At 46.2% G+C, this 90,403-nt stretch carries 78 protein-coding genes, 1 tRNA gene, 1 other RNA gene, 4 pseudogenes and 1 CRISPR repeat array; of the genes and pseudogenes, 48 read left to right on the top strand and 36 right to left on the bottom strand.

The window, feature by feature from the left end:
- From QUA10_RS06160 to QUA10_RS06140, 5 genes and pseudogenes are all read left to right on the top strand, one after another.
- Nucleotides 1-2,137 (top strand): annotated as a pseudogene (locus tag QUA10_RS06160) (DUF4347 domain-containing protein); the annotation flags it as partial.
- Between the two features lie 713 nt (nt 2,138-2,850).
- Nucleotides 2,851-3,948, top strand: coding sequence for a phosphotransacetylase family protein (locus tag QUA10_RS06155; RefSeq protein ID WP_333081890.1), 1,098 nt, complete (start codon nt 2,851-2,853; stop codon nt 3,946-3,948).
- Nucleotides 3,949-4,226: 278 nt separating this feature from the next.
- On the top strand, nt 4,227-4,730 hold the full coding sequence (locus tag QUA10_RS06150) for a DNA recombination-mediator protein A (RefSeq protein WP_190744281.1): 504 nt from the start codon (nt 4,227-4,229) through the stop codon (nt 4,728-4,730).
- 15 nt (nt 4,731-4,745) lie between these two features.
- On the top strand, nt 4,746-5,162 hold the full coding sequence (locus QUA10_RS06145) for an MAPEG family protein (RefSeq protein WP_333081921.1): 417 nt from the start codon (nt 4,746-4,748) through the stop codon (nt 5,160-5,162).
- Nucleotides 5,163-5,273: 111 nt separating this feature from the next.
- Nucleotides 5,274-5,765, top strand: coding sequence for a YajQ family cyclic di-GMP-binding protein (locus QUA10_RS06140; RefSeq protein ID WP_333081888.1), 492 nt, complete (start codon nt 5,274-5,276; stop codon nt 5,763-5,765).
- 91 nt (nt 5,766-5,856) lie between these two features.
- On the opposite strand, the gene QUA10_RS06135 is transcribed toward QUA10_RS06140, so the two are convergent.
- The 6 genes from QUA10_RS06135 to QUA10_RS06110 form a co-directional block, all read right to left on the bottom strand.
- Complete coding sequence (locus QUA10_RS06135) at nt 5,857-7,521, bottom strand: mucoidy inhibitor MuiA family protein (RefSeq protein WP_333081887.1); 1,665 nt, start codon at nt 7,519-7,521, stop codon at nt 5,857-5,859.
- Between the two features lie 63 nt (nt 7,522-7,584).
- The gene (locus tag QUA10_RS06130; RefSeq protein ID WP_333081886.1) at nt 7,585-8,184 is read right to left on the bottom strand and encodes a Uma2 family endonuclease; all 600 of its coding nucleotides are present in this window, start codon (nt 8,182-8,184) and stop codon (nt 7,585-7,587) included.
- Nucleotides 8,185-8,287: 103 nt separating this feature from the next.
- On the bottom strand, nt 8,288-9,178 hold the full coding sequence (locus tag QUA10_RS06125) for a methylenetetrahydrofolate reductase (protein ID WP_333081885.1): 891 nt from the start codon (nt 9,176-9,178) through the stop codon (nt 8,288-8,290).
- Between the two features lie 162 nt (nt 9,179-9,340).
- Nucleotides 9,341-10,351 (bottom strand): tryptophan--tRNA ligase, encoded by a 1,011-nt coding sequence (trpS, locus tag QUA10_RS06120; protein WP_333081884.1) that lies wholly within the window; start codon nt 10,349-10,351, stop codon nt 9,341-9,343.
- Between the two features lie 167 nt (nt 10,352-10,518).
- The gene (locus QUA10_RS06115) at nt 10,519-11,718 is read right to left on the bottom strand and encodes an HlyD family efflux transporter periplasmic adaptor subunit (RefSeq protein WP_333081883.1); all 1,200 of its coding nucleotides are present in this window, start codon (nt 11,716-11,718) and stop codon (nt 10,519-10,521) included.
- Nucleotides 11,719-11,753: 35 nt separating this feature from the next.
- Nucleotides 11,754-11,948, bottom strand: coding sequence for a hypothetical protein (locus QUA10_RS06110; RefSeq protein WP_333081882.1), 195 nt, complete (start codon nt 11,946-11,948; stop codon nt 11,754-11,756).
- A 21-nt stretch (nt 11,949-11,969) separates the two neighbouring features.
- On the opposite strand from QUA10_RS06110, the gene QUA10_RS06105 reads away from it, so the two are divergent.
- From QUA10_RS06105 to QUA10_RS06095, 3 genes are all read left to right on the top strand, one after another.
- Complete coding sequence (locus QUA10_RS06105) at nt 11,970-12,197, top strand: secretion protein HlyD (protein ID WP_333081881.1); 228 nt, start codon at nt 11,970-11,972, stop codon at nt 12,195-12,197.
- 169 nt (nt 12,198-12,366) lie between these two features.
- Nucleotides 12,367-12,549, top strand: a complete 183-nt coding sequence (locus QUA10_RS06100) for a hypothetical protein (RefSeq protein WP_333081880.1) — start codon at nt 12,367-12,369, stop codon at nt 12,547-12,549.
- Between the two features lie 135 nt (nt 12,550-12,684).
- Nucleotides 12,685-14,895, top strand: coding sequence for a peptidase domain-containing ABC transporter (locus tag QUA10_RS06095; protein ID WP_333081879.1), 2,211 nt, complete (start codon nt 12,685-12,687; stop codon nt 14,893-14,895).
- Nucleotides 14,896-15,032: 137 nt separating this feature from the next.
- Here the strand turns inward: QUA10_RS06095 and QUA10_RS06090 are convergent, their stop codons facing one another.
- On the bottom strand, nt 15,033-15,425 hold the full coding sequence (locus QUA10_RS06090) for a Fur family transcriptional regulator (RefSeq protein WP_333081877.1): 393 nt from the start codon (nt 15,423-15,425) through the stop codon (nt 15,033-15,035).
- 142 nt (nt 15,426-15,567) lie between these two features.
- On the opposite strand from QUA10_RS06090, the gene purS reads away from it, so the two are divergent.
- From purS to QUA10_RS06065, 5 genes are all read left to right on the top strand, one after another.
- Nucleotides 15,568-15,852, top strand: a complete 285-nt coding sequence (gene purS / locus QUA10_RS06085; protein WP_333042010.1) for a phosphoribosylformylglycinamidine synthase subunit PurS — start codon at nt 15,568-15,570, stop codon at nt 15,850-15,852.
- 281 nt (nt 15,853-16,133) lie between these two features.
- Nucleotides 16,134-16,835, top strand: coding sequence for a phosphoribosylformylglycinamidine synthase subunit PurQ (purQ, locus tag QUA10_RS06080; RefSeq protein ID WP_333081876.1), 702 nt, complete (start codon nt 16,134-16,136; stop codon nt 16,833-16,835).
- Nucleotides 16,836-17,161: 326 nt separating this feature from the next.
- Complete coding sequence (locus QUA10_RS06075; RefSeq protein WP_333081875.1) at nt 17,162-17,965, top strand: DUF4058 family protein; 804 nt, start codon at nt 17,162-17,164, stop codon at nt 17,963-17,965.
- Nucleotides 17,966-18,103: 138 nt separating this feature from the next.
- Entirely contained in the window at nt 18,104-20,149 is a 2,046-nt protein-coding gene (locus tag QUA10_RS06070) for an ATP-binding protein (protein WP_333081874.1), read from the top strand.
- The gene (locus tag QUA10_RS06065) at nt 20,142-22,361 is read left to right on the top strand and encodes a hypothetical protein (protein WP_333081873.1); all 2,220 of its coding nucleotides are present in this window, start codon (nt 20,142-20,144) and stop codon (nt 22,359-22,361) included. The genes QUA10_RS06070 and QUA10_RS06065 overlap by 8 nt, the downstream gene beginning before the upstream one ends.
- A gap of 211 nt (nt 22,362-22,572) precedes the next feature.
- On the opposite strand, the gene QUA10_RS06060 is transcribed toward QUA10_RS06065, so the two are convergent.
- Both QUA10_RS06060 and QUA10_RS06055 read right to left on the bottom strand, forming a co-directional pair.
- Nucleotides 22,573-22,785 (bottom strand): hypothetical protein, encoded by a 213-nt coding sequence (locus tag QUA10_RS06060; RefSeq protein WP_333081872.1) that lies wholly within the window; start codon nt 22,783-22,785, stop codon nt 22,573-22,575.
- 245 nt (nt 22,786-23,030) lie between these two features.
- Nucleotides 23,031-23,945, bottom strand: a complete 915-nt coding sequence (locus QUA10_RS06055) for a M23 family metallopeptidase (RefSeq protein WP_333081871.1) — start codon at nt 23,943-23,945, stop codon at nt 23,031-23,033.
- Nucleotides 23,946-24,090: 145 nt separating this feature from the next.
- Here QUA10_RS06055 and QUA10_RS06050 point away from each other — a divergent pair, with 145 nt between their 5' ends.
- Both QUA10_RS06050 and QUA10_RS06045 read left to right on the top strand, forming a co-directional pair.
- A complete protein-coding gene (locus tag QUA10_RS06050) occupies nt 24,091-24,258 on the top strand; it encodes a hypothetical protein (protein ID WP_333086198.1) in 168 nt (55 codons plus the stop codon).
- Nucleotides 24,259-25,482: an HhoA/HhoB/HtrA family serine endopeptidase gene (locus QUA10_RS06045; protein ID WP_333081870.1), complete on the top strand. Its 1,224-nt coding sequence runs from the start codon at nt 24,259-24,261 to the stop codon at nt 25,480-25,482. It begins immediately after the preceding gene.
- A gap of 311 nt (nt 25,483-25,793) precedes the next feature.
- On the opposite strand, the gene QUA10_RS06040 is transcribed toward QUA10_RS06045, so the two are convergent.
- Together QUA10_RS06040 and scpB are read right to left on the bottom strand one after the other, a co-directional pair.
- The gene (locus tag QUA10_RS06040) at nt 25,794-26,141 is read right to left on the bottom strand and encodes a DUF760 domain-containing protein (RefSeq protein ID WP_333081869.1); all 348 of its coding nucleotides are present in this window, start codon (nt 26,139-26,141) and stop codon (nt 25,794-25,796) included.
- Nucleotides 26,142-26,183: 42 nt separating this feature from the next.
- Nucleotides 26,184-26,699 (bottom strand): SMC-Scp complex subunit ScpB, encoded by a 516-nt coding sequence (gene scpB, locus QUA10_RS06035; RefSeq protein WP_333081868.1) that lies wholly within the window; start codon nt 26,697-26,699, stop codon nt 26,184-26,186.
- A 766-nt stretch (nt 26,700-27,465) separates the two neighbouring features.
- Between scpB and QUA10_RS06030 the strand changes: the two are divergent.
- Nucleotides 27,466-27,573: pseudogene (locus QUA10_RS06030) on the top strand (IS630 family transposase); the annotation flags it as partial.
- 317 nt (nt 27,574-27,890) lie between these two features.
- On the opposite strand, the gene ssrS reads toward QUA10_RS06030, so the two are convergent.
- Both ssrS and QUA10_RS06020 read right to left on the bottom strand, forming a co-directional pair.
- Nucleotides 27,891-28,078, bottom strand: a non-coding RNA gene (gene ssrS, locus QUA10_RS06025) — 6S RNA.
- 50 nt (nt 28,079-28,128) lie between these two features.
- Nucleotides 28,129-29,391 carry a 5-(carboxyamino)imidazole ribonucleotide synthase gene (locus QUA10_RS06020; RefSeq protein ID WP_333081867.1) on the bottom strand — a complete coding sequence of 421 codons (1,263 nt, stop codon included), beginning with the start codon at nt 29,389-29,391 and terminating at the stop codon, nt 28,129-28,131.
- 338 nt (nt 29,392-29,729) lie between these two features.
- Between QUA10_RS06020 and purD the strand changes: the two genes are divergently transcribed.
- Together purD and QUA10_RS06010 are read left to right on the top strand one after the other, a co-directional pair.
- A complete protein-coding gene (purD, locus tag QUA10_RS06015; RefSeq protein ID WP_333081866.1) occupies nt 29,730-31,010 on the top strand; it encodes a phosphoribosylamine--glycine ligase in 1,281 nt (426 codons plus the stop codon).
- A gap of 170 nt (nt 31,011-31,180) precedes the next feature.
- On the top strand, nt 31,181-33,367 hold the full coding sequence (locus QUA10_RS06010; RefSeq protein ID WP_333081865.1) for an ATP-binding protein: 2,187 nt from the start codon (nt 31,181-31,183) through the stop codon (nt 33,365-33,367).
- A 219-nt stretch (nt 33,368-33,586) separates the two neighbouring features.
- Here QUA10_RS06010 and QUA10_RS06005 read toward each other — a convergent pair whose 3' ends face one another.
- From QUA10_RS06005 to QUA10_RS05990, 4 genes are all read right to left on the bottom strand, one after another.
- On the bottom strand, nt 33,587-34,486 hold the full coding sequence (locus QUA10_RS06005; RefSeq protein ID WP_333081864.1) for a S1 RNA-binding domain-containing protein: 900 nt from the start codon (nt 34,484-34,486) through the stop codon (nt 33,587-33,589).
- Nucleotides 34,487-34,585: 99 nt separating this feature from the next.
- Nucleotides 34,586-35,332 (bottom strand): dienelactone hydrolase family protein, encoded by a 747-nt coding sequence (locus QUA10_RS06000; protein ID WP_333081863.1) that lies wholly within the window; start codon nt 35,330-35,332, stop codon nt 34,586-34,588.
- A 1,208-nt stretch (nt 35,333-36,540) separates the two neighbouring features.
- Nucleotides 36,541-40,126: direct repeats of the CRISPR family, unit length 37 nt; unit sequence GCCGGAAAATACCTAAAACCCTATCAGGGATTGAAAC.
- A gap of 79 nt (nt 40,127-40,205) precedes the next feature.
- A complete protein-coding gene (locus QUA10_RS05995; protein WP_333081862.1) occupies nt 40,206-41,432 on the bottom strand; it encodes a glycosyltransferase family 4 protein in 1,227 nt (408 codons plus the stop codon).
- Between the two features lie 108 nt (nt 41,433-41,540).
- Nucleotides 41,541-43,859: an IMS domain-containing protein gene (locus QUA10_RS05990; RefSeq protein WP_333081861.1), complete on the bottom strand. Its 2,319-nt coding sequence runs from the start codon at nt 43,857-43,859 to the stop codon at nt 41,541-41,543.
- A 458-nt stretch (nt 43,860-44,317) separates the two neighbouring features.
- Between QUA10_RS05990 and pdhA the strand changes: the two genes are divergently transcribed.
- The gene (gene pdhA, locus QUA10_RS05985; protein WP_333081860.1) at nt 44,318-45,355 is read left to right on the top strand and encodes a pyruvate dehydrogenase (acetyl-transferring) E1 component subunit alpha; all 1,038 of its coding nucleotides are present in this window, start codon (nt 44,318-44,320) and stop codon (nt 45,353-45,355) included.
- A 241-nt stretch (nt 45,356-45,596) separates the two neighbouring features.
- Nucleotides 45,597-46,049, top strand: a complete 453-nt coding sequence (locus QUA10_RS05980; protein WP_333081859.1) for a clan AA aspartic protease — start codon at nt 45,597-45,599, stop codon at nt 46,047-46,049.
- 220 nt (nt 46,050-46,269) lie between these two features.
- Here QUA10_RS05980 and QUA10_RS29065 read toward each other — a convergent pair.
- A pseudogene (locus tag QUA10_RS29065) lies at nt 46,270-46,548 on the bottom strand (MrcB family domain-containing protein); the annotation flags it as partial.
- A 376-nt stretch (nt 46,549-46,924) separates the two neighbouring features.
- Here QUA10_RS29065 and rpmI point away from each other — a divergent pair.
- From rpmI to QUA10_RS05950, 6 genes are all read left to right on the top strand, one after another.
- Nucleotides 46,925-47,122, top strand: coding sequence for a 50S ribosomal protein L35 (gene rpmI / locus QUA10_RS05975; RefSeq protein WP_006634164.1), 198 nt, complete (start codon nt 46,925-46,927; stop codon nt 47,120-47,122).
- Between the two features lie 19 nt (nt 47,123-47,141).
- Nucleotides 47,142-47,498 carry a 50S ribosomal protein L20 gene (gene rplT, locus QUA10_RS05970; RefSeq protein ID WP_190658174.1) on the top strand — a complete coding sequence of 119 codons (357 nt, stop codon included), beginning with the start codon at nt 47,142-47,144 and terminating at the stop codon, nt 47,496-47,498.
- A gap of 272 nt (nt 47,499-47,770) precedes the next feature.
- Nucleotides 47,771-48,301 (top strand): tetratricopeptide repeat protein, encoded by a 531-nt coding sequence (locus QUA10_RS05965; protein ID WP_333081858.1) that lies wholly within the window; start codon nt 47,771-47,773, stop codon nt 48,299-48,301.
- A 237-nt stretch (nt 48,302-48,538) separates the two neighbouring features.
- Entirely contained in the window at nt 48,539-48,916 is a 378-nt protein-coding gene (locus QUA10_RS05960) for a response regulator (RefSeq protein WP_333081857.1), read from the top strand.
- Nucleotides 48,913-49,518 (top strand): chemotaxis protein CheC, encoded by a 606-nt coding sequence (locus QUA10_RS05955; protein ID WP_333081855.1) that lies wholly within the window; start codon nt 48,913-48,915, stop codon nt 49,516-49,518. Before QUA10_RS05960 ends, QUA10_RS05955 begins: the two co-directional genes overlap by 4 nt.
- The gene (locus QUA10_RS05950; RefSeq protein ID WP_333081854.1) at nt 49,515-51,707 is read left to right on the top strand and encodes a diguanylate cyclase domain-containing protein; all 2,193 of its coding nucleotides are present in this window, start codon (nt 49,515-49,517) and stop codon (nt 51,705-51,707) included. Before QUA10_RS05955 ends, QUA10_RS05950 begins: the two co-directional genes overlap by 4 nt.
- A gap of 342 nt (nt 51,708-52,049) precedes the next feature.
- Here QUA10_RS05950 and QUA10_RS05945 read toward each other — a convergent pair whose 3' ends face one another.
- Nucleotides 52,050-52,280, bottom strand: a complete 231-nt coding sequence (locus QUA10_RS05945) for a hypothetical protein (protein WP_333081853.1) — start codon at nt 52,278-52,280, stop codon at nt 52,050-52,052.
- Between the two features lie 58 nt (nt 52,281-52,338).
- The gene (locus QUA10_RS05940) at nt 52,339-52,653 is read right to left on the bottom strand and encodes a hypothetical protein (protein ID WP_333081851.1); all 315 of its coding nucleotides are present in this window, start codon (nt 52,651-52,653) and stop codon (nt 52,339-52,341) included.
- 330 nt (nt 52,654-52,983) lie between these two features.
- Here QUA10_RS05940 and QUA10_RS05935 point away from each other — a divergent pair, with 330 nt between their 5' ends.
- A complete protein-coding gene (locus QUA10_RS05935) occupies nt 52,984-53,232 on the top strand; it encodes a hypothetical protein (RefSeq protein ID WP_333081850.1) in 249 nt (82 codons plus the stop codon).
- A 145-nt stretch (nt 53,233-53,377) separates the two neighbouring features.
- Here the strand turns inward: QUA10_RS05935 and QUA10_RS05930 are convergent, their stop codons facing one another.
- Entirely contained in the window at nt 53,378-55,096 is a 1,719-nt protein-coding gene (locus QUA10_RS05930) for an ATP-binding protein (protein WP_333081849.1), read from the bottom strand.
- 17 nt (nt 55,097-55,113) lie between these two features.
- Entirely contained in the window at nt 55,114-55,500 is a 387-nt protein-coding gene (locus QUA10_RS05925; protein WP_333086197.1) for a hypothetical protein, read from the bottom strand.
- A 334-nt stretch (nt 55,501-55,834) separates the two neighbouring features.
- Between QUA10_RS05925 and QUA10_RS05920 the strand changes: the two genes are divergently transcribed.
- The 3 genes from QUA10_RS05920 to QUA10_RS05910 all read left to right on the top strand — a co-directional run bounded on the left by QUA10_RS05920 (nt 55,835) and on the right by QUA10_RS05910 (nt 58,493).
- Nucleotides 55,835-56,881, top strand: a complete 1,047-nt coding sequence (locus QUA10_RS05920; protein ID WP_333081847.1) for a M42 family peptidase — start codon at nt 55,835-55,837, stop codon at nt 56,879-56,881.
- A gap of 84 nt (nt 56,882-56,965) precedes the next feature.
- A tRNA-Glu gene (locus QUA10_RS05915) sits at nt 56,966-57,038 on the top strand.
- Nucleotides 57,039-57,440: 402 nt separating this feature from the next.
- Nucleotides 57,441-58,493 (top strand): hypothetical protein, encoded by a 1,053-nt coding sequence (locus tag QUA10_RS05910; RefSeq protein ID WP_333081846.1) that lies wholly within the window; start codon nt 57,441-57,443, stop codon nt 58,491-58,493.
- 134 nt (nt 58,494-58,627) lie between these two features.
- Here QUA10_RS05910 and QUA10_RS05905 read toward each other — a convergent pair whose 3' ends face one another.
- The 6 genes from QUA10_RS05905 to QUA10_RS05880 all read right to left on the bottom strand — a co-directional run bounded on the left by QUA10_RS05905 (nt 58,628) and on the right by QUA10_RS05880 (nt 67,019).
- On the bottom strand, nt 58,628-59,776 hold the full coding sequence (locus tag QUA10_RS05905) for a beta-glucosidase (RefSeq protein ID WP_333081845.1): 1,149 nt from the start codon (nt 59,774-59,776) through the stop codon (nt 58,628-58,630).
- 137 nt (nt 59,777-59,913) lie between these two features.
- Complete coding sequence (locus tag QUA10_RS05900; protein ID WP_333081844.1) at nt 59,914-61,797, bottom strand: glycoside hydrolase family 2 TIM barrel-domain containing protein; 1,884 nt, start codon at nt 61,795-61,797, stop codon at nt 59,914-59,916.
- A gap of 208 nt (nt 61,798-62,005) precedes the next feature.
- Nucleotides 62,006-62,362, bottom strand: coding sequence for an STAS domain-containing protein (locus tag QUA10_RS05895; protein WP_333081843.1), 357 nt, complete (start codon nt 62,360-62,362; stop codon nt 62,006-62,008).
- Between the two features lie 104 nt (nt 62,363-62,466).
- Nucleotides 62,467-63,714: a UDP-galactopyranose mutase gene (glf, locus tag QUA10_RS05890; protein WP_333081842.1), complete on the bottom strand. Its 1,248-nt coding sequence runs from the start codon at nt 63,712-63,714 to the stop codon at nt 62,467-62,469.
- 129 nt (nt 63,715-63,843) lie between these two features.
- On the bottom strand, nt 63,844-65,145 hold the full coding sequence (locus QUA10_RS05885; RefSeq protein ID WP_333081841.1) for a glycosyltransferase family 1 protein: 1,302 nt from the start codon (nt 65,143-65,145) through the stop codon (nt 63,844-63,846).
- Between the two features lie 836 nt (nt 65,146-65,981).
- Nucleotides 65,982-67,019: an aldo/keto reductase gene (locus QUA10_RS05880; RefSeq protein WP_333081840.1), complete on the bottom strand. Its 1,038-nt coding sequence runs from the start codon at nt 67,017-67,019 to the stop codon at nt 65,982-65,984.
- 422 nt (nt 67,020-67,441) lie between these two features.
- On the opposite strand from QUA10_RS05880, the gene QUA10_RS05875 reads away from it, so the two are divergent.
- Nucleotides 67,442-67,843, top strand: coding sequence for a fasciclin domain-containing protein (locus tag QUA10_RS05875; protein WP_333067889.1), 402 nt, complete (start codon nt 67,442-67,444; stop codon nt 67,841-67,843).
- Between the two features lie 116 nt (nt 67,844-67,959).
- Here QUA10_RS05875 and QUA10_RS05870 read toward each other — a convergent pair whose 3' ends face one another.
- Nucleotides 67,960-68,190, bottom strand: coding sequence for a hypothetical protein (locus tag QUA10_RS05870; RefSeq protein WP_333081839.1), 231 nt, complete (start codon nt 68,188-68,190; stop codon nt 67,960-67,962).
- 112 nt (nt 68,191-68,302) lie between these two features.
- Here QUA10_RS05870 and QUA10_RS05865 point away from each other — a divergent pair, with 112 nt between their 5' ends.
- From QUA10_RS05865 to QUA10_RS05845, 5 genes are all read left to right on the top strand, one after another.
- Complete coding sequence (locus QUA10_RS05865) at nt 68,303-69,433, top strand: GTP-binding protein (RefSeq protein ID WP_333081838.1); 1,131 nt, start codon at nt 68,303-68,305, stop codon at nt 69,431-69,433.
- 155 nt (nt 69,434-69,588) lie between these two features.
- Entirely contained in the window at nt 69,589-70,044 is a 456-nt protein-coding gene (dtd, locus tag QUA10_RS05860) for a D-aminoacyl-tRNA deacylase (protein ID WP_333081837.1), read from the top strand.
- A gap of 520 nt (nt 70,045-70,564) precedes the next feature.
- Complete coding sequence (locus tag QUA10_RS05855; protein ID WP_333081836.1) at nt 70,565-71,800, top strand: HetZ-related protein; 1,236 nt, start codon at nt 70,565-70,567, stop codon at nt 71,798-71,800.
- A 627-nt stretch (nt 71,801-72,427) separates the two neighbouring features.
- Complete coding sequence (locus QUA10_RS05850; RefSeq protein ID WP_333081834.1) at nt 72,428-73,321, top strand: DUF2382 domain-containing protein; 894 nt, start codon at nt 72,428-72,430, stop codon at nt 73,319-73,321.
- Between the two features lie 300 nt (nt 73,322-73,621).
- Nucleotides 73,622-74,440, top strand: a complete 819-nt coding sequence (locus QUA10_RS05845; RefSeq protein WP_333081833.1) for an ion transporter — start codon at nt 73,622-73,624, stop codon at nt 74,438-74,440.
- Nucleotides 74,441-74,458: 18 nt separating this feature from the next.
- On the opposite strand, the gene QUA10_RS05840 is transcribed toward QUA10_RS05845, so the two are convergent.
- Together QUA10_RS05840 and QUA10_RS05835 are read right to left on the bottom strand one after the other, a co-directional pair.
- A complete protein-coding gene (locus QUA10_RS05840; protein WP_333081832.1) occupies nt 74,459-75,427 on the bottom strand; it encodes a TIGR03885 family FMN-dependent LLM class oxidoreductase in 969 nt (322 codons plus the stop codon).
- A gap of 201 nt (nt 75,428-75,628) precedes the next feature.
- Nucleotides 75,629-76,480: a DUF1206 domain-containing protein gene (locus tag QUA10_RS05835; RefSeq protein ID WP_333081831.1), complete on the bottom strand. Its 852-nt coding sequence runs from the start codon at nt 76,478-76,480 to the stop codon at nt 75,629-75,631.
- A gap of 1,439 nt (nt 76,481-77,919) precedes the next feature.
- On the opposite strand from QUA10_RS05835, the gene QUA10_RS05830 reads away from it, so the two are divergent.
- Nucleotides 77,920-78,495: a DUF3611 family protein gene (locus tag QUA10_RS05830; protein WP_333081830.1), complete on the top strand. Its 576-nt coding sequence runs from the start codon at nt 77,920-77,922 to the stop codon at nt 78,493-78,495.
- Nucleotides 78,496-78,922: 427 nt separating this feature from the next.
- A complete protein-coding gene (locus QUA10_RS05825; protein ID WP_333081829.1) occupies nt 78,923-80,413 on the top strand; it encodes an alpha-amylase family protein in 1,491 nt (496 codons plus the stop codon).
- A gap of 60 nt (nt 80,414-80,473) precedes the next feature.
- On the opposite strand, the gene QUA10_RS05820 is transcribed toward QUA10_RS05825, so the two are convergent.
- The 3 genes from QUA10_RS05820 to QUA10_RS05810 form a co-directional block, all read right to left on the bottom strand.
- Complete coding sequence (locus QUA10_RS05820) at nt 80,474-80,911, bottom strand: hypothetical protein (RefSeq protein WP_333081828.1); 438 nt, start codon at nt 80,909-80,911, stop codon at nt 80,474-80,476.
- A 17-nt stretch (nt 80,912-80,928) separates the two neighbouring features.
- A complete protein-coding gene (locus QUA10_RS05815) occupies nt 80,929-81,537 on the bottom strand; it encodes a recombinase family protein (protein WP_333081827.1) in 609 nt (202 codons plus the stop codon).
- Between the two features lie 442 nt (nt 81,538-81,979).
- The gene (locus QUA10_RS05810; protein WP_333081826.1) at nt 81,980-82,894 is read right to left on the bottom strand and encodes a hypothetical protein; all 915 of its coding nucleotides are present in this window, start codon (nt 82,892-82,894) and stop codon (nt 81,980-81,982) included.
- Nucleotides 82,895-83,066: 172 nt separating this feature from the next.
- Between QUA10_RS05810 and QUA10_RS05805 the strand changes: the two genes are divergently transcribed.
- The 10 genes from QUA10_RS05805 (at nt 83,067) to QUA10_RS05760 (ending at nt 89,589) form a co-directional block, all read left to right on the top strand.
- Nucleotides 83,067-83,636, top strand: a complete 570-nt coding sequence (locus tag QUA10_RS05805; protein WP_333081825.1) for a hypothetical protein — start codon at nt 83,067-83,069, stop codon at nt 83,634-83,636.
- 134 nt (nt 83,637-83,770) lie between these two features.
- Nucleotides 83,771-84,019 (top strand): hypothetical protein, encoded by a 249-nt coding sequence (locus tag QUA10_RS05800; RefSeq protein ID WP_333086196.1) that lies wholly within the window; start codon nt 83,771-83,773, stop codon nt 84,017-84,019.
- 1 nt (nt 84,020) lies between these two features.
- Nucleotides 84,021-84,344 carry a hypothetical protein gene (locus QUA10_RS05795; protein WP_333081824.1) on the top strand — a complete coding sequence of 108 codons (324 nt, stop codon included), beginning with the start codon at nt 84,021-84,023 and terminating at the stop codon, nt 84,342-84,344.
- Nucleotides 84,337-84,528 (top strand): hypothetical protein, encoded by a 192-nt coding sequence (locus QUA10_RS05790; protein ID WP_333081823.1) that lies wholly within the window; start codon nt 84,337-84,339, stop codon nt 84,526-84,528. The genes QUA10_RS05795 and QUA10_RS05790 overlap by 8 nt, the downstream gene beginning before the upstream one ends.
- 71 nt (nt 84,529-84,599) lie before the next feature.
- Nucleotides 84,600-85,091 (top strand): hypothetical protein, encoded by a 492-nt coding sequence (locus tag QUA10_RS05785; RefSeq protein ID WP_333081822.1) that lies wholly within the window; start codon nt 84,600-84,602, stop codon nt 85,089-85,091.
- Entirely contained in the window at nt 85,088-85,252 is a 165-nt protein-coding gene (locus QUA10_RS05780) for a hypothetical protein (protein WP_333081821.1), read from the top strand. The genes QUA10_RS05785 and QUA10_RS05780 overlap by 4 nt, the downstream gene beginning before the upstream one ends.
- Nucleotides 85,245-86,210 (top strand): hypothetical protein, encoded by a 966-nt coding sequence (locus tag QUA10_RS05775; RefSeq protein ID WP_333081820.1) that lies wholly within the window; start codon nt 85,245-85,247, stop codon nt 86,208-86,210. Before QUA10_RS05780 ends, QUA10_RS05775 begins: the two co-directional genes overlap by 8 nt.
- 69 nt (nt 86,211-86,279) lie before the next feature.
- The gene (locus tag QUA10_RS05770) at nt 86,280-87,401 is read left to right on the top strand and encodes a hypothetical protein (RefSeq protein ID WP_333081819.1); all 1,122 of its coding nucleotides are present in this window, start codon (nt 86,280-86,282) and stop codon (nt 87,399-87,401) included.
- Between the two features lie 114 nt (nt 87,402-87,515).
- On the top strand, nt 87,516-89,318 hold the full coding sequence (locus tag QUA10_RS05765) for a hypothetical protein (RefSeq protein WP_333086195.1): 1,803 nt from the start codon (nt 87,516-87,518) through the stop codon (nt 89,316-89,318).
- The gene (locus QUA10_RS05760) at nt 89,311-89,589 is read left to right on the top strand and encodes a hypothetical protein (RefSeq protein WP_333085955.1); all 279 of its coding nucleotides are present in this window, start codon (nt 89,311-89,313) and stop codon (nt 89,587-89,589) included. Before QUA10_RS05765 ends, QUA10_RS05760 begins: the two co-directional genes overlap by 8 nt.
- On the opposite strand, the gene QUA10_RS05755 is transcribed toward QUA10_RS05760, so the two are convergent.
- Together QUA10_RS05755 and QUA10_RS05750 are read right to left on the bottom strand one after the other, a co-directional pair.
- A complete protein-coding gene (locus QUA10_RS05755) occupies nt 89,586-90,209 on the bottom strand; it encodes a hypothetical protein (RefSeq protein WP_333086194.1) in 624 nt (207 codons plus the stop codon). The two genes, QUA10_RS05760 and QUA10_RS05755, sit on opposite strands and share 4 nt — an antisense overlap.
- Nucleotides 90,184-90,403: pseudogene (locus QUA10_RS05750) on the bottom strand (hypothetical protein); the annotation flags it as partial. The gene QUA10_RS05755 and the pseudogene QUA10_RS05750, both read right to left, overlap by 26 nt.

The raw sequence follows: 90,403 nt of genomic DNA, 5'->3' as shown, positions 1-90,403 counted from the left end.
CGTGGCCTCCGGCAGCGCTGCCGAATACTTGCCAGTGGCGATCGCACCAGTTACTGTCACCATCGCCGACAACGACACAGCTACCTCGACAGCAGGGGTAAAAATTTCTCCCACAACTACCTATGCAGCAGAAGGCGGTGCAAATGGCAGTTACAGCGCGGTATTAACGGGGCAGCCTTCAAGCGACGTTACCGTCAGTTTCGCCACAGACAGTCAAATAGAAGCGCTCACCTCCTTCACCTTCACCTCTGACAACTGGAACCTGCCTCAAACCGCCACTGTCAAAGCAACCGATGACTCCGCCGTAGAAGGAACGCACCTGAGCACGATCGCAGCCAGCGCTAGCAGCACGGATCTGGCTTACAACAATATCGGCATCCCCAAAGTTGATGTGTTGATTATCGACAACGACTCCCCCGGCATTGCCGTCACTCCTAACAGCACCAATGCAGCAGAAGGCTCTGCAGCAGGCAGCTACAGCATTGTCCTTACCAAAGCGCCGACAGCTAACGTTACCGTCAATGTAGCTGCGGGCAGTCAAATAAATGCGATCGCGCCGATAGTTTTCACTCCGGCTAACTGGAATGCACCGCAAACAGTAACGGTGACAGCAACCGACGACACTGTTGTAGAAGGAAGCCACAGCGACACGATCAATCACAGCGTGGCCTCCGGCAGCGCTGCCGAATACTTGCCAGTGGCGATCGCACCAGTTACTGTCACCATCGCCGACAACGACATCGCCCCGCCGACACCGACACCAGTCATTAACTTTTCGCCCACAATTATCGTGCCGCCGACGCCGACACCACCGCCGACACCTGCACCAGTCATCAATTTTTCGCCCACAATTATCGTGCCGCCGACGCCGACACCAGCGGCGACATCAGCGCCGACACCAGCACCAACTCCAGCGCCGACACCAGCACCAACTCCAGCCCCAACCCCAATCCCGGAACCAACTCCCGTCCCAACCCTGCCGCCAACTGAAGATCCAGATTGCATTTGCGCGCAAATTACCTTACCGCAGATCAGTCCTCTTCACGGTTTCAATCTTGTTCAAAACAACCTGGCTGGTACGGATACAAACGATATCCTCGCTGGCACCAGTGGCGGTGACGGCATTAACGGTTTGGCTGGAGACGATGTTCTTGTCGGCTTGGCAGGCAACGACAACCTATTTGGCGGATTGATCAGCAACATTCCTGTTGGGGCGCAGGTCGATCGCGACTTGCTGTTGGGCGGGCCCGGCGACGACTACCTTAACGGTCAAGCCGGCTACGACACCATTTTCGGCGGTCAGGGCAACGACGCTGGTTTCGGTGGCAAAGATAACGACCTGATCTGGGGCGGACGGGGTTCTGACACTGTTGTGGGCGAGGAGGGAAACGACAGCCTCTACGGTGGCATCAACAGCGAATCTGACCGCGATAGCGCCGGGAACGACTTGTTATTGGGTGCCAAAGGAAACGACAGCCTGTGCGCTCAGGATGCCTCTGATACCCTTTCTGGCGGTGACGGCAACGATACTGCGCGCGGTGGCAAGGGCAACGATGTAGTTTTAGGTGACTCGGGCAGCGACTTGCTGTTCGGCGACCAAGGCAATGACTCTATCTGTGCCGGCGACGGGGATGACACGGTGTTTGGGGATATTGGCAGCCCCCTGCCTGTCGGCGTAGCTGGCGGTCAAGACCAAGTGTGTGGCGGTGCTGGCAATGACCTGCTGTTCGGCAATGAAGGCACCGATACTATCAACGGTGATGCTGGCAACGATACGATTTTGGGAGGCAAAGACAGTGACAGCTTGGTCGGCGGCGCTGGCGACGACGTGCTGATTGGCGATGAGGGCAGCGATACTTTGCTCGGTGGCAGTGGACGTGACTTATTTGTCTTGACACCCGCACAAGGAAGTGATGTAATATCCGACTTCAGGAAAGGGGAAGATTTGCTGAGTTTAGCGGGGGGTTTGACCTTCACTCAACTGAGCATTAGCCAAGGCACAAACGGGCCAGAGGCCCGTCCCACAACTTTCATAAGAATTTCTAACTCTGGGGAACTCTTGGCAGTTTTGAATGGGGTGCCAGCCAGTGCGCTCGCGCCGTCCGATTTCGTTCAAATTTTGCGACTCGGTAGCTGAGAGGAAAGCGCTGTAGATCCGCCCAAGGAAAATCAATCTACAGCCATTGAACTGCGATCGGGCTAGCATCGCAATCAGCCTTTGGGCTGCCGAAATGCCAGCCCAAACCGCCAGACAATTTATGTGTTTAGAAGCTAGAAGCCCGATCCTAAGCAGCTTATTGCTCGCAGTGCCACCGATCAGTTGGAACGCGGGCGATCGCCCTAATAATTCATAACTAATAATACATATCCATTTTTAATGGTATGCAAAACTGATTAGGACACAGACCGTGCTTTCTCCCTACGGAATACCTGTTCTTTATCAATAGAAATATGCCGTTAATTTTCCTGACAAGCATTTTGCCGGGATAAAATTTTTTATCAATATTTATACTGTGTTATTTTTCTTGTTAACTGCTCGATTGCCAGGTCTAAACTAAGCAATAATCTTTTAGGAAAAATGTCACCCCAAAAAACGGTTATTAAAGCAATTACGGTATATAAATAATTGTCAAAAGCGGCGTATAAAAAATATAATAAAACCCCAACTTTCACAAACAATGTGAAAAAAAAGGCGAAGAAAAGGGTTGCCAACAGGTAAATAAAAGTTTCAATCAAAAAAATTATCGGCGCAAAAGCGACAAAATCGAGTATAATATAGTATTGCTAAATTGAGTCGCAGTTCAGAAATACTGTTGAAAAACTAAATTTATTGAAATAGACAGGTGCAAATTGAGGATTGAAGGCGTACCCAAATTGACTAAATATTTGCTGATCGGTTCCACAAAAGCTTACAGTGGCAAGTCTGCCATCGCCTTGGGGATGGCACTCGGACTCCGGGACAAGGGGCTGGCCGTCGCCTACGGCAAACCTCTGGGAACCTGTTTCAGCTCGCCAGGAGCTGGGATCGAGGAGGAAGACGTGCGGTTCGCGGTAGAGACGCTGAAGCTCTCTGAAAGTCAGATGCCGTCAACACTGCTGTATTTGGATGAAGAGACGGTTCACAAGCGTTTGCGGGGAGAAGACAAGACAGATTACCGCCAGTCTTTAGCACAATATTTGCAAGCTCCCAGCGGAGACTTGGTGCTGTTAGAAGGCCCAGCTAATTTGGAGGAAGGTAGTCTGTTTGACTTGTCTTTGGCTCAAGTCGCTGAGGCAGTTGATGCCTCTGTGCTGTTGGTAGCCCGCCCGATCGATCTGTATGTAGACGATTTGCTGTCGGCTAAACAGCGTTTGGGTTCGCGGTTGCTGGGCGTGGTACTCAATGACGTTCCCTCGGACAAACTCGAATCCGTAACGGCGACTGTGCGGCCTTTTCTGGAGGCTGCGGGTATTCCAGTTTTGGGAATGCTGCCGAGAAGTGCTTTGCTGCGAAGTGTCAGCGTCAAAGAATTGGTGCACCAATTGAAAGCTGATGTGCTCTGCCGTAAAGACCGTTTGGACTTGATGGTGGAAACCTTGACAATTGGCGCGATGAATGTTAGTTCTGCTCTGAAGTATTTCCGCAAAGCGAGAAATATGGCGGTGGTGACGGGGGGCGATCGCACGGACATTCAGCTAGCGGCTCTGGAAAGCTCGACTCAGTGCTTAATTTTGACAGGCCACTTGCCTCCTTCTCCCCTGGTGATTGGCAGGGCAGAAGAAATGGAAATTCCGGTTTTGTCTGTTGATTTGGATACCTTAACCACGGTGGAAATTATCGACAGCACCTTTGGCAGCGTGCGCCTGCACGAACCGATCAAGGTGGAATGCGTTACTCAGCTAATGGCAGAACATTTTGACCTTGATGGCATGATGGCATCCTTGGGCCTGAGCGATCGAGTCCATTAATAAGAGAGCCGGAGCTGAGGGAAGAAGGTATTCGGCAGAGAGAATTTTTTGTTTAAATAAATAAAAAGCTAAAATTCTTAAATTCTCAATTTTTCTTGAATTCTACCTTGAACTCCGGCTGCCCAATGTCTTGAGACATTCTGCCTTCTGGCTTCCTCAAATCTGCCGCTCCTCTAGTCTGATCTGGTAAATCAGCAATTCTTAACTTCTTTTTGGCGGCAATGGCTAGTGAGTCTGCTAAAATCCACAACGTAGTTTTATTTAATTTAATAAATTCTTTGAGTCAATCAATTGAGCTACCCAGAGTAGATGATTTTTTACAAGAACTTGCGGCGATCCAGCAAACCGGCTCCAAGCGGATTGCTCTTTTGGGTTCTCGCCACGTTCCTATTACCCACCAGCAGCTAATTGAGATGCTGAGCTACGCCATAGTTCTGGGAGGCAATCAGCTCATCACTTCAGGCGCTACAGGCACCAATTCAGCCGCAATTCGAGGGGCAATGCGAGCAGATCCTAATCTGCTGACGGTGATTTTGCCACAAAGCATGAGCCGCCAGCCGCGGGAGTCTCGCGACCAACTCGAACAAGTGATACATTTGGTAGAAAATCCCAAAAATGACAGCTTGTCTCTCCCGGAAGCAAGCGCTATGTGCAATCAGGAGATTATTTCTCGCTGTCAGCAACTGATCTGTTTTGCTTTTCACGAAAGCCACACTTTGCTGAAAACTTGCCAGGATGCGGAGGAACAGCGCAAGGTAGTTACTTTGTTCTATTTTGATTGAACTGCGAGGCGGATGATGCTGTTGGGATTGCCTGTGTCGGTTATTCTGCTTGATTGTATTGCTGCTGCTGCTGCGCTGGTTTACGCACCGTTTTTGGTGGTTGCGTTCGCCCGCTTGCAGCTAGGCTATGACCAAGCAGCCCCCCGCGCTATGTTTGATAAGTTGCCTGCTTACGCTCAGCGGGCAACTTGGGCTCACCAAAATTCGTTTGAGACGTTTATGCTGTTTTCAGCGGCGGCTTTGATGGCTTTTGTGACGGGGGTAGATTCGGAACCGGCAGGTTGGGCTGCGATCGCTTTTACGATCGCCCGGTTGTTGTTTTCGGTTTTCTATATTCTGAATGTGCCGCTGGGGCGATCGCTCATGTTTGCGATTAGTTCTTCTTGCACAGCTAGTTTATTCTATTTCAGTTTAATGGCTGTTAATGGCTAATTCTTATTATTAGTCAGCGGTCAGTAGTCAGGAGTCATTAGTCATTAGTTAAGAGACGCTTAATTAATGACTAATTACCACTACCAATTACCCATTACCAATTACTAATTTATGGCTGCTAGTTATTCATTTGATATTGTCAGCGATTTCGATCGGCAAGAATTAGTTAACGCTGTTGACCAAACAGAGCGAGAAATTAAAAGCCGCTACGACTTGAAAGATACCAAAACTACCGTGGAATTGGGCGCAGAATCCATTACTATCAATACGGACAGCGAATTTACTCTCGATGCAATTCACACTGTTTTGCAAACAAAAGCCGCCAAGCGCAATTTGTCTTTGAAAATTTTTGATTATGGGAAAATTGAAGCTGCTAGTGGTACTAGAGTACGCCAAGAAATCAAACTAAAAAAAGGGATTGACCAGGAAATTGCCAAGAAAATCACTAAATTAATTCGAGATGAGTTTAAAAAGATTCAAGGCTCGATTCAAGGTGATGCAGTGCGCGTTTCGGCTAAGGATAAGGATGATTTACAGTTGGTGATTCAACGCTTGAAGCAAGAAGATTATCCGGTGGCTTTGCAGTTTACAAACTACCGCTAGATTTGATAGTTTCTAGGGGCTTCAGTCCTCATACCTGGTGACGAATCAGGACTAAAGTCCTGACTACAAACAGGTTTTTATCGACTTAATATTAAATATCTAAACCCGTGACTGTTAACTCGGGAGGATGTTCGACCACAAACTGGTAATATAACTCTTGCTTTGCTTGCGGCGGCAGAGACATTATCCATTCTAGAAGTCCCATTTCACCTGCTACTATCTTCGGATTAGTGAGAGTCGATCGTACTTTAATTTGTTCATTGCGACTGACTGGCAATTGCTCTTTTAGTGTCAGGTGTACCTGCACCTGCTGCAAGTTAGTCACATTTAAGCGATAAGCGTAACTCATGCGCCGCTGCTGGCCGATCAGTTTTTTATCTACTTGTCTTTCCACTAATTCCCGTTCTATTTTCAACCCTTCATCTATTCCTAAATTCAGTTTATATTCTTGCCCAGGAGAAACATTTTCTAACTGCACACTGCCGACAAAAGTGTTGTCGCGAAAGATATTTGCTTTACCGGGAAGCAGAGTTGCGCCTGTCAGCGGATTCATAACAACTGCTTGCAAATAGGCAAAACTGACTAATCGCGGGACGGCTATATATTCAGGTTTAAAGGGATAATTTTCGCTGAAAATAGTGACTTTGTGCGGCGTGCCGTCGCTGGGAATGTTGGTATTTCCGCCTACTTGAAATGAGACAGTGCCGCCTTCTCTGGATACTTTTGCTGTAGCGGTTTGAGCTGCTATGGATTCGGGTGCGGCAGCAGCACCCTCCCCAGCCATCATTGCAAATTGTACCTCGGTTTCCATCTCTAATTCCATATAGTCTCTTTCCATTTCTACTCCCGCAGTCGGTCGGGTGGGTTTCATCAAAATTTGTCGGGATCGAGCTGATTTTGGGTGAACAATATCGATAAACCAGGGTTGTAGTTTTGGGGGCAAAGTTCCCAATCCGGGTTTTGCTGTAGATAAATTCAGCGCTACTCCCGTCCAATCTTCGCCTGTATTTTGATTGACTTCGGCTAAGTAATTGAGATTAATTTGGTTTTTGGTAGTGTTTACTCGCAAGTCGTAAAGGGGAGTCCAATTTGCTCGCCTTACTACATAGGAAACTTCTAGTTCAAAATTGCCGCTGCCACTTGGTTCGACGGCGACAATGATGTTAAAACTTTGCTGGGAATCGGGACTTTGTACTTGCCACAACTGCTGCCGTAAAGCTTCTATTTGATTGTCTAATTCTTGCTGTTGTCTTTCGTGTTGGGCGATCGCACTTACATATTTTAGGTAATTAGTTCCTAAAAAGTTGAGCAATTCGCCAGTTTCGTTTAAACCTACCTGCTGTTTGGCGATGCTGCTGGAAAAGAAACCGACGCTTTTTTCGCTCAAACCTTCCACAAATTTGAGCTGAATTTTTCGGGCGGTTATTTTGTCGTTAATTCCCCGTCTTTGGGTTTGTAACTCCTGAATTTGTTGGGTTAATTCGGCGTTGCGATCGCCCACTGGTTCGCTGCTAAATACTGTTTCGGTTCGCACTCCCAGCAATCGCACTGCAACTGTACCCGCACCCGTGGCCCTGACTGACTCTGTTTCGAGGGTTGCGGGTACAGAGGCGATCGCCAATTCTCGCTCGTTTCCCGTCAGAGATACCGTACCGCGGCGCGTCACCAAAGCGCGATCGGTATAAACTGTAACTTCTGATATGCTAGTATTTAGTGTTTTAATGGTATCAGAATTAAGTATTTCTGAGTTAGTCATTGCCAGTTGCTCCTATTTAATAACCGTTTAGTCGATCGAGCTATTTCAAAAGTAGTTTATTGATCAATTTTCCCGATCGCCCATTCCTCTAGAAAATTCCTCAAGCGCATCCAAAGGCGAAGCAAACAAAATGCAGCGTTTGAGCAAAGATAAGTCTAACTCAGGCAGTATTTCACTGCTAGTAATGCGATCGTAACCTTCCTCTCGCAGATGGTAAAGCTCTAGAGTGCCATCTTCCCAAAACCAGACTTCCGGGACTCCCATCAGTCGGTATTTCTGAAGTTTAATCGGACTACCGCTAGTGATAACAATCTCAATACATAAATCTGGCACATCTTTAATAGTTCCGAAACAATAAGACAAATCTGCCTGATACTCCACTTGCTCTTCGACAATCTGACTATAAGTACCGCTGGGAAAAAATACAATTCTTCTTTGCAGAAAATACTGTCCCATTAGCAAACCCATCAAACACCTAATCGCTTCATGCAACCTTCCAGTACCCACAATTTCTAAAACTCCATCACAATAAAATAAGCGTATATTCGCCACGTCTTCAAAGCCAGCTTGAATGGCCTTGAATTGATGCCATGTCAAACCGCGCCAAGTGAAACGTTGTTCGATTGCGGGAGAAGCTGTTGAATTGTCTACAGTTTGAACCATGATTGTTTTATTGATGTTCAAAATGGTAGCGGGGAGGGCGGGTTTACGAGATAGTGGGTTTTAGGCAATTATTATCGGTAAAACCCGCGCCTACGGTTCAATTTTAGCTCAGTGGCTCGATTCCTGCCAAATCCAAAATTTGAGGAATTAAATCTTCTCGTTTGACGGCCATCATGTGAACTCCTTGACAAATCTGCCGCGCTAGCTTGACTTGTTCGGCAGCAATTTTTATGCCTTCCTGCAAGGGTTCTGGAGATTTTGCTAAACGATCGATCGTCTCTTGTGGGATGTGAACTCCCGGCACGTATTTTTTAATAAATTCAGCATTTTTAGCTGATTTAAACAAAAATATTCCTGCTAAAACTGGCTTGTTGCAGCCCACAGCAACGTGGTGCATAAACTTATCCAAAACTTCAAAATCTGTAATTAATTGACTCTGAAAAAACTGTGCTCCAGCCTCTACTTTTTTCTCAAATCGACTTTGCAAACCAGACCAACTGGGGCATTGCGGATCGACGGCAGCACCGACAAATAAATCGGTAAATCCGTCTGTTAAAGGTTTGTCATTCCAGTCTTTGCCGCCATTCATTTTTTGAATGACTTGTAACAGTCGTACTGATTCAAAGTCGAATACACTTTTTGCTTTAGGATGGTCGCCCGCTTTGACGGGATCACCTGTAAGTGCTAATACATTGCGAATGCCTAAAGCGTGGGCTCCCATGAGATCGGCTTGCAGGCCAATTTGATTGCGATCGCGACAAGCAACTTGACAAATTGGCTCAATTCCGTGCTGCACTAAAATCGCCGAAACTGCTAGGGGACACATTCGCAGCACTGCGCGACTCCCGTCTGTGACATTAATGGCGTGAACTCTGTTTTTGAGGCGTTCAGCCATTTGAATTGTATGAGTTATATCGCCGCCTTTTGGCGGGGCAACTTCGGCGGTAATTATAAATTCTCCGGGGGTGGTGCAGGCTGTGCGAAAACGGTTCATAGTTATTCCAAGGAAGAAGGCACGACACTGATTTTGACACGGATACACGGATTAATTATCGAGGGTTCCTTCTGAGGGTGAAGGAACAAAACCCTTCGACTTACTTCCCTTCGGCTACGCTTTGCATGATTTGTTCAGAGTAAAAAGAAGGAAGAAGGAAGACTAATTAGGCAGAGAATAACCGAAAGCTGTCTTCACCTTAGTTAGAGTTTGATTAGCAATAGCTTCTGCTTGTTCTCTTCCGCGACGTAGTACAGACTCTAAATATCCCGGATCGTCCATTATTTCCTTGTATTTATCCTGAATTGGTTTGAGGGCATTAATTGTCGTCTCTGTCAGCAAGGGTTTAAAATCTCCCCAACCCATGTTTTCACACTCCGCTGCTACTTCTTCCTTAGATTTTCCGGAAAGCAGGAGATAAAGTGTCAGCAAATTTCTAGCTTCGGGGCGATCGGGGTCGTCAAATGTCAAACCCCGCACGGCATCTGTTTTGCAGCGCTTAATTTTTTTGGCGATCGCATCTGGCGAATCCAATAAATTAATTCGACTTTGTTCGGAAGGGTCAGATTTCGACATTTTGCGCGTGCCATCTGTCAAACTCATTACCCTCGCACCGTCAGTCCGAATTAACGGTTCGGGAAGTTTCAATACTGGCTTTTCGGGTGTGCCGAATTGGTGATTTAATCTGATCACAATATCGCGGGTGAGTTCCAAATGCTGTTTTTGGTCTTCTCCCACTGGCACTTTGTCGGCATCGTAAAGCAAAATGTCTGCTGCCATTAACACGGGATAATTTAGCAAACCGGCGTTGACATTTTCACCTTGTTTAACTGCTTTTTCTTTAAACTGAATCATATCTTCGAGCCAGTTAATCGGCGTAATACAGTTGAGCAGCCATGCTAGTTCTGTGTGCGCCGATACGTGGGATTGCACGAAAATAGTAGAATATTCTAAATCGATGCCGCAAGCTAAATAGAGCGCTGCGATCGTGTAAGTGTCGGAGGCTAGAGTTGCTGGATTGTGCGGTGCGGTAATTGCGTGCAAATCGACTACGCAGAAATAATTTTCGTACTGACTTTGACCTTCTACCCAGTTGCGAATGGCACCGAGATAATTGCCGAGGTGAAGATTGCCTGTTGGCTGAACTCCAGAAAGAACGCGCTGTTTGCCCATGAGGAAAGAATAGAATTAAACTCACATTTCTATATTGACACGTTATTTCAATTTCAGAGCCTCTAATTTTCTGGCGGTTGACTGCTGACTGCTGACTGTTGAGTTGACTGTTGACAACTAACAACTAACAACTGACGACTGACAACTGACAACTGACAACTGACTAATTACCAATCTGTCAGCAACCTTGCTTTCCGCAAAATAAATGTCAGAACAGTTTCTTCGCCCGTAATAATATCGGCTCGGCCTTCCATTCCCGATTGAATTGAATACTGGCGGGGGACATTAGCCTGGGAGTTTCCGAAGAATTGGTCGTTGGCGGATTTGAGTTTTGTTAAATAAGTTTGTTCGGGCTTAATTGCCACTTCGTAATAAGCTGTACCTAAATTATTAGTGGGATTTTGAGGGGCGATCGCATCTGGGGCGATTTCGCTGACGGTTCCTTTTAATGTGCCGTAATCGGGGAAAGGCAAAGCCGAAATCCTGATCTGTACGGGTTGGCCGATTTGGATGCGGGCGATGTCTTGGGATGTCACCTTGGCTTTGACTACCAGGGGTACGTCGCTGGGGACGATTTGGGCGATCGCACTGCCGGCTTGTACGGTTTGACCAGTATTTCGTACTTCCAATCTGAGAATTGTACCATCCGTGGGCGTGCGGATCACGCTATTTTCTAGTTTTAACTCAATTTGATTTAGTTCTTTTTTAGCTTGAATTAATTGTTGTTGAAGGGACGATCGCTTGACGAGCAAAACCCGCCGACTTCGGCCCAGCCTCTCGGCGACATCCGGCAGCGATGTGGCGAATTTTATTAAAGCGGATTCGATTAATTCCTGTTGGGCGGAACTTTCACTGTGGATGCTTTTAAATTGGGCGCTGGCCAAAATTTGATTTTCTAAGTCGCGCAGTTGCTGGTTAATTTGCTGTGCTGCTGGTTGAGACTGATTAATTATTTCTTGTAACTGTTTTTTTTGAGCGCCCAAACGCGAAGCGTCTATAACTGCGATCGCATCTCCTTCTTTTACTGTCTGATTCTCTCTGACAGCAATGCTTTCGACGGTTCCTTCGGTGGCTGCTTGCACGACGCGCACTTCTCCGGCTGGACGGACGATCGCATCTGCTTTGACTGTAGCGCTGTATTTGGTGACGCTAGCGAGGGCGATCGCCCCGCCAAAGGTCGCCACCATCAAAATGCCCCCCAAAGTCGTCCAGCGGCTGACAGGGGGCAAAAACTGGTCGTTATCAAAGGTTTCAGTGGGTGTGGCTTCGGGAGTGAGAGACATGGCGGCAAGGGGGAGAGAGGGATAGTTTGGAGTTTGGAGTTTTGAGTTGGGGGGGAGGGAGAGATCGCTGATTTGTTTTGTCACTTTTATGATCAGCTTTCCGGAAACCAAGCATAAGTTTAGAAGTCTAAATCAAAATTCACAGGGTAAAGGTAAAAATCCGCACAGCTTTGCCGTTCCCACCCATAAACTTCCCCAAATATCAAGAGGAGTGAAGCCAGCGGGCGACTGTCATGAAAATACGGCGTTTCCGCCATGACTTTTGGCGCTGTTACCGGGTTTTTCCTGTATGCGTAGGTAGTAAGTAAGTACATAGGTATTAATAGGAGTTATTTATGCCAGAAAATCAACAAGGTTCACTCTTCATCGAAGTAACCGATGGAGAATCTGCTACTGTCAACGGTGGCAGCATTACCAGCAGTGTTAGCGGTGCTAAAAGCAACAGCGAGACGGATAACAGCAGCCGCGAGGGTCTCACTATGCTGTTTTTCCTGCCGCAGCCTAGCCAGCTTTATCTGTACGATCCGAGGCGCGCTCTCCCTTACAAAACCCTAGTGGTTTAGATAGCTGAGTCAAGTTGTGCGATAAAGTAAATTTTGAAAATTTATCCGTAGTATTCCGGATGTCGTACAGGACTACAAGAAGTATTACTCAGTATTTACACGAGAATCTAGAAATTCAATAATATTTCTAGTTTCCCTTCAATTTTATTAAGTTAAACGGAGTCTAATCATGAAAGAAACAAAGGACAATTCCCTGTTTGCTGAACTCACCCCTGAAGAATCAGCTAGCGTCAACGGCGGTCACTATTATGCCAATCGAGACAATTGTCAGCGGCAGCGGCGCAGTTGGGTCGTGTACCGCCGGAATTGCGACGGTTCATACAGAAGAGTAGTCCGCTACGCCTACTACTAAAGTTTAGTGCTAGTCAATTCAGATCTATAACTGTGGAATCGAGAAAGCACCCATAACTTTATGGGTGCTTTTTGCTGATTGGGTAGTTGGTGATGAGTAATCTTCTTTATGCTCTACCATTATTCATTTTGCAAAATGTTAAAGAACATCCCTTTGATCGGCAAAATGCCATTATTCGGACAAGTTAACAGGTTTAAGAAATATCAGGTTGTTCTCCAGCAGAGCGAAGAAGATTGCGGGGCGGCTTGTTTGGCTTCGATCGCGAAATTTTACGGACAAAATTTTACTATTAGCCGCTTGCGAGAATGTGCGGGCACTGGCCAAAAAGGCACGACTCTGCTGGGCTTGAAACAAGGTGCTGAGGCGATCGGCTTTAATGCTCGATCCGTGCGAGCCGCGGCTGCTATTTTAGACAAGCTCGATGATGCCCCTCTACCGATGATTATTCACTGGAGCGGTTATCACTGGGTTGTTTTGTACGGAAAGCAGGGCGACAAATATGCGATCGGCGATCCGGCTGTCGGTATGCGCTATGTTTCTAAAGCAGAATTAGCAGCAGCTTGGACAGATTGGCTGTGCTTGCTAGTAGAACCCGATGCTGAGCGGTTTTTTGCAGCCGCAGAGGGCCAACCGCCCGCCAATTCCTTACAAAAATGGATGCGCCGGATTGGGATTTATCGCCCGATATTAATGGAAGCATTTTTGCTGAATGTGGTGTTGGGTTTGCTGTCGATTTCTTCGCCTTTTCTCGTTCAACTGCTCACCGACGACATCCTGGTGCGGGGCGACAGACAACTCCTGGCGAGTGTGGCGATCGCAGTTATAGTTATGAACCTTTTTAGCAGCAGTTTAGGATTGGTAGAGTCGAACTTAATTGCTCAGTTTTCCCAGCGTTTAGAATTGGGATTGGTGATGGAATTTGCGCGCAAATTTCTGCGGTTGCCTTTGAGCTTTTACGAAACCAGACGCAGTGGCGAAATCGTCAGTAGATTACAAGATATCCAAGAAATAAATAAATTAGTTTCTCAAGCCGCTATCAGCTTGCCAAGTCAATTTTTTATCGCTGTAGTTTCTTTTATTTTTATGTTATTTTACAGTAAACAACTGACTTTAGCAGCTACAGCTATAGCTCTGTTAATGACTGCCTCTACAGTGGTCTTTTTGCCCGTATTGCAGCAAAAAACGCGCAGTTTATTTGTGCTGGAAGCAGAAACTCAAGGCGTTTTAGTAGAAACTTTTAAAGGCGCGCTGACTGTCAAAACTACTACCAGCGGTCAGCAACTTTGGGAAGAATTTCAAACCCGCTTCGGTCGCTTAGCAAAGCTCACTTTCCGCACTACACAAATTGGCATTCTAAACAATATATTTTCTGGTTTTGTTGCCTCTGCTGGCAGCATTACTCTGCTGTGGCTTGGTAGCGGTTTGGTGATTGACAAGGTATTGAGTATAGGTCAGTTGCTAGCGTTTATTAGCATGAATCAAAACGTTACTACTTGGGTGAATTCGCTAGTAGGATTTACTGATGAGATGACTCGCGTGCAGACAGCAACTCAACGGCTGTCGGAAGTTATCGATGCTGAACCGGAAACTAAAGACGATACGAATAAACCTTTTGTAACTATTCAAGACCGCGACGGTATTGTTTGTAAGAGTGTTAATTTTCACTACCCCGGCCGACTTGACTTGCTGGAAAATTTTTCTGTCACATTTCCGGGCGGTCAAGCAGTTGCTTTGATCGGCTATTCTGGCTGCGGAAAAAGTACGCTGGCTAAAGTAATTGCGGGTCTGTATTCCCTGCAATCTGGTAATATTAGAATTGGCGGTTACAACTTACAGGATTTGTCTCTCGACAGTCTCAGACAGCAGGTAGTATTGGTTCCTCAAGAAGCGCATTTTTGGAGCCGTTCGATTCTCGAAAATTTTCGTTTGGGCAGTCCAGATATCAGCTTTGAACAGATTGTTAAAGTCTGCAAAATTGCGGGGGCGGATGAATTTATCAGCCAATTACCAGATAAATATCAAACTGTTTTAGGGGAGTTTGGAGCGAATATTTCTGGCGGACAAAGACAGAGATTGGCGATCGCCCGCGCCATTCTCAACAACCCGCCCGTATTGATTTTAGACGAATCTACCGCAGGGCTTGACCCCGCAAGCGAAGCGGAAGTCTTAGAAAATTTGTTGATGTACCGGCACGGGAAAACGACGATTTTTATCAGTCACAGACCGCGAGTGATCGATCGGGCCGATTGGATTATCATGTTAGAACGCGGCCGATTAAAACTGCAAGGCTCGGCTGCAAAATTGCGATCGATTCCAGGAGACCATTTAGAGTTTTTGCATCCTTGAGCGAGTTAATAAAACGACAGGTTGAAATCTGTTGCTACACAAACAAAACCCGCCTGCGCGGTTCGACACCGAGTCAACAGTCAACTATCATTTCTGAGTGCAACCGGAATTGAGATAACTCATGACTAATAACTTCTCTAAGTTTCTTGAGCCAAAGTACATCGATCGCACAATCCGAAAAACTCCAAAGTGTGATAATAAATTTTGAAAGAATGAGATTGTTGTAGTTGGCTTTCTAAGTGGTGGACGGGACATTCGTCGATCGTAATTGACGCGCCACATTCCAGACAAGTTAAGTGATGTTGGTCTTGGTGGGCGGCACCGTAGAGAGATTCGCCACTAGCAAGCGTTCTGACATGAACGAACCCCTCTCGCTTTAAACCGTCGAGGGAGCGGTAAACGGTTGCTAGCCCCATGCTGTGGTCGCTGTTACGCAGTTCTAAGTAGATATCTTGCGCTGAGAGCGATCGATTCAAGTGCTTGAGCAAGTGTAAAATACGCTCCTGACTGCGGGTGCGGTTGGTTCTCATAATTTTTTGTGTAATCTGCTAGAGTCAAATCTGTCCCTGTTTCTAGGCTATCTTACTTGGGCGAACCAAATGGCGATCGGCGCGCAGCTCGGTTGTAGAATACAATGGGGCTAACTTTCACATCACCTACCGCAACATTCCCGTGACTCAGAAATATCTTGCCCAAATCTATGTTACCCTCCGCCCTTCTGTTTTAGATCCCGCCGGCACTGCCGTACAGTCTGGTTTGCAACACATGGGATACGACAATGTTGAGCGCGTGCGTATTGGGAAATACGTTGAATTGACGCTGACTGCTGCTGGTGAGTCGGAGGCCCGCGAACAACTCGATCGCGTTTGCGACCAACTTTTGGCCAATCCAGTGATTGAAAATTATCGCTTTGATTTGACTGAAATTCCTGTTGCTGTGGAGACAGCGGCGGCATAAATGCGATCGTCCCTAGGGTGCTTTGAAACCCGGAGATCCCCCCTAACCCCCCTTAATCAGGGGGGGAAAAGAGCATTTAAAGTCTCTATTAAACACGCGGGAACTCGGAACACTCAAAGTCCCCCTTCTTAAGGGGGATTTAGGGGGATCAAGACTTCGATACAAGGGAGAAAAACATAAGATTTTAGTCTTATGTTGACACCTCTTCCTTCTTCCTGACATCCGTTACATCCGTTACATAATCCGTTGCCGAACTTCCCTCTTCCTTCTTCCTTCAGCTTATGAAATTTGGAGTTATTGTTTTTCCGGGTTCAAATTGCGATCGCGATGTGGTGTGGGTGACTCAAGGGTTACTCCACCAACCGACGCGGATGATTTGGCACGAAGATACCGATATTTCGGATATTGATGTCATTGTAATTCCGGGTGGTTTCAGTTACGGAGATTATTTGCGGTGCGGCGCGATCGCCCGTTTTTCTCCGGCGATGCGGGCTACTGCGGAACACGCGAAACAAGGAAAGCTTGTATTAGGCATCTGCAACGGTTTTCAGGTGTTGACTGAAGCTGGTTTGTTGCCCGGTGCTCTGGTGCGGAATGCGGGATTGAATTTTATTTGCGATCGGGCTTCTTTGAAAGTCGAACGCGGTAATACTCGTTGGACTGCCGCTTATACTACGGGTGAAATCATCGATTTGCCGATCGCCCACGGCGAAGGAAACTATTATGCCGATGCCGATACTTTAGCAGAACTAGAAGAGCACAAGCAAGTCCTGTTTCGCTACTGTACTCCGGCGGGCAAAATTAACGATGCTGGCAATCCCAACGGTTCGTTAAATAATATTGCCGGTATTTGCAACCGCCAAGGCAATGTATTAGGAATGATGCCGCATCCTGAACGGGCATCCGATCCGATGTTGGGCGAAACTGATGGGGTTAAATTGTTTCAAGGGTTGTTGATGGCAAGTGTTGCTGCTGTTTTGTAGTTGATATTTGGGGTGTCTATAATTTTATGAACAGGCAAGATGCCTGTTCCACAGTAGATTAAATTTGTTGTGGGGTGGGCATCTTGCCCGCCCAAAATCAACAGGCAAGATGCCTGTTAGACAATAGATTAAATTCATCTACAAATAGACATCTCCAATAATTACTGTGGCACAAACATCGTGCCTCTTCTTAAAGCTTTAACTGGTTCCCAGACTCCAGCCTGGGAACCTATATCCAGAGGCTCTGCCTCGCTTTAAAGCGACGCACCCTACAAAATTAAAAATGCTAAAATGATTTGAAAGTCAATACATCGGAAAACAGTCCTATGCCTTCACCTTTTCCTGGAATGGACCCCTACTTAGAACACCCCGATTTCTGGCAGGAAACTCATCATTGGTTAATTTCTGCGATCGCGGCATCCTTAGTCCCCCAAATTCGCCCTAAATATGAGGTTGCAATCGACAAACGCATCTATGAAATTACCGATCCAAATGACAGTGACAGCGACTCCCTTTTAGTAGGTATCCCCGATGTCGCGATTAAGCGTCAATCTAATAACCCGAATATTCCTACAGGTTCAGTTGCCACTGTAAGTATAACACTTCCGACTACCGTTAAAGTGCCTGCTCCTGAAAAAATTAAACAGACTTACTTGGAAGTGCGAGAAATGGCAACGAAACAAGTTGTCACCGCCATTGAAATTCTTTCTCCTGTCAACAAACGTAGTGGAGAAGGAAGAATTACTTATCTCAAAAAACGCCAGAGTATTTTAGGTAGCTTAACCAATTTAGTGGAAATCGATTTACTACGAAAATGGGAAGCTATGCCCATTCTTAATAATTCTATTCAAAGCGATTATCGGATTTTAGTCAGTCCCAGTAATCGCCGTCCGTTTGCCGAACTTTATGCTTTTAATCTCCGCGATTCTCTACCTATATTTCCGCTTCCCTTGCGCGAGGAAGATGTAGAACCTATTGTTAATTTACCAGAAATATTTGCAGGTATTTACGATCGCGCTGGCTATGATTATCGGATCGATTACGATCGAGAACCCGTACCGTCTCTATCGGAAGAAGAGCGGGTTTGGGCTACCCAAATTTTGCAAGAAAAAGAACTTCGAGATAATTAATTATATTTTACTTTATATCGTAGGGTTAGTCGCGCTCGACAATCTCTAAATCCACTTGAAAAATTCGCAGTGACGGACTAAACGGCAGCCGGCAAGATATAATTACTACCAACTATTTAAAAGAGGAATATTTATTTTATGCCATTAAGGGACTTAGCTAATTTTAAAACTAGGGTAATTGGATGCAGTGCCGTGATGGCTATTGGACAAGTTATTTCAAATGCGATCGCAAATCCGGCAACTCAAGCAGCAGCGGGTATTATCGGCGGCCCGATCGCAGTTGGGGGAGTTTCTATCTTAGCAGCGATTGCTAGTGGTATAGCGGGGAATATTGCGGCTAATGACCTCGGAAATCGGATGACGGAACGGTTGAGCAAAAATCCCAGGATTCTCGATAATCACGATTTGATTAAGGCGGCGGGTGAGGCGATCGGCTATATTTTGAGAGAGGTTGCGAAGTCCGATCGCCTAATTGCGATCGCCGAAACCAAAAATTTGCCTTATCCAGAAACAGCACTCAGTCAATTAGCCGAGAAAACTCCTGAATACTGGCTGGATATTAACACGAATACAGCCGATTTGTCAAGGGGTTTAAATATTTCAGAAGACCAGTTAACCAAGATTTTTTCTGCCGATGCCGAGGAGTTCGATCGAGTTACCGGATTGACAACGGCAGATTGGGCAACTTTCGTCAACCAATTCGCTGCCAGCCAGGGCAAATCCTTCGATGCGGAAATAGTGGAAGTTGTGGCGGACAAACTGTACGCAACTTTCCCGAAAGCGTACCGCGAAGTGCTGAAACTCGATGCGGCGAAGGGAGGAGAAAAGTTTGCGGCGATGCTGTTGAATCTGCACCAAAGTGCTTTGGCGGAACTGAGAGATTTGGGGCTGAAAAATGGGGAAATTCTGCAAAAGTTGGAGGCCGTGGCGACTGGGCAGCAGATTTGTCAAGTGATGGGGAAATTGGAATCCATAGAAATTGGCATCCGATCAGATTTGGCGCAAGTTCAGAATTTTCTGGAACGATTTGTTGATACTTCCGCGCCCCGATTGCCGCTTCCCTACGAGTGCGAAACGATTATTGCAGACCGCACTCAAGACTTTACCGGCCGCCGATTTGTCTTTGAAGCAATTATCGAATTTTTGCAGAAAAATCCCAAAGGATATTTTGTTTTAGAAGCCGACCCTGGTGTGGGTAAAAGTTCAATTATGGCAAAGTTAGTGCTGCTGATGAAGCGGCGCTGTGTTGTCCATTTTAACTCGCAATCTCAAGGTACTGTTAAGGCAAAGCAATTTCTGGAAAATGCCTGCACTCAGTTAATTCAAGCCTTTAAAATGGATTACCCAAACTTGCCAGAAAATGCAACTACAGATGGCAATTTTCTCAGTCGATTGTTGGGGGAAGTCAGTGCTAAACTGGGCGGAAAAAAGTTAGTTTTTGTTGTGGATGCCCTCGATGAAGTCGATCTCAGCGATCATGGGCGTGGCAGCAATGTCCTCTATTTGCCAGATGCTTTGCCGGATAATGTTTATTTTATTGTCTCGAAGCGGCCGGAATCTCTGCCTTTGCCAAATCATCAGGTTTTTGATTTGATGCAGTACAGTGCAGAAAGTTTGGCGGATGTCAAGCTTTATATTGAAAAACGCACGGGGAACAGCGCGTCAATTCAGAATTGGATTAACCGTCAAAATTTGCAGCGCGAACAGTTTGTGGCGGCGGTGGCGGAAAAAAGCCAGAATAATTTTATGTACCTGCGCTATGTGCTGAATGATATCGACAGCGGCAAGTACAGCGATGTGAATTTGCAAGATTTGCCGAGGGAGTTGGAAGGATATTATGAGAAGCATTGGGCGCGGATGGAAATGGCGGTTAGAGATAGAGAATTGCGCCGCCGGAAGTTGAAGGTTATTTATTTGTTGACCAAAACTCGCAAGCCGGTTTCCTGCGATATTTTGGCGGATTTTGCTGAGGAAGATGCTTTAGATTTGCAGGAAGTTCTGGATGATTGGGAACAGTTTCTGCGCCGTAGCAGCGACACTCCCCCAGATTACAGTATTTATCACGCGAGTTTCCAAAGATTTCTGCATCGTAAGGATGTGGTGCAGAAAGCTGGGGTGTCATTGCGGGATATTGAAACAGCAATTTCTGATAATTTGTGGGGGGATTTGTACGGGAATGGGTAAGTTTAAAGAAAGGTTGGGGAAAATGTCGCCGAAAAAGCGGCTTTATGCTTTGGAAACTCTGCCGGGGCATTTGGCGGAAAGCGTTCAAGGGGAAAGGCTGCATCAGTTGTTGACGGATTTTGATTTTATTGAGGCGAAGTTGGATGCGTTGGGGGTTCAAGCGTTAATTGAGGATTACGATTTGGCGAGAGTTTCTGATGTTTTGCTATCGCCGGAGCAAACTGAAACTTTGCGGTTGATTCAAGGGGCGATTCGGAAGTCGGCGCACGTTCTGGAGAGGGATAAAACGCAATTGGCAGGGCATTTGTTGGGGAGGTTGCTACCTGATGAAATAACTATGATTATAGATGAATCTAAGTATTTTTGGGAGTATTTACCATTAATTTCTAGATTTTCCCCCCGTAAACCTGTCAAAAAAGTGACGGAAAAAATCTCATCTCCTGATGACATTCAAGCCATGCTAGAACAAGCAAAGCAGTCGAAAAATACTCCTTGGCTGCGGCCTTTGAAGGCTAATCTGGAAAGGGCAAATGAGGGTGCGCTGCAGACACTTGCCGGTCATACTGACGGGGTAAAAGCAGTCGCGATCGCACCAGACGGCAAACAAGTGATTTCGGCTTCAGGGGATAAAACCCTGAAAATCTGGGACATCGACAGTGGCACGGAACTCAGAACTCTCATCGGTCATACTGGCGAGGTATGGGGAGTAGCGATCGCACCAGACGGCAAACGAGTGATTTCGGCTTCAGACGATAAAACCCTGAAAATCTGGGACATCGATAGTGGCACAGAACTCAGAACTCTCACCGGTCATACTGGTTATGTATTAGCAGTCGCGATCGCGCCAGACGGCAAACGAGCGATTTCGGCTTCAGGCGATAAAAAAATCTGGTACGGGGATAAAACCCTCAAAATCTGGGACATCGACAGCGGCACTGAACTCAGAACTCTCATGCGTCGTCATTTTAGGTCGGTATTATCAGTTGCGATCGCACCAGACGGCCTCCTAGCGATTTCGGCGGCTTCAAGGGATAAAACCCTGAAAATCTTGGACATCGACAGTGGCAGGGAATTGAGAACTCTCACCGGTCATATTGCTGTGGTACTTGCCGTCGCGATCGCACCAGACGGCAAACGAGCGATTTCGGCTTCAAGGGATAGAACCATAAAAATCTGGGACATCGACAGTGGCAGAGAATTGAGAACTCTCACCGGTCATACTTATGCGGTAACAGCAGTCGCGATCGCACCCGACGGCAAGCGAGCAATTTCCGCTTCAAACGATCGAACCCTAAAAATCTGGGACATTGACAGCGACAGGGAATTGAGAACTATCGCTGGTAATATTCGGGAGGTATTATCAGTTGCGATCGCACCCGACGGCAAGACAGTGATTTCGGCTTCAAGGGATTACACCCTCAAAATCTGGGACACAGACACCCGTAGGGAACTGAAAGCTCTCATCGGTCATACTAACTTGGTATTTGCAGTCGCGATCGCACCAGACGGCAAGCGCGCAATTTCCGGTTCCTGGGATAAAACCCTCAAAATCTGGGACATCGACAATGGCAAGGAAGTGAGAACTATGACCGGTCATACTGACGCGGTAAAAGCAGTCACGATCGCACCAGACGGCAAGACAGTGATTTCCGCTTCAGACGATAACACCCTAAAAATCTGGGACATCGACAATGGCAGGAAATTGAGAACTATGGCCGGTCATACTGAGTCGGTAAATGCAGTCGCGATCGCACCAGACGGCAAGCGAGCAATTTCGGCTTCACGGGATAAAACTCTCAAAATCTGGGACACAAACAGTGGCAGGGAACTGAGAACTCTCACCGGTCATACTGGCGAGGTATGGGGAGTAGCGATCGCACCCGACGGTAATACAGCGATTTCGGCTTCAAACGATCGAACCCTAAAAATCTGGGACATAAACAGCGGCAGGGAACTGAGAATTCTCATCGGTCATACTGACTCCGTATGGGGAGTAGCGATCGCCCCCGACGGCAAACTCGCAATTTCGGCTTCAGACGATAAAACCGTGAAAATCTGGGATCTGCTTAGCAGCAATGAGGTTGCTAGTTTCAGTGGAGATGGTGGGTTTGCTTGCTGTGCAATTTTGCCTGATGGAGTGACAGTTTTAGCGGGCGATCGATCGGGCCGGGTGCATTTCCTGCGATTGGAGGGAGTTAGCGGCGGGCGATAATCGGATTTTTGGGTCGATTCGGGCGATCTAATTTGAAATTCTCGGCGGTTGAAATCCCGGCGGTTAGAAACCGCGTCTACACAAACGATGTCCACTCCAAGCGGACGAAGAGGGTATTCGGAGATTGAAAATCATCGGGTGAAATCTTCAACCCGCTTTCGTCGGGTTTTGTCTGTGTAGACGCGGTTTCAACCGCCGGGTTTTTTGGGTTTCAACCGCCGGGTTTTTTGTGGATGGGCGATCGGGTTTTTGGTTTTTGGGCGATCGAATTTGAGAGAAATGTGCGATCGGGCAATAAGTTGTTAACAAATAAGTGATTAATGGGAACCCGATTAGTGCGATCGTTAATTGAGGTAAATCGAGAAATATTTGTAATTTGCTTGGCCAGACTTTCGGTAGTAATTCGGTAACGAAATACTCGCACTCTTTCTGTCTAACCTCAATTGTTTCTCGGATTCTATCAGGTTCAAAAAGATTGTGAGTAAAATAAACGGGTTTTGCATCATTTGTTTTTGTAAATGAGTCTGGTAAAATGTGGGTAACATATTTTTTTGGATAGGCAAGCCTGTAACAATTCTGCTGCCTATCTTTTTTTACCACCCCACAGATCAATCCTTACCCCCCTCTGGATTTAGGGCGGGTTGTCACCCCCCCAGCACACTACCAATCCTATTTTTTAACAGTAACTTGCAAATAAAGCAGCGGGTCTTCAGCAACCCAACCCAAACCCGAATTGTAGCGAACTTCAAAATGCAAATGAGATGGCGGAATGTCGCGTTTTCCAGTCGTCCCCACAGTTCCCAAAACTTCTCCCGACTGCACTTTTTGACCGACTTTTACCCCAATATCTTTCAAATGAGCGTAGCGCGTTTGCTTCCCCCCTTGATGGTTCACCACCACTAAATTCCCGTAATCCCCCTGCGGCCCGGCAAAGGCGACAGTCCCCTCGCCCGCAGCCAAAACCTGCGTACCCTCCGACGCCAAAAAATCTACGCCGCTGTGGAAAAAAAATTCGCGCCGCGCCGGATGCAATTGCCGCCCGTAACGCAAAGCTTCCACTGCAGGGGCGGGCAGCGGAAATCCTTGCACCGATGGCGTTGCATCGGGATTGATAGAAGGCCCGATCGACCTATTCACCGCAGGCACAAACACCGTTTTCCCCAAAGGCCTGCACCCGTTCGCCTCAAATAGCAAATCTGCGGGCACTTTGTAAGCTTCTGCCAGTTTTTGCCAATTCCAGCCCGCAGGCACTTCTACCTCGATGCCACTGTACGGAGGAATGACGATCGCACTTCCAGCAGATACTTCACCGCCCCGCAACGTCGGATTTATCCCGATCAGCGCTGCAGGAATCACATTGTACTGCCGCGCGATGCTTTCTATGGTTTCGCCCTGGGCAACAGTGTGGCGACGCAACCGAGACCTAGCCGGACTCGGGCAATCGCGGGCGGGGTCAGGGTTTTCTACAGGTATACCTGAAGGAAGATTTGCAGGTGGGATCTCGGTATTTGCCGCCGTTTTCCCAACGGGTGCGATCGACCAAATTAATGCAGAAATCAGCGGAAATAAGCGTTTAAACCTCATGATCTACAGAAAAAAGTATTCATTGGGGACAGTTGACAATTTTAAAATCCTGTGAAACTGCATATTTACAACCTCTAGCCACCCCCCAGACTGTAAATCCCAGGCTAAGCCAAGTTAGGATGAGAATTATTAGTTTGATTCGCTCTTGGCAAATCCAGCAAAATTGCCTGTGATGCCGATGGGCGCCAGCCAGTTAACAGCTATGTTCTTGAGGAAGCGGTACGCCCCGCCCCGCTTCCTTCCCGTCGCCAAGACAAAAATGCTTGATTCTGAACCTGTCTGCGGGGATGAGGTATTTAGCGGGAGTTATTAAATGAGTTTATCTTTTAAGCAAGCGACCCTTTATGTGACTTTGCTGTCGATCGGCGGAGGTATGGGATGGTTGGGAAATCGCTATCTGCAAGGCTCAAACAATCTGGAAACCGGATTGGTTTTGCCAGTAGTACGCCAGCAAATCCCCCCCTATGCGTCTCCTCCTGTTCTGGAAAATCGGGCGGTCGATCGCAGCAATCCCAATTTTATTGCTGAAGCAGCCGAAAAAGTCGGCCCGGCTGTAGTGCGGATTGACGCATCCAGCAAAGTAGCGAATCAAGTGCCGGAAGCATTCAAAAATCCTTTGTTTCGTCGGTTTTTTGGGGAAAATTTGCCGCAGCCGGAAGAACGAGTCAAGAGAGGTACGGGTTCCGGGTTTATTCTCACTTCTGACGGCCGCATAGTTACTAATGCTCACGTTGTCTCCGGGACGGATACTGTCAAGGTGACGCTCAAAGACGGCCGCGAGTTTGAGGGTAAGGTGCAGGGAATCGATCCGCTGACGGATGTTGCCGTGGTTAAGATTAATGCTAAGGAACTGCCGCAGGTGGCTTTGGGCCGATCGGACAATATTGTACCGGGACAGTGGGCGATCGCGATCGGCAATCCTTTAGGTCTCGACAATACCGTGACTGTGGGGATTATCAGCGCTACGGGTCGATCGAGTTCCCAAGTCGGCATCCCCGACAAGCGAGTCCGCTTCATCCAAACCGACGCCGCCATCAACCCCGGCAATTCTGGTGGCCCCCTGCTAAATGACCAAGGCGAAGTAATTGGCATCAATACCGCTATCCGCGCGGATGCTCAAGGCTTGGGATTTGCAATTCCGATCGAAACCGCCAAACGAGTTTCCGATCAGCTATTCGCCAAAGGTAGAGCCGAACATCCCTATCTCGGCATTCAAATGGTCAGCTTGAGTCCCGCCACCAAGGCAGAACTCAACAAACAGCTCGATAATAATAATAAAATTACCCTCGATCAAGGCGTAGCCGTGGCGCGAGTCGTGGAAAATTCCCCCGCTCAAAAAGCCGACTTGCGTCCCGGAGATGTCATTCAAAAAGTTGACGGAATTGCGGTTAACACTCCCGGTGACGTGCAAGAACGGGTGGAAAACACTGTTGTGGGCAAAGAACTCGAAGTGGAAATTAACCGTTTGGGTCAAGTTCAGAAAATTAAAGTACGTCCGGGTGCTTTTCCCCTATCGGGTAGCTCCGCCGGTGGGTAATACGATTTTCGATTTTCGATTTTCGATTAAAGAATTAAGAATGACTTACTGCATAAGGATTTGGAGCTTATCTACAGTTGCATTCTTTTTTGAAATTGGTATTAGTTGCAAGGGTGGAGGATGGAAGATGAATCTGATGCTTGATAGTCCTGGAAGCAGTAACCGGGTTTTTTCACCAAAAGCCGCGGTGTAGCGCGAGGGATAGCCGGTTAACAGCCCGGTTTCTTAATTCCCTGTGCCTCCATGATTCAGGATTATGGATTTTTCTGAACAACTTTCATCTTTCTGACTTCCCCAACCCGTTGATTTTTTTACTTGTCTTTGGGTGAGTTTGGTTGAATCGAGCTGGTGCTTGCTAAATTTTCTTCTAGGTACATCCTTTGCTCCATTTGCCTCAAAAAATAGCCTGTCATCATCGCTGAAGCTAGCAAACCTGCTAAGTTTTCGCGATCGGTGGTAATTTCGACGTTAAAATTTTCTGAAGGCAAAACGCCGACAAGTCCTTGAACGTTATGAGAGATAATTTCTCTGATGTCGGGGCTGACGGACTTGGCGACGCGGGCTAGCACCTCCGGGGATTGGTGTTGGAGGTACTTCAGCAGTGGATTGACTGCGGTTTGTTGAGCATTGGATGTGTCAAAGTCAGGGTGAAAAACCATTTGGCGATTCTTAATTTCTGGCTGGTTACATTCTACTTCAAACTACTCATCATTGCTTGGGTACAAATTTGCCTGAAAGTCAAGTTGCAATTGTTTTGGCAGTTGGTCTACTTGAAAGTACCGATGAAATTTCTCGGTAACTTGTAACCAATACGACCGCCCCTCAGCAGGCCGCCGTTTGCGGACGAAACCCATTTCTACCAGTTCCTGCACTTGTTGGTAAGCTCCTGAACCTCGCAAGTTAACTAAATCTGGCTGAGCGATGCCGCCTTTGAGGGCGATCGCAGCCAGCGTCCGCAAAGCTCCCACACCTAATTCTGGAGGTATTAAAGTTTGCATTAAACTGGCAAACTCTTCTCTGAGTTGCAGGCTGTATCCTGTGGGGGTTTCGACGACTTCTAATGCACTGTCGCGGTGGGACGAGTCAGACATGAGTTCGATGATGGCGTCTTCGGCTTCGGCTCGATCGCACTTGGCAATCTCGGCAATTTCTGCGATCGACACTGGCTGACCTTTTAGGTAAAGTATGGCTTCTATTGTTGTGGCTAAGCGAGTCATTTGGGAATTAGTAATTAGGAATGGGGACGTGGAAAGAAGGAGGAAGAAGGACCCAGGAAAACAACAGTTATCCGTATTTCCGTAACTTCCGTGTCGTGAATAATGAGAGTTAGGAATAAACATTCCCCTTACACAAATTATTAATAGTGTAGGTTAGGTTGATGAACAAAACCTACACTATTAATTTTCTTTTTTTATATCAGTCCGAGACGCAGAAATATATAACGTTTCTGGCTCTCCTGAGCTTATGGTGTAAAATAGATCAACCAATACACCTGACGGGGTGACACCACCGTCATAACCCCTAGCTGACCGGGTTGTTACCAATTTATGGTAAAAAAAGATGGGTCAGTATTGTTAAGAAGCCCCATCATTTAAAAATGTTACCTCAATCATACCAAATTTGTTTCCAACGGCAGCTCAAAAACGCCTAATACTTGACTCTGACTATTGTAGTTTTTCTGCTCCCAACCCATAAACAAGTGAGTATAGCCCGTCACCTAAAAGTCGGGTGTCAATTAGTAATTGCATTGGATAGAACTCAATGGAAAGATTATAATGTCTTAATGGTAAGTGCCATAGTTCAAAAAAGGGCATTTCCTGTATTCTGGACGCTGTGATATAAACATGAGGCTTCTAATACAAGTCGAAGAGAAACAAGTGTTATGTCCAGTTATTTGCTTGTTAAAAAGATATAAATTAGTAATTGTTTGCGCTCGGTAATTTCAGTAACTGCTCACCGCCACCCTGTTGCGGTGAGCAGTTACGACTTTGGCCGCTTACAAATGAGCCTCTTGCTAATCGAACATTTGAAAATCTTGATGACTTAGAAAAGGTTTTATTTACTCGCTATCAACAATTACTCCAACAGTAAGATTTAATTCGGGGTTTCACAAACTTTCACTGGTGGCCTCAAGTTCCCGTTGCTGCTTAATTATGGGTAAGTACCCGGACATGATATAAGATTGAGCCTCGAAGTTATAATTTTAGTTAGTGGGATGAAAGATCTTGTCGGGTCGATCGCACCTGGGCAATCTCACTCAGTTGGTGGTGGGTACGAGTCAGAGGAGCCTGTGTTTCCCAGTTGCGATCGCCCTCATCGAGATCACGTTAACTATGAATCAAAGCGTTTATCTCAAAAAAAAATAGGCTAGCTATATTTCACAGCGCCTATCTCAATCAAAATTTTAATGGTTCCCCGCAACGCCGTCTTACCTCAGCTTTTGACCTGGTATTTTACCAGGTGGGTACCGTTGGCTCGGACTTAAAGTTTCTGGGTACAAGCCCAGTTTACTGCTGTCCAAACATCTTGATTCCCGAGAGTTAAGAGTTATAGATCAAAAAAACATTATTGGCAGTCACCAACGTCGCAGTAGAACCTTTATTTAATATATACCAACTAACCAGATTTTGGCAAGCTTCGAGCAATTTAACTTGCATACCAGATAGATTCAACGGTTTGAGCGATATCCTCTGCTGACGATCGCCCCTGAGCCACCAAGTCCGCGTCGATCACAACTGTAACGTGACCGAGTTTGCGACCGGGACGCGATACTTTCTTACCATACCAATGGACAAAAGCACCACTAATTTGTGCCAGTTGTTTTCTTTTTGCTAAATAATCTGACTCAGCCGACTCGTAACCTAGCAAATTTACCATGACAGCGCCTGCACATTTTAAATCGGAATTCCCTAAAGGCAGTTGACAAACTGCACGCAAATGCTGTTCAAATTGTGAAGTTTCACAGGCATCGATGGTAAAATGTCCCGAGTTGTGGGTGCGGGGTGCAATTTCATTGACTAACAGCTTATTATCAGCGGTTAAAAATAATTCAATGCCGAATACGCCGACAGCTTCTAAGCTGTTGAGGAGAGTGCGGGCGATCGCACAAGCTTCATTTTTCACCTCTAAACTAATATCAGCGGGCGCAATCACCACATGACAAACCTGATTTTGCTGCTGAGTTTCGACGATCGGATAAATCGCAATTTCGCCATTTGCCGATCGAGCCGCAATCACAGCCAATTCGCGATCGAACGGCACAAACTCTTCCACTAGCAAAGACTGACCTTGGAGTGTAGCACGAATTGACTCAAAACTCTCCCGATCCTTAACAATAAAAGTACCTTGGCCGTCATAACCGTGGCGGCGAACTTTGACGACAAAGGGAAAGTCGATCGATCCAGCACCCGAGTCTCCTGCAATCTGCACGCTGTCAGAAACAGAAATTGCCGGAAAGTCGATCGCCACCGCCTTAAACAATTCCGGGGGCAAATCCGCGCTGCAATCCCATTCCCAAAACCTCGGAGTTGGCAAACCCAAACCTTGTAAATAACAGCGCTGAACGTACTTATCCAACAAAGGAGAAAGCGACGACAAACTCGGCTGAAATAACATACCTTGCTCTTCTAGCGACCGCAAACCATCCAAATCCACAAACTCATTTTCAAAAGTAATAACATCGCAGCCAGCGGCCAATTGAGCCGTAGCCAAAACATCATCAACAGCAGCCAAAACAGCATCAGCAGCAACAGAAACTGCCGGGTCAGTAGCATGGGGAGTTTGTACTACCAATTCAATACCGAGCGCCCTAGCAGCATCCCCCATCATCCAAGCTAGCTGGCCGCCGCCGACAACGCCCACCCGCTTAAATTTTGCAGACGAACTCGCAGCGGTTTGATTTGATTTCATGTGAGTAAAATTCCCCAGAGTCAACCTGCCTATCTTATCGCTATTTGTCCCCGGATCAATTATAGTAATTGCAGAGTTAAACGCCAGAAAAGAGTTTTAATTGCCTGATTAAATCGAGGCAGAACCCAGAAAAATTGGGCGGCTAAAGTCTTTAATTATTGCACGCTCCCGGCCATTGATAAACAGCGGTAGAAGCCCACTCCTCCAGAAAAGTGCCACATCTAGCAATTCCCTAGCGCCAAGCATGGCATAATTGACAGCACTGCAAAAAGCAGATAGACAGATGCCAACACTGAAAATCAGACATTCAGGGAACACAATTTATAGGTGAGGATACTGTGAAAGTTTTAGTTGTGGGAAACGGAGGTCGCGAACACGCGATCGCAAAAAAACTGCTAGAATCTACGCGGATTAAACAAGTATTCTGCGTACCGGGCAACGGCGGCACAGCTACCACCCCAGGCTGTCAAAATCTGTCGCTCAACATCGACGACTTCCAAGGCATCGAACGCTTTGTGATGGTCAACAACATCGGATTAGTCATCGTCGGCCCCGAATTGCCCCTATCCCTAGGCATCGCCGACTATTTTCTACAGCGAAAAATGATGATTTTCGGCCCCACCAAAGCCGGGGCCCAAATTGAATCCAGCAAATCCTGGGCCAAAGAATTGATGCTCGAAGCAGGCATCCCCACACCCAAAGCTGCCGTATTTACAGACGCAGAAGCTGCAAAAGCATACGTTCTGGAACAAGGAACCCCAATAGTCATCAAAGCAGACGGACTCGCATCAGGCAAAGGAGTCACCGTTGCCACCACCGTCAAAATGGCTCACAGCGCCATCAACACCATTTTCCGAGGCGAATTCGGCACCGACAACATCCGAGTCGTGGTCGAAGAATTCTTAACAGGTCAAGAAGTCTCGATTCTCGCCCTCACCGACGGCATCACAGTGGAACCGTTGGTGCCCGCCCAAGACCACAAAGCTATCGGCGAAGGCGACCAGGGAGCCAACACCGGCGGTATGGGAGCCTACGCCCCAGCGCCCCTTGTCACCCCGGAACTCATGGAAAGGATTCAAGAAGAAATTCTCGAACCCACCCTTGCAGCACTGCAAAAACGCAAAATCGACTACCGGGGTGTACTCTACGCAGGTTTAATGATTACCCCCGACGGAGAACCCAAAGTCTTAGAATTCAACTGCCGTTTCGGAGATCCCGAAACTCAAGCGGTTTTGTCACTGCTGGAAACTCCTTTAGAAGATTTGGTGCTGGCCTGCTGTCAGCAGCGTCTCGGTGAATATTCTATTCGCTGGAAGTCGGGAGCATCTGTTTGCGTAGTTTTGGCTTCTGGAGGCTATCCTGGAAGTTATCAAAAAGGCAAAGTTATTACAGGTATCGAGGAAGCTGAAGCCAAAGGAGCAGAAGTGTTTCACGCCGGTACTCAGTTGAAGAACCAGCAGTTGGTGAGCGACGGCGGCCGGGTTTTGGGCGTCACTGCGACGGGAGAAACTTTGGAACAAGCTATTTCCAAAGCTTATGCTGCAGTTGATTGCATCCAATTTGAAGGGGTTTACTGCCGTCGGGACATCGGTCGCCGAGCTCTGGGCGATAAAAATTAGGAATTGCGACATCGGCCGCCATCCGAAAGCCAAGCAATCTCAATGTAGAAATGTAACAATGAAGTTTGGTATCTCTGCGGTGGCGGTAGCGGACAAGTCGCATCAGAAAAGTCGATCGGGAGCCAACTGAATTGATCTTGCTATTAATATTGAACTGGTGAACTGGTGAAATGCTGGCCATACTAAACAAAATCGGAGAAATTATTGCCCGCTGGTGGTCGGATTTTACCCTCCAGACCCGCCTGATGGCGGCTGCTACCCTCGTAGTGTCGTTAATTATGAGCGGCCTGACATTCTGGGCGGTGAATACTATCCAGCAAGACGCCCGACTTAACGATACTCGTTACGGCCGAGACCTCGGCCTGCTGTTGGCGGCAAATGTGGCGCCGCTGATTGCCAAAAACGATCGCTCCGAAGTCGCCCGCTTTTCCCGGCAATTTTACAGCAGCACCTCCAGCGTCCGCTATATGCTTTATGCAGACGAAGCGGGAGATATTTTCCTGGGGATACCATTTTCGGAATCGGAGGTGGAAACTTCCCTGACGCTGCGCCGGCAGATCAAACTTCCCGATAATTTTCTAGCCGATATTGAGGCGAGAAATTTAACTTCTTTGCCTTTGGTGCGGCAGCATTTGACGCCAGATGGAGAAGTTACCGATGTATTTGTGCCGTTAATTCATGAAGACAAATATTTGGGAGTTTTGGCGATCGGCATTAACCCAAATCCCGCAGCAGTGATCTCTTCAAATCTGACTAGGGATGTCACTTTAGCAGTATTTGTCACTATTTGGGTGATGGTAATTTTGGGGGCTGTATTTAATGCCCTGACAATTACTCAGCCGATCAAACAATTAGTCTTCGGGGTCAAAAACATTGCCAGCGGGAATTTTAAGCAGCGAGTTGACCTGCCTTTAGGGGGAGAATTGGGCGAGTTGATTGGCAGTTTTAATGAAATGGCCCAGAAACTCGAAAGTTATGAAGAACAAAATATTGAAGAGCTGACAGCGGAAAAAGCTAAGTTAGAAACTTTGGTTTCAACGATTGCTGATGGTGCGCTTTTATTAGACGCAAATTTGCAGGTGATTTTAGTTAATCCGACGGGGATGCGGATTTTTGGCTGGGAAGGTAAAAATGCGCTCGGAGTAAATGTTCTGAACATTTTGCCTTCGGAAGTCCAGCAGGAGTTGGCTAGACCGTTGCAGGAAATAGCTGCGGGCGATCGCGAAGGCGGCGAATTTCGCATCTCGATGAGCGAACCTGTTAACCGTACAATTCGGATTGTTTTAACTACAGTCATTCTGCACAAAGCGCCCGGTGCCGAACCGCTGTGCAAAAGCTGCATCCGCCACGAGGAAGATACCTGTAACGAGCCACAACGCCCGGTAGCTGTAGAGTGTACTTTCTACGAGCAAACCTCCAAGCATCAAGGTTCCGGAAATTACCGAGAAAGTCTCAAAGGCATTGCAATGACAGTGCAGGACATTACTCGCGAAGTAGAACTCAATGAGGCTAAAAGCAATTTTATCAGCAATGTTTCTCACGAATTGAGAACACCTTTATTTAATATCAAATCTTTTATCGAGACTCTCCACGAGTACGGAGAAGACCTTCTAGAAAGCGAGCGCAGGGAATTCCTAGAAATTGCCAACCGAGAAACCGATCGACTAACTCGTTTAGTTAACGACGTGTTAGACTTGTCGCGACTGGAATCCTGCCGAGTTTATCACTTGGAAGCTGTTGACCTTCCGCAAGCTGTGGAACAAACCCTGCGGACTTATCAGTTAAATGCTAAGGATAAAGGCATTGAATTAGAGCAAGAAGTTGACCCGTATTTGCCGCCTGCTTTAGGTCATTACGATTTGTTACTGCAAGTATTTGCCAATTTAGTAGGAAATGCCTTAAAATTTACTCAGTCCGGCGGCAAGGTGGCCATTCGAGCATATTTGCTAGAGCCGGAGGCGCCCACCCACAAAGACGGTCAATCCGTCCACCACAACTTGTCACCGGATGCTCAACATTGTCCGGTAGTGCGGATCGAAATTTCTGATACGGGAATTGGCATAGATCCCGAAGACCAACAAGCCATATTCGATCGCTTTTTCCGGGTAGAAAACCGAGTACACACTTTAGAAGGAACAGGATTAGGTCTTTCTATTGTCCGAAACATTATTGACAAGCACCACACTAAAATTAATTTAGTTAGCGAAGTTAATGTGGGTACGACTTTCTGGTTCGACTTGGCAGTTTATCAGCCGAAAAAAACAGTAGAGATGGAAAATTCTTGGCCAGTGGAAGCAACGGTGGAAAGTGAAACAATTGCGAGTCATGTTAGATCGATTCCGGTTGCACCGGAATGATTGTTGACTGTTGACTGTTGACTGTTGACTGTTGTTTCTGGTTGATGGGGAATCAATAAGGAAGCAGATTAGTTAGATGGGGATTTTTTAACCGCAGATATTAGCCGATGAACACAGATGAACGCGGATGGGATTTTATCTGTGTCTATGGGGGTTTATCTGCGGTTAAACCTACATTCCTATTGTTTCCGGTAGATGGGGATCTAATTACGTCAAGACTTAAGAAAGAGTCTTTCTAGCACGTTCCGATCGCTCTTCTGCGGTATCCATAACATCCGCCATTTTATCCACCATTTCCCCTGGGTAATTTTCCAGTACCCGAGTAGAAAGTGAAATCCGGCCACGACTTTCATCGAGGTCAACGACGATCGCCTTCAAGGGTTGACCGGGGGCAAACACCTTTCCAAGGTTATCAATATATTTTTGGCTAACTTGCTTGATGTGCAGCAAACCGCTAACTCCTTCCAAGTCCACAAACACGCCAAAAGGCTTGATGCTGCTGACTTTGCCTTCCACCAACTGACCAATTTGCAAGTCCTTGAAGGCATTCGATTGAGTAGCCATCCGCTGGGAAAGTACGAGTTTTTCCCGTTCGCGATCGACCTCCAAGAAATTAACGCTCAAAGATTGACCGATCAGCGATTCTAGGTTATCGCGATCGACTAAGTGCGATCGGGGAATAAAGCCGCGCATTCCCTGAACATCTACTGTCACGCCGCCCTTATTCGCCCCAGAAACCCGCACCTGAAGAACTTTGCCGGTTTCCTGCAATTCAACTAAATCTTCCCAAGCTTGCTGAATTTGTAACTGCCGCAGGGACAAAGTAACTTGGCCATCTGCATCTTGTTCGCGGATAATCAAAAAGTCCCGTTCCTCGTCCAGCGGAACCACTTCCGACAAATCCGTTACTGTTCTCAAAGCAGCCTCTTCGATCGGCAAAAAAGCCGAAGACTTGCCGCCGATATCAACATACGCGCCGTTTGAGTCGTACTCGAACACTTTGCCGCGCACTACTTGTCCCTTCTGGAACTCGTAATTGTGCTGTTCGAGGGCTTTAGCAAAATCATCCATTGAAAAGGATGCTTTTGCGCTTTGAGAACCTGTAGATTTGGAATTCATGTCAGTTTAGTTGTCAGTTGTCAGTAATTTAGTTGGCAGTCGTCAGTAGAAAAAATTTTCCCACTTTCCCCATCTCCCTATCTCCCCATCTCCCACTCTCTAAGCTGGTTGAAGTTGCTGATGAAATAGCTGCTTCACCTGCATCCACGAGTCGGCTGCTGCCGTAGCGTCGTAACTGCCGCGGTGGTCGCAGAAGAAGCCGTGATCGGCATTGTAGCTGAAAATTTGGTGAGAAATACTGTGTTTTTGCAATTCTGCGGCGATTTGGTCAACTTGTTCTAAGGGAATGCTGGGGTCTTGAGTGCCAAAAAAGGCGTAGAGAGTGCCTTTAATGTCTGCTGTGCGGGCGATCGTCGGGGTGCCGCCTCCGGGGGTTTGGGTGGCGATACCGGCGCCGTAGAACGACGCTGTAGCCTTGATTTCTGGCAAAGTAGCGGCGAGGTAGGCGACGTGTCCTCCAAAGCAGAAACCAATGCAGCCAAAACCTTGTGGTTTGACAGAGGGTAGAGTTTTGAGGTAATTGATAGTGGCTTGGATATCGCCCAGAAGTTCGGAAGCTGTGGTTTTTTCTTTGTATTCTCTGCCGATTTGGATGGCTTCGGGTGTGTAGCCGGTTTCAAAGCCGGGGGCTTGACGCTGGTAAATGGCTGGGGCGATCGTCACATATCCTTCTTTTGCTATTCTTTCAGTAACTTCGCGGATGTGCGAGTTGACGCCAAAAATTTCTTGAATCACGATAACTGCGGGAAATTGTCCTGGGGAGGCAGGCTGGGCTAGGTATGCAGCTATTTGCAAATCCCCGTTAGGAACTGTGATGTTTTTGGTGGTAATTTCGGCTTTTGTCATAGGTAGTTTTAAGGTAAATGCAACTCTACTAATTTTAAGTTAATTTGGGGATTTTTTAGGCGATTCGCCAATAATATTTTTCGGAACCGCGAAGCGCAAATACCGCAAATATGGCAGGTAAAAATTCGCTATTTATTGAAGGTTTAGGTTTTGCTGAATAAGTCTGGGTCGCTCGCTCCTAGCAATTTATTGGAGTTAAGTCCAGGCAAAATATACGTTTTGGTCGGTGATTTGCTCAAACAGAGATTTTGACCAGCCTAGGGTCGAAAACATTTTATCTGGCTTGTTCGTGAGATTTTTCAGATAAGTGTCTAACTCGATTAGCTGTTAAATATTATCTAAGTTTTTTTATATAGCAATCCTCGCATCATTTGCATAATTATTGTAGGGGCAATCCCACGCCCGGTTGCCCGATAGATAGGGGATAGGCACGGGGGCACTACCCTACAAATTTATCTGAATCATTTAGGATTGCTATATATCGGAGTAGTTTTTAAATTCCCTTGCTTTTTGGTTTGCAGAATCGTTGGTTTTTTTTGCTAATTTTAATTAGTCTTTTCTGGCTATATTGCGGTAGGTTGTTGGTTTTTCCTTGAGCTTGCCTTTATGGGCAGTGGATGTTGTACAGTGTGTTTGAGTGTGCTCAATTGAGTGAGGCTGAGTATAGTAAGTTACGATCGCCCAGCCGAACAAAGTCATCGAACCAGTGGAAGAAATTGATTCCGGCTAGGACTCAAGTCTAAGTTAAGATCGCCCAGCCGAACAAAGTCATCTAACCAGTGGAGGAAATTGATTCCGGCTAGGACTCAAGTCTAAGTTACGATCGCCCAGCCGAACAAAGTCATCTAACCGAAGGAATACAGTATTTAGTTTTTTCCGCTGTGCGCTTGCTGTCACGCTAAGATCGAACGTATTGGTGGCGTAGAACCCGTTGAGCGCAGAATATTTTTTCCTTAGTTTGCGTCCATCGGTAGGTGTTAAAATCGGAGTATCAAATTTTTCGGCTCAAACTAATGTGCAGCAAGAGTTTGATGCCCCTAGGGTGAAAAAAAGACTGACGCAAAGTCTGAAAGCTTTACAGGATAGGGTTTTGGAGTGAGTATGGAAAGTCGGGTATTGACAAGCCGAAGGCTGGAATGGTACTTTTATCTTAGCTGGACGCAACTGCACCTTGAAAACCAAATACACCCTGGCTTCTGGAACGGGCGGCCGGAAAATACCTAAAACCCTATCAGGGATTGAAACTGAAAACATACATAACACGCTCCCAAAAAACCGCCAAGCCGGAAAATACCTAAAACCCTATCAGGGATTGAAACTTAATTTCAGGGTGGCTTCCAAGTAAGCTTTGCACAAGCCGGAAAATACCTAAAACCCTATCAGGGATTGAAACCATATTGCCTAACTAGAAACCGACGCAATCCCGCCGGAAAATACCTAAAACCCTATCAGGGATTGAAACAGCGGTACATCCAACTAGCAACTATTGCAGTCGAGCCGGAAAATACCTAAAACCCTATCAGGGATTGAAACCTATTCCGTTGAAACCATTCCCCGGTAGCATGATGCCGGAAAATACCTAAAACCCTATCAGGGATTGAAACCAGACATTTGGAGGTTTGTAAAACTTTTCGATTGGCCGGAAAATACCTAAAACCCTATCAGGGATTGAAACAAGGAAGCCGCCGACCGCGAGGGACAAATTCAGCAAGCCGGAAAATACCTAAAACCCTATCAGGGATTGAAACCGCATAGACAAAGATAACCCTAGTGGATTTATCCAAGCCGGAAAATACCTAAAACCCTATCAGGGATTGAAACAAATTTGCTATTTCAGACGCTTGTGCTACATCTTTGTACTTCTGGCCGGAAAATACCTAAAACCCTATCAGGGATTGAAACGATGTGGAATCATGACACTACCTTTTAATTAATGAGCCGGAAAATACCTAAAACCCTATCAGGGATTGAAACCTGCTGATGATGGAGGAATTGGACGCAACTAATTATAGCCGGAAAATACCTAAAACCCTATCAGGGATTGAAACCGGGTCGATCGCTACTTCTGCACTCGCGTCATAAACGCCGGAAAATACCTAAAACCCTATCAGGGATTGAAACGTGAGATGACAGTAGAACGCCGTGGGAGCAAGCCGGAAAATACCTAAAACCCTATCAGGGATTGAAACTTTGGATTTTGGGCCGATTCAATAGCGCGTTGTGCCGGAAAATACCTAAAACCCTATCAGGGATTGAAACCTAAGATCGAATAATCTTTGCGCTCTTCCCAACTGCCGGAAAATACCTAAAACCCTATCAGGGATTGAAACTCGCGGGCGATCGATGCTTGCAAATCGGCAGACTCGCCGGAAAATACCTAAAACCCTATCAGGGATTGAAACAGTGACAAGATGGCTGCGATCGCCAACGCATCAGCAAGCCGGAAAATACCTAAAACCCTATCAGGGATTGAAACGAGACGCGGGGAAAAGTAGATCCGCTCCGGGCTGCGAGCCGGAAAATACCTAAAACCCTATCAGGGATTGAAACCCCTGTAACGGGAAATTTTGGCTCCCAAAATAATTCAGCCGGAAAATACCTAAAACCCTATCAGGGATTGAAACTGACAAGTGTCGGCCCGCTTTTAGGGTAATCGGCTGCCGGAAAATACCTAAAACCCTATCAGGGATTGAAACTAGCAGGGTAACAATTGCTGTCAATCCTGCTTATAGCCGGAAAATACCTAAAACCCTATCAGGGATTGAAACATGGAATTCAAAAAAACTTACCGGAATTGAATATGCCGGAAAATACCTAAAACCCTATCAGGGATTGAAACATATCTTAATGCAATGTTCTCCTACTACTGCATGCCGGAAAATACCTAAAACCCTATCAGGGATTGAAACAAGCTCATCAGGTGATTTGTGGCAAACAGCTACGCCGGAAAATACCTAAAACCCTATCAGGGATTGAAACTTTAGCATTTTCAATCCTCAATTATCAACGACTAAGTAAGCCGGAAAATACCTAAAACCCTATCAGGGATTGAAACGACAGTATCTTAATAAGGCTTCATAATGATGCTATCGCCGGAAAATACCTAAAACCCTATCAGGGATTGAAACATACCAGTGACCTTTCTTATTAACCTCAACTTTAACGCCGGAAAATACCTAAAACCCTATCAGGGATTGAAACCAACTCTGCCTGATTGTCGGCAAGCGCCTCAAGCCGGAAAATACCTAAAACCCTATCAGGGATTGAAACGATTTATTAGCCTATGACGACTCTTTAGATTCAGCCGGAAAATACCTAAAACCCTATCAGGGATTGAAACTGCTACTTCCTTTATAGGAGTAATAGCAAATATAGAGCCGGAAAATACCTAAAACCCTATCAGGGATTGAAACAGATATTTACCGATTCTACCGCTAGCCATTTTAGGCCGGAAAATACCTAAAACCCTATCAGGGATTGAAACCTTTACCTTGAACTACGCTTTGAAACTTGAAGGAGCCGGAAAATACCTAAAACCCTATCAGGGATTGAAACGGAAAAAATGGCTGGAGATGTAGCAAAACCGATCGCGCCGGAAAATACCTAAAACCCTATCAGGGATTGAAACCCTTAGCTCCATTGACCATGTTACCAAGTAGATTTTTGCCGGAAAATACCTAAAACCCTATCAGGGATTGAAACGCTGATTTTTTAGCAGAGATAGAGCGCGATCGGCTGCCGGAAAATACCTAAAACCCTATCAGGGATTGAAACAAGTTATACTGAGCCTACCGCTATCGAACTCAACAAAGCCGGAAAATACCTAAAACCCTATCAGGGATTGAAACTACAGCCTAAAAAAATGCCTTAATTGATTTAACTGTAAAGCCGGAAAATACCTAAAACCCTATCAGGGATTGAAACGGCGATTTAGTCGAGCCTGTATCCGATCGCTGGGCCGGAAAATACCTAAAACCCTATCAGGGATTGAAACGCTCATTGTTAATGTATGTGGAATCCTGGGAGCGCATCTAGCCGGAAAATACCTAAAACCCTATCAGGGATTGAAACTCGGAGATGTAAGACTCTACACCCTCAACTGATTTGAGCCGGAAAATACCTAAAACCCTATCAGGGATTGAAACTTACTATCGAATACTATTCCTTCTTTCTTTGTATAGCCGGAAAATACCTAAAACCCTATCAGGGATTGAAACTAGCTGATGAGTTTTTACTAATAGAGGAAGAAAGTGAGCCGGAAAATACCTAAAACCCTATCAGGGATTGAAACTCAATCCTAAACCGGTTGCCTTGCCGCTCTCCAGCCGGAAAATACCTAAAACCCTATCAGGGATTGAAACCGAAATTTCGGACACTTTTGAGACTTGATGGGAGCCGGAAAATACCTAAAACCCTATCAGGGATTGAAACGACGACAAGATCAACAGTAAAGCGGACTTGCACGCCGGAAAATACCTAAAACCCTATCAGGGATTGAAACATATGGCTTATTTCAAAGTACGAATTCAGCGAGAAAAGCCGGAAAATACCTAAAACCCTATCAGGGATTGAAACTTAATCAAATCTTCCCCAGGATGGAAGTAGTCAAGCCGGAAAATACCTAAAACCCTATCAGGGATTGAAACCGGTTCCGCTTGGCGCGGGCCCGATTTCTGGAAGGGGCCGGAAAATACCTAAAACCCTATCAGGGATTGAAACAAACCCCTAAATCTATTACCAAAAACTAAAGTAGGAGGGCCGGAAAATACCTAAAACCCTATCAGGGATTGAAACTTTATATGATTTGGTTAGCCATAAATCATGCTATGCCGGAAAATACCTATTTCCCCATCTAGGGCTTGAAACCTCCAAACTACAAAATTATTGGCTCAAAAATAGACCTCTCCTCTCTCTTTTTATCTCCTCCCATAACCTCAAGCAATCGATCGACTACACACCTCCAAGTAAAATTTTCACCCACAAAAGCCGGGCCCGCCACCCTCGCTTTCGCAGCGATTCCCGGCTCTTCGATCGCCCTGCACATCAAATCAGTCAAATGTTCCCACTCAGGAGCTAAGATAAATAAGGTTTCGCCGTCACTCACCACAGCCGTAAATTTACTTTCGATCCGCTGTGCAAAGTTCGATCGCGTAAAATCATCCGTAGGGCCGCCCGCAGTGCAAATAACCGGCAAACCGCAAGCCGCAGCTTCCAACACCGGCAGATTAAAACCTTCTGCCAAATAAGGAGAAACATAGGCATCTGCAGCTTGGTAAAACTCTGCTATTTGAGCAAAAGATAGCTGGCTACCCGTATAAATTAATCTCGGTAAAACCCTCGCTCTTTCCGCATCGTTGAGCGCAACTCGGCACGCTTCAGCAATCTCGTCTCTGGATGGATAAAGCAGTTCTGAACCTTTTAAAACTAATCTCGCATCTGGATATTTGTCAACTACCGCAGCGAAGGCTTTTAATAAAGGGCGAATACCTTTGCGATCCGTTTGTCCGCCGATGTTTAAAAATATAAAATAGTTTGACCAACCGAAGCTTTCGCGCAGTGATTGACGCCGATCGCCCGCAGCAGGATAATAAATCTGAGGATCGACTCCCAAAGGTACAACAGCAATGCGAGCGGCCTCAACTCCGCTGCGAATTAAGCCAGCTTTTGACCACGCTGAAGGTGTAATAATTTTCGTTTCTGAGTTAACCGGAGTTTCGGCGATCGACTTAACACCCATCGCCTGTAATACTGTACTGGTAACAATCCCCCATTCTGTCGCTGCAAATACCCAAGTTTGAGTGCTGCTGGATGCCGAGAAGTCCCACGGGCAGTACATTCGCAGGGTAACATCGGCTGACTGATTTACCGCAGGGCTCTTAATGCTGCGAAGTAATATTTCATTGGGGCGATCGAACAAACTAATTTTCGTCTCCCAAGCTGCGTCAATGTAGGGCATATCGCGGTGGAAAAGCTCAATTTGGCTTCGCGGGCGATTCCCTACGGGATAGCTGCGCCGCGCGTGCATTTCCAGCAGTTGAAATTGATTGGCTACGCAATAGGAATGATAAATAAAACGCCAGCCTTCAACAATAATCTGCAATTAACAGCTCCCGCTTTTGGAATTAAAAATTAACCTAATAATCAGAAATTGGTAATTAGTAATTAGTCAGCAGCAATTACCAATTACCAATTACTAATTACCAATTCCTTACTTAATCACTTGCCAATCCATAATCCGCCACTGTCCGTCTTGGCGGATCAAGTCGTAGCGCACCCGCAGGTTTTCATTGCGGGAAGAAACGAGCTGAGATCGATCGAACACTTCGGCTTTTTCCGCGACTTGGGCTTCTACTTGGGCGCGATCGGGATTAGTCGGATTCGTCTTAACTGCATCAACTTGCAGCTTGTGTACATAACGCTGGTGCGCGTTGTTTCGCTGTTGAGCTTCTGCCATCAATTGCCAGCGAGACAAAGCCGGTTCTGTCAGAACTTGCTTTAATTCTTCCACAGCGTGATTGGGGCCCAAAGCCGCTGCTTTCGCCGATAGCCAGCTTTGAACTATTTGTCGGGCTGATTCCTCAGTGATTTCTCCCGAAACTGCGCCTGTGGCGCTCGGTTCTGGGGCCGCGGCCAAGGCAGGGATTTCTAGAGGCGGTTCTTCCAGGCGGACGAGGGCTTGCTCTCCTTGGAGGGGGCCCGATAGGGCTTGCATCGCGCTAGCCAACAGACTGAGTATTAACCACAGGAATAACAGGCTCAGGACACCTGCGACTAGAAACAAAGCCAGCCTGTTTGGAGGCATGGACTTGACTTGGGTGGTAATTTCTGCTGCCTTGGTGCGCGCCCGATCGACAAAATCGCCCTTTAGCCCATTGCCACTTGCTCCGCTGCGCCCTGAATGTTGGCGTCTGCGATGTTTGGAAGTCGATTCAGCAGGATGTGGCACTGTAGCTATCGGGAGAGAGACAGGGGCAACAGCGCTCGGCGCGGCCACCGTTGCCGGGGATTTCGTTCCCGAAGCTGCGGTGGAAGCCTCGCCCGGTACGGGGGTTAAAGTGACCGTACTGGCTCCCTGCTTGGCTGTGGGTGGCTGTGCAGGTATGGCAGCGGGCGATCGGCCTGCTGTCGGTTGCAGTCGCCCTGGGAGCTTGCCGGAGCGGGGCTGCACCACGACCCATTCGTTGGCGGTTTCTGCGTCCTGTGGCAAAGCTTCTAGGTAAGCTTGTACTTTCGGGTCAGCAAAGTAGTCTTTCAATGACACTGACTCGTTGGCCAAGTCCCGGAAGTGGGGAAACACTTCTTCTTGTAGCCAATGTTCGGCGTACAAGCACAGTCCGGGCAACAAGTCGGGTGAATCTTGGGAATGTTCGCGAATGAAGGCCAGGGGTTCTTTTTCCGAACTGAGTTCGAGGGCTCTGCTGGCTTCTTCTGTCTGGCCCAGCAGCAGGGAACAGACGGCTTTTTCCAGGTGAACGTCTTGGCGGCGACCGAGCTGCATCAGCATCAGCTTGGCCCGACGGATCATCGATGGCTGTCTGGCGGCAAATCCTTGGGCTAACAGGGTGTAGACCGAGAGGTAAGTGGCGACTGCGGAGGGGCGGCCGGCTTCGGCTTCAAATAGCGCCTGCTGCTCGCTGCTGGTTAGGTGTTTACGCATCTGCTGCACGAACCGGAGGAAGTCTTCGATTCCTAAACCCGATCGATCGTCTCCCGAACCGTCGATACCGCCTCGTTCTTGAAGCATTTCTCGCAGGATTTGCAGTCCCCGGCGACGCTCGGCGACTTTTTCTTCGGGAAGTGATAATAGCTCTAAAATGTTGTACGGACGGAGTTTGTATATGTCGGCTTGCATTTCACCCCTCACGCTTGCAAATAGGCTTTCGCGCAGCAGCAATTCTTGACCTGCTTCTAATGATTTTGCGGCATTTTCGTACTGACCTTGCTGCCACTGTTCGCGGCCGAGTTCTAGACAGGCAAGGCTGACAGTTAAAACTATATCTGGCCTCACGAGCTGAGGATCGCCGAAACGACCTTCTGCGATCGCGATGCTGCCATTGTTAAGATACGGGCGACCCAGCTTCTGTACGAGTTCGTATTCCCCCAGTTCTTGCAGTATGAGCAGGGCTCCTACGAATTGGTTGTCATCGATTTCAATACTTGGAGTGTGGGGGTCGGGAGCAGCCTCTAAAGCCTTGGACTCTGCCGGAGCGGTTTCTCCTGCGTCTTGCAGGACTGTGGCCGTGCCTGCTGAGGTTTTTGACCTCTGGTGCTTGGCTTCCTGTGCGGCTTCCGACTCTCGATCGTAAGTTTTGGCTAAAAAACTGGCATCGTAAGCTTTGCGCCCCTCTGAGTCTGACAGAACGGCACAGGCTTCATCGAGCAGTTGTTTGCGGGCGACAATCGCAACTTCGGAATACTCCCGGCGCGGAAGCTGTAAAGTTCGATCGCGGTGAGCCTGCTGCAACTGTTCGGCAGTAGCTTGAATCGGTAGACCCAAAATCCGGTAGTAATCTAGTGGAATTAACATAAGTTAAAGAACTGTCCACTTCCCCAAAGCGCTAGCAACTGAATTAGCCTATCTTAAGTGACATACTCCCGCAAACCAAATCAAAAATTCTGGTGTTGGCTTCCAACCGCCCCATTCACGGTATCTTGGACTTGTCGTAGAGATATTCTGACTTTTTTCCCTCTACAGCGTTTTACAGTGAGGAAAATGCCTTGCCCCACTGCCCGTCAGCTAAATGAGTGGTTTGACTCTTGAGCATTTTCGGGTTTGAGAGTAATGGAATTATATCATTCGTTTGCATGGGGTTTAGATGGGAGTTGGTTCTCCCTGTCCCGGCAATCCGCCCCGCCTGCCAAACTCATTTTAACAATTCGTGAACTGTTGCACAGAAAACGTTTGATCGTTTTCTGCTGCGGTTGTGTCCCATCTGGGTTTAAATTTAGATGTCTAGGAAGCCGATCGTCGGGTATTAATTATTTATGGTTCAGGAACGGACTTTACCAGTTTTTGACGCGCAAAGCGTAAACATTTCTCGGGATGAGGGCTTGATGCTCTACGAGGATATGGTCTTGGGGCGCTATTTTGAGGACAAGTGTGCTGAGATGTACTACCGGGGCAAAATGTTTGGTTTTGTCCACTTGTACAACGGTCAGGAAGCTGTCTCTACTGGCGTGATTCGATCGATGCGCCGGGATGACACTGATTACGTCAGCAGCACCTACCGCGATCACGTTCACGCTTTGAGCGCGGGCGTCCCGGCGCGGGAAGTAATGGCGGAGTTGTTCGGGAAGGAAACTGGTTGCTCGAAGGGCCGCGGCGGTTCGATGCATATGTTTTCGGCCGAACACCGACTGTTGGGCGGTTATGCTTTTGTGGCTGAGGGGATTCCTGTAGCTACGGGGGCGGCTTTTCAATCGAAGTACCGCCGCGAAGCTTTGGGGGATGAGAGTTCTGATGGCGTAACTGCTTGTTTTTTTGGCGATGGTGCTGCAAATAACGGGCAGTTTTTTGAGTGTTTAAATATGGCGGCTTTGTGGAAGTTGCCGATTATTTATGTTGTGGAAAACAACAAATGGGCGATCGGGATGGCCCACGAGCGAGCTACTTCTGATCCGCTGATTTACAAGAAGGCTCATGCTTTTGGCATGGCTGGTTTTGAGGTTGACGGGATGGATGTTTTGGCGGTGCGGGAAGTGGCCAAAGAAGCTATAGCGCGGGCGCGAGCCGGCGAGGGGCCGACTTTGATCGAGGCTTTGACTTATCGCTTTCGCGGCCATTCTTTGGCAGATCCTGATGAGTTGCGTTCTAAAGAAGAGAAGGAATATTGGTTCCCCCGCGATCCGATTAAGAAGTTGGCTGCTGAGTTGATCGATCGAACTTTGGCAACTGCTGAAGAATTGAAAGAGATCGATAATAAAATTCAAGCAGTAATTGATGATGCAGTCGATTTTGCTGAGAAAAGCGCTGAGCCAGATCCTAGCGAATTGTATCGGTTTATCTATGCAGAAGATGAGTAAGCTTTTGTGCATTTAACTTGTATGTTTAGGGCGGCCAGGATGTCCAACCCCTACTCCCCACAAGAGTGATAGAGCCGTGTAGGGACACGGCGAAAGCCTTTGTCCCTACTGCACTTCCTAAACCAGAAATACGCTGTAAGACTTACGTACAAACTATACTTGTAGGGTGTGCACTGCGAACCTTACAACCATAAATTACGGCTAGAATCAAAGGTAGACTTTCTAGACGAAAAGAGGCGATATGATAAATCTCGATCGCAATCTAACTCAAGCCAGCAAAAATATGGGTGCTGTTCGAGTCAAAGTCAAGCTCACGAATGCCATTGATGAAGAGTTAGTCAAGAGAGGATTGCTCAATCCAAATCTGTTGCGCCTGTACGAAGCAGAAGCACTCATAGATAGTGGTGCAGTACGCACAGCTATTCCTGTAGAAGTCTGCGAACACCTGGGTTTAAGAATTAGGAGTCAGGAAATAGCAAAATATGCTGATGGCAGACAAGAAACAGTGGGATTAACAGGGCCTGTTATCATTGAAATAGAAGGGCGCGAAACGATTGAGGCGGCAATGGTTTTAGGCGATATGGTGCTAATCGGTCAAACTGTGTTAGAAACTTTAGATTTGCTGGTAGATTGCAAAAATCAGCGTCTAGTTCCCAATCCCGAAAATCCCGAAAGACCTGTATTGAGAGTTTAATACTCAATGCCTTCTAGAAGTAGTTTCCTTGGATAGAATCAAGTTGAATATCGAGAAGTTCTGAAAATTATCTGAGCTTGTCAGAACCAAGCTTATCTTTAAATAGTTGTGCTTGAACTCTTACCATGTCCCTCGACTTCCCCAGTCCTCACTTATTTCTTTTACAGCATATTCCATGTAGATGTAGATCGCGAGAAACCGGGTTTATTGAACTGAATCATTACCAGAGGCGAGAACTGTAAAGAAACCCGGTTTCTGTGGTGTACTTCATAAACCTGGAATACGCTATATCTGCTATTCCTTGATTGAGAGAAATATAAACGCCAGAGCAGTCTCCGCGAAATAAATAAACACAGTAAAACCCCGACTAGACACTCTCAGTTACAAGCTTGTTAAATATTGCTATCCAAGGAACTTTAGCCCAAGAACCATTACCTGCTGAAGCTTTTACGCTATAGATTTCTGGTAATTCCCATGAAGCACTTATTGATTTCGGGACTACATTTCTGACCTAACTAGCAAAGGAATGTCCCTTGAAGTTGTCATTACTGACCAATGGATATTCCAAAATGATTTTTTCAAGGGAGTCTCTAAGCGCCATAACCAATAATTAATGTTGCATCTTCAATTTAATTATCGTGCCTCACCAGCAGCTTTCAAATATTAACCCTGCCGATAACCCTTAATGATACCCGAACTGCGATATAACATTCTATACTAGGTGTTAACGGCAGCAAACAACCACAAGATTAGCCGATCTCGCCCATCCTGTATATTGCCCCAAATACAGCGCCGCCCCCAACCAGCAAATCTCCCTTGCAGAAAGTACCACAAATGTGATACGGTTGAAGCTTGTGTCCAAATAACACCAGTCCATGCCAAAACTCAAAACTCGCAAAGCAGCCGCAAAGCGCTTTAGAGCGACCGGCAGCGGTAAGATTGTGCGCCGCAAAGCTTACAAAAGCCACTTGCTACAGCACAAAAGTTCAGCTCGCAAAAGCCGTCTCTCTAAGCTGGTCGTCATCGACGAGACCAACGACGCTAACGTGCGGTTAATGCTTCCATACTTGTAAAGTTTAACGGAAATTAAAGATGACACGGGTAAAACGCGGTAATGTCGCCAGAGCGCGCCGCAAAAAAATTCTCAAATTAGCCAAGGGTTTCCGAGGCGCACAGTCGAAACAGTTCCGCACAGCTAACCAACGGGTGATGCAGGCCCTGCGTAACGGTTATCGCGATCGCAAAAAACGCAAACGCGATTTCCGCCGCCTGTGGATTGCTCGGATCAATGCTGCATCGCGCCAGCACGGCACGAGCTACAGCAGACTGATCGGCAACATGAAAAAAGCCAATATCGAAATCAACCGCAAAATGCTGGCACAAATGGCGATCATTGACCCCGCAACATTCGGTAAAGTCGTGGAAATGGCTAATCGAGCCGGAGGCTGAAAGTTCGCTTGATTTTCAGAAGGCAGAAAGCAGAAGTAAGAAAGATTTAACAGTCTGCCAGAGAAGGAAAACTCCTGATAAATCTAGGAGGTTGAGACAAACTTTCCTTCTTTGTTCTTACTTCTGGACTCTTGCTTTTTCAGAAATCGCGATCGGGCCGGTCGATCGCTATTTCCTTGTTTTTTATACAGTTGCAGAGGCCAATGTCAGAGATTGCTAGCGCCTTAAAATAAATAAGACCTTCCAGAAACCTACCTAATTTTAAGAAAAACATGGATAGTAATTTGCTCATTATTTACTTGTCAGTCCTGCTCGCTATACTCGGCAGCACTTCCTGGTTTGTGGTGCGCCAGATTCTTAAAACTCGGAAGCTGGAAATGTCTCTCGAACGCTTAGAAAATAAGCTGACAGTAGAAAAAGGAACAGCACAGGAATACTACGAATTAGGAAGTATCTATGTAGATAAGAAGCTTTACTCCCAGGCGATCGTACTGTTTCAAAAAGCCCTGAAAGCCAAAGACTTAGAAGGCGAAGAAAATCAAGCTGTTATTTACAACGCCCTCGGTTTTGCACACTTCGGCCAAGAACAGTACGACATCGCCATCCGCCACTACAAAGAAGCCCTGAAGTTGCAGCCAGAATACGTTACATCTCTCAATAATCTGGGTCACGCCTACGAGCGCAAGAAATTAACAGCTCAAGCCTTGGAAATCTACGAACAAGCTCTCGCCTGCGAGCCAGACAATACCACGGCCAAACAGCGAGTAGAGTCCCTTCGGAAGCGTTTGGTAATCTATAATTGAGCGCCCATGTTAGGAGCAATAGAGATCCCGCAAACCTGGTTTCATTCAGAAACCGGGTTTTTTCTTCACATAGTCCAAGATACTAAACTATCCAATACATTAATGCGTTAGTTTTTAAGAACAGGAATTCCAAGTGAAGCTCGATCACAGACCGTCCCAGCACTTTAAATTACTGTCAAGATACAAGCAGCACCTGCAACGCCGGTCAGTTCTAAACAATGGAAGGAGGAGAACGTAGTGACATCAATTCTCGTCGTCGAAGATTCGTGGTTGACTCGCAGGGTAATCTGCAAAATTCTCCGGGCAGAAGGATACGAGACTTGGGAAGCATCCAGCGGCCCAGAAGCTCTAGAACTGCTCGGCACTAAAACCCCAAACTGTATGCTCTTAGACCTGCTGATGCCAGAAATGGAAGGTCGGGAAGTCCTGCAAGCCATGCGCGATCGAGGATATAAAATTCCAGTGATCGTAATTACCGCAGACATTCAAGCCAGCACCCGCTCCGAGTGCATGGATCTCGGAGCGATGGCAGTCATTCACAAAATGCCCAACTCAGACGAACTAATCGGGTGGATCAAAAAAGCTCTCAGTGTCAGCGAGGAGAGCGCCCAATGAAATTAAGCACTCGACAGCTCGATGCTTTGCAGGAACTCGTCAACATCGGTATCGGTCAAGCCGCAGGGGTTTTGAACGACATGATCGACTCCCCGATTCGCTTGCAAATCCCCTACCTTCAAATCCTGACTCCCATCGACGTGGAACAAGAGTTAGAGCAGCACCTCAACGGCGAGCAAATCGCTGCTGTCCAGCTCAAATTCACAGGCTCCTTTGGAGGCATTGCCCAGCTAGTCTTTCCCACCAACAGCGCTGCCCTGCTGGTGACAATGCTTACAGGGGAAGAAGGAACTCACGATCTCGATTCAGTCAAAATTGGTACGCTGAGTGAAGTGGGAAATATTGTAATTAATGGGGTCATGGGTGCAATCAGCAACGTGCTTCAGCAGCGCCTGAACTACTCAATTCCCACTTATAGCGAAGGGACGATTGCTAGTTTGCTGATCTCTGGCGGTTTAGCTACTGATACAGTTGTTTTATTAGCCCAGACCAGTTTCATGATTGAAAGGCTTCACATTGAAGGAGATATTATTCTTATTTTCAATGTTAATTCCTTTGACACCTTGTTGACTGCTATCAATCAACTTGCCGGGGGTCTATGATTGAGGAGAGCAAAAGTATTAAGGAAAAGTTTGGGGTTCTCGACAGCGTACCAGTCGGCGCCTGCTTGCTGCAAGATGATTTTGTGGTGCTGTTTTGGAACACTTGTCTGGAAGAGTGGACTAAAATTCCCCGCAGCCAAATATTGGGAACAAAGATCACAACCCATTTTCCTCACCTGAGTCAGTTAAAGTACGCCACTCGCTTCAAGCAAATCTTTGCAGGAGGCCCGCCAACAATTTTTTCTTCTCAAATTCACAAACACCTGATTCCGGCAACTTGGCAAGACGGCCAGCAGCGAATTCAGCAAACTACTGTGACTGCTGTGCCGGCACTGGAGGCTGGCATTGAAGAACAGGAGATTAGAGACTGGATTCTCCATACTCTTGAGCTGGAATCAGACGGTAATGTCGGCTCCCGATCATCAAGAAGTGCTTTTGTGTCTAGGGAATCTCCACCCTCAGTTTCGTCATCAATATGGCCGGGGGTGAATTCCCCATCGTTCTACGCGCTGCTGGTGATTCAAGACGTGACCGACCTCACCCACCGCATCCAAGCTTACCGCACAATGCGGGATCAAGCTTTGGAAGAAGTGCAAGTGCGTCAGCGGGTGGAGGAAGAATTGCGATCGAGCCAGCATTTCATCCAGCAGATTGCTGACGCGGCGCCTTATTTACTGTACATCTACGATTTGACCGAACAGCGAAACGTTTACGTCAACGGTCAAGCTTCTAAATTGCTGGGCTACACTCCCTACGAAATTTTACAGATGCAAACTGCTTTGTACTCGAGTTTGGTGTACCCAGAAGATTTGCCGAGGCTCAAAGCCCATCAGCAAAAATTTCCCTCGACTCAAGACGGGCATATTTTGGAGTTGGAATATCGGCTCAAACATCGATCGGGTCAATGGCGCTGGTTTCGCTGCCGCGACCAAGTTTTCGCCCGCACAGCCGACGGCTGCCCTAAACAAATTTTCGGCACCGCTCAAGATATCACTGAGTACAAGCGGGCAGAAGAGGCGCTGCGGCAGCAGAACGAACGAGAACTGCTGATGGCGACAATTACTCAGCACATCCGCCAGTCTCTGGATTTGGGCGAAGTGCTCAGCACGACAGTGACAGAAGTGCGTCAGTTCCTTCAGGCCGATCGAGTGATGATCGTCCGCTTTAACACCTGTACCGGCAGTCTCTGCGCCGGCCCGGCGACGGGGGCGGTAACAGTGGAATCTGTAGCTGCTAACTGCCAGCCGATGTTGGGGGAAACCCTGGAAAATTTCTGTTTTGACCAGTTCTATCTCGAAGCGTACCAACATCGAGCAATCCGACCGATCGCCGATGTCTCGGCCGCCGATTTGCCACAATATCAAATTGACTTGCTCGCACAATTTGATGTAAAAGCTTCTTTGGTGGTACCGCTAGTGCAAGGAGACGAGTTGTGGGGGCTGCTGATGGCGCACCAGTGCAGTCCCCGGCAGTGGATGCAGTTGGAAGTAGAGTTGCTGTCTTCTCTGGCCACCCAGTTGGCGATCGCGATCAAGCAAGCAGAACTATACCAGCAGTTGCAAGCGGCCAACCTCAAGTTAGAGCGCTTGGCAACTTTAGACGAACTCACGCAGCTAGCAAACCGCCGCCGTTTCGATCAGTATTTAGAAATGGAGTGGCGCAGACAAGCCAGGGAACAAACGCCTCTGTCCCTGATTCTGTGCGATATTGATTCTTTTAAAAGTTATAACGATACCTACGGGCACCCAGGGGGAGACGAATGTTTGCGGCAAGTCGCCGCGGCGATCGGCAATGCAGTCAATCGCCCCGCCGATTTAGTAGCTCGCTACGGAGGCGAAGAATTTGCCGTTATTTTGCCAAATACCGCGATTCAAGGCGCGGTGCTGGTAGCCGAACACATACAGCTCAAAATCGGAGCTTTGCAGCTTCCTCACGCTGGTTCTCAGGTGAGCCCGTACGTCACTCTCAGCCTGGGCGTCGCGAGTATTGTTCCTGCATCTGAATCGGGAGCCGAAATTCTGGTTGCTGCAGCCGACCAAGCGCTTTATCAAGCTAAACGACTTGGGCGTGCTCGTATCCAACTTTACCAGCCTGATCCTGCTGGCAAGGCGAATGGGACAGGCACTTCGATACTTCCTGTAGATTTTTCTATACCCAATACTAATTTACCCTCTCCCACCAGCGCTTGACGAATTGCCATATTTGTGAATTTCGAGTATTTATACCACTTCGCAAAACAAATGCCACTGTCAGCGCGTGATCCAAGCCCTGATATCCCTCTGCTGTAACTTATCACCACAACTCCAGCACAACCAACTTTCTTTCTGAGCTCCGTTACATCAGAAGAAAGCGAATCCGTTGCCGAACTTCCTTCTTCAACATCTGCTATATCCTTGAGGGTTGCAGGTTCGGGATGCTAAAATCGAGCCGTACCATTTATCTATTGGTATTTGCTTTCCGATCCGAAATCCTAAGTTTTCAATAATTTGTCTGGTTTCCGCGTGAGTGTGACCAGACCACAAGTGATATTCTCAAGAAAGGTTTTGCACAAGTTGCCAAGTATCTCGATCTTCAAATAACAGCCATTCTGCACCTTCGCAGTCTACTTTGGCTAAATCGACGCTACCACCAATTCGCTCGATCGCCCTACGAAATGATATCATTGGTATTTCGCCGCTTTCGCTAACTGTCGATCGGGTTTTTCCCGAAACTTCCCGAATGTCGAGGACTACTTTACCATCTCGACATCCTACTGCTTCCATAAAATATGTAAAATTTGCGATTTGAGATTGATGTTTGAGGTAATTTTCTAGGTATGGGTTAGCTTCGTAGGGGTGAATTACGGCCTGGAAACCTGTTCCTCGCAGCAATCGGAAATAAGCCGACATTGGCTCCAATATCAATAATTTTCATCAGCGATTCAGATAGTTGCTCGACTTCGTAGCAGTCATCTAAAAGCACTTCTATAAATTCTCCGTCCCTGCCTTTCTCTGAAGGCACGTTTACTCGATGCAGTTTTCCTTGCACAATTAATTGTTCGGGCAATTGAAAGTTAGCAACTCTGTTAAATTTAATCCCTAACTTTTTGGCTCGAATTTGGCGCTGCACGAGTTGCTGAAGTTTATGGACAAGCATAGGGAGAGATTGAGATTTGTTGTAATTTTAAAATAACCTTAGATGATGGAAAAGCCTCTAGGTAAGAATACACATTTTGCACCGCTTGTACATCGAGTTGAAGTCTGCGAATTCAACCTGAAGGCGAGATTTTTAGTCAACAAATCCGGCTGATTACGAGTTTGTTGAGAAGGCGCTAGCTCTCATTACAGAGAGTTATTTTTTTGTTCATAAGAAGAGTAAATAGAGAGTAAATCTGCTTTAATAATATATGTCAAAATGCGCTTCAAAACACGGAATTGAAAAAGGTTAGAGTTCGATGGACTGCTCCCAACAATTGAAGAGTTAGTAATGCTCCACTTTCCCAGAGCTGGGGAGTCGGAAATTAACCAGCGGTTGAGGGAAAAATTCGTCGCCCCGGGAGTGAATGCTTGGCTCGATCGTGCAAACAATGCGATCGCCCTAATTCCCGACCGCAATCCCCAAAAGTCGATCGCCATTACCGCTGACAAAGATGAAATTGGCATCCTAGAGAATCTAGCACTCATGCAAGCTCTACTCGATAACCACTCTCAGTGCTTCCTCTCCTTCACAGAGTAGACTTGTTACCGGAATCAAGTTAACAGAGGTTTGTGCTGGAGACAACACCCACAAGGTTGGTTCGGCACAACCCCTAGCCTTCACCCCAAGCTGACAAAAAACCCATTATTCTCAAACGCAACATTTGTTCTTGAACACCTGGGTTTTAGCACCTGCTTGTACGTCCGGTGAGGCTGGCCACCACCGCCACTAACTCGGCAGCATCTACGGGTTTGCTCAAATGCATCTGAAAACCTGCTAATAGTGCCTGCTGACGATCGTCATTCCGGGCATAAGCCGTCAGCGCGATCGCGGGTAGCCTACCGCCCCGCTGCACTTCAAGTTGACGCAACTTGCGGATCAGGGAGTAGCCATCCTCATCCGGCATCCCAATATCGCTCACTAAAACATCGGGGCTGCGATCAGTTGCGGTTTCGATAATGGTCAAGGCCTCCTTGACCGAAGCCACAGCCATAACATCAGCACCATACTTTTCGAGAATCGTGCTCAGCAAGTCTAGCGCGTCAGCTTCGTCCTCTACCACTAAGATTTGTAAGCCTTCAAGAGTCGGCGAGGCTGGGAACTTCCCATTCGCCTCGACGATCGAGTTTAATGGCTCTGGATCGCTGGGTGGTAGATGGATAATCATCACGGGCAGTTTGACTGTAAAGGTCGTCCCCTGTCCTATCCCTGGACTCACTACCGTTACAGTCCCGCCATGTAATTCAACTAATTGACGCACAATGGCTAACCCTAAACCCAACCCCCCATAACTGCGAGTAGTCGTGCTGTCGTGCTGGCTGAAGCGATCAAAGACAAACGGTAGAAAGTCCGAGCTGATGCCTGCCCCAGTATCGCTGACAGTAATTTCAACATGGGAATTAACCCGCTGCAAACGAATCTGGACTCGCCCGTCTTTAGGCGTAAATTTGAGGGCATTAGAAAGTAGATTCCACACAACTTGTTGCAACCTATCGGCATCACCCAAGAGCAGGCCAGCTTCAGAATCGAGCACGCTTTGCAGGCGAATAGACTTTGCCTCAGCCGCCAACTGTACAGACTCAATCGCCGATTCAATCACCGGCACGAGGTTGACAGGACGGACTCGGAGGCGCAGTTTACCTGTGATGATGCGAGAAACATCGAGGATGTCTTCGATGAGCTGGGCTTGAGACTTCGCGTTTCGCTCGATCGTCTCCAAAGCCCGCGCCACCTTATCCTCACTCAGGTTTTTTTGCCTTAACATCGTTGACCACCCTAAGATCGCATTGAGAGGAGTTCTGAGTTCATGAGAAAGAATGGAGAGAAACTCATCCTTGGCACGGTTGGCTGCCTCTGCGTCTGCCCGAATTATTTGTTCACGCATCAATAATTCGTCTTTGGTGCGATTAGAAGCTTCCAGTTGGGAAGTGCGTTCCTGCACCCGTTGCTCTAGCTCCACATTAATCGCCTGGATACGGCGGCGACTCTCTTCTAGTTCATGGTTTGTAAGGGCGAGTTGGGCTGGACTGGGCGTATCAAGTGCCACTGGAATTAAGGGAATCAGTAAAAAGGTGAACGTATAGAAAGACCAAACACCAGTGACAGCTTTGATCAGTCCTGAAACCCAATAAATGGGGTGCCAAAGTGTCACTATTTCCATCAGGTGCGTCGTGCCACATAAGCTAAAGATAAAGAAGAAACCCACCAGCAGCATCACAGTGTGAGCAGGCAGATCCTTACGCTCATTCGTAAAGTAAACAATGGCAAACGCCACCGAGTAATAAGCGAGGGTAGTCAAGGCATCGGACGTTATGTGCAGCCAGACTAACTCCGGTTTCCAGAGGTAACAATGCCCGTGAGGAATGAAATTATTAGAAAAGAAGGTGCTCAAGAGGTCAGGCATATTAGTTTACGGCACTGTCAAGTTAATTTAGGGGGCGTCATCAATTCAACCAGATGACCGCAGCAGCCAGAAGAATCGCACGCCGGAAAGTTCACCGCCCTAGGGTGATAGCGCGTCGCGATTGCCTGATACTGCTTGAGCTTGGGGAAAAAGTTCTCAATCAAATGACGGGCTTTGTACAATTCAGCATCGTAAGTTTCCAGGGTCTTGCAATTGCGGCGAGGTGAAATGACGGTGGTCTTCCCCTCGGCATTGAGGCGGTCAATCACACGCTGATCTGGATCATAGCCCTTGTTAGCCAGCAGTGTATCCGCCACCAGTAACGGCTGCCGTTGGTCGCCTCCTGCTGGCGTCACCAGTTTGTCGGGGGGTGAGGTGAAACCCCAACAGATTGCCCAACGCATCCACGCGCTCCCATGAATCTTGTTACTCAATCCCCCTTTGCTGCGTCCAATTGCTTCATTCCTAGGCTCCTCAAAAAGCTCAGCAGGAAGATGTTTCTTTCAATTGGGAAAATGCCTGAATTAAAACTAAGTGTACCGCCGGGGAAATAGACCTTCAGTTGACAGTTGACAGTTGACCGCAAGAGGGCGACCTCTACCTCGAAGGAAGAGGATTGGAGTAATGAATAGTCTTCTTTTAATTTCTCCCGCTTATGCTTGGGGCTTCGAACCAATTCTTTCTGATAAATCTGCTTTAATATATGTCAAAATTCGCTCCTAAAAACGAAAATCAAAAATGTTAGAGTTCGATCGCCTGTTCCAAACAATCGAAGAATTAGTAATGCTGCACTCACCCAGCGGTGCGGAGTCGGAAATTAACCAGCGGTTGATGGAAAAATTCGCCGCCCTAGGAGTGAATGCTTGGCTCGATCGCGCGGACAATGCGATCGCCCTAATTAAGGGCCGCAATCCCGAAAAGTCGATCGCCATTACCGCCCACAAAGACGAAATTGGCGCCATAGTTAAAACAATAGGCGAGAGTGGCCGCGTGGAAGTCCGCAGATTGGGTGGCGCATTTCCTTGGGTTTACGGCGAAGGCGTGGTGGATTTGCTCGGAGACAAGCAAACAATTAGCGGCATTCTCAGCTTCGGTTCCCGCCATGTTTCTCACGAATCTCCTCAGAAAGCTCAGCAGGAAGATGTTTCTTTAAAGTGGGAAAATGCCTGGATCGAAACTAAGTGTACCGCCGAGGAATTAGCCGAGGCCGGAATTCGACCGGGCACGCGGATGGTGGTGGGAAAGCACCGCAAGCGCCCGCTGCGGTTGAAGGATTGGATCGCCAGCTACACTCTGGACAACAAGGCTTCAGTGGCGATTTTGCTGGCTCTGGCCCAATGTTTGAAAGAGCCTGCGGTAAATGTTTATTTGGTAGCGTCGGCGAAGGAGGAGGTTGGGGCGATCGGAGCTTTGTATTTCACGCAGCGCCAGCCGTTGGACGCGCTGATCGCTTTGGAAATTTGCCCTCTGGCACCGGAATACCCGATTCGTGACGGCGAAAACCCGGTTTTGCTGGTTCAGGACGGCTACGGAGTCTACGATGAAGGATTGAACGCCCAATTGCGCGCAGCAGCCACAGCAGCCGATGTAGAGGTGCAGTTGGCGGTAATTAGCGGTTTTGGGAGCGATGCTTCGATCGCCATGAAGTTCGGTCACGTAGCCCGCGCCGCTTGTTTGGCTTTCCCCACCCAGAACACCCACGGCTTTGAAATTGCTCATCTCGGGGCGATCGGCAATTGCGCCGCCATCCTCAAAGCCTACTGTGACGAGCTTTGGGACGACTAGAAAAAAAAGTTTCGCAAAGTAGTTGACAGATTGGGAAAGATTAGTTAAGGTAATAAAGGTGCGGAACACAAGCAAACGCAACGCGCCCCCATCGTCTAGAGGCCTAGGACACATCCCTTTCACGGATGCGACGGGGATTCGAATTCCCCTGGGGGTATTGAAAATTTAAGTCTGATATCAAATTGATATCTAGTATGTAGGGTGGGCATTTTGCCCGCCCTTATTGCTATTAGGACTTACGCACGGGTAGCCAGAAACCGGGTTTTTGCTCAGAAAAGGCGTGACAGCCCGCAGCAACAGCAAAAACCGGCCCGGCTTTATTTAGTTTGGTTCCTGGTGCATCGTTGAGCGATTTACCCCGGATTATTGAGCGGATACAGCAATCCTAAATCAGTTGTAAAAATATGTAGGGGTAGTGCCCCCGTGCCTACCCCAGCCAAGGCGGGGCAACCACGGAGGGTTTGCCCCTACAAGAATTACACAAATCATTTAGGATTGCTATACATAGGCTCAATATAGTTGAACACTTAGACAGCCAATAGCAGCAAAGGGGAGTGCGATGTACATACCTGTTACTTTCGACGACGGCGGCATCCAAAGGAACGAAGCAATAGAAATAAAAGTCAGAAACTTTAAAGACTTAAACTTACAGGAAAGACATATTGAAGAGTTCTTACGCAAAAACATTAATTTGCTCTTTGGAGATGACGAAACTCTCCTAGTTGTTGGTCAACAAGTTCGTAATGCGAGTAACGGGATTAGCGACTTAACTGCCATTGATGCAGATGGCAATATTGTTTTAATCGAGATTAAACGCGACGTACAAGACATCAAAGCCAGAAAAGAACCTTTTGAATTTCAAGCTATCAGGTATGCCGCGAGTTATGCCAAAATTTCGACACCTGAATCCCTTGTAGAGTTGGTCTATAGCTCGTATATCGAGATACACAAAGATGAGTATGAATTAGGTGATTTGACTCCTAGTGAAAAAGCGAGACGAGAGTTGAATAAATTCTTGTCAAGCAATGACGCACTCAAAACCTTTAACAAAAAACAACGAATAATACTTATAGCCTCATCCTTTGATGAGCAAACCCTTTCTGCTGTTGCTTGGTTGATTTCAAATGGGGTAGACGCCATCTGTCTTAATATCACTCCTGTTTTTATAGGAGAGCAAGGTTTTTTGAGTATTGAGAAAATTTTGCCTCCGGCACAACTGGATGATTTTTACGTGGGTTTAGCCGGGGAATCTTCTACAATCAAGGAAGAAATTATATCCACTGCTTCTGCCTTTAATAGAACTTGGCTACCTCGAATGGATCAGTTGTTTGATTGGGAATTAATCAAAGCTGGGGATAGCATTGAAATTAAAGAGTTTGAAAGCTCTGAAGCTATAATAATTGATCCTACATTTGTCATATTTAAAGGGGAAGAAATCTCCTATAATAATTGGGGAAAGAAAGTTACTGGTTGGTCTTCTATAAATATTTATGAATGGGCAAGGCTTAGTTCGATTAAGAAGACATTACATGAACTAAGGATGGAAAAAATGGCAGAGTTGGAAGCAAAAGCCAGTCAAGGTGAAAAAGTTCAAAACGAAGAGGTTGGATAGATTACATACAAAATTGTGAGAAGGGATCTTAGATCGTGTCCGCTCGATCGATCGAAATTCCTGTAGTAGGTTGGGTTGAACTTAGTGAAACCCAACAACAGTTGATGTTGGGTTTCATTATTATATAACAATCATCAATCCTGCAACTTCAGCAACGGTTCAATCTGCTGCCTTTGAAACTGCAATTCATCCGCCAAAGGCTGGTAAATTTCTCGATCGCCCGATTCATTGCAATAATCCCACAAACCATTGTAACAGTGCCTGTCGTCGTCCCAACCCGGATGGTTAACAATCGGATACAAGCAGATTCCCTCTATCGGAACGCCCGCTTTCATCGCCGCCATTACCTCAGTGCACACATAATTAAACCAGACAGGTCTAAAATCGTCTTCAGTGCCTGTTTCTGCGATGAATAAGGGGCGACGGTAGCGCTCAAACACTTCTTGCAGCAGTTCGCGAAACGGGCGGTACAGCGGATCGGTGTATTTCATTGGGTCTTCATTGTGAATCCACTGATTGCGATCGTAATAATTCACCCCAATAATATCGAGATATTTTTCCTTGCCCCCAAGTTCCGGGCGAAAACGTCCAGCCAACATATCCCAAGCTTGATATTGAGATAAGCGATAACCTTCCGCTGCGTCCCGATCCTCCGGTTTGTCAGGATCGGCAAGAATGTTAATTGTGGGATCGATTTGAACGATGCGAGTGCGGGGATTGACTTCCCAAACTGATTCTATCGCTGCGATCGCAGCTTTGACTAACTGGATTTTGAGCTCGTCTCCCCGCCCTTTTGCAAACGGATTGATGTACGCGACATCGCCGCCGGCCCAAGCAATAAATGAAATTTCATTGACAGGTGTCACGAAAGGTGTTTGGTCTGTTTCCTCAGTTAGCACTTCCATAAAAGCGCGCACCATGTTTGCAAACCTGGAGACAAATTCGGGACTGAAAATATCAATATCGTCTGGCCAGCCGTAGTGAAACAAATCCCAAATTACCTGCATTTTCATGTCGCGGGCGGCGCGGATGATTGGCAGGGAACTGGAAAAATCGTATTTTCCGGGAGTCTGTTCAATTAAGTGCCAGCGGAGGCCTTCGCGGACTGTGTAAATGCCTTGCTCCTGCAAGCGTTGGTAGTCGGCTGCTGCAAATTTATCGTGACCGGTGGCGGCGGTGACATCGAGGCGTTTTCCAGATTGCACTCTGTGGGTGGAACATTCAAATCCGCCCATGAAAAAACTTTGAAACATCAATCGAATGGGTAATGGGTCATTGGGCATTGGGCATTAGGCATGGGGCATGGGGCATGGGGCATTGGGCATTAGGAATTTAGAAATTGGTAATTGTTAGCAATTAACTAATAACTAATAACTAATAACCGATCCCCCATGCCCCATGCCCCATGCCCCATGCCCGATTAGCACTGAGTAATAGCTTGCGGCTGTGAACTTTCTTCGGGAATATCCCAGCCGAGAGTTGCCGCAGCCATCGTCTCTAAGGGAAATTTGGGAGTGCGATCGGCATACAGCAAACCGTTAGCTTCTTGGTAAGTATCGGTCAACTGCGTGTAACAAAATCCACTGAACATTTCCACTTGGTTTACCACCTTCAGCAGCGCGGTGTAGCGCCTTTGCAGTTCCTTCGTGTCCCATGCGCGCACGTAGCCCCAAACCCTGTAAAAATCAGGGTTTTCGTGGCCGGCGCAGGCGATGCCACCGAATTCTGTCAGCATCATCGGCTGTCCTTGGTGCGGGTGGCCGTCGAGGGTGAGGACTCGCCCGCCGGGACGCCCGCGATCGAACAAATCCGCTAGCTGGACTTCGGGCCCGTAGCGTTTAGCTAGGGTTTGCGGGTTGTTGTCGTAGTCGTGAATCGCCAGGATGTCGGTATCGATGCTTTCCCAGCCGTCGTTACCGATGACGGGGCGAGTCGGATCGAGGGTTTTGGTCAAGAAATACAGCGCTTGCACGTAGTTGCGGTGGGCTGCGGCTTCGACTAAATTCGGAACTCCCCAAGATTCGTTGAACGGCACCCAGACTACGATACAGGGGTGGCTGGCGTCGCGGTCGATGACTTCCGTCCACTCTCGCGTCAGCCGTTGCACGGCTTTGGGAGTGAAGCGGTAGGCGCTGGGCATTTCTTCCCAAACTAGGAGCCCCAGCACGTCAGCCCAGTACAAAAATCGGGGGTCTTCGATTTTTTGGTGCTTACGGACGCCGTTGAAACCCATTGCTTTGACTAATTCGACATCGTGGCGCAAAGCTTCGTCGGAAGGGGCAGTCATCATGGTGTCGGGCCAGTAACCTTGGTCGAGCACCAGTCGCAAATAGTAGGGTCTGCCGTTGAGCATGAAGCGATCGCGCTGGATGCTGACCGTCCGCATCGCGGTATAAGATTTTACCTCGTCGAGCAATTTTCCGTCGGCCCACAACTGTACTTGAGCGTTAATTAGCGTCGGCTTTTCGGGACTCCACAGCAATTCGTTGCGGTAGTCGTCGATACCAGGGTCGGAGAGGGCGATGCGGCGGTGGATTTCGCCGTTGATGACTTCGTAGGTGTCGTTGACTAGCAGCAAACAGCCGATTGACAGTTTAACTTTAATCTGGATTCCCGACTGGCGATCGCCCGCGACAAACGCTTCAAAACCGATTTCCCAGCGTTCAAACTGCGGAGTCCAGCGGATGCGCTCGATATAAGTGTGAGGCACCAATTCTACCCAGACTGTCTGCCAAATCCCGGTCGTGCGCGGATACCAAATACTGTGCGGCTCTATTTGCCAGTCTTGCTTGCCGCGCGGTTTCTCCAAATCTTGCGGGTCGTCCTGGGCCCAGACTGTCACCCGCTGCGGCCCGTTGAGGTTTACAACTGCTGTAATGTCTGCGGTGAAAGGAGTGTGTCCGCCTTCGTGTTCTATGACAAACTGACCGTTCACCCAGACGCGGGCGCGGTAGTCTACGGCCCCAAAGTGGAGGAGAACTCTGCCTTCTGTGTGGGGTACGTCAAATTCGCGTTCATACCAGCAGTTGGCGTGAAAATTTGTGTCGCCGATCCCACTTTTTGCAGATTCTGGAGCAAACGGCACTTCTATAGTGTGAGTCCACTCAGAAATATCGATCGGCTGCACGCAGTGGCCCGCGTCATCGTAAGCAAACTTCCACTGACCATTGAGACAAATCCAGTTGCTCCGGCGCAGTTGGGGGCGCGGATAACCTGTTTTCCGTCCTTGAACAGTCACCTTACTATCAAGAGTTGCAGACTCTTCTATTTCACAATTTTCTAGTTCTCTACCTAACCAACTCATCGGCACATCTACCCAAAGTTATATTTATAGGTTAGCTACAATTACCACCACTTTGACAAGTTTTTTGCTGATTAATTTGCAAAAGTTCTGCCCATTAAAACAGCCTCATCTGAAGGCTCTCTTGTGCTGAAGTCATTAGTCAGAAGAAGAAACAATAAACCAGGAAGATTTTTCCTATGCGCCACTCTCCCCCTCTCCCCCTCTTCCTCTAGCTGGCAAGACTTTGCAAACCTCCTAACTGTTCAGTTGGCTCACTTTTGAGATAAAAGTCTTCTGCGAACGGCAAACACTGAAATATTTGCTGTAGTCCCGTGAGTTCAAAGAGAATTCTAACTTGTTCGCTCATGGCAGAGATCAAAAGAATACATTCGCTATCTCTAACTAATTTCACGATCGCCACTACAGCCATTAACTCGGAATTTTTCAGGAAATTTATTTTTGAGAAATCCAGCATCAGAATTTTGCCACCGCTTTCAATGAGGCGCTGTATTTCTTTCTGAAACTGAGCAAATTGAGAAACTTCCAAAACCTCATGAGACAAAACAATTTTAACTAGAACGTTCATTTTTACCTCAAAGCTTGTTTGAATTATTAAATAACTTTTGATAAAAACCTAGTAAGGTGCTCAATCAGCACCTTACCTTTTTACCAGGAACTCGCAACTTCCAGCTACTTGCTAACAGATTTGCCGTTGCCGTTGCCGTTGCTGTTGCCGTGGTTGACAGCAGCGACTTCTAGAGAAGCTGCGGCTGGGCGATGAGAAACTCCATTGGATGAGCTTGCATTAGAGACAGAAGCGTTAACATTTTCTACCAATTCAATCACCGGCTTGGTAGTAATTTGTTTGTAAGTTGTCAGAGCTTGAGCGACCACTTGATCCATGTTGTAATACCTGTAAGTCGCCAGCCTTCCCACGAAAGATACTCCCGGAGTAGCATCAGCCAAAGCCTTATATTTCTTGTAAATTTCGGCATTTTCTGGACGCGGAACTGGGTAGTAAGGGTCTCCCTCAGCTTGGGGATATTCGTAGACAATGCTAGTTTTTAGATGCTCTTGTCCGGTGAGGTATTTAAACTCGGTGCAGCGAGTATATAAATGCTCGTTGGGGTAATTTACCACCGGTGCTTCTTGGTGTACGGCTACGTTCAGTGTTTCGTGCTTGAATTCCAAGGAACGGTAAGGAAGTTTGCCGTAGCAATAATTGAAATAGGAATCGACTGGCCCGGTGTAAATCATTTCTCCGTAAGGGATAAAACCCTCAATCTCCCGGTAGTCGGTATTCAGCATCACCTTGATGTTTGGGTGAGAAAGCATCTTTTCAAACATCCGAGTGTAGCCGTGCAGCGGCATTGCTTGATAGGTATCGGTGAAATAGCGATCGTCCCGGTTAGTGCGAGTGGGTACGCGCGCAATCACTGAGTTGTCGAGTTCCGACGGGTCCATTCCCCACTGTTTGCGGGTGTAGTTGCGGAAGAATTTCTCGTAAAGTTCGCGACCGACTTTGCTGACAACGACATCTTCGGAAGTGCGAATGTAATCTTTTGGTTCTGCTACTTTTGCGAAGAAATCTTCGACTTCAAATGAGGTGAGATTCAGTCCGTAAAGTTTGTTTACGGTGTTGAGATTGATCGGAATTGGCAGCAGTTGACCGTCAACACTGGCGAGGACTCGGTGTTCGTAAGGTCGCCACTCGGTGAAGCGCGAAAGATACTCGAAAACAGGGCGCGAATTGGTGTGAAAAATGTGGGGGCCGTATTTGTGTACCAGGATGCCGTGGTTGTCGTAGTGATCGTATGCGTTGCCGCCGATGTGGTTGCGGGTATCAATTATCAGGACTGTTTTTCCAGCCTCATTTGCTAGTCTTTCGGCAATGACGCTACCTGCAAATCCGGCTCCGACGATTAAATAGTCAAACATTGAAACACCTCTGATTGTGGGTAAGGGTAAGGGTAAGGAATAATTGGTAATTGGACATACAGCGAGGAGTGTTGAGTGTTAATTTTTGAATCCGTAAAGTGTAACTCTTTCACTTCAACCTCAACATTCCTAACTTAAAACTTTCATCCGGTCTTCCGCTTTCTGCCGTTTATCGTCGATCGCACTTTCGATCAACCCCAGCATTTCGCCCCAGGTATTGTCCCAAGAATTGTCTGCTAAAAAGGCGTCTACTTCGCTCAGCCACTTGGTGTGAACGTCCGAACTTTCGCTGAGGATTTCTTCGGCACAAGCAACGAATTCTTCAGAATTGCTAGCAATCCGAACCAAGCCGTTTTCTCCGTACGGCCGCACCACGTCGCGGATCGGAGTAGAAATCACAGGTTTGCCGGCAGCGAGGTATTCTGGAGTTTTCGTGGGACTAATAAACTTAGTCGATTCGTTGATCGCAAAAGGCAGCATGGCGATATCCCATCCGCCAAGATACGCTGGCAGTTCTTGATAAGATTTGCCGCCGAGATAGTGGATATTTGGGTGAGTTGGCAGAGTTGTCGGATCGATTTTCGCCACCGGGCCAATGATCACAAAATGCCAGCCCGGCCTTGCTTGGGCCATCTCCCTCAGCAGTTCGATATCCATGCGTTCGTCTATAACGCCATAAAATCCCAAACGCGGGTGAGGAATGTCTTTTTGATCTGCCGGTTCTTGTGAAAGATTCCTGGCTGTCGCAAAGTGTTCTTTTTCGATGCTACTGGGGAAGGCGTGAATGTTTGGGTGCTGGTGCTGTTTAGCTTCGTAAAGGTTGTGTCCCCCGGTAAATACTACGCTAGCGCGCTTTAATAAGTGGTTTTCATTGGCTTTTAAATCCGGGTGCGCGCCTTGGAATGCTGACAGTTCATCCATGCAGTCGTAGACTACAGCTAGCGGCTTTAAGTGGCTTGTGAAACTGACAGCCATTGGTGTGTAATACCAGAGGATGTACTGACTAATTTCTGCCGCTCGAAACAAATCATCTAGCATGGCTTGCTGAGCAGTTTGTGCTGTTGCTTCGCTGGTTCCTTCACTCAGGTGCGGTACTATTACCCAGACTCCGCTTTCGTGGATGCTCACATCAAGCCACCAATCTGTAGCCGCGCTAAACACAGGTTCTTCTACAAAGAATACGCGACGAGTTTTGGCACAGCGACTCAAGAGATGTTGCGGACGTTGATAGACAAAATTCCACCGCAAATGGGACAGGCAAACTAAATCTGGTGCATCTAAAGCCTCAGTTTTTGATAAGTGGGCGCGCAATGCGGGCGACGCAGCGAATTGAGATGGCGATTTGGCTGGATCTATAGAGGTAAATCGGATCTCCCATGCTCGCTCTTTATTGCTATAATAATTGTTGACTGAGTTTTCTGGGGGCGACATATTAGCCTCTGGAATTTGTCAATGAAAATTTGTCCGTTAAAATTGGTCAATAGGATATATTTCTCAGCAGGGTCTTACTGAAAGTCGCAAGCATAAATCTGAGAACTTTTATTGACGAGCAAGCGGCGCATTCAGTGAGCCAAACAAAGAAACTGTTTAGCTGCAGGAAGAACAGGCTTATCTGCTTTTTTCAGAATTGAAACTTAGAGATAAGTTAATATGGTTTGACTTGCTATTGTTGTTAAATGTAACCCAGTTTTTTTGCCCTAACTTCTATCTGAAGGATGACTTTTATCTCAGGAGACACCTAGCTTGCATGCTGGGTTCAAAAGCCGTTAAGATGCCGATCGACCTTGTAAAATGACTTTTAACTGGCAGGTACGGGGTGAAAAAAGAGCGAGTTTTATTGCTTTATTTGAAGATGAGAGAAAATTTGCCATCAAGTTTATGTTGCTTTTTGATTTGACAAACCTTGCTTTTTTTTAACTCATCCGATCGCTAATTTAGAAAATTTGTATCCTAATATACCAAGTCGCGCCAGAGATTTCTGACTTCCGATAGATTAACAATTGAGAGTTTATGCAGTGAGGTTAAACTTACCGAACAGCACCTGTCTCAACAATATCACAGAAACCAGGCAACCGCAACGATAAACCTAAGATTTTGCGCGAGTCTGTGGGAAGAAACCAAGATGATGAGATTTGCGCTGTGGGCGTAAGTTTAACCTTGGGTCCACAGCACAAATGTCAATCATCCCTCTAAGGACAGGTTCACCGATATCTGCGCTCAAACGCCAAATACCCACCTAAATCCGCGACTAGAAAATAGCAGAAACTTTACAATCGGCTGCTGTCAATTTTGGCGATTCCTCCTCCAAAGGCAAAATCTTGCACCGTCGAACTCTTTAAGAAATCGTGAGGGAAACCCAATTCAATTGCACTTACTTTGTCTAACTGCTGCATTTGTTCCGGGGTTAATTCAAACTCCAAACAAGCGAGATTTTCCTGAAGTTGCGAGAGTTTGCGCGAACCCACAATCGGAATAACTTGGACTGGCTGTTGGATCAGCCAATTTAGGGCTACTTGAGAAGCAGGTTTGCCAATTTCGGCTGCTATTTTGCTAACTTCCTCAGCAATTTTGAGGTCTCGTTCGTTAATTTTTCCCGATTCAGGTGAATTCAGCCGTTTAGCTTCGCTGGCGGTTTCTGAAGTGTTGTATTTTCCTGTCAGCAAACCTGCTGCTAGCGGACTCCAAGCTGTGACGCCAATATCAAAGGCTTTTGCCATAGGGATCAAGTCCCGTTCAGGAGTTCGCTCTTTTAAAGAATACTCGATTTGCAAGCCGATAAATGGTGTCCAACCCCGCAGGTGGGCGATCGTATTTGCTTGAGAAATAATCCAAGCTGGCGTATCGGAAATGCCGATATAAAGAATTTTGCCGGCGCGCACCAAATCGTCAAAAGCGCGCATCACTTCTTCAACGGGTGTGGTAAAATCCCAAGCGTGCAGCCACAGCAAATCTATGTATTCAACTTGCAATCGCTTCAAACTTGCCTCTACTGCTTGTACCATGTTTTTGCGGTGGTTGCCGAAACCGTTGATTTCGCCATTCTTCATGTTGAGGCTATACTTGGTGGCAACTACCCATTTTTCGCGATCGGCTGCGATGAAATCACCGACATATTTTTCGCTAGTACCGTTGGTGTAGAGATTCGCGGTATCAATGAAATTGCCGCCCGCTTCTGCAAAGGCGTCGAACATTTTCCGGCTTTCGTCGTAGGAGCTCCCCCAACCCCAATCTTCCCCAAAAGTCATGGTTCCGAGGCAGATTTCCGAAACGCGAAGTCCGCTGTGACCTAGTAGTTTGTATCTCATGTCACCCTTCCGCTAGTTAGTGGTTGTTAACAGTTTAGATCGGGATTTCCCAAACTGTTGCCATCAGTCGGGGTGGCGGGCTTTTGTAATCTGTTAGCGTGGCGCTGAAGGTTGAATGTTTTGCCAAGTTAATCAAAATGTTGTAGCAGGGGCGAGACAGCATCGCCCCTGCGTTTAGTTTAAAAAGCGCGCAGGGGCGATCATCTTACTAATGTATTTAGGATTACATTGCTAAATAAAAATACACTAAAAGTTAAAAATAAATATCTACCTTTAGATAGGTATTTTATGAAAGAAGTTAAATAAAAAATTGTTATCTTAAATATCAGAAAACCAGACAGAACTAAAGAAAAAATTAATGTAGCTAAATTAACTTTTTAGCGTTATAGTGATTTATAGATTACAAAAACTAGGTGACTCACTTGGCTGATATCGTTGATACCGCCGTTTCGGCTGGATCTTTTACAACCCTAGTTGCTGCTGTCAAAGCTGCTGGTTTAGTAGATACTCTCAAAGGCGCTGGCCCCTTCACAGTTTTTGCGCCTACTGACGAAGCTTTTGCTAAGCTTCCCGCAGGTACTGTAGAAGCACTGCTTAAGGACATTCCTAAGCTCACAAAAATCTTGACTTATCATGTCGTTTCTGGCAAAGTTATGGCCGCTGATGTGGTCAAGCTGAAATCTGCCAAGACAGTTGAAGGTTCAGAAGTGAAAATTGATGCTTCCAATGGCGTCAAAATCAATGATTCTACCGTTACAACAGCCGATGTGGCTGCTGATAATGGCGTCATCCACATTATTGATTCAGTCTTGCTTCCTGCGTAAGCACAGACTTAGATAGCGCAATACTATCTTGAGGGCGGTGGCTGTTGTTAGCCACCGCCCTGTTTTAATTGATAGTGGAAAGTTAAATATTTTACGCAGCTCGATAATTAAAACTCTTATAGAGCGGCGGGCATTGGGCGAGCGCACTCAGCTTGAGTCCGTCCCAAATTTTTCGCTGCTGAATTTACCGGGAAAACAGCTTGTAGGCTAACTCCCACAGGTACTCTGGAAAAAATTTTATCAAAAAAATCACAAAGTGCGATCGACCGCGTTAGCAATTGCCGATAATTAGCGGCCCACTTATTTTGCACTCGCGGGCTGATTGCCGATTGATGCGTAGATACCATGCTACCAAACCCAACATTTCTCCGAGAAACTGGGTTTACCAGGCCTTGTCCTAATTAAGATACAATAAGAGCCACAAAGAAAGTGCGATCGACATTATTTGACATTCAAGCTATGCAATCTACAACTCAGTCCGAGACAGAACTGGCGATGGACGCTCCCAAACACGGATTGCCCGTTACCATCATTACAGGATTTCTCGGCAGTGGCAAAACAACCCTGCTCAACCACATCCTGACCAACCAGCAAGGTTTGAAAACAGCAGTTTTGGTCAATGAATTTGGCGAAATCGGCATCGACAACGAACTGATTGTCACCACCGACGACAACATGGTTGAGCTGAACAACGGCTGCATCTGCTGCACAATTAATGAAGATTTAGTTAATGCAGTTTACAAAGTTCTGGAACGTCAAGAAAATCTTGATTATCTAGTAGTCGAAACAACCGGACTCGCCGACCCGCTGCCAGTAGCGATGACTTTTTTAGGCACAGAACTGCGCGACCTGACCCGTCTCGATTCGATAGTTACAGTAGTAGACGCAGCCAACTACAGCTTAGATTTGTTCAACTCTCAAGCAGCGTACAGTCAAATAGCTTATGGCGATATAATTATCCTCAACAAAACAGATTTGGTAGAAGAAGCAGATTTAGATTTGTTGGAAGTTAAGATTCGGGATGTCAAAGAAGGTGCTCGAATTCTGCGAACTGTAAAATCGCAAGTTCCCCTACCGCTAGTCCTCAGCGTCGGATTGTTTGAATCGGACAAATATTTCCAATCTGAAGAAACTCCTAGCAGTCACGACCATCACGACCATCACGACCACGAACATCACGACCATCACAACCACGAACATCACGACCACGGCCATCACGACCACGGCCATCACGACCACAGCCATCACGACCACTCCGACCATTTAGAAAATGACGGATTTACCTCAATTTCTTTCCAAAGTGACAAGCCGTTTTCTCTGAGAAAATTTCAATATTTCTTAGACAAACAACTGCCAACAAATGTGTTTCGCGCGAAAGGGATTATGTGGTTTGAAGAAAGCCCTAAACGGCATATTTTTCACTTGAGCGGGAAGCGATTTTCGATGGATGACGACGAGTGGAAAGGCGATCGCAAAAACCAGCTTGTTCTGATTGGTCAGGGTTTGGATACCGAGACTTTGCGATCGCAACTCGAAAACTGTCTTTGTATGCCTTCAACCAATCGCGGCAAAGGTTTTGGGAAAAACTAAAGGTTACTGTTTCCCAGGCTCTGGCCTGGGAACCGATGTAAGCGAGGCTCTGCCTCTGTGGTACTTAGGAAGATAGGAGGCAGAGCCTCTGGATCTGCGTTACCAGGCCAGAGCCTGGTAACGAGTAATTACCTATTACCAATTACCGATTTCCCATGCGAGTCATCATCCAGCGAGTCAAATCATCTCAAGTCGAAATTGACGGTCAAATTGTCGGCAAAATTGGCTGCGGACTTAACTTGCTTGTAGGTATTGCAGACACCGACACCGAAGCAGAACTCGATTGGATGGCTCGGAAATGCCTGGAATTGCGTTTGTTTCCTGACCTGGCCGGGGATACCGGGCGCTGGGACAAGTCAGTACAAGACATCGGCGGCGAGTTGCTGGTTGTCAGTCAATTTACGCTCTACGGGGACTGTCGCAAAGGTCGGCGACCTTCTTTTGACCGATCCGCAGCTCCTGAACGAGCCGAAATTTTTTATGAGAAATTTGTCCAAAAGTTGCGCCAAAGCGGCTTAAAAGTCGAAACAGGCGTTTTTGGAGCGATGATGCAAGTCTCGATTGAGAATGACGGGCCGGTGACTTTGGTATTAGAGAGAGAATCGGGGTGAGTTGTTGGCAAACAAAGCTCTCTGTGCTTCTTTCTTATTCCTTCTTCCTTCTTGAATAAGATCAAATTTTCAGATTAACCGGGTTTCCTAACTGCTGTTGCGTAGCTTCAGAAGACATTGCAGATAGCTACACTCTGCCAAGTCTCGATTCCACAATCTCTAACGCCCAAAACCGCCTCAAATAGCCAGTTATTAGATTGTCCACTCAGCAGCCTGGCAGCAACCTCCATTTTCCTTGCGATCGCCCCACAGGACTAACAGCTCAGAATGCTTGTAGAGTAAGGCTTTAACGGCAATAAAACCAATCTTTCACAGCCAGCGCTTAGAATCAGATTCAGCAGCCAAAAACTGTTGCATGAGAGAGTGGAACACTGGCATAACTACGGTTATCTCTACTTCCGTAACATTCAATGTATAGAGAGTTGAATCAGCACAGCAAGCGAAACCGCCAGCAACTGCCACCTCACTCTCTGAGAAATGTCCTCGCACACCCGCTGTGCCCTACCACCCGATAAACGCCATGACTGTCAAAGCTGCCACCACCGTCAACTGCAACACCGCTTCTGGCTTCAACTGCATTCCGGCTACCTCCAGCGAACCAAACGCCGAAATCAATACTGTTCCCAGCATCGATATCCTCGCTTTGGCTGACTTCGCCCTCAAAGAATTGCAAGCCGAAATGAAAACTGCCAGCCGCAGCGCTCAAACAGTGGCGATGCGGATTGCTAAGGAAGTCGAACGGATTTGCCAAAAAAGCGATCGCATCCAAATTTCCGGCGAAGTTGAAGCTTGGCAAATCACCTTGGCCGAGCACCGGTTGCAAAAAACCCTGCAATACTACCGCCTCGGTTCCAAACAAGGCCGTGTCGAACTGCATTCTCACCTCGCGGCGATGATTTACCGCCATGTTGCTTCTTTCCGATCGAACTTGAACTTCCAAGCTCGCTACAACATGATTGAAGACTTTTTGCAAGGCTTTTACATCGAATCTCTGCGAGCTTTCCGCCGCGAACACCAACTCGATGTCACCTACCAGCCCCGCACGCAGCTAGAATTGGCTGAGTACATGGCTTTCACCGAACACTACGCCAAGCGCCAAATCGGCTTACCGGGCCGCAACCGCCAACGCCTGATCGTGTTGCGCGCTCAAGGATTTGCCAAAGGCCAACCTCCCGAAACTGCGATCGACATTGAAATGGCTGTAGAATCGGGCAAGGGAGAAGATGCGGAAATCTACAGCCGCTCTCCGGCGCTGCAACAAGTGCGCGAGCAAATGGTATCAGAAACTGTTGATCCGGCTGATGCTGTGCTGCGCGATCGAGTAGTCTCGGAATTGATCGCCTATCTGGAATCGCAAAATCAGCCAGAATGCGTGAATTACTTAACTTTAAAATTGCAAGATCTTTCCGCTTCGGAAATTGACCGTGTGCTCGGTTTGTCTTCCCGCCAGCGCGACTACTTGCAACAACGTTTCAAGTATCACGTCGAAAAATTTGCCCGCACTCAAAATTGGAAACTTGTCCACGAATGGCTGGGTGCTGATGTCGATCAAAAGCTGGGAATGACTTCGGACAAATGGGAAGCATTTCGCGCTCAACTGGCGCCCGAAATGCAGCAACTGTTAGAAATGAAGCGGAATCAAGAAAGCGACAAGGCGATCGCCACCGCGCTCAAATGCACTCCCAAACAAGTCCAAAAACGCTGGGCGCAACTGTTGGATCTGGCAAGCCAGACTCGCAACAGCAACCAAGCTTAACTGGTACTCAAATATGAATGCAACTGTTTTCTTGAGACTGGAAAATGCGATCGGGTGCGGCATCTGCACAGGACTGCCCGCCCCGGCGTCCGCTCTCAAATCAACAATCACTGCTACTAAATTATCGCCGCTTTTTGGCAAATTCAATTTATTAAAACAACATTACTTTTTTGAATATCTTTCGTTCCCCGGTTATGTCGGGGAATTTGTTTCTATTAGTCGTTAGTCATCAGTTATGGGAAATCTCTTGCTGAAGAGGCAGCAGTGCATCATATAGCCATCCTAAATCATTTGTGAATTTCTTACTCCCTCCCCTTGATAAGGGGAGGGTTGGGGTGGGGTCAAAAATTTACGACTCATTTAGAATTGTTATATATTTATAATGATATTTAAACATAGGGAGTAGCATAATTAAGGCAAAGTTGTTCAAAGTTCAAATCATGATGAGGGGGCGGAAGATGAATAAAAAATGACAATTCATCTATCCCGAGATATAAAAACATTAAAATAAATTTACTCATCCTACTATTCTGTTTCATTTAATACTTCATAAGAAGGAAGCATCAAATTTGAGTTATATCTAAAATGGGGGCATAACTTGATGTAGATAGAAAGGGAAGGATTCCTATGTTACTTTACAAAATTGAAGATTTTAATCCCAACTACCGCGAAGCGGCTTTTAATGGCGAAGATATCAAAGGTCTGGATATCTATGCTGGAAATACAGATGAGAAAATTGGCTCCATCGATACCGCGCTAGTTGATGAGACAGGACGTTTCCGATATTTTGTTGTTGACACGGGTTTCTGGATATTTGGCAAAAAGGTATTAGTTCCAGTTGCTCTTTGTCGAGTGGATGTTGGTGCAGAACGCATCTACGCGACGGGTTTGAGGAGTAAAGACCAAGCAGAAAGACTACCCAGGTATGAGGATGGGATGGTGGTTGATTACGATTATGAAGAACAAGTGCGGGGTGTTTATCGTACTCTACCTGTAGAAGCGTCTGCACCTGTAGAAGCATCATTGCCTTTAGAGGCATCTGCACCAGTTTCTATGCCGCGTTCTGTCTCTAACCAAGCTAGGGCTGCTGGTTATGACCGCAACACCTACACTTACGAACAAGAGCCTCAATTGTATCAGATGAACGAGCGCGAGCATCACAAATTCCGACTCTACGAAGAACGACTGGTGGCAGAGAAAAGCCGTCACAAAACTGGCGAGGTAGCAATTGGCAAGCGAGTTGAAACCGAAACGGCACGAGTTTCAATTCCAACAGAAAAAGAGCGAGTGGTAATTGAGAGTGTAACTCCCGAAAAGGCAGGTGCGCCAGTAAATCGGGATACTCCCTTCCAGCAGGAAAAGGTGATGCGTATGGAAGTTTACGAAGAAACTGCTGATCTCAAAAAAGAAGCTTTCGTGCGCGAAGAAGTTAACATCAGGAAAGAAGTTGCAACGGAGATTGTTGAGGCAACGGAAACACTGCGTCGCGAAGAGTTGGACGTGAAGAGGGAAGGACGTTAGAGTGCGAATGAATTTAACAAGGGTTTGTAGTTAGTTGCGCTGTCTTCGCCCACATGAGCTGGGTAAGCTAAAAAGCTGGCAAGATACTTTGTTTTTAGGATGTTTTGGTCCTATCGGTGGGGCAGCGATTTTCTATGCCATGCTGGCGCTACGTAAAACCGGATTAGAGTCAGCTTGGGTCATTAGTAGCCTAATTATTTGCTCGTCAATAATCGCCCACGGCTTTACTGCTGTGCCGTTGGCGAAAGCTTATGCTAAAATGCAGCGTAAAAGACAAACTTCTAATGATTTGGTAGGTAGATGAACAGCCCCAACCTGGCAGAAAAACAAGCCATAGAACAAGAGCAAAGCGAGATTTTCCAACAGCTAGAAGATTGGCTGGAAATTCCTATGCTGGTGCTGGCATTTGTGTGGCTAGCCCTCTTTACTATTGAATTAATTTGGGGATTAAACCCACTGCTAGAAGTCGTTAGCACTACTATTTGGATTATCTTTATTGCAGATTTTCTAGTTAAATTTTCCTTGGCTCCCCGCAAAATTTCCTATATCAAAAGCCATTGGATAACGGCTTTTTCTCTGCTGTTGCCTGCTTTGCGTACCTTGAGGATTGTACGAGTTGTGCGAGCATTCAAAACAGCACAGGCTGTGCGAAGTTTGCAGTTGTTGCGAGTTATGACTGGTACGAATCGAGGGATGCGGGCATTAGCTGCGAGTGTTAGCCGTCGTGGATTTGGTTATGTCGTAGGACTAACGATAATTATTACCTTGGTAGGTGCAGCAGGGATGTATGCTTTTGAAAAAGATGTCGCCGATGGTTCCTCCGGGTTAAATAATTACGGCACAGCCTTATGGTGGACGGCTATGCTAATGATGACAATGGGTTCGGAATATTGGCCCAAAACGCCAGAAGGTCGCATACTTTGCCTTGTTCTGGCACTCTATGCGTTTGCGGTTTTTGGTTATGTAACTGCGACCATCGCCACATTTTTTATTGGTCGCGATGCAGAGGATGACGAAGCAGAATTAGCAGGAGCGAAATCAATTGCAGCACTTCAAAGTGAAATTGCTGCCTTGCGGGCTGAGATTCAGCAATTATTAAATCAGAATTCAAAGTCTTGAATTAGGTAGATGCCAAGATCAATTTTTTGTCAGCGCTGGCACTACTTTTTCGGCAAATACCTCAATAAACTGCTCTTGTTCTCGGTTAACGTTGTGCAAAATTAGTTCATCAAACCCCAATTCCATATCTTTTTGCAACCACTCAATATGCTGCTCTTGGTCTGCCGATATCCGGACGTGTTGATATAACTCCTCTGGTTGCACAAACTCCCCGGCGGCATCAAATTGATCGGGTGTTATCAGTTCTGTCAACATTTTGCTTTTGAAGATGTTACTACGCCATTGATCGTGAGCGCCTTGTAGTGCTTTCTCTGCATTACTGTCATAGGAAAGCTGCACTTTCAAAATCATTGGTTTCCCTTCTCCGCCACCGCGACGAAACGCATCGACGACTTTTTTTAACTTTTCAGGTGGGCGAGAAGTCGTAATTAATCCATCAGCCCAACTGCCCACCCATTCTGCGGTTTCTGGGGTAACTGCCGCGCCGATAATTAATGGGAGAATTTCCGGGCGGGTATAGAGTTTTGCATCTTCTACGCACACTAAACCGCGATGGGTGACGGTTTCTCCTGCCCAAAGGGCGCGGATAATATCGACACATTCTTTGAGGCGTGTATTGCGATCGCTCTTAGTAGGCCACTTATCCCCAGTAATATGTTCATTCAAGGCTTGACCGCTGCCAACCGTTAGCCAAAAACGATTGGGAAACATTTCTCCCAACGTTGCGGCAGCTTGGGCAATAATAGCCGGATGATACCGCTGTCCGGGAGCGCAAACAACTCGATAGGAAAGCGTTGGCGTTGCTTGCATTGCTGCACCTAACCAAGACCAAGCAAAACCACTTTGTCCTTGCGCTTCACTCCAAGGATGAAAGTGATCCGAAGAAAGGGCATGGGTAAAGCCAGCTTGTTCTGCCATTTGGACATATTTCAGCAGTTCGCTGGGCTTAAACTGTTCATGGGAAGCATGATAACCAATTTTTGCCATAAGTTTTTAGGAGTTTTGAGTTGAGTAGGGGCAGTGCCCCCGTGCCCGCCCTGAGTTGTGAGTTAAAATATCCAGACTTAAAAGCAGGTGATTTAACCAGGACGGCTAGTAAAAGTTTTGAGTTTTGAGTTAGATAAGTTTTTAATTCACCCCAAATAATCTTGGACTCAAAATTCATAACTTTCTGTATAACGAGCAAGCTTATGAGTGGAAAATTCGCCGATAGCGAGCTTCAATTACCGAGTAGATGCCATAGGCAATTAAACCCAAAGGTACTAGAGCCAAAATCACTGGACTAAAAGGCTGTTGTGCCACAATTGCCAACACCTCGCCCAATCCCTTCGTTTGACTGGCATCCGAGAGCCTTGCTGCTTGAATTAAGAAAAAACCAATTATAACGAAAACAATTCCACGGGCAGCTATTCCAAATCGGCCCAACCGTGTCGCCAACTTTTGCTCGGTTGGGCTCATTTCATCTAGCTTGAAATGGCGGCGAAATTTGGCTTTATATGCTTCGTAGAAATAAGAAAAGCCTACACCAATAACAATTGATCCCGCCAATCCTACCAGCCATTGTCCAAACGGTTGCGCTAAAATTTGGGCTGTCAAATCTTCCGTTGTATTGCTATTACTACGGCCCGAACCCATTATCAGTTTTACAGCCGTTAAAGCCAAACCTGCGTAAGCTAAAGCACTTAAGGCGTAGCCAATGCGTTGGGCAATTCGCTTGGCATCCATTTTCTGTCCTTGGTGTTCTGGGTCTAGAATTGTCTGAACGATACGCCAAAGGGCATAACCAATAATGCCAATCGTTACAAGAAATAGCAGAAATTTACCGAAGGGTTGGTTAACAATTTCTGATAATGCACCGCTAGTATCTGTTGTCCGGCCGCCCATACTAAAGGCTGCTTGTGCTGCTAAAAAACCGACAATAAAGTAAACTAAGCCTTTGGAAGCATATCCCAATCTTGCCAGTCGCTCAAACCAGGGATGAGAAGCTGCCTGTCCAATTGAGTCTTTAATGCTGTCGGTGGGTGAGTTGTCCCGTTTCATATTTTTTATACTTTAGTTGTTAACGACTGCTGGCATAGGCAATGGTGCATTCCTTTCCAGTTAACTGAGTTCTTAAACAAACGATTTATATTATCATTTATTAACTTAATAATTAGCTTATTTAGATATTTTTTTCATCTGTCTTGAGCGGGAGTGTCAGCGGTTGATTGAGTGATAAATCTCACATTTATTAGCCTTGACAAATCTCGCTTTATGGGCTAAGAGATAGCTTCCCTGATGGAGCAGTAGACCAGCAGTCTAGTATATCTTTGATTCAAACTTCTTTAACCAAAGTTTTAATAACAATTAGAATGGTGGTGCTAAAAATAATTCCCAAAAAACCAATACAAATCTAAATGCTGTCTAGAATGCTAATGTGTAATTGGAAAGCAAATATCCCGGCTTTTTCATAAGGATAGGGGTGACAAAATTTCCTGCTGCAATTTGTTTAATTAGGAAATATAGCAACCACACCTCACCTGTTTTAATGCTACTCTAATAAAAACAGCCCTACTAAAATTACGCTTAAAAATTCGCCGATATAGGGAATAAAAGCGCATATAAATGCCACAAGTCCGTTGACACAAAGCAGTATCACTTGCCAAACAAAGCAATAATAGTTGTAATATACAAAGCGTAAATCATTGAATTTATTACTGCCTCCCCGAACTCGCGGGGAAGGTTGGGGTGAGGTAAAATATTTATGACTACTGCAAGGATTGCTATAACAGATTAATATGCGAATTTGTTCACATAAAAATCGTTTTAATTTGTTGGGTTAAATGGTCAATACTCGGAAGGTGATAAAAAAATGTCCGGGTAATCTTGCTTGCAACGAATAGCTCCCAACTCGCATATCAATAGTTGGGAATCTGGAATAGCTGCCCTAACTAGCTTATGGATGTTGTAAGAATGGATGCGCCCCCGTGCCGATGTTGGGAATCAATCATCGATCGCCAATAGTGCGATTGATCGCACTTAACTCAAAGCTGTATCATAACTTTTTCCTCAATCATCTTCCATCAGGGGGATATTTTCTTATGGCATCAGACAGATGGCAAGGTCTGGCTAGTTAGATTAAATGGAGATAGAAGCAAGATTTTGAGATGGTGAACAGAAACAAGAGACGTTTTGCCTAACTCGATTTTTAAGACTCTAAATCCCCAGTGTCGCAAGAAGTTGATTGTTCAGAACCGGGAGGATTTGAGGAAAATCCAATCAACCACAACGGCAGTGGCTGTGTTGAGTTCAACCTTTTATTTACCGGAAATTGCCGAATTCGGTTCCCAAACATCCGGCATCCTGTCCTGCCCTTAACTGACTTTTCAGGAAAGCTCTAATAGCTAACCACAAGGCGATCGCTTGCGACAGGAAGACAAGCAGAACCTATTTTTTACGTCGTTTGCTTTCACGATCAATTCAGCAATAAGGTGTATATAATGAATCAACTTAATCAACCAGAACCCTTGTCGCAACCGCTGACCCAAACTGAATTCGTCGCAACTTTTCGCTTGTTTAGTAGATTTAGCTTCTGGATACAGTTATTCTTGGGTGCTGTTTCCGGCATTGTTTTATTATTTGCTATGTTGGGTCGCAACATGAGCGAACAAACCAATAATGCAGGTATTGGTTTCGGGGTATTTTTAGCAATAGTTGGTCTGTTATTGCTGTGCTTTAGAATATTTTGGGACTTTCGCTATAGGCTTTTAGGCCGACTTTTGCACGCCGAAAATTCCCAGGTCTATCCCAGCAAAGAACATATTACTCACACCTTACGGATTGGATTAGTTTCTAGTTTGGTGGGGGTATTAATCGCCTTTGTTGCTTCTGAAGAAACAGTTGCTTTAGTCCTCGCAAAAACTCTTAGTCAACCCCAAGCGATGACAGCTTATTCGCCAGAAAATGTGATTCGTTCCCTAGATATTTTTGTGACGATGGCAAACGTCAATCTGATTGGCGCTCACTTTTTTGGAGCTGTTACTTCTCTTGGGTTACTCAATTGGGTAGAGGAGTAGTTCGCAGCATTGGCGATCGCTCAAGGCAAACACAACTCCTATGCCGTCATCACTTACAAGCGCTGGCAGATTTAACTAATGTTTATGCTGGTGCACTGTCTTGGCGAAAGAGAGCGAAGGCAGTGCAGCTACAAGCTAAACTAATTGGCTATTTTGATGAACATCGAATCGGAAATTCCTAGCGATCGCTCCTGCTAACTGTAGTCAGCCGGATCGACCGTTTTTTAATTGAAAAAACGTAATGTATTATCTTGGTAGATGTTTAATATATCGTTATATTGATATATTTTTAATGGGTACAAATACGACTTAGAATTATCTTCCGAAGGATGAGCTATAGCCGTGGAATTCAGCTTCCTAAATAGCCCTGTGGCAGTTTCTGAACACAGCCATGTTACACCGTTTCTCTATTAAGAAATTTACTGATATGAAAGACCTCTGGTATAAAAACGCAATTGTCTACTCCCTCGATGTTGAAACCTTCATGGACTCGGACGGCAATGGTGTCGGCGACTTTCAGGGACTTATCAACCGCCTAGACTATTTATCCGGGCTAGGAATTACTTGTTTGTGGTTGCTGCCGTTTTATCCTTCCCCTAACCGGGACAACGGTTATGACGTGATGGATTACTACAACATTGATCCGAGACTCGGAACCCTGGGAGATTTTGTCGAGTTCATGCACCAAGCAAGGGAACGAGGAATTCGCGTGCTCATCGATCTGGTAGTAAATCATACGTCCAATCAGCATCCTTGGTTTGTGGCAGCCAAAAGCGATAAAAACTCCAAGTATCGCAATTACTACGTGTGGTCAGAAAATCCACCCAAAACTGATCCAGAATTGCTGGTGTTTCCCGATGCTGAGGACAGTATTTGGGAGTACGACGAACAAGCAAACGCTTACTATTTGCATCACTTCTATAAAGAACAGCCAGATTTGAATATTGGCAATCCGGCGGTACGAGAAGAAATCTGCAAAATTATGGGTTTTTGGCTAGAACTAGGTGTGTCTGGATTTCGCATTGATGCTGTTCCCTTTTTAATTAAAGGAATTGGCATTGAAGGTGCAGACCCCGAAAGCCTGCGAGGTTTCTTGGAGGAAATGAGAGATTTTGTGTCATCGCGTCAGGGTGATGCAGTGTTGCTGGCAGAAGCAAATGTCGATCGCGAGCAAATTTCTATCTACTTTGATAAGGGCGACAGAATGCACATCCTGTTCAACTTTTTGCTGAACCAGCATCTGTTTTTAGCCCTGGCGCGTCAAGAATCCACAGCGCTGCGCGATGGACTAAAAACCTTACCGGATATTCCTGATATTTGTCAGTGGCTTAATTTTGTGCGCCACCATGATGAACTGACGCTAGACCGCATTACTTCATCGGAACGAGAGGAAATTTTTGCAGCGTTTGCCCCTGAGAAAACTATGCAAATTTTCGGGCGCGGGATTCGTCGTCGCTTACCACCGATGATGGGAGGATCTCGCCGCCGGATTGAACTAATCTACAGCTTGCTGTTCACGCTGCCTGGTACACCCATGCTGCGCTATGGCGAAGAAATTGGCATGGGCGATGACCTTTCGCTGGAAGGTCGAGACAGCGTTCGCACCGTGATGCAATGGTCAGATGCACCGAATGGTGGCTTCTCGACGGCTGCAAGTGATACTCTTGCCAGACCTGCGATCGCGATCGGAGAATACGGTTACAAACAAGTCAATGTCGCCGCAGCGCAGCGCGATCCTGCCTCATTAATTAACTGGATGGAATCCCCAAGGATGATGTTAAAATGCTTGTGGCTGGCAATAACCTTGCGCTGTACAAGTCTTGGGGGATGTCAGCCTCCCAGTGTTTCTTTATCAGGGATTGAAAAAAGGGCAGTCTTACACGCTAGTACTACCACACAAAACCCTATCAGGGATTAAGAAACACCATATATAGTGTTAATGCAGCTTCATCGCAACACTACATATAGTGTTTTAAAGCTAATACTTCACCATTAGTGGCAAGGATTTAATACCTAAATTTGCGATCGACGCGAGCCGATCGCACAAACGGCGCCAACCAAATTGCCGAACTACTCCAATACAGCCAGCAGTACCCGGCACATTGGCGTCAAAATGTATTCCCAACTCCGCGCGCATCCCGTGAATAGATACTACTGGGTCAGGCGTGATATGAAAAAACAGCCCTTCAACTCCGCGCGTGTCCAACCAATAACCCTCGGTTGGTATTTCGTACTCGCCGGCTGGAATCGGGCCTTTCCCTCTTACCCATTCATCACCCGGCCGCTGGTAGTCAGCACAACCGGAAGTAGCCAGATAGTCGATCGCATTGCCATCGGGATAACATAATTCCAAATTGCCATAAATTAGCTCTGAAGATTGAGCTAATACCATTGTAAAAATTAAGTGATGATTCATTTTAATTTCTCTGTTAATTAGTTAGCAGTTGCACTTTTACGCTTGCTTGCGGCGGTACGACAAAGCTGATATACCTTTGTCCGACTAACACCGCTAACGGTCGCAATTTGCGAATAACTTTTACCCTGGGCCCGCAATTCGTACACAAAGGCGATCGCACTTTCCGACAATCGCGGCCGTCCAAATTTCCGCCCTTTAGATTTTGCAGATGCAATCCCAGACTTTACCCGCTCGCGAATCAGGTCGCGTTCAAACTCGGCAATGGCTGAAAGTATAGCCGCCATCAATTTGCCTTGAGACGTGCTTAGATCCAAACTAATTCCCGACAAGGTGACCAAGCTCACTCCCCAGGCGTTCAAATCTCGAAGCGTTCCCAATAAGTCGATCGTGCTCCGACTCCATCTACTAGCTTCGGTCACGAGCACCGCCGACACTTTCCGAGCTTGAGCCGCCGCCATGATTTTTTTACGCTCCGGCCGATCGGCTTTCGCACCGCTGGCGGTTTCGCGGATGACTTCCACAATTTCATACCCAGCACGATCAGCAAACTCTCTTAAGTCTCGTTCTTGCCGATCGCAATTTTGATCGTCCGTGCTGACTCTGCAATAAATAATTGCCCGTATCAAATAACCCTCCTAATTGAAGCAACTAAAACCCTGATAAAGTCGAGGTCAAATTCAAACAATTTGCCGTATCAATTAAGAGTTAATTTTTGATACGTCTTCACTTACGCCTTGATTGCAGATCAGTTTTATAATTTCATCTAGTAACTGTCCCATTGTTACGTTTCGCCGTATTGCTTCAATTCTTAGATAATTTTTAGTAAATTCATTGACCTCGGTTTGCAATCTGACGCTAACAAGAGTGCTAGCAGTATTGACACTAACTTTAGTGGTTTGAATCATTAACTTCTCTAGTAAGTTTACTGTTTTTATTCTAGCCTATTCTTCTAGGTAGAGTGGTCGTAAGCATTTTTACAGCGAAGTTACTTTTTTTGCTGTAGCTTAGAAGGTATAACCTTTAATACACATCGCAAACCCTAGTGTTTGCCTTAATCTGGCAAACAACTTACTTATAAACAATTACATTGCGAGTGACTAATGGAACAGGCTTTTTTAAAAGTGGCAATTGCAAAACGGCAGAGTAAAAATAACAATCGACTACAGGGCGCTCTGAATCTAGCTTAACTTTTTTACCTAGTACCGTAGTAGTATCAGATTTTTTTGTAAACTGAGTTTTATTTGTTTTCCCGCTCAAACTAAATCCATTTAAGTCAGGTGTAGCATCAAAAATTTTAAGCATAGAAGTAAATAGTTTGACTCCTTCTGCTTTGTTTAACACTAGCGCCCAATTCTCCAACCCTTGCAACCGGGCAATTTGACCGCTGTAGGTTACACATTCTATGCCTTTTTTCCAGCAATATTTAGTATCTCCAAAAACAGTTTTAATCTTTTTAGCCCAGTTCAATACATCTGCCGAACTAATTGCCTTTGCCAGCCCACGCTTAACAATGTCTGGGTTGTCGCTGTACCCAACACACCTAATACCTTTTTCGGATCTAACTCCATCTTCCGTGTAAAAAAGTAGCTTAATACGAGGGTAGCCCTTTAATAGTGGCTTGCCGTTTTTGGATGGAACAGATTCATTTTCCTTGCCTTGTTGATACCCAATAGCGTTTATATGAAATATCAAATCTCGACTTGTTCCCGATAAAGTATAAAATGTATTCTCGTCATCCTTGTCGGGAAAATACTTAATCCATCTACCAATGTTTTTATTGTTGTTAGGTGTGATTTCAACAAATTTAGGTTTAGTCCAAACTTCTAATTCTTTTTTAATTTTGTTGCTAGGCGGCTTCGAGAATTCTTGCCACCACTCTTCAAAATCAATGCCGCCCGTAGCTAGTAAATCACCGATTGCAAAAAGTAGCGACGGTTCATCACTATCAAGAGTAAGACGTTTGTCAGTAGTATTTTTAGCCATGTTAAAACTGTTTAACGGAAGCAAATAAGGTCGTATTGCACAAATCTATTTTAATTTAAGTATCTGCCCAAATACTACGAAACCCGTAAGGTTCCACGGTACAAAAATACCCACTTTTTTAGGCATTTTGTGGCTATTGTCAAAGTGAAAAAGCAAATAAGGATTTTCACAAATGGGTACTCCTATCACTAGCTACGAATTGCAGCGCCGATTAGACATTGCTAAAAAACGTGAAGCCGCAAGAGAAGCAGCAAAACTTGCAGCGCCGCCTACAACGTACACACCGGAACAACCAGGAACAAGTGCTTATTTTAGGTCAATTGAAAACGACAATTTATTCGTAGAGATGGAAATACCAGCAAAAGCTGGCACAGGGTTAAGTAGTAACACTGGAATTACTGCGCTTAATGGATTTACACTTGCTGAAGTAACAGCGTTGCCAAACTCTAGCACTGTTAAGTTTAAGGGTAATCACAAGCAAGTTCCGCGCATTCGATTTACACGCTTAAAAGCTACCCCTACAACTAAAATGACTCCTTGGGGGACGCGGGTAGTCGATCACGTTGACGACAGCGTAACTGTTCCTTTTTCGGGTCCTGCTGATAGTAGCTTAAAAACTCTCAAAGCATCATTTAATACATTTATTACTGGGACTACAGGGGCGGCTGCAATTGGTACACGAACAGGCAACTATGCTCAATTAATATACAACGACAAAGTTATTGCAACTAAGGTTGTATAAATTACGTGATTCAATTAAAACCTAACGCTAATTTGTGGAATCAAGTCTGGTTTGTGCCTATTACGAAAACATTAGATCCATTCCCTAGGCAAGTTTGCCCTGTCCTTTTGACATCTCCCGCGATTCTTACTTTTTTGAATTTTCCTAGTGGTTTTCACTTTGGGCGATCGGGTGGACAAATCCTCCAAAAAATTAGCACCGGGTTAGTAGTTGGTGGTGGTCAAGATGCAATTGTAAACTTCCCGAAAAAATGTATCATCGGGGAGCCACAATTGCATTTGTTTAGTATGCAAGCAACGTATAGCTTGTCTTTTGACTTGTATACGTACATTGCTGATACTGGCAACTTAGCGGTTTGGGAGTATACCGGAGAAATAAATTAACGTGACACCAAAAGAATTACTAGAGATTACAATTTTGGTTATCGGTGGTGGCGGGGGCGCAGCGGCGGGCGGTTTTGCTTTCGCAATGTGGCAATACAGCTCCAAACTCGAAAAACTTCAAATTCAAGTTGAAAAAAGTAGTTTTACTGAAGGGAGGAAGCTACGACAAAACATTGACCACCTTTTAACTGAATTTGGAACTCTCAAGTGTGATGTTCGAGACATTAAAGCTGTACTTATACGTCAAGGCGTAATTCACGAACGTGCGGGGTTTCCAGAGGAAAATATACCTAAGCGGACGGGATGGACAATAGAAGATGCTTGAGATTGACCGCTACGTATTTCGTTTTTTGATGTTTTGTCTTTGCGTGAGCGCCGTTGGGGTTACTTTTGCGTCACTGTCGATCGGCTTAAAAATAGATGGCGATGCTCCCGTAAATTTAACTACCCTGGCTACTACCTTGTTTGGCTTTGCGATCGCATTAGCCACCAAGGTTAAAGGTAGTTAGTTAGTCTTTGTGTCTATTTCTAGGCTTAGCCGCCCGTGTTAGGCGGCTATTCGTAAAAATGAAGGTAAAATATGGCAACAGTAACAGCAGGAACAAGCGCAACAATAAACGCCACTACCATAGAAGGTCAGCTTTGGCAGTTGATACACTTGATTAACAGTGCAGAAAAAGGACTTGCAACACAAAGATTCAACATTACCAAAAGTGATGATTTTATCTTAGAAGGGGATTTTACGTTGCCCGGTAGTGTTGCTTACAACGCTTCAACGGGTATCTTTTCTGACAGTGCTGAACTTTACTTGCCGACACTTACTTTTAGTGCTGGTTCGCCAACCGGGACAATAAAATCTACTACTTTGAGTCAGTATTTTATTGATGTAGTAAACTACATTGTTTTTTGGCAAAATCAGAACTCAAAAAATCCGAACAGCTTAACTAACTGCACCTTAAATTTTGATTACAATTCCCTTGAGTATAGTGGGAGAATTATTCTCCCCTACGCAGTTAGTATGGGTGCAAATGGTTCGATAATTGAATCAGCGACGGAGTGGCTAATAACGTGAAAAGTAAAGATAGTAAGGCTTATCGAGAGGTTTATCAACAGTGGATGGAGAAGCAAGCAGAGATAAATAGGTTGGAAATACAACTTGCTGCGCTTGAAAGAGAAGCAACAAATTTAAAACAGCAATTAGACAACTACAAGCAACAGAAATCAAATGGCTGAAATAAAAACGTGGGGAGTAACGATTGACAATAGCGCGTTAGCTTTTTCAACTGAAGGCGTCAATCCTGGCAAGTGGTTGCAGAACACGGCATCGCAAGTTTGGGGAGCTATCAAAAAGGGAGTGCAAACGGTTGTTGAATTTGGGAAAAAGATATGGGAAGGAGGAAAGGAGTTACTGGCTGCGATCGCACGAGGTGACTGGGGATTGTTTGGTCAATGGATGAAAGACGATCCGCTAGGTTTTTTAGCGGGCGGTGCGGCGGTTGCCGTGGCCGGATGGTTTATCGGTAGTGCAACAGGACTAACTGCCCTTGCTAGCGGTGGAATTGCATCAATGTGGTCTGCATTAGGCAGTGTCAAGCTTGGAGGGGTTGCACTTAACGCAATGTTGCCTACCCTTCAGCAGGCAATCGTAGGAACCACAAACACAGTTCTCAATATTGATTGGCTTCAATCCGATAATTCGATTCTTGCGGAGTTGCAAGCAGTGCATAGTTCATTTATAAATACTTTCGGCGAAAGCGTGGCAAGGTTGTTTGTAGGAATGTTTTTAGGTGGTGGGAAAAGTAATCCTAAACTAAAAATAAATATTACGGGTGCTGCGGCCGTAGCAATTCAAGCTGAGCAAGATACGGGAAATAATATAACTGAGGAATTGATTGATGAGTTGTCAAATCTTGCAAATGCTTTTATTCGATATGCTCGAAATCTAGCCGCTAAAATTGGGTACATGAATATAAGAAAGCTTGTGCGAGAAAAAGTGCGAACAGGCATCAAAGCGATTGATGATAAAATTGCCAACTGGGGATTACAAGACGGACAATCGTTTGTAATTAATCAAAAAATTGACGACAAGATTGAAAAAATTACCGAAACTAACGCAGATTTGGGTAATTTTCTGAAAGGATTTAAAGAAGGCGCACTTGATGGGTTTAATGAATTTGTTGTGATGACTTAGCTTTTACCTTCATTTTTACAAATAGCCGCCTAACACGGGCGGGTAAGTCAGAAAATACACTTAAATACTATGGACACAATCACTAGAACTTTTTCAACAACATTAAATAGTACCTACGTAGCTAATTCAATTATCGAGTTAGGGCATTTCAGAGACATGGCTTTCGACACCGATGAGCGAGTAGGGATTTACCTTGAAGCTTGGATGTGCAATCTGAACTTCAAGTCTTTCTTGCCAGCGGTTATCCCGGAATTTGATGGTGACGAATCAGAGGCGGAAAAAATGGCCCTATTTACCGCTGCTGAAAACAAGAGCCAGAAAATAGGATTACAAATACTGGGACGCAAAAATAATACCGGGGCTTGGCAAGAAAAAGCTGAAGTAATTTTAGTGAATAGAGGACGCAAAGATTATTTTGATTTAATGCAGCCTTACTTAGCAAAAAATACGGTTCGCATTTTAGAAAAAAGTGACGCTATTGCAATTCAATTAATTGACTATGGGAACGGATTACTAAAAACCACTGATTCAATCGGTATTGAACTGGGAGTGACCATCACGATCGCAAAAAAAAACAATATGGATATTTTTAATGCTCGATTAGCAGCATTAGAATTAGCTTTAGAAAATAGATTAACAAATGTACCCGCTGGCGTGGTACTTGGTAGGGATACTTCTACAGGTACTATACAAACTATTCCACAATCCCGATTTGCAACACCCCAACAAATTGACCAGGCAATTGTAGATTTAGTCGGGGGTGCACCCGGCGCTTTAAATACACTGATTGAATTAGCAGCAGCACTCAATAATGATGCCAATTTTGCAAGTACCATCACCAATGCTTTAGCTTTAAAAGCTCCTCTTGACTCGCCTAGCTTTACAGGATTTGCGAAATTTGGTGACAATGTTGCCTTGAAAATAAAAAGAATTATTGGAATCACGCCTTCGGCCGAAGGCGGCGTACTGCAAACTATCCATGGTTTAGACGGAAATAAAATTATTGGGTTGCTACCTAGTATTAGCCACTTTCCGAATTCGTCTATCCCAAGCGATTTCGATTCTTTCTCGATTGGACACAGCTACGATGTGTGGCACGATTCATTATGCGTAAACTTAATGCTTGCTCCGGGGAATAGCGGCTATCTTTTGAATAAATCTTTTTCAGTGCTGATTTTTTATACTAATTAACAAAGTAATATTTATTTATTTATGCCCCCAAACTTGAGAAAACCACAGCCCAATTTATCAAAACCATCTGAAGGCAGATCTAATGGGAGTAATCCGAGTGAATCAACTAATCCATTGCAGGGATTAAACATATCCGCAGAACGTGGATTGGGTAGTGCTGGGGGGATTAAAGCCACAGGCAAACTAACCGCAGGAATTGACGGACTACTCGGACAGCAAGGTATCAAAATTGAAGCTGATGCTACAAACCGGACTCTCGGAATTGGCGCTGAGATTGGTAGTACCAGGGGGAAATTAGGGGTAAATATTGGAGGTAAAATCGGCTACAGCCCGGACGGGAAAATATCAATAAAAGGCGCTGAAGCGGGTATCAACATTGCTGGTACGGGAGGAAGCGCCAGCATTGATGAAGATGAAGGAATAAAAGGATCTATCAGTGTAGCGGGGGCAAAAATTGAAGTAGCGGTGTCACCCGATGGCAAGAAATCATTATCACTTTGCTATGGTGTGCCAGGAGGGGAATTGTGTGTAAAGTTTGAGCCTGATCCGGGTATCACAACTCCAACACCATCGGTAACTCCAACTCCAACTCCAACTCCAACACCCGCACCAACACCTTATACGCCAGGGCTTGCTAATGCAGGAGTATTTACAGTCACTAAATCGTGCAAAGATGATGATATGTTTTTGGCGGCCTATCACGGAAATTGGAATAGTAAGGGTGAATTAATCAATCAATTCATAGCGTGGACGTTATCTCCAATCGAACAAGCGTTAGAGACATATTTAATATTGCGTCGGCGGGAAACTTATAATCCTCATTATTATGCTAATCCGGCGGGGCCAGGCCTGTACAATATAGTGCCGCAAGGGATTTATACAGATCTCACGGCTGCCGATATCAAAGAGTGTGAAAGATGGAGCTATCCAGGTGGCTATTTTCAAAATGGTGTAGAAACTATTGAATATTTAAATTATTGTGGCAACTGGCACTGGCAAAAATCTAAAAATATAATCGGCCACTCTTTGATTAATAGTACATCCAACACTTTTACGCTTGGCAAGTACGATGCTCACGTAAAATATAAAATAAATTATAAGCGAAAAAAATATTACCACAAAGATACAAGTAGAGGAATTAATCCCTGGTATGGCTCTCCTTATGATTACAGTATAGAAATATTAGAAATATTTCCAGCTCCCCCTTGTCCGGGTGGATACGTTCCTCCTCCTGTTGTTTCTCCTCTTTTACCTGTAAATTTACCCAATTATCCCCAACACTTTACTCCTATGAATGACTGCTGTGAACAAATCCGAGAAATGTATAAATACCTCGGAATCGCTAAGCTTAAAAAAAATAAATTCCCCGTTAGTAACGCTTTCCTTGTACCAGGAGGAACTGGGAATGATAATTGTGTTGACTACTATGCAATCACTCAGGCACTATTTCGGATGTTGGCAAATGGATTGATAATCAATCCTAAAAGTAAACCTTTGGGGAGTGAGTGGCAAAGCACTAATGCTACCGCTTGGGCATCCAATATGTATGAGATGATGGCAGAAAGCATGAGCGATGGGAACAGTACCCAACGTTTTGAGGTGGCTGCGATAATGCAGCTTGTTCAAATTATGAGTACACTTGCGGAAACAAGCCGCAAGGTTGAATTTGTCGCGGATTCGATCGGGATTGAGCCGGAGCCTGTGCCAGAAGAACTCCCAGTTTGCTTTACTATTTACGAAGGTCATAAAGGATTTGGCAAAGCTGAACCGAAAAAGCTCAAAGTATCGGGACTAAAAACCGATAATCAAGTGGAGGAAGTTTTGGGCAAAATGCTCGCACCGAGCAAGATTCCGATTGTGCGATGGCAGTTTAAACCTGGGCAAATATCAATAAACGAGGCTTTAAAAAATGGCTAAAGCATCAGGCGGGAGAAGTACCTCTAGCAGTGGGAAAGGTTCAAGCGGTCGCGGTTCTACCGGAACCACAGAACAACGGCGAGAGGCTGCGGGCAAAGGCGCTATCAAGGAAGAATTTTTGAGAAAAAAAGATGAGCTTATTAAGCTCAAGTCACTCGATATTTTCTTGATAAAAGATGCGATGGGGACTAACCCTAAAAAAAGTGATATGAAGCCGGAGTTAAAAGATATGGTCAAACGGCTTAAAGAGAAAAAGTCAAAAGGCGCTTAAAAATTTCGAGAGTTATGACTCCGAAGGGTTGCGGAAATTTCGGCGGGGGAAACTCCGGCCGCTAAAAGCGATCGCACTTCCCGCACTTTTGCCTGAGCGATCGGGGAATCGGTGTTGCCCCCGCGAATGTGCTGGTGTCTTACTCTGTCGCCGTCTCGGTAAGACAGTCGGTAATATTCCCCGCTGCGAGCCGTGCCGCCTGGTTTGTAAATAGATATGGGGTCTGTTACCGAATCAATTTCGAGCGGGGAGTTTGATTCGATAACAGCATCAATGCCAGTCTCAGTATCGGTTCCACAAGTTGGCACGGTTGATTCGCTAACAGCAACCTCGACGGGTGTTAGCGAATCAATTTTGTCGGTGGGGGCGAGAGCGAGCTTGACTTCTTCGGGGTGCAGGTAATCCCACTGGCTCGCGAATGGATTCCAAAATTTGAGTAGTCCGTTACTGGGCTCGACTTCGTGGATTTTGTAAGTGTGGCCACATTTGACGTGTTTGGCGATCGCCGGCACTTTGCGAATTTTTACTAAATCGCCTGGTTTGTAAAAACTACCGATTTCTGCAGCAGCCGTGTCAAACAGGGAAAGTTGAGCGCTAATCATCTTTTTCGCAATCTCCATCTGCTCGACCTTCCACAAATTGCAATCCTGGAAAAATGCAGTGGAGCTTGTCATTGATGTAGTCCAATTCCCAGTCCTCTATCTGGAGTTTCGGTTCGCCGGGACAGTGAGCGCTGCTTTTAGTAAAATCGACTCCCCGCTGCTTGAGGTTTCTCTCGCAGATTTTGATGTACTCGTTTATCAGGCCGGTGAAT

The organism is Microcoleus sp. Pol8_D6 (assembly GCF_036700965.1).
Classification (GTDB): Bacteria; Cyanobacteriota; Cyanobacteriia; order Cyanobacteriales; family Microcoleaceae; genus Microcoleus.
Note: the sequence above shows the minus strand (reverse complement) of the source record. Positions and strands in the feature narration are given on the sequence as shown.

What these genes read in the sequence shown, in the direction of transcription:
- QUA10_RS06145 (WP_333081921.1), top strand. Translation starts at nt 4,746, where the DNA reads ATGCTGTTGGGATTGCCTGTGTCGGTTATTCTGCTTGATTGTATTGCT.
- QUA10_RS06140 (WP_333081888.1), top strand. Translation starts at nt 5,274, where the DNA reads ATGGCTGCTAGTTATTCATTTGATATTGTCAGCGATTTCGATCGGCAA.
- QUA10_RS06135 (WP_333081887.1), bottom strand. Translation starts at nt 7,521, where the DNA reads ATGACTAACTCAGAAATACTTAATTCTGATACCATTAAAACACTAAAT.
- QUA10_RS06130 (WP_333081886.1), bottom strand. Translation starts at nt 8,184, where the DNA reads ATGGTTCAAACTGTAGACAATTCAACAGCTTCTCCCGCAATCGAACAA.
- QUA10_RS06125 (WP_333081885.1), bottom strand. Translation starts at nt 9,178, where the DNA reads ATGAACCGTTTTCGCACAGCCTGCACCACCCCCGGAGAATTTATAATT.
- trpS (WP_333081884.1), bottom strand. Translation starts at nt 10,351, where the DNA reads ATGGGCAAACAGCGCGTTCTTTCTGGAGTTCAGCCAACAGGCAATCTT.
- QUA10_RS06110 (WP_333081882.1), bottom strand. Translation starts at nt 11,948, where the DNA reads ATGTACTTACTTACTACCTACGCATACAGGAAAAACCCGGTAACAGCG.
- QUA10_RS06105 (WP_333081881.1), top strand. Translation starts at nt 11,970, where the DNA reads ATGCCAGAAAATCAACAAGGTTCACTCTTCATCGAAGTAACCGATGGA.
- QUA10_RS06100 (WP_333081880.1), top strand. Translation starts at nt 12,367, where the DNA reads ATGAAAGAAACAAAGGACAATTCCCTGTTTGCTGAACTCACCCCTGAA.
- QUA10_RS06095 (WP_333081879.1), top strand. Translation starts at nt 12,685, where the DNA reads ATGTTAAAGAACATCCCTTTGATCGGCAAAATGCCATTATTCGGACAA.
- QUA10_RS06090 (WP_333081877.1), bottom strand. Translation starts at nt 15,425, where the DNA reads ATGAGAACCAACCGCACCCGCAGTCAGGAGCGTATTTTACACTTGCTC.
- purQ (WP_333081876.1), top strand. Translation starts at nt 16,134, where the DNA reads ATGAAATTTGGAGTTATTGTTTTTCCGGGTTCAAATTGCGATCGCGAT.
- QUA10_RS06075 (WP_333081875.1), top strand. Translation starts at nt 17,162, where the DNA reads ATGCCTTCACCTTTTCCTGGAATGGACCCCTACTTAGAACACCCCGAT.
- QUA10_RS06070 (WP_333081874.1), top strand. Translation starts at nt 18,104, where the DNA reads ATGCCATTAAGGGACTTAGCTAATTTTAAAACTAGGGTAATTGGATGC.
- QUA10_RS06065 (WP_333081873.1), top strand. Translation starts at nt 20,142, where the DNA reads ATGGGTAAGTTTAAAGAAAGGTTGGGGAAAATGTCGCCGAAAAAGCGG.
- QUA10_RS06055 (WP_333081871.1), bottom strand. Translation starts at nt 23,945, where the DNA reads ATGAGGTTTAAACGCTTATTTCCGCTGATTTCTGCATTAATTTGGTCG.
- QUA10_RS06045 (WP_333081870.1), top strand. Translation starts at nt 24,259, where the DNA reads ATGAGTTTATCTTTTAAGCAAGCGACCCTTTATGTGACTTTGCTGTCG.
- QUA10_RS06040 (WP_333081869.1), bottom strand. Translation starts at nt 26,141, where the DNA reads ATGGTTTTTCACCCTGACTTTGACACATCCAATGCTCAACAAACCGCA.
- scpB (WP_333081868.1), bottom strand. Translation starts at nt 26,699, where the DNA reads ATGACTCGCTTAGCCACAACAATAGAAGCCATACTTTACCTAAAAGGT.
- QUA10_RS06020 (WP_333081867.1), bottom strand. Translation starts at nt 29,391, where the DNA reads ATGAAATCAAATCAAACCGCTGCGAGTTCGTCTGCAAAATTTAAGCGG.
- QUA10_RS06010 (WP_333081865.1), top strand. Translation starts at nt 31,181, where the DNA reads ATGCTGGCCATACTAAACAAAATCGGAGAAATTATTGCCCGCTGGTGG.
- QUA10_RS06005 (WP_333081864.1), bottom strand. Translation starts at nt 34,486, where the DNA reads ATGAATTCCAAATCTACAGGTTCTCAAAGCGCAAAAGCATCCTTTTCA.
- QUA10_RS06000 (WP_333081863.1), bottom strand. Translation starts at nt 35,332, where the DNA reads ATGACAAAAGCCGAAATTACCACCAAAAACATCACAGTTCCTAACGGG.
- QUA10_RS05990 (WP_333081861.1), bottom strand. Translation starts at nt 43,859, where the DNA reads ATGTTAATTCCACTAGATTACTACCGGATTTTGGGTCTACCGATTCAA.
- pdhA (WP_333081860.1), top strand. Translation starts at nt 44,318, where the DNA reads ATGGTTCAGGAACGGACTTTACCAGTTTTTGACGCGCAAAGCGTAAAC.
- QUA10_RS05980 (WP_333081859.1), top strand. Translation starts at nt 45,597, where the DNA reads ATGATAAATCTCGATCGCAATCTAACTCAAGCCAGCAAAAATATGGGT.
- rpmI (WP_006634164.1), top strand. Translation starts at nt 46,925, where the DNA reads ATGCCAAAACTCAAAACTCGCAAAGCAGCCGCAAAGCGCTTTAGAGCG.
- rplT (WP_190658174.1), top strand. Translation starts at nt 47,142, where the DNA reads ATGACACGGGTAAAACGCGGTAATGTCGCCAGAGCGCGCCGCAAAAAA.
- QUA10_RS05965 (WP_333081858.1), top strand. Translation starts at nt 47,771, where the DNA reads ATGGATAGTAATTTGCTCATTATTTACTTGTCAGTCCTGCTCGCTATA.
- QUA10_RS05955 (WP_333081855.1), top strand. Translation starts at nt 48,913, where the DNA reads ATGAAATTAAGCACTCGACAGCTCGATGCTTTGCAGGAACTCGTCAAC.
- QUA10_RS05950 (WP_333081854.1), top strand. Translation starts at nt 49,515, where the DNA reads ATGATTGAGGAGAGCAAAAGTATTAAGGAAAAGTTTGGGGTTCTCGAC.
- QUA10_RS05945 (WP_333081853.1), bottom strand. Translation starts at nt 52,280, where the DNA reads ATGGAAGCAGTAGGATGTCGAGATGGTAAAGTAGTCCTCGACATTCGG.
- QUA10_RS05940 (WP_333081851.1), bottom strand. Translation starts at nt 52,653, where the DNA reads ATGCTTGTCCATAAACTTCAGCAACTCGTGCAGCGCCAAATTCGAGCC.
- QUA10_RS05935 (WP_333081850.1), top strand. Translation starts at nt 52,984, where the DNA reads ATGCTCCACTTTCCCAGAGCTGGGGAGTCGGAAATTAACCAGCGGTTG.
- QUA10_RS05930 (WP_333081849.1), bottom strand. Translation starts at nt 55,096, where the DNA reads ATGCCTGACCTCTTGAGCACCTTCTTTTCTAATAATTTCATTCCTCAC.
- QUA10_RS05925 (WP_333086197.1), bottom strand. Translation starts at nt 55,500, where the DNA reads ATGCGTTGGGCAATCTGTTGGGGTTTCACCTCACCCCCCGACAAACTG.
- QUA10_RS05920 (WP_333081847.1), top strand. Translation starts at nt 55,835, where the DNA reads ATGTTAGAGTTCGATCGCCTGTTCCAAACAATCGAAGAATTAGTAATG.
- QUA10_RS05910 (WP_333081846.1), top strand. Translation starts at nt 57,441, where the DNA reads ATGTACATACCTGTTACTTTCGACGACGGCGGCATCCAAAGGAACGAA.
- QUA10_RS05905 (WP_333081845.1), bottom strand. Translation starts at nt 59,776, where the DNA reads ATGCCCAATGACCCATTACCCATTCGATTGATGTTTCAAAGTTTTTTC.
- QUA10_RS05900 (WP_333081844.1), bottom strand. Translation starts at nt 61,797, where the DNA reads ATGAGTTGGTTAGGTAGAGAACTAGAAAATTGTGAAATAGAAGAGTCT.
- QUA10_RS05895 (WP_333081843.1), bottom strand. Translation starts at nt 62,362, where the DNA reads ATGAACGTTCTAGTTAAAATTGTTTTGTCTCATGAGGTTTTGGAAGTT.
- glf (WP_333081842.1), bottom strand. Translation starts at nt 63,714, where the DNA reads ATGTTTGACTATTTAATCGTCGGAGCCGGATTTGCAGGTAGCGTCATT.
- QUA10_RS05885 (WP_333081841.1), bottom strand. Translation starts at nt 65,145, where the DNA reads ATGTCGCCCCCAGAAAACTCAGTCAACAATTATTATAGCAATAAAGAG.
- QUA10_RS05880 (WP_333081840.1), bottom strand. Translation starts at nt 67,019, where the DNA reads ATGAGATACAAACTACTAGGTCACAGCGGACTTCGCGTTTCGGAAATC.
- QUA10_RS05870 (WP_333081839.1), bottom strand. Translation starts at nt 68,190, where the DNA reads ATGGTATCTACGCATCAATCGGCAATCAGCCCGCGAGTGCAAAATAAG.
- QUA10_RS05865 (WP_333081838.1), top strand. Translation starts at nt 68,303, where the DNA reads ATGCAATCTACAACTCAGTCCGAGACAGAACTGGCGATGGACGCTCCC.
- dtd (WP_333081837.1), top strand. Translation starts at nt 69,589, where the DNA reads ATGCGAGTCATCATCCAGCGAGTCAAATCATCTCAAGTCGAAATTGAC.
- QUA10_RS05855 (WP_333081836.1), top strand. Translation starts at nt 70,565, where the DNA reads ATGACTGTCAAAGCTGCCACCACCGTCAACTGCAACACCGCTTCTGGC.
- QUA10_RS05850 (WP_333081834.1), top strand. Translation starts at nt 72,428, where the DNA reads ATGTTACTTTACAAAATTGAAGATTTTAATCCCAACTACCGCGAAGCG.
- QUA10_RS05845 (WP_333081833.1), top strand. Translation starts at nt 73,622, where the DNA reads ATGAACAGCCCCAACCTGGCAGAAAAACAAGCCATAGAACAAGAGCAA.
- QUA10_RS05840 (WP_333081832.1), bottom strand. Translation starts at nt 75,427, where the DNA reads ATGGCAAAAATTGGTTATCATGCTTCCCATGAACAGTTTAAGCCCAGC.
- QUA10_RS05835 (WP_333081831.1), bottom strand. Translation starts at nt 76,480, where the DNA reads ATGAAACGGGACAACTCACCCACCGACAGCATTAAAGACTCAATTGGA.
- QUA10_RS05830 (WP_333081830.1), top strand. Translation starts at nt 77,920, where the DNA reads ATGAATCAACTTAATCAACCAGAACCCTTGTCGCAACCGCTGACCCAA.
- QUA10_RS05825 (WP_333081829.1), top strand. Translation starts at nt 78,923, where the DNA reads ATGAAAGACCTCTGGTATAAAAACGCAATTGTCTACTCCCTCGATGTT.
- QUA10_RS05820 (WP_333081828.1), bottom strand. Translation starts at nt 80,911, where the DNA reads ATGAATCATCACTTAATTTTTACAATGGTATTAGCTCAATCTTCAGAG.
- QUA10_RS05810 (WP_333081826.1), bottom strand. Translation starts at nt 82,894, where the DNA reads ATGGCTAAAAATACTACTGACAAACGTCTTACTCTTGATAGTGATGAA.
- QUA10_RS05805 (WP_333081825.1), top strand. Translation starts at nt 83,067, where the DNA reads ATGGGTACTCCTATCACTAGCTACGAATTGCAGCGCCGATTAGACATT.
- QUA10_RS05790 (WP_333081823.1), top strand. Translation starts at nt 84,337, where the DNA reads ATGCTTGAGATTGACCGCTACGTATTTCGTTTTTTGATGTTTTGTCTT.
- QUA10_RS05785 (WP_333081822.1), top strand. Translation starts at nt 84,600, where the DNA reads ATGGCAACAGTAACAGCAGGAACAAGCGCAACAATAAACGCCACTACC.
- QUA10_RS05775 (WP_333081820.1), top strand. Translation starts at nt 85,245, where the DNA reads ATGGCTGAAATAAAAACGTGGGGAGTAACGATTGACAATAGCGCGTTA.
- QUA10_RS05770 (WP_333081819.1), top strand. Translation starts at nt 86,280, where the DNA reads ATGGACACAATCACTAGAACTTTTTCAACAACATTAAATAGTACCTAC.
- QUA10_RS05760 (WP_333085955.1), top strand. Translation starts at nt 89,311, where the DNA reads ATGGCTAAAGCATCAGGCGGGAGAAGTACCTCTAGCAGTGGGAAAGGT.
- QUA10_RS05755 (WP_333086194.1), bottom strand. Translation starts at nt 90,209, where the DNA reads ATGGAGATTGCGAAAAAGATGATTAGCGCTCAACTTTCCCTGTTTGAC.